Origin of the sequence: Thioclava sp. GXIMD2076, assembly GCF_037949795.1 — a bacterium.
Classification (GTDB): domain Bacteria; phylum Pseudomonadota; class Alphaproteobacteria; order Rhodobacterales; family Rhodobacteraceae; genus Thioclava; species Thioclava kandeliae.
Genome location: NZ_CP149933.1, coordinates 607044 through 690000, shown reverse-complemented (window position 1 = coordinate 690000; position 82957 = coordinate 607044). Strand labels below are relative to the sequence as shown.

Annotated in this window: 70 protein-coding genes, 1 tRNA gene and 11 pseudogenes (1 of these 82 running past the window's edge); 28 read left to right on the top strand and 54 right to left on the bottom strand. The window is 60.5% G+C overall.

What is annotated here, in order from left to right:
• Positions 1-853 precede the first annotated feature (853 nt).
• Positions 854-1576 (top strand): annotated as a pseudogene (locus tag WDB91_RS17065) (IS3 family transposase); the annotation flags it as partial.
• 486 nt (positions 1577-2062) lie between these two features.
• Here WDB91_RS17065 and WDB91_RS17060 read toward each other — a convergent pair.
• The 8 genes from WDB91_RS17060 to WDB91_RS17025 form a co-directional block, all read right to left on the bottom strand.
• Positions 2063-2899: a sugar ABC transporter permease gene (locus tag WDB91_RS17060; RefSeq protein WP_339114803.1), complete on the bottom strand. Its 837-nt coding sequence runs from the start codon at positions 2897-2899 to the stop codon at positions 2063-2065.
• A 58-nt stretch (positions 2900-2957) separates the two neighbouring features.
• Positions 2958-4226, bottom strand: a complete 1269-nt coding sequence (locus WDB91_RS17055) for an ABC transporter substrate-binding protein (RefSeq protein WP_339114802.1) — start codon at positions 4224-4226, stop codon at positions 2958-2960.
• Between the two features lie 61 nt (positions 4227-4287).
• Positions 4288-5436 (bottom strand): Gfo/Idh/MocA family oxidoreductase, encoded by a 1149-nt coding sequence (locus tag WDB91_RS17050; RefSeq protein WP_339114801.1) that lies wholly within the window; start codon positions 5434-5436, stop codon positions 4288-4290.
• On the bottom strand, positions 5433-6482 hold the full coding sequence (locus WDB91_RS17045) for a sugar phosphate isomerase/epimerase (RefSeq protein ID WP_339115117.1): 1050 nt from the start codon (positions 6480-6482) through the stop codon (positions 5433-5435). Before WDB91_RS17045 ends, WDB91_RS17050 begins: the two co-directional genes overlap by 4 nt.
• A gap of 11 nt (positions 6483-6493) precedes the next feature.
• A complete protein-coding gene (locus tag WDB91_RS17040) occupies positions 6494-7666 on the bottom strand; it encodes a Gfo/Idh/MocA family oxidoreductase (RefSeq protein ID WP_339114800.1) in 1173 nt (390 codons plus the stop codon).
• A complete protein-coding gene (locus WDB91_RS17035; RefSeq protein ID WP_339114799.1) occupies positions 7663-8427 on the bottom strand; it encodes a sugar phosphate isomerase/epimerase in 765 nt (254 codons plus the stop codon). Before WDB91_RS17035 ends, WDB91_RS17040 begins: the two co-directional genes overlap by 4 nt.
• A gap of 26 nt (positions 8428-8453) precedes the next feature.
• Positions 8454-9560, bottom strand: a complete 1107-nt coding sequence (locus tag WDB91_RS17030) for an ABC transporter ATP-binding protein (RefSeq protein ID WP_339114798.1) — start codon at positions 9558-9560, stop codon at positions 8454-8456.
• A gap of 2 nt (positions 9561-9562) precedes the next feature.
• Entirely contained in the window at positions 9563-10420 is an 858-nt protein-coding gene (locus tag WDB91_RS17025; protein WP_339114797.1) for a carbohydrate ABC transporter permease, read from the bottom strand.
• Positions 10421-10604: 184 nt separating this feature from the next.
• Here WDB91_RS17025 and WDB91_RS17020 point away from each other — a divergent pair, with 184 nt between their 5' ends.
• From WDB91_RS17020 to WDB91_RS16995, 6 genes are all read left to right on the top strand, one after another.
• Positions 10605-11666 carry a LacI family DNA-binding transcriptional regulator gene (locus WDB91_RS17020; RefSeq protein ID WP_339114796.1) on the top strand — a complete coding sequence of 354 codons (1062 nt, stop codon included), beginning with the start codon at positions 10605-10607 and terminating at the stop codon, positions 11664-11666.
• A 217-nt stretch (positions 11667-11883) separates the two neighbouring features.
• Positions 11884-13194: an MFS transporter gene (locus WDB91_RS17015; RefSeq protein WP_339115116.1), complete on the top strand. Its 1311-nt coding sequence runs from the start codon at positions 11884-11886 to the stop codon at positions 13192-13194.
• 173 nt (positions 13195-13367) lie between these two features.
• The gene (locus tag WDB91_RS17010) at positions 13368-14621 is read left to right on the top strand and encodes an FAD-dependent oxidoreductase (RefSeq protein WP_339114795.1); all 1254 of its coding nucleotides are present in this window, start codon (positions 13368-13370) and stop codon (positions 14619-14621) included.
• 213 nt (positions 14622-14834) lie between these two features.
• A complete protein-coding gene (locus tag WDB91_RS17005) occupies positions 14835-15488 on the top strand; it encodes an ATP-binding cassette domain-containing protein (protein ID WP_339114794.1) in 654 nt (217 codons plus the stop codon).
• Positions 15472-17367 carry a capsule biosynthesis protein gene (locus WDB91_RS17000; protein ID WP_339114793.1) on the top strand — a complete coding sequence of 632 codons (1896 nt, stop codon included), beginning with the start codon at positions 15472-15474 and terminating at the stop codon, positions 17365-17367. The genes WDB91_RS17005 and WDB91_RS17000 overlap by 17 nt, the downstream gene beginning before the upstream one ends.
• A gap of 130 nt (positions 17368-17497) precedes the next feature.
• Entirely contained in the window at positions 17498-18298 is an 801-nt protein-coding gene (locus tag WDB91_RS16995) for an SseB family protein (protein ID WP_339114792.1), read from the top strand.
• A gap of 71 nt (positions 18299-18369) precedes the next feature.
• On the opposite strand, the gene WDB91_RS16990 is transcribed toward WDB91_RS16995, so the two are convergent.
• The 3 genes from WDB91_RS16990 to WDB91_RS16980 all read right to left on the bottom strand — a co-directional run bounded on the left by WDB91_RS16990 (position 18370) and on the right by WDB91_RS16980 (position 22020).
• Complete coding sequence (locus WDB91_RS16990; RefSeq protein ID WP_339114791.1) at positions 18370-19302, bottom strand: MYG1 family protein; 933 nt, start codon at positions 19300-19302, stop codon at positions 18370-18372.
• A gap of 70 nt (positions 19303-19372) precedes the next feature.
• A complete protein-coding gene (locus WDB91_RS16985) occupies positions 19373-20674 on the bottom strand; it encodes an FAD-binding oxidoreductase (RefSeq protein ID WP_339114790.1) in 1302 nt (433 codons plus the stop codon).
• A complete protein-coding gene (locus WDB91_RS16980) occupies positions 20674-22020 on the bottom strand; it encodes a glutamine synthetase family protein (protein ID WP_339114789.1) in 1347 nt (448 codons plus the stop codon). Before WDB91_RS16980 ends, WDB91_RS16985 begins: the two co-directional genes overlap by 1 nt.
• Positions 22021-22098: 78 nt before the next feature.
• On the opposite strand from WDB91_RS16980, the gene WDB91_RS16975 reads away from it, so the two are divergent.
• On the top strand, positions 22099-22791 hold the full coding sequence (locus tag WDB91_RS16975) for a GntR family transcriptional regulator (RefSeq protein WP_339114788.1): 693 nt from the start codon (positions 22099-22101) through the stop codon (positions 22789-22791).
• Positions 22792-22859: 68 nt separating this feature from the next.
• Here WDB91_RS16975 and WDB91_RS16970 read toward each other — a convergent pair whose 3' ends face one another.
• The 5 genes from WDB91_RS16970 to WDB91_RS16950 form a co-directional block, all read right to left on the bottom strand.
• Entirely contained in the window at positions 22860-24776 is a 1917-nt protein-coding gene (locus tag WDB91_RS16970) for a methyl-accepting chemotaxis protein (protein ID WP_339114787.1), read from the bottom strand.
• 691 nt (positions 24777-25467) lie between these two features.
• The gene (locus WDB91_RS16965) at positions 25468-25719 is read right to left on the bottom strand and encodes a DUF6455 family protein (protein WP_339114786.1); all 252 of its coding nucleotides are present in this window, start codon (positions 25717-25719) and stop codon (positions 25468-25470) included.
• A gap of 70 nt (positions 25720-25789) precedes the next feature.
• Entirely contained in the window at positions 25790-26095 is a 306-nt protein-coding gene (locus tag WDB91_RS16960; protein WP_339114785.1) for a DUF6455 family protein, read from the bottom strand.
• Positions 26096-26202: 107 nt separating this feature from the next.
• Positions 26203-27462: a DUF2254 domain-containing protein gene (locus WDB91_RS16955; RefSeq protein WP_339114784.1), complete on the bottom strand. Its 1260-nt coding sequence runs from the start codon at positions 27460-27462 to the stop codon at positions 26203-26205.
• A gap of 74 nt (positions 27463-27536) precedes the next feature.
• Positions 27537-28310 carry a M48 family metalloprotease gene (locus tag WDB91_RS16950; protein ID WP_339114783.1) on the bottom strand — a complete coding sequence of 258 codons (774 nt, stop codon included), beginning with the start codon at positions 28308-28310 and terminating at the stop codon, positions 27537-27539.
• A gap of 160 nt (positions 28311-28470) precedes the next feature.
• Between WDB91_RS16950 and WDB91_RS16945 the strand changes: the two genes are divergently transcribed.
• Complete coding sequence (locus WDB91_RS16945; protein WP_339115115.1) at positions 28471-28740, top strand: hypothetical protein; 270 nt, start codon at positions 28471-28473, stop codon at positions 28738-28740.
• 238 nt (positions 28741-28978) lie between these two features.
• On the opposite strand, the gene WDB91_RS16940 is transcribed toward WDB91_RS16945, so the two are convergent.
• Both WDB91_RS16940 and WDB91_RS16935 read right to left on the bottom strand, forming a co-directional pair.
• Positions 28979-30076 (bottom strand): ParB/RepB/Spo0J family partition protein, encoded by a 1098-nt coding sequence (locus tag WDB91_RS16940; protein ID WP_339114782.1) that lies wholly within the window; start codon positions 30074-30076, stop codon positions 28979-28981.
• A gap of 2 nt (positions 30077-30078) precedes the next feature.
• Positions 30079-31494, bottom strand: a complete 1416-nt coding sequence (locus tag WDB91_RS16935; RefSeq protein ID WP_339114781.1) for an AAA family ATPase — start codon at positions 31492-31494, stop codon at positions 30079-30081.
• A gap of 11 nt (positions 31495-31505) precedes the next feature.
• On the opposite strand from WDB91_RS16935, the gene WDB91_RS16930 reads away from it, so the two are divergent.
• The 3 genes from WDB91_RS16930 (at position 31506) to WDB91_RS16920 (ending at position 34500) form a co-directional block, all read left to right on the top strand.
• Positions 31506-31688 carry a hypothetical protein gene (locus WDB91_RS16930; protein WP_339114780.1) on the top strand — a complete coding sequence of 61 codons (183 nt, stop codon included), beginning with the start codon at positions 31506-31508 and terminating at the stop codon, positions 31686-31688.
• Positions 31689-32072: 384 nt separating this feature from the next.
• Positions 32073-33266 carry a replication initiation protein gene (locus tag WDB91_RS16925; RefSeq protein ID WP_339114779.1) on the top strand — a complete coding sequence of 398 codons (1194 nt, stop codon included), beginning with the start codon at positions 32073-32075 and terminating at the stop codon, positions 33264-33266.
• Complete coding sequence (locus tag WDB91_RS16920; protein WP_339114778.1) at positions 33259-34500, top strand: AGE family epimerase/isomerase; 1242 nt, start codon at positions 33259-33261, stop codon at positions 34498-34500. Before WDB91_RS16925 ends, WDB91_RS16920 begins: the two co-directional genes overlap by 8 nt.
• Here the strand turns inward: WDB91_RS16920 and WDB91_RS16915 are convergent.
• A complete protein-coding gene (locus WDB91_RS16915) occupies positions 34497-35357 on the bottom strand; it encodes a ferritin-like domain-containing protein (protein WP_339114777.1) in 861 nt (286 codons plus the stop codon). The genes WDB91_RS16920 and WDB91_RS16915 overlap by 4 nt on opposite strands.
• A 140-nt stretch (positions 35358-35497) precedes the next feature.
• Here WDB91_RS16915 and WDB91_RS16910 point away from each other — a divergent pair, with 140 nt between their 5' ends.
• Complete coding sequence (locus WDB91_RS16910; protein ID WP_339114776.1) at positions 35498-36460, top strand: 2-hydroxyacid dehydrogenase; 963 nt, start codon at positions 35498-35500, stop codon at positions 36458-36460.
• 1 nt (position 36461) lies between these two features.
• The gene (locus WDB91_RS16905) at positions 36462-37487 is read left to right on the top strand and encodes a DUF475 domain-containing protein (protein WP_339114775.1); all 1026 of its coding nucleotides are present in this window, start codon (positions 36462-36464) and stop codon (positions 37485-37487) included.
• A 58-nt stretch (positions 37488-37545) separates the two neighbouring features.
• Here the strand turns inward: WDB91_RS16905 and WDB91_RS16900 are convergent, their stop codons facing one another.
• Positions 37546-38163 carry a trimeric intracellular cation channel family protein gene (locus WDB91_RS16900; RefSeq protein WP_339114774.1) on the bottom strand — a complete coding sequence of 206 codons (618 nt, stop codon included), beginning with the start codon at positions 38161-38163 and terminating at the stop codon, positions 37546-37548.
• Between the two features lie 204 nt (positions 38164-38367).
• Here WDB91_RS16900 and WDB91_RS16895 point away from each other — a divergent pair, with 204 nt between their 5' ends.
• Positions 38368-38727 carry a cupin domain-containing protein gene (locus tag WDB91_RS16895; protein ID WP_339114773.1) on the top strand — a complete coding sequence of 120 codons (360 nt, stop codon included), beginning with the start codon at positions 38368-38370 and terminating at the stop codon, positions 38725-38727.
• A gap of 99 nt (positions 38728-38826) precedes the next feature.
• On the opposite strand, the gene WDB91_RS16890 is transcribed toward WDB91_RS16895, so the two are convergent.
• Positions 38827-40014, bottom strand: coding sequence for an NAD(P)/FAD-dependent oxidoreductase (locus tag WDB91_RS16890; protein ID WP_339114772.1), 1188 nt, complete (start codon positions 40012-40014; stop codon positions 38827-38829).
• A gap of 103 nt (positions 40015-40117) precedes the next feature.
• Here WDB91_RS16890 and WDB91_RS16885 point away from each other — a divergent pair.
• A tRNA-Gln gene (locus tag WDB91_RS16885) sits at positions 40118-40192 on the top strand.
• A gap of 299 nt (positions 40193-40491) precedes the next feature.
• Positions 40492-41715, top strand: a pseudogene (locus WDB91_RS16880) (IS3 family transposase).
• Between the two features lie 35 nt (positions 41716-41750).
• Here WDB91_RS16880 and WDB91_RS16875 read toward each other — a convergent pair.
• From WDB91_RS16875 to WDB91_RS16855, 5 genes and pseudogenes are all read right to left on the bottom strand, one after another.
• Positions 41751-42443, bottom strand: a pseudogene (locus WDB91_RS16875) (transposase); the annotation flags it as partial.
• A gap of 455 nt (positions 42444-42898) precedes the next feature.
• Positions 42899-43900 (bottom strand): annotated as a pseudogene (locus WDB91_RS16870) (IS3 family transposase).
• Between the two features lie 99 nt (positions 43901-43999).
• Positions 44000-44089: pseudogene (locus tag WDB91_RS16865) on the bottom strand (IS6 family transposase); the annotation flags it as partial.
• Between the two features lie 58 nt (positions 44090-44147).
• Positions 44148-44307: pseudogene (locus tag WDB91_RS16860) on the bottom strand (IS110 family transposase); the annotation flags it as partial.
• Between the two features lie 134 nt (positions 44308-44441).
• Positions 44442-45008 carry a flavin reductase family protein gene (locus WDB91_RS16855; RefSeq protein WP_339114771.1) on the bottom strand — a complete coding sequence of 189 codons (567 nt, stop codon included), beginning with the start codon at positions 45006-45008 and terminating at the stop codon, positions 44442-44444.
• Positions 45009-45300: 292 nt separating this feature from the next.
• Between WDB91_RS16855 and WDB91_RS16850 the strand changes: the two genes are divergently transcribed.
• From WDB91_RS16850 to WDB91_RS16840, 3 genes are read left to right on the top strand one after another with little or no spacing between them, the layout of a single operon-like run.
• Complete coding sequence (locus WDB91_RS16850) at positions 45301-46356, top strand: leucyl aminopeptidase (RefSeq protein ID WP_339114770.1); 1056 nt, start codon at positions 45301-45303, stop codon at positions 46354-46356.
• A 10-nt stretch (positions 46357-46366) separates the two neighbouring features.
• Entirely contained in the window at positions 46367-47026 is a 660-nt protein-coding gene (locus tag WDB91_RS16845) for an isochorismatase family protein (RefSeq protein WP_339114769.1), read from the top strand.
• Positions 46974-47840 (top strand): hypothetical protein, encoded by an 867-nt coding sequence (locus tag WDB91_RS16840; protein ID WP_339114768.1) that lies wholly within the window; start codon positions 46974-46976, stop codon positions 47838-47840. The genes WDB91_RS16845 and WDB91_RS16840 overlap by 53 nt, the downstream gene beginning before the upstream one ends.
• A gap of 2 nt (positions 47841-47842) precedes the next feature.
• On the opposite strand, the gene WDB91_RS16835 is transcribed toward WDB91_RS16840, so the two are convergent.
• From WDB91_RS16835 to WDB91_RS16805, 7 genes are read right to left on the bottom strand one after another with little or no spacing between them, the layout of a single operon-like run.
• Entirely contained in the window at positions 47843-48298 is a 456-nt protein-coding gene (locus WDB91_RS16835; RefSeq protein ID WP_339114767.1) for a hypothetical protein, read from the bottom strand.
• Entirely contained in the window at positions 48285-48698 is a 414-nt protein-coding gene (locus tag WDB91_RS16830; protein ID WP_339114766.1) for a nuclear transport factor 2 family protein, read from the bottom strand. Before WDB91_RS16830 ends, WDB91_RS16835 begins: the two co-directional genes overlap by 14 nt.
• A complete protein-coding gene (locus WDB91_RS16825; RefSeq protein ID WP_339114765.1) occupies positions 48698-50173 on the bottom strand; it encodes a 4-hydroxyphenylacetate 3-hydroxylase N-terminal domain-containing protein in 1476 nt (491 codons plus the stop codon). The genes WDB91_RS16830 and WDB91_RS16825 overlap by 1 nt, the downstream gene beginning before the upstream one ends.
• A 30-nt stretch (positions 50174-50203) precedes the next feature.
• Positions 50204-51139, bottom strand: coding sequence for an ABC transporter permease (locus WDB91_RS16820; RefSeq protein WP_339114764.1), 936 nt, complete (start codon positions 51137-51139; stop codon positions 50204-50206).
• 1 nt (position 51140) lies between these two features.
• Positions 51141-52217 carry an ABC transporter permease gene (locus tag WDB91_RS16815; protein ID WP_339114763.1) on the bottom strand — a complete coding sequence of 359 codons (1077 nt, stop codon included), beginning with the start codon at positions 52215-52217 and terminating at the stop codon, positions 51141-51143.
• On the bottom strand, positions 52214-53785 hold the full coding sequence (locus WDB91_RS16810; RefSeq protein ID WP_339114762.1) for an ABC transporter ATP-binding protein: 1572 nt from the start codon (positions 53783-53785) through the stop codon (positions 52214-52216). The genes WDB91_RS16815 and WDB91_RS16810 overlap by 4 nt, the downstream gene beginning before the upstream one ends.
• Complete coding sequence (locus WDB91_RS16805; RefSeq protein ID WP_339114761.1) at positions 53785-54819, bottom strand: BMP family protein; 1035 nt, start codon at positions 54817-54819, stop codon at positions 53785-53787. Before WDB91_RS16805 ends, WDB91_RS16810 begins: the two co-directional genes overlap by 1 nt.
• 100 nt (positions 54820-54919) lie before the next feature.
• Here WDB91_RS16805 and WDB91_RS16800 point away from each other — a divergent pair, with 100 nt between their 5' ends.
• Together WDB91_RS16800 and WDB91_RS16795 are read left to right on the top strand one after the other, a co-directional pair.
• Positions 54920-55087, top strand: coding sequence for a hypothetical protein (locus WDB91_RS16800; RefSeq protein ID WP_339114760.1), 168 nt, complete (start codon positions 54920-54922; stop codon positions 55085-55087).
• 98 nt (positions 55088-55185) lie between these two features.
• Positions 55186-55875 carry an FCD domain-containing protein gene (locus WDB91_RS16795; RefSeq protein WP_339114759.1) on the top strand — a complete coding sequence of 230 codons (690 nt, stop codon included), beginning with the start codon at positions 55186-55188 and terminating at the stop codon, positions 55873-55875.
• A 2-nt stretch (positions 55876-55877) separates the two neighbouring features.
• Here the strand turns inward: WDB91_RS16795 and WDB91_RS16790 are convergent, their stop codons facing one another.
• From WDB91_RS16790 to WDB91_RS16775, 4 genes and pseudogenes are all read right to left on the bottom strand, one after another.
• The gene (locus tag WDB91_RS16790) at positions 55878-56990 is read right to left on the bottom strand and encodes an AbrB family transcriptional regulator (protein ID WP_339114758.1); all 1113 of its coding nucleotides are present in this window, start codon (positions 56988-56990) and stop codon (positions 55878-55880) included.
• Between the two features lie 14 nt (positions 56991-57004).
• On the bottom strand, positions 57005-58327 hold the full coding sequence (locus WDB91_RS16785) for an amidase (protein WP_339114757.1): 1323 nt from the start codon (positions 58325-58327) through the stop codon (positions 57005-57007).
• The gene (locus WDB91_RS16780) at positions 58324-59802 is read right to left on the bottom strand and encodes an amidase (RefSeq protein WP_339114756.1); all 1479 of its coding nucleotides are present in this window, start codon (positions 59800-59802) and stop codon (positions 58324-58326) included. Before WDB91_RS16780 ends, WDB91_RS16785 begins: the two co-directional genes overlap by 4 nt.
• Positions 59803-60150: 348 nt before the next feature.
• Positions 60151-61372 (bottom strand): annotated as a pseudogene (locus WDB91_RS16775) (IS3 family transposase).
• A gap of 67 nt (positions 61373-61439) precedes the next feature.
• Here WDB91_RS16775 and WDB91_RS16770 point away from each other — a divergent pair.
• Positions 61440-61778: pseudogene (locus WDB91_RS16770) on the top strand (integrase core domain-containing protein); the annotation flags it as partial.
• Between the two features lie 174 nt (positions 61779-61952).
• On the opposite strand, the gene WDB91_RS16765 reads toward WDB91_RS16770, so the two are convergent.
• From WDB91_RS16765 to WDB91_RS16705, 13 genes and pseudogenes are all read right to left on the bottom strand, one after another.
• Positions 61953-62660, bottom strand: a complete 708-nt coding sequence (locus WDB91_RS16765; RefSeq protein WP_339114755.1) for an SDR family NAD(P)-dependent oxidoreductase — start codon at positions 62658-62660, stop codon at positions 61953-61955.
• Between the two features lie 11 nt (positions 62661-62671).
• The gene (locus WDB91_RS16760; protein ID WP_339114754.1) at positions 62672-63979 is read right to left on the bottom strand and encodes a TRAP transporter large permease; all 1308 of its coding nucleotides are present in this window, start codon (positions 63977-63979) and stop codon (positions 62672-62674) included.
• Positions 63980-63990: 11 nt separating this feature from the next.
• Entirely contained in the window at positions 63991-64476 is a 486-nt protein-coding gene (locus tag WDB91_RS16755) for a TRAP transporter small permease subunit (protein ID WP_339114753.1), read from the bottom strand.
• A gap of 49 nt (positions 64477-64525) precedes the next feature.
• Positions 64526-65644 carry a C4-dicarboxylate TRAP transporter substrate-binding protein gene (locus WDB91_RS16750; RefSeq protein WP_339114752.1) on the bottom strand — a complete coding sequence of 373 codons (1119 nt, stop codon included), beginning with the start codon at positions 65642-65644 and terminating at the stop codon, positions 64526-64528.
• A 52-nt stretch (positions 65645-65696) separates the two neighbouring features.
• Positions 65697-66932 carry an amidohydrolase family protein gene (locus WDB91_RS16745; protein ID WP_339114751.1) on the bottom strand — a complete coding sequence of 412 codons (1236 nt, stop codon included), beginning with the start codon at positions 66930-66932 and terminating at the stop codon, positions 65697-65699.
• A gap of 19 nt (positions 66933-66951) precedes the next feature.
• Positions 66952-67422 (bottom strand): GAF domain-containing protein, encoded by a 471-nt coding sequence (locus WDB91_RS16740; protein WP_339114750.1) that lies wholly within the window; start codon positions 67420-67422, stop codon positions 66952-66954.
• 3 nt (positions 67423-67425) lie between these two features.
• Positions 67426-68736 carry a TRAP transporter large permease subunit gene (locus WDB91_RS16735; RefSeq protein ID WP_339114749.1) on the bottom strand — a complete coding sequence of 437 codons (1311 nt, stop codon included), beginning with the start codon at positions 68734-68736 and terminating at the stop codon, positions 67426-67428.
• 6 nt (positions 68737-68742) lie between these two features.
• Positions 68743-69267 (bottom strand): TRAP transporter small permease, encoded by a 525-nt coding sequence (locus tag WDB91_RS16730; RefSeq protein ID WP_339114748.1) that lies wholly within the window; start codon positions 69265-69267, stop codon positions 68743-68745.
• Positions 69268-69383: 116 nt separating this feature from the next.
• On the bottom strand, positions 69384-70361 hold the full coding sequence (locus WDB91_RS16725) for a TRAP transporter substrate-binding protein (protein WP_339114747.1): 978 nt from the start codon (positions 70359-70361) through the stop codon (positions 69384-69386).
• Between the two features lie 228 nt (positions 70362-70589).
• Positions 70590-71282 (bottom strand): TetR/AcrR family transcriptional regulator, encoded by a 693-nt coding sequence (locus tag WDB91_RS16720; RefSeq protein ID WP_339114746.1) that lies wholly within the window; start codon positions 71280-71282, stop codon positions 70590-70592.
• Between the two features lie 48 nt (positions 71283-71330).
• Positions 71331-72461 (bottom strand): annotated as a pseudogene (locus WDB91_RS16715) (IS3 family transposase).
• Between the two features lie 189 nt (positions 72462-72650).
• On the bottom strand, positions 72651-73019 hold the full coding sequence (locus tag WDB91_RS16710) for a DMT family transporter (protein WP_339114745.1): 369 nt from the start codon (positions 73017-73019) through the stop codon (positions 72651-72653).
• Positions 73020-73082: 63 nt separating this feature from the next.
• Positions 73083-73694, bottom strand: coding sequence for a TetR/AcrR family transcriptional regulator (locus tag WDB91_RS16705; RefSeq protein ID WP_339114744.1), 612 nt, complete (start codon positions 73692-73694; stop codon positions 73083-73085).
• Positions 73695-73908: 214 nt separating this feature from the next.
• Between WDB91_RS16705 and WDB91_RS16700 the strand changes: the two genes are divergently transcribed.
• Together WDB91_RS16700 and WDB91_RS16695 are read left to right on the top strand one after the other, a co-directional pair.
• Positions 73909-75279, top strand: coding sequence for an IS1182 family transposase (locus WDB91_RS16700; protein WP_339112261.1), 1371 nt, complete (start codon positions 73909-73911; stop codon positions 75277-75279).
• 271 nt (positions 75280-75550) lie between these two features.
• Positions 75551-75871, top strand: a pseudogene (locus tag WDB91_RS16695) (transposase); the annotation flags it as partial.
• Here the strand turns inward: WDB91_RS16695 and WDB91_RS16690 are convergent.
• A pseudogene (locus WDB91_RS16690) lies at positions 75850-76137 on the bottom strand (transposase); the annotation flags it as partial. The pseudogenes WDB91_RS16695 and WDB91_RS16690 sit on opposite strands and share 22 nt — an antisense overlap.
• A 117-nt stretch (positions 76138-76254) precedes the next feature.
• A complete protein-coding gene (locus tag WDB91_RS16685) occupies positions 76255-77160 on the bottom strand; it encodes a LysR substrate-binding domain-containing protein (protein ID WP_339114743.1) in 906 nt (301 codons plus the stop codon).
• Between the two features lie 97 nt (positions 77161-77257).
• Between WDB91_RS16685 and WDB91_RS16680 the strand changes: the two genes are divergently transcribed.
• From WDB91_RS16680 to WDB91_RS16670, 3 genes are read left to right on the top strand one after another with little or no spacing between them, the layout of a single operon-like run.
• Positions 77258-77542, top strand: a complete 285-nt coding sequence (locus tag WDB91_RS16680) for a (2Fe-2S)-binding protein (RefSeq protein ID WP_339114742.1) — start codon at positions 77258-77260, stop codon at positions 77540-77542.
• Positions 77539-78918, top strand: coding sequence for an NAD(P)/FAD-dependent oxidoreductase (locus WDB91_RS16675; RefSeq protein WP_339114741.1), 1380 nt, complete (start codon positions 77539-77541; stop codon positions 78916-78918). The genes WDB91_RS16680 and WDB91_RS16675 overlap by 4 nt, the downstream gene beginning before the upstream one ends.
• 43 nt (positions 78919-78961) lie before the next feature.
• Positions 78962-79306, top strand: a complete 345-nt coding sequence (locus tag WDB91_RS16670) for a RidA family protein (RefSeq protein WP_339114740.1) — start codon at positions 78962-78964, stop codon at positions 79304-79306.
• A 195-nt stretch (positions 79307-79501) separates the two neighbouring features.
• Here the strand turns inward: WDB91_RS16670 and WDB91_RS16665 are convergent, their stop codons facing one another.
• On the bottom strand, positions 79502-81223 hold the full coding sequence (locus tag WDB91_RS16665) for a hydantoinase B/oxoprolinase family protein (protein WP_339114739.1): 1722 nt from the start codon (positions 81221-81223) through the stop codon (positions 79502-79504).
• Between the two features lie 3 nt (positions 81224-81226).
• Positions 81227-82957, bottom strand: the 3' portion of a protein-coding gene (locus WDB91_RS16660) for a hydantoinase/oxoprolinase family protein (protein WP_339114738.1). The gene runs 291 nt beyond the window's last position; the window shows 1731 of its 2022 coding nt (coding positions 292-2022); its start codon lies off the right edge, out of view — the gene reads right to left on this strand; it ends in the stop codon at positions 81227-81229.

Below are 82957 nucleotides of genomic sequence, written 5' to 3'. Positions count from 1 at the left end.
TCGCTAACCTTGACGTATGAACCACTGCACATCGTCTATCCATAAAGAATAAACGCTTCTGCTTATCGTTCCACTTGCGTGATACCGACAAACAGTGAAGCTGACACTCACATCATCGAGCCGAAACCCTAGTGAGCCGATATACAGACGTTCATTTAGTCGATCATAGACCAAACCGCCCGCATATCTCTTCAGTAAAACCATCAATGTCAAAGAGCCGAAGACAAAAATCAACAGCAGCACCCAATCCCTCAGGTGCGAACCGCAAACCTCATCTTCCGAATGTCTATCGCTTCAGCCACCCCAAACCGTCTCTCTCGATCCCGTCTGCCGCGGCCTCCGCGCCCCGCTGCGTCGTCTGCCGCTGCGGTGAAGCGGTATTTACGGACAACACCCAAACACCGCAACCCCTTTTTCAACGAAAATCATAAATTCATACAAAAATTCAAATAACATACTGAAATATATATAGTTATTTCGATCAGTTTTATGACACAGACCCAGACACACACCACAACAGACACTCATAGTCAGGAATCACCACACACAAACATCAACGCAGACACGCGCGAGCGAACCTTCAGACCGTCTTGAAACCGCAAAACATGAACGCCAATCATAGCCCCACCACCATCCGGAAAAGACATCGATCACATGACATCTCCTACCGTTGCGCTCCGCCGCCCGCTCCTTTGCGATATTTCTGCCCGTGCGACGCTCGGCATCTCGGAGGAGATCAGCCGGATGGCGGGCGCGCCGGTCCGCAGCCGCGCGGAACTCACTGCCGGAGAGGCCAAAGCCTGGTTCTACCGCCGCTGGCGACGGCGAGCGGACGGCGAGGGTATAGCTGTGGCGGGACATGATCGCTCCCCATCATCCCGAGCTGTCGATCCTGCGGCAATGCGCCTTGCTCGGGCTCAGCCGCTCGGCGTTTTACAGCCCGAGCAGATCCGAGCCGCCGCTGAACCTAGCCTTGATGAAGCTTGCCGACGCGCAGTTCATGGAGACGCCGTTCTACGGCAGCCGTCATGTGGCGCGGCATCTGCGCAACCAAGGATATTGCCTCTGGCGCAAGCGAGTCAGAAGGCTCATGGACAGGATGGATCTGCGGGCTGTTTATCAAGGGCCCAGGACCTCGCGGCCACATCCGTCTAAACGTAAACATCGATATTTATTTCTGAAGTACCAGGCGCGCGGCCCGATCACGTCTGGTATGTCGACATTGCCTACATCTTGATGCAGCGCGGGTTCCTTTACCTGCTCGCCATTATGGATTGGACGACGCGCCGGGTTCTGTCACGGCGTCTGTCGAATACCATGGATGTGGAGTTCTGTATCGAGGCCTTGGAGGAAACCGCCACGGCATGGCAAGCCCGACATATTCAACACGGACTAAAGCCGTCCGTTCACAAGCCCGCGCTTCACGGAGATTTTCGCAGACGCAACTTTGAAGATATCGGTGGACGGGCGAGGCCGGTGGATGGATAACGTGATGATCGCGCGGCTTTTGCGGTCGCTGAACTACGAATGCGTCTATCTGAACGCGTTTGAGACAGGCACCCCAGCTCGCAGCGGCACTGGGAAGCGGATGATCTCCTAGATTACCAAGAGCCCCCATTCGACGCTCGATGCCCCCCAAAAGCCCATCAAGGTCTCGATTGGAAGGCGGCAGCATGACCTATAGGCAACCTCAGCGCCGCCGAAAAACTGTCCGGGAAATGGGGACCACTTCAGCACCACCACCGCATTATCATGCCCATTACGCGCCCGATAATGGGGTTCGAAGCCTTTTGCTCAGCCGCCGCCACTTGCGCTGGCGTGGGACCGCGCACATCCTCCCTAAAGGGCAGATAGCGTGATGAGCCCTACGCATTCCAGATCATCGCGGCGCTCGCAGGATAAGCATATCCAAGCGAGGGGCGTTTCGAGCCAAGCCGTATTTCTTGCGACACAACCATAGGTTCTGACATATCCGCTCCCCTTATGGATCGTTTCAGCCGCACGATGGCCCAGAGATACCGACGGGGGCGGTTACAGCATCAAGGCCCCAGCACAGCTTCTTTCAACGTTTCCGAATATAGACAACGTATATCCATGGCGCGATGGCAATCGCGACAGTCACGAGCATAACAGTGGCGGCTGCGGACGCGAATGCGATGTTCGAACGCAGGAACAGGAAGTCCATGATAAATTTCGCAGGAACATCGGTCGCCATTCCCGGGCCACCATTCGTGAGTGCCACGACCAGATCGTAGGACTTCACTACACCCAAGCCGAGAAGGACAACTGCCGTAACGACAATGGGACGGAGTGTGGGCAGCACGATGGAAACGTAACCACGCCAGATTGGAATCCCGTCGACTTTGATCGCTTTCCACAAATCAGGATCCACGCCACGCAATCCCGCAAGCATAAGCGCCATAACAAGCCCTGCCGATTGCCAAACTGCTGCGAGCACGACCGCATAAATCGCCTTGTCCGGATCAACCACCCAATCAAAGCGGAAAGACGTCCAGCCAAGGTCGTTCAGAGTCTTCTGGATACCAAGGGTAGGATCCATCATCCAACGCCAGACGACACCTGTAACGATAAAAGATAAAGAATAGGGATAGAGATAGATGGTCCGGATCGTGCCTTCCAATGCAATCTTGCGGTCCAGTGCGATGGCCATCAATGTGCCCAGAACAAGACTGGCGACTACGAAAAGCACGCCAAAAACCAGCATATTATCAACCGAGTTCATCCAGCGCGAGGCATGGAAGAGACGCTCGTATTGCTTGCCTCCCGCAAAGACCATTTCTGGCACGAGTTTTGACGGTGTGAAGGAAATGCCGACGGTCCAGATCATCGTGCCGACATAGGCGGCCAGCACGATGATCCAGGTGGGCCAAAGAGCCATGGCGGCCCTGCTTGGGCGAAAAATGGGGGTTATCATTCGAGCCGCCATGGAACTATCCTTATTCTGCCGTCATTTCGATCGCATCGGTGAGCGATGCCGCAAAGTCCTCGGCGCTCATCGAAGGCGTATTCCAATATTCCGAAACGGCATCCTGAATGGCCCCGACGCGGTCAGCGCTCGCACTGATCTCGGGTCCTGCAACCTGCATGGACGGATCCTGCATGGCTTTATATCCTTTCGAGGCACAAGCATCGAGCGAGCTTCCATCCGCGTCGAGCCGTGCCGGGATACCACCCTTCACTTTGTTAAATGCGACCTGAACCTCGGGGGACATCATGGTTTTGACCAGCAAATCATCAACGGCTTTCTTGTCCTGTCTCTTGGCAGCAGGCAGCACGAAGACATCGCTGCTGATGACAAAGTGGTCTTTTCCACCAAGGCCGAGAAGACACTCGTAATCCTTCCCTGCCTCGAGGCCAGCTGCGGTAAACTCGCCCTTGGCCCAATCGCCCATGAACTGCATCGCAGCCTTGCCCTGAATGACCATGGCCGTCGCGTCATTCCATTTGCGGCCGGGCGATCCTGCGTCGATATAATTGGTGAGGCGTTTGAAGTCCTCGGCAAAAGCCTTGAATTCAGGTGAGTTGATCTTGTCGGTATCGCCATCGACCAAGATCGCATTGTAAAGGTCGAGATCGCCACGGAACATCATGACCTGATAGAACAGCTCGAGCGTTTGCCACGCTTCACCGCCATGCGCGATGGGTGTAACACCTGCGGCTTTGAGGGTGTCGAGCATCGGGAAGAAGCCGGACCAATCCTCGGGCATCGTCACCCCCGCATCAGCCATGACCTTTTTATTGACCCAGAGCCAGTTCTCGCCATGGTTATCGACCGGCATTGCATAGACCTTGCCATCATAGGACACGGCTTTCAGTAGCGCAGGCGGCAGAGCTTTGTCCCAATGACCGGTTTCGGCATAGCTGCTCAGGTCAGTCAGATAGCCTTTCTGGGCAAGATCGGCAAATTGGGTGCCTGCGTTGAACTGCAGAGCATCCGGAGGATTACCGCCGATGATCGAACTGGTCGCCGCTGCGAGCGCACTCTCGAAATCGGGCACGGCGTTATCGACCCATTCACCGCCATTGGCGTTGAAATCTTTGACCATCACCTGCAATGCTGACGCCTCGGAGCCGCTAGTCCACCAATGCATGACCTGTGCCTTGACCGGATCGGCATGAGCGGGGGTAACAAGGCAGAACGCGCTCAACGCGATACCGGAGGTAAGCCCCGAAAGTGACCGTGACATGTTCTTCTTTTTCATCATGTTGTTCCCTGTTGATGTATTTTGGTATTTTGGCAATCCGGCCATATGGCCGGACCGGTTTTTATGCGTCGGCCGAGTGGAGGAGCACTCTGCTGCCATCGTTCTGGGCAGATTGGACCGCCGCGAGAATAAAGCGCATGCCTTCAAGACCTTCGACGATGCCTGGAAGGTCCGGAGAAGGCGTTCCTGTCTCGAAGGCAAGGATCTTGTCTGCCGCCTCGCGATAGAGCGTGGCGAACGCCTCGAGATATCCTTCAGGATGGCCGCCCGGTATGCGGGTCGCCGCCGTAGCGGCCTCGCCGATCCCGTGCCCACCGCGGATAAATGTCTGGGCAGGCCCATCCAGCGGTCTGAAGGACAGACGGTCTGGCTCTTCCTGTAGCCATTCGATGCCGGCCTTTTCACCATAGACCCTCAGCCGGAGCCCGTTCGCATGTCCACTGGCGACCTGACTTGCCCAAAGCATCCCGCGCGCTCCACCTTCGAAACGCAACATGATCTGCGCGTCATCATCGAGGCTTCGTCCGGACACAAATGAACTGAGCTCCGCACGAAGGCTCTCGGGACGCAGCCCCGTCACGAACCGCATCAGATGGTATGCATGCGTGCCGATATCCCCGATCGCCCCGCCGAGACCGGCGCGCGCCACGTCAGTCCGCCATTCCGCACCTTTCACGCCCTGCCGCTCGACATTGCGAGCAAGCCAGTCCTGCGCATATTCAACCTGAACCACGCGCAGCGGACCTAAGGCATTCTGGGTCACCAGCTCCTGTGCATGCCGCACCATAGGATAGCCCGAATAGTTATGGGTCAGGACAAACAGGCGCCCCGCCCGTTCCAGAACCTCGTATAGGGCTTGCGCATCTTCGTAGGTGCTGGCCAAGGGCTTGTCGCAGATCACATGGATACCTGCTTCGAGAAACGCGCAAGCTACCGGTACATGCAGGTGGTTCGGCGTAACAATCGACACGACCTCCACACCATCGGGACGGGCAGCTTCCTTTCGGGCCATATCACGATAATCGCTATAGCTGCGTTCGGGAGCGATGCCACATTCCAAGGCGGAGGCCGCCGCGCGGGCGGGGTCCGATGAGAGCGCACCTGCGACGAGATCGAAGCGGTGGTCAAGGCGCGCGGCCATGCGATGGACACCACCGATAAATCCGCCCGCGCCGCCCCCTACCATACCCAGTCGGATCCGGCGGCTCATGAAGAAAGCCCCAATAGTCGCCGGTTGGCTGCGGCATCGGTTCCTGCGGCCGCAAAGTCATCAAAGGCGCGGTCTGTAACGCGGATGATATGATCCGCGATAAAGCGCGCCCCTTCCGCGGCGCCATCCATGGGATGTTTCAAGGCGCATTCCCATTCAAGCACGGCCCAACCGTCGAAGCCATATTGTGCAAGGCGCGAGAAGACGGCTTTGAAGTCGACCTGACCATCTCCGGTCGAGCGGAAGCGGCCCGCTCTCTCGACCCAAGGCGCATAGCCCGAATAGACACCCTGACTGGCGGACGGTACAAACTCGGCATCCTTGACGTGGAACATTCCGATACGCTCGTGATAGCGGTCTATGAACCCTAGATAATCAAGCTGCTGCAAGACGAAATGGGAGGGGTCGTAAAGGATCTTGGCACGTTGATGCCCACCCACACGGTCGAGGAACATCTCGAACGTATAACCATCGAAAAGATCCTCTCCGGGATGGATCTCGTAACACAGATCCACTCCCGCAGCATCGAACGCATCGAGGATCGGGCGCCAGCGCGAGGCGAGTTCGTCAAAGGCTTCCTCGATCAGTCCCGCAGGACGCTGCGGCCATGGATAGAGATAGGGCCAAGCCAACGAACCAGAAAATGTCGCATGAGCGTCTAGTCCCAACCGACGGCTGGCCTGTGCTGCCAGCATCAGGCTCTCGACAGCCCATGCCTGCCGTGCGGCGGGGTTGCCACGCTTTGCCGCAGGAGCAAAACCATCATAAAGCGTGTCATAGGCAGGATGCACTGCCACAAGCTGGCCCTGAATATGGGTCGAGAGCTCGGTGATTTCCAAGCCATGATCCGACAACAGCCCTTTCACATCATCACAATAGCTGTCCGAGCTGGCCGCAAGGGCCAGATCGAAGATTGCCGGATCTCCGGTCGGGACCTGCAGACCCTTGAATCCAAGGCCAGACGCCCATTGCGCCAGACCGGTAAGGCTGTCGAACGGCGGCTCGGCGCCGATAAACTGCGCCAAAAACAGGCCCGGTCCTTTCATCGTGCGTAGGGTCACGGGAGCACCTCCACGGATTGCGCTGCACGGAAGGTTATGGCCTCCTCGGGTGTAAAGGCTGCGGGCCGCTTGGGACGGCTATTGATATAGAGGGAGCGTCCTTCAATGGCTGCCGTCTCGATGGCGAGCATAACCTCAAGCACATGCCGTCCGAATTCGGTATCACAGCGATGTGCGCGTCCTTCAGAAATCGCGCGGGCCATTTCCGCAAGCCCTAGTCCGCGATAGCAGGAGAATGGAAACTCGCCCAGCCACAGACGGTTATTGGCCCCGAAAGCGCGGGTCGATGTATCTATCTCGGTGAAGCCCCCTACAAGATCGCCCTGCGCGATGATTCCGCCAAAATCATTGGGATCGCAAATCCGGAGCGTGCCTTTGGTGCCGTGCAACTCGATCGGGCGTAGATCGGTATTTGCGACATCCCAGCTTGCGAGGAAGGTAATCTCGGCGCCGCTCTCGAAGCTCAGGAGGGCATTGAGCGTGGTGAAGGTCTCGACAGGAATGCTCTGCCCCTTGAGAGGGCCGTCGGCCGTAACCAGACGTGTGCGCCGGCCGATCCGTCCGCTGGCCTGAACCCGCGTGACCGGCCCGAGCATATTGACGAGTGACGCAATGTAATAGGGGCCCATGTCGAGAACAGGACCACCGCCTTTGCGGTAGAAGAAGTCTGGCGAAGGGTGCCAGTCTTCCATCCCATGCGACAGGACGGTGGCAAGACCGGTGACCACCTCACCGATTGTACCCGCATCAACGAGAGCCCGCGCTTGTTGCTGCGCGGGGCCGAGGAACGTGTCCGGCGCAGTACCAATCCGCAGGCCACGCGCAGCGGCTGCGGCCTCCATCGCATCGACCTCGGCTAGGCTAAGCGCCAGAGGCTTTTCGGTATAGACATGTTTTCCCGCATCGAGGATGCGCAAGGAGGTCTCGGCATGCACGGCAGGAATGGTCAGATTGAGAATGACATCGAGGTCATCACGCGCCAGAAGTGCGTCGACCTCCATTGCCTCAATGCCGTATGTCACCGCTTTGGACCGCGCCGCCTCGGGGCGCAGGTCTGCGCAAGCGATGTAGTCGATGTCTTGCAAGAGCGGTCCATTTGTAAAATAGGTATCAGAGATATTTCCACATCCGATTACCCCGACGCGCAGAGGCTTAGTATTCTCTCTCACACTGCAACTCCGTCGAGTTGGCGAACGGCTGCAGAGCTTTGGGTCGCGAAATCGAGCCAGTCTTTCGGTTCGTCATGTTCGAGAATTGCAAGACTTGCGCCAGTTTTGGGAAGCATGGCCCACACAGCAGGCCAGTCGACGATGCCTTGGCCGACATTGGTCCAGCCATCCTGATCGAGGTTCTGGCCTTCGGGCGCGATATCCTTGACGTGGACGGCAATGATGCGCTCGGCATAACGCTCGATCCACATGAGCGGGTCCCCCCCCGCGCGCACGACCCATGCAACATCGAGTTCCAGCGCGCAGCCTGCCTCGTTCATGATGACTTCGATCGGCATCGTGCCACAGGGCAAAGGCTCGAATTCGAACTCGTGGTTATGCCATGCAAAGATAAAGCCTCCCGCGCGCATCTGGTCGCCAACCGCAAGAAGGCGCGCTGCAAGGGCTTGCCACCCTGCCAGGTCGACCGGGCGGTCTTCGGGCTCGAGCCAAGGCGCGATAATGGTTTTCATCCCCAATCGACGGGCGATCTCGATGGCACGGGCAGGTTCTGCTTCGAGCATCTCGAGGTCGAAATGCCCGCTAAGTGCTGTCATGTTGTGCTGAGCTAGAATGGAATGCAGCCCGTCCAGATCTGCATAAAGCTCGCCAAAAGGCTCGACATTGGTGATCCCCATAGCTGCCAGTTCGGCAAGCTGGGTGTCGAGTGAGTCAGACGCGCGGGCGGTATAGAGCTGGAACGAAAGAAGCGGAGAAGTCATGATTTTTCCTGACGGATGGAAGTAGGTTACAGGCGCTGGCCTGATTGGGTATCGAAGAGGGAGGCACGTACCAGATCGGGCTGGAGGAAGACCTGCGTGCCGAGAGCAGGCAAGTGTTGGCCTTGTGCGCTGCCCAAACGAAGCGAGAGCTGGGTGCCGTTGGCGGTCGTGGCCCAGATGATGGTCTCCGAGCCAAGGGGCTCGATCAATGTGACCTCTGCCGCTAATGATCCGGCGGTGCCTTCTGGACAGAGCACGAAATCTTCGGGGCGTAGGCCTAATGTTGCGGGGCCGGTAAAGGCGAGAGGCGCGCTCGATATCCGATCAAGAGCAAAACTCATGTCAGCCGTCGTGAAATGAGGTCCCTGCGGTCCAGAGGAGATCTCGCCTTCAATAAAGTTCATCTTGGGAGTTCCGAGGAACCCGGCAACAAAGAGATTTGCAGGGCGGGTATAGACCTCGGCTGGAGGTGCCAGTTGCTGGATCTTGCCGTCCTTCATCACCGCGATGCGGTCTGCAAGCGTCATAGCCTCGACCTGGTCATGAGTGACATAGATCATCGTATTGCCAAGCGACTGGTGAAGGCGCTTGATCTCGATGCGCAGATCTGCACGCAGTTGCGCGTCGAGATTAGATAGCGGCTCATCAAAAAGGAAAACATCCGCCTTACGGACTAGAGCACGCCCGATGGCTACCCTCTGACGCTGTCCGCCGGACAGATCGGCGGGACGACGTTTCAGGAGGTGTTCGATTTGTAGGAATTTGGCAGTGTGGTTCACGCGTTCGGCGATCTCTGCCTTGGCCATGCCACGGATCTTTAAGCCGAAGCCCATATTCTGCGCGACGGTCATCCGCGGATAGAGCGCATAGGACTGGAAGACCATGCCGATACCGCGATCTTTCGGCTCGGCGCGCGTGACATCCTGACCGGAGATCATGATCTTGCCTGCGGTTACCGTGTTCAGCCCCGCTATCGCATTCAACAGCGTAGATTTCCCGCAGCCAGAAGAGCCAAGGAGCACAAGAAACTCGCCCTCGGCGATGTCGAGATTAAGCCCGTCGAGTACGTGCATCGTACCATAGGTCACGCGCAAGTCGCGGATCGAAACAGAAGTAGTCTGAGCGTCGAGCATGATTATCCTTTCACGGCGCCGGCTGCGATGCCGCGGACGAACCAGCGGCCGGACAAGAGATAGATTGCAAGGGGAACGAGGGCCGTCAGGATCGTCGCGGCCATGTGGACGTTATAGGGATGCTCACCCATGCGTGTATTAACGAGACCAATCAGCTGGACCGTCATCGGCTGGTTGCCCTGACCGGCAAAGATGAGACCGAAAAGATAATCGTTCCAGATGCCCGTCGCTTGCAGAATGACCGTCACGACGAGGATCGGCACTGACATGGGGAGAATGATGCGCCCGAAAATCTGCCAGAATCCAGCACCGTCGATCTTGGCGGCATCGAGCAGCACATCCGGCACTCCCGAATAGAAGTTCCGGAAAATCAGGGTCGTCACCGGCATGCCGAAGATCACATGCACCAAGACAACACCGAAGAGCGATTTCCCGAGGCCCAATGAGGCAAAAGACATGGCGAGAGGATAGATGAACAGCTGGTAGGGAATGAAGGCGCCGATCAGCATGATAGCGAAGAGTACTTCTGCTCCGCGGATACGCCAGAATGCCAGCGCATAGCCATTAATTGCCCCTAGCAACACGGAAAAGAAGACACTCGGGACCGTAATAATGACCGAGTTCCAGAATCCAGTACGCAACCCCTTGCAGTGAAGCCCCGAACAGGCGTGATTCCATGCCTGATCCCATGCAGCGAAGCTCGGGTGCTGGGGGAGCGCAAAGATAGAGCTATTGCGGACCTCAGCCATATCCTTCAGCGAGGTCACACCCATCACATAAAGAGGAAGAAGAAAAAAGAGCGCGCTGAGGAGAACAAAGATCCACAGCCCCCATCTGCCGGTGTTCGATGCCTGCTCCATTAGACTCGACCATGGTTTATGAAAACGTTTTCATTGCATGTTGGGTGATATGATCTGCTCAGAGGCATTTTACTTGTCTTTACCTGTCGGGATAAGTGATCTTTTATAATCTTATTAAAACGTTTGCATTGCACGTTTTTAAAGTCAATATAGTTTTCAAGCTAGATTTCAGGAGGCAAGAATTATGGTATCGGCGGTCCGACCAAAGGGCATTGTGACTATCGCCGATGTGGCAAAACTTGCTGGAGTTTCAAATGGAACCGTGTCGCGTTTCAATCATGAACCCGAGCGTGTGAGCCCCGCCACACGCGACAAAATACAGGCGGCCATAGAAACATTAGGATATTCCCCCAATATTCTCGCCCGCAATTTCCGGACCGGTAGCACAGGCGTGATTCTAGTCCTGACATCCGGGATTGGCGATCCGTTTTATGGCGACGTTATCAGCGGCATCGGACGTGTCGCCCGGTCCAAGGGCTACACGGTACGAATTGAGGAACTCTACGATGGAACACCGTTGAGCAGCAACGATCTAAGCAGTTTCATCTCGTCGCGCCAAGCGGATGGGATCGTCGTGCTCGGGAGCCCCTGGCCCTTCCGTCATTCTGAGCGTGACGCCGGAGACGCAAGCTATGCGATCGTGGTTTGCGGCGAAACATCCGACCCCGAACTTGCCCGCTATCCGCGTTTTCAGATCGACGGCCGTTCGGCTGCGCATGAAATGACCCGCTACTTGATCGGGCAAGGACATTACCAAATCGGATTTCTAGGGGTTGCGGGAGCGACAGTGCCTCTTGTGGAACGCGAGAACGGCTATAAGCTCGCCATGAAAGAGGCGAATATAGAATTGTCGCCTGATTGGATCGCCGACGCTGGCGTAACAATCGAAGAGGCACGTCGCGCTACGACTGCACTTTTGCACACGCAGAAGAAACCGACGGCAATCATCTGCGCAACCGATGACATCGCGCTAGCTGCGATGGCGGAAATCCACGCCCAAGGGCTGGTCGTCCCGCGCGACATCTGCGTAACAGGTTTTGATGACACCCGATATGCCGCGATTGCCAATCCGCCTCTGACCACAGTCGCGCAACCACGCGAGCAGATCGGGGAAAACGCGGTTTATAAACTCATCGACATGATGAACAACAAACCTGCACCTCTCCGAGAGGAACAACGACAGTATATCCTACCGCATCGTATTATATTACGAGGGTCTTCTCAGGTTTTGGCCGGCAAAACCTAAAGGACTGCGCCTTTCAACGCTCGGCCCACGCTACACTGACTTTCAAACCGGACCACTCGAGCAGGGCAGATCAGCTCCGCAGGTCCTATCAGCCACCGCTATAGGCGCGTGTCTGACAGGGTGTATGTGCACATGCTCACAAATAAAGGGGTTACAGCAAAGCTTTCATTGCGATAGGCCGCGCAAGTTGGCAATTTTGCGAACAATAAACACTGGAATAAGAAATAAAATGTCGGACATATCATCAGCCAATGGCTTCGCCGACGCGAATACCTCTGCCACCAACTCGGCGGGCAAGGTGTTGCTGGCCAGCCTGATCGGGACCACGATCGAATTCTTTGACTTCTACGTCTATGCGACCGCCGCCGTGCTGGTCTTCCCCACGCTGTTCTTCCCCAACAGCGATGGTATGACCGCCCTTCTGGCGTCTTTCGCGACCTTCTCCATCGCCTTCTTCGCGCGTCCCCTGGGCGCCATCGTCTTCGGCCATTTCGGTGACCGTATCGGGCGCAAGGCCACACTGGTCGCGGCGCTGCTGACGATGGGCATCTCGACCGTCATTATCGGTCTCCTGCCCACCTATGCGCAGATCGGCGTCGTCGCGCCACTCCTGCTGGCACTCTGCCGGTTCGGTCAGGGCTTCGGTCTGGGCGGCGAATGGGGCGGTGCCGTGCTGATGGCCACCGAGAACGCACCGGAAGGCAAGAAGAACTGGTATGGTATGTTCCCGCAACTGGGCGCACCCGTCGGGCTCTTCCTGTCCTCGGGCCTCTTCTGGGTGCTTTTGCAGTTCATGCCCAAGGAGCAGCTGCTGAGCTGGGGCTGGCGTATCCCCTTCATCGCCTCCATCGCGCTGGTGGTCATCGGCCTGTGGGTGCGTCTGTCGATCACCGAAACGCCTGCCTTCCAGAAGGCTATCGAGAAGAACGAGCGCGTGGCCGTGCCGGTATTCGAGCTGTTTGCCAAACACAAACTCTCGATCTTCCTGGGCACCTTCGTGGCTATGGTGACCTTCGTGCTGTTCTATATCGGCACCGCTTACCTTCTGTCCTACAATGTCAAGGTGCTCGAGATCCCGTTCACCGACGCGCTGGTGATCCAGCTCTGGGGCGCGGTGATCTTCGGTCTGACCATTCCCTGCGCGGGTCTGCTGGCCGAGCGGTTCGGCCGCCGCGAGGTGCTGATCGTGACGACCCTGCTGATCGCCGCCTTCTCCTTCCTCGTGCCCGTGCTGATGGTGGCCAATGAGGGAGCGATCCTGCTGTTCGTGACGCTGTCGATGATCCTGATGGGCCTGACCTACGGGCTGATCGGCACGGCTCTGGCCGCGCCCTTCCCGACCCGTGTGCGCTATACCGGCTCCTCGGTGACCTTCAACTTCGCCGGTATCGTGGGTGCCTCGCTGGCCCCCTATGCCGCGACCTGGCTGCAGTCGAATTACGGGCTGGCCTATGTGGGCTACTACATGGCCGCCGCTGCCGTGATCACGCTGGCCTGTATCTTCGCCATCGGTCGCGAGAAGATCTGAGGCAGGCCGCATCGCTGTCCGAACTGCCCCGGCCACTGGCCGGGGTTTTTCGTGGCGCCCTGCCGCCGAATTAGGCAGGACCGGTCTGGCCCCAACAAATCCGCCCCTTCCTCCTAGACATCGCAAAACGGGCCTGCGCATGTGGCAGGAAAGCAATCACAAGGCCCTCTCCCATGTCCATGACCTCCCTATGGTATGCCACAGCCCCCGCAGGCCCCGCCCTGCCGCAGCTGGAGGAGAGCCTGAAAACGGATGTGCTGGTGATCGGTGCAGGCTTCCAGGGTCTCTCGACCGCGCTGCATCTGGCCGAGGCCGGCACCTCCGTCGTGCTGCTCGAGGCGCATGAGCCGGGCGAGGGCGGCTCGGGGCGCAACGGGGGGCAGGTCATCCCCGGGCTCAAGGACGACCCCGACACGCTCGACCGCCTCTTTGGCGAGGACACCACCGAATTTGCCGGCTCGACGGCCACGGTTCTCTTCGATCTGGTGGAGCGCCTCGGGCTCGACTGCGATGCCGAGCGCACGGGCTGGATCCAGACCGGTGACAAACATGTGCTGATACCCGCGCTCAGACAGCGCATGTCCGAATGGAAGGCGCGCGGCGCCGATGTAGACTGGCTCGATGCGGGCGAGATGGCCGCCTATACCGGTAGCACGCGGTTCAAGGGCGGCTGGCTCGACCGCCGCGCAGGCCAGATCCATCCGCTGAAACTGGTGCGCGCGCTGACCGCTGCCGCATTGGCTGCGGGGGTGAAGATCTATGCCCGCTCGCCGGTCACCGGCCTCACGCGCAAGGGCCACTGGGAGGCCAGCCTGCCCAATGGCAGCACCATCACCGCAGACCGCGTGCTGACGGCCACCAACCGCTATACCACGCCCGAGCTGGACCCCGATCTGATGCGCGCCACCCTGCCCGCCAATAGTTTCCAGATCGCGACCCGTCCGCTCAGTGCCGAGGAACTGACCCGCATCCTGCCCCATCGCACCCCCGTCTCGGAAAACCGCCGCGTGGGCACCTATTTCCGGATCGGGCCGCAGAACCGGCTGATGCTGGGCGGGCGCGGGGATTTTGCCGATCCACAGGGCCCCGCGCGATTTGCCATGATCCAGCGCGAGGTCGAATGGCTCTATGGCAAGGGATTGGAGATGGAGCATTACTGGTTCGGCGCCGTCGCCATGACACGCGATCACCGGATGCGGATCTTTTCGCCCGAGACCGGCCTTCTGGCCGCCACTGGATTCAACGGGCGCGGGGTCGCGCTCTCGACGGCCTTGGGCAAACGGATTGCCGAGCATTTCCTGACCGGTCGCACCCTGCCGATGCCGGTGCAGAAGACGGTCACGAGAATGCCTCTCTACGGGCTGCACCGCGTCTATGGCACGCTGGCAATCGACTATTACCGCCTGCGCGACAGGCTCGACCGTTAAGCGCGAACGAATCGCGCCCTTACGAAAAGCACTGCCAGAAACCACCCCATAATCCCCAAAACAGAAACAATGCCAAAGTCTTGCCGCATATTTTCTGGTTAACCCGACATAATCTTGCCCGATTGTGATCATAGGAGCTTTGTTAACGACGTTAGGCTAGTTGTATGACAGGGCCTGACGTCCCAGAGCGTCACAACCAGGGGTGGGAGGGAAATGCTCGAATTCGAAAATGTCAGCAAGTCCTTCTGGACGGGCAAGCAGCGCAAGGTCATCCTTGATCGCGCGAGCTTCCGTGTGGAGCTGGGCAATTCGCTCGGCATCCTCGCCCCCAACGGCACCGGCAAGACCACCATCATCAACATGATGGCAGGGCTCGAGAAACCCGATGAGGGCGCGATCCGGCGCAGCTGCCGTGTATCCTTTCCGCTGGGCTTCATGGGCGGGGTCGTCGGCAAACATACCGCCCGCGAGAATGCGCGCTTCATCGCCCAACTCTACGGGCTGGACCCCGATTACGTCGAAGCCTTCTGCCGTTGGCTCTGCGGGATCGCCGAATATTTCGATATGCCCGTCGGCACCTTCAGCGCAGGGATGAAATCCCGTTTCACCTTCTCGCTGCTCCTCGCGCTCGAATTCGACATCTATCTGATCGACGAGGGCATGCCCTCCACCACCGATGTGGTCTTCAACCGCAAGGCAGGCACCATCCTGCGCGACAGGTTGCAGAACTCCACCGTCATTGTCGTCTCGCATCAGGCCGAGACATTGGAAAAATTCTGCCGGACTGCGGCCGTTCTGCGCGATGGCCAGCTCTATATGTTCGACACTCTGGAAGAAGCGAAGCGGATGTATGACTACACAACCTAGGACCACCAAATACCGCATCCGCCGCCACGAGATCCAGAGCGGCGCCAAGGCCCGTTCCGCGCCGCTGCGGGAGGAGCCCGAACGGAACATGCCCGCCCAGAGCCCCGCACAGGCGCCCGCAGCGGACACGGTATCCGGGACGGTGACTGCCACACAGCGCCCCCCCACCGCGACCCAAGCCCCGCCTGCGGAGCCGCCCGCCACAAAGACCGATCCCGCCAGAGCCGACACCGCACGGAACAGCGCTCCCCGGCGCAATGCGGCCCTTGGCATGATGGGCCAGCCGCCAAAGACAGGCCCCGCACCGGATCCGGACGATCCGGCGGCGATCTTCGAGCAGCATGATGATGGCTTCGGCGATATGAAATTCGCCGATGCCGCCCGCATGCAGGCCGAAGCCAATGCCGATCAGGTTCTCGACAAGGGCGAGAAGACGCTCGACGAGGAAATAGAGGCCATCCGTCGCGAAAGTCTGACCGGCCGCCAGCTGCGCCTTGCCCGCCGCATGGCCCAGAAACACGGGATCGAGGCCACCTCCGATTTCGAGGCGGTGCTATTGCTGCGCCGCAAGGGCATCGACCCGCTCGACCGTTCCAACATCCTGTCGCTGGTCAAACCCGACAAACCGGAGAACCTTCCGGCGGTTGCGGGCAAACGCAGCCTCGCCAGAACCAGCACGATGGCCGTGGCAACCGCCCCGCATTTGCCCGCCGAAGCAATGACCGAAGAACATCGCGCCAGCGAGATCCTCGCCATCCAGCGCGATATTGCCCGCCGCAGGCGGCGCAAGCTGATGCTGCTGGCGACCCGTCTGGCTTTTTTCGTTTTCCTGCCGACACTCATTGCGGCCTATTACTATTTCGCCATGGCGACGCCCACCTATTCGACCAAGAGCGAATTCGTCATCCAGAAGGCCGACAGTTCGGCCGCAGGCTCCATGAGCAGCCTCTTCTCGGGCACGCAACTCGCCACCAATCAGGATAGTGTGACGGTGCAGAGCTTCCTGCAATCGATGGAAGCGATGAAGCGGCTCGATGACGAAGAAGGTTTCAAGAAACACTTCCAGCAATCCTTCATCGATCCGCTGCAACGGCTGCCCACGCCCGCCACCGATAAAGAAGCCTACGCGCTTTACAAGAAGGTCGTGAAAATCGGCTATGATCCATCGGAAGGCGTGATCAAGATGGAGGTGATCGCCGCCGATCCCGAAACCTCGACGCGCTTTGCCAAGGCCCTGATCTCCTATGCCGAGGAACAGGTGGACCAGCTGACCTCGCGCCTGCGCGGCGACCAGATGCAGGGAGCCCGCGACAGCTATGACGACGCAGAGGCCAAGGTCCGCGACGCCCAGCAGAAAGTGCTGGAGCTCCAGCAGAAACAAGGGGTTCTGGACCCCGCCTCCGAAGGCAGCCTCGTGATGAGCCAGGTCTCCGCCTTCGAGACCCAGCTCCAGCAGAAACGGCTCGAACTGGGCCAGCTTCAGGACAACCCGAGCCCCAACGCGGCTCGTGTCGCAGGTGTGCAGGGCGATATCAGACGCCTCGAGACGCTGATTGCCAGCCTGCGCAAGCAGCTGACCCAGAATACTGCGACCACCAATTCCATCGCGGCCGTCTCGGGGGATCTGCGCATCGCCGAGGCCGATCTGGCCACCCGTCAGGGCCTTCTGGCACAGGCCGCCCAGCAGATGGAGACCGCCCGCCTCGAAGCCAACAAACAGGTCCGCTATCTGGAGATGGGGGTGCGCCCGATCACCCCGGATGCGCCCACCTATCCGCGCGCTTTCGAGGATACGCTGGTGGCCTTCCTGATCTTTGCCGGCATCTACTTGATGCTGTCGCTCACCGCCTCGGTACTGCGCGAACAGGTCTCGAGCTAGAGACGGCCCAGCACGATGGCAGATCCCGAGCCCCGAAGCCTCGCCACAGGCTTCGGGGCTTGCCATATCCGGCCCTGCGCAATAGGGATTCCGTCAAAACCGTCTGCTGCATCTGCATGAAGGACCTGCCATGACCCCCTATGACCGCGCCCATGCCGCAATGAGCGCCCAGCCCGAAAATGATGCGCTGCGCTTGGCCGTCTATGACCGGCTCGCCGATGCGGAACTGTTCCTGCTGCTGGAAGAAGAGGCCGACGGTCAGGACATCCGCCCTCAGGTCTTCGAGACCGAGGATGGGGCTTTCGTGCTGGCCTTCGATACCGAAGAGCGCATGGCCGAATTCTCCGCAAACCCCATGCCCTATGCCGCCCTTCCGGGCCGGATCATCGCACAAAATCTGGTGGGCGAGGAGATCGGCCTCGGCATCAATCTGGGCGTCGCCGACTCGGCCATGCTCTTGCCGCCCGAAGCCCTCGACTGGCTGAGCGAGACCCTCACCCATAGCCCCGCGCAGGCCACCGGCCGTCCGGTCAGCTTCGACGCCCCCGCCCTGCCCCCCGCGATCCTGGGGCTCCTGCTTCCGGCATTCGAGGCTAAATTCGACCAGCTGATGGGCGTGGCCACCCACGCGCTTCTGGGCGGCGTCACCTATGAGGACGGCCATAAGGGCCATGTCCTGGCCCTGCTCGGCACCCCCGAATCCGCCCGTCCCGCTATTGCAAAGGCCATGGGCGAGGCGCTGACCTTCTCGGGCCTCGACGCGGGCGAGCTGGATGTCACCTTCCTTGATGAAGAAAGCGAGGCCGCCCAGCGGCTCCTGGCCAAGGCGCTGGTCCTGCATCTGCCCGAGCACGAAGAGGCCCCCGCCGCAGAGCCCGAGCCCCGGAAAGGCCCCGGCATGGATCCGGCAAAGCCCCCGATCCTGCGCTAGATCCCGCTTCCAGCGTCGCTAAATATCCCGGGGTGAATTGGGGCCGCAGGCCCCAAGAGGGGCAGCGCCCCTCACACAACCCCGCGGGCCAGCGCATCCTCGACCGCCAGCCGCGCCATCTCCATCACCGCCTCGCGCGAGCTGGCCGCCGCGATGAACCGCCCGTTATGGCAGAATTTCGCGCCCTTCACACCCGAGGCCTCCTCCAGCGCCGCACCATTCAGCCCCGCCCAGTCGGCCGGCAGATCGGCGCGGTTCTCGAACCCCTCATCGAACTTGCGGATAGTGCCCAGGGTCCAGTCCTCGGGCCCGCGCGGCGTCACCACGAACCACAGCTGGTCGGCGCCCGCCTTCACCACTGCCGGACGGAACGGCATGCCCATCGGCAGTTCGAGGATCCGGCCCTCGCCCGCCGCTGCTATCGCCTCCGCCACCATGCCAGCGGCGCGCAGTTTCGCCGCCGAGCGGTTGACCCGCGCCTCGAGGAAGGTCCGCGCAATACCGACAGCCTGCCAGAAGGCATTGATCTCGCCCTCGGGGTCGCGGTCGTCAAATACCGGACGCAGCGTCTCGATCAGCCCCGGCAGGGTCATCGCCTGCAGCGCCCCCGCTTCCGAGACCGACAGCTTGCCGTTATCCACCAGATCTACCGGCATCACGAAGCTGCGGTCCACGCTGGCATGCACCTCGCCCAGATGCTCTTCGGCAATCCCGAACCCGCGCAGATAGTCGCGCCCGAATTGCGCCCAGATGAGCCCGAAGGAACTCAACGGCGCGCCATCCTCGCGCAGGGGCGCCTCGCGCTGATGGTGATCATAGATATTGCGGGCCGCATCAAAATCACCGCCCACATCATAGATCACCCGACCCTCGGCAGGGGTGATCCAGCCCGCATCGCGGGTGCGCACCAGCTCGGCCTGCGGGAAAAGCCGCGTCAGGATAACGGTGGAAAATACCTCATCGGCATGGAAACCGCCGGAATGGGTGACAAGATGGGTGATCATGGGCGGCCTCCAGAAATAACTCTTGGCCGCAAATAGTCAGGGCCTGCGCCAAAACGCAAGCCCAACAAGGTCACCAACCCAGACGGTCGCGGATCTCGTAATACCACGAGCCCAGCACCGAATAGGGCACGCGGAACGTCCGCCCGCCGGGGAACGGGATCCAAGGCAGTTTGGCAAACACGTCAAAGCGGCTTGCATCGCCATTGATCGCCTCGGCCAGAATGCGCCCGAAGGTATGCGATCCGGTCACGCCATGGCCCGAATAGCCATGCGCGTAATAGGTCGCATTCCCCAGACGCCCCATCTGCGGCACGCGCGAGAAGGAGAGCGCGAAATTGCCCGACCACGCATAATCGATCTTCACATCCGACAGCTGCGGGAAGACCTTCATCATATTGCCCCAGAGCTTGGCCTTGATATCCTTGGGGTCGGTTCCGCCATAGACGGTGCCCCCGCCGAAGAGCAGCCGGTTATCGGCCGACATCCGATAATAATCAAGGATGTAGCGCACATCCTCGATACAGGTATCGGCCGGCATCAAGGCCCGCGCACGGTCCTCGCCCAAGGGCTCTGTCGCCATCACCTGCGTGGACACCGGCATCACGCGGTTTTCCAGATCGGGCACCACATGGCCCAAATAGGCATTGCCGCAGAGCACCAGAATCCGGCAGGTGATCTGCCCCTTTTCGGTCCTGATCACCGGACGCGCCGCGTTGGTATCCACCGAGACCACCGGCGACATCTCGTAAATCGTGCCGCCATTGGCCTCGATGGCCGCAGCCTCGCCCAGACACAGGTTCAGCGGATGCATATGCCCGCCCGTCGGGTCGATCATGCCACCGACATAAAGATCGGTCGCGGCATGCTCGCGGATCTCGGATTTGGTCAGCATCCGCTGATCATTGAGCCCGTAGCTTTCCCAGAGCTGTTTCTTTTCCTCCAGCTCGCGCATATGCATGTCGTTGAAAGCGGCAAACACGTTGCCATCCTTCAGATCGCATTGGATGCCATAGGTCGAGACGCGCTCGCGGATGATCTTGCCGCCCTCGGTCACCAGCCCCGCCACAAACCGCGCGGTGTCCTGACCATAGGATTTGCCGATCTTCTGCAGGCTCGCGTTCAGCCCGTTGACGATCTGCCCGCCATTGCGCCCCGACGCGCCCCAGCCGATGCGGGCGCCCTCGACCACGGTGACCTGATAGCCCTTCTCGGCCAGATGCAGCGCGGTCGAAAGCCCCGAAAACCCCGCGCCAACCACGCAGATATCGGCTTCCTGCGCGCCTTCGAGCGCGGGGCGCAGGGGCGCAGGATTGGCCGAGGCCGCATAATAACTGCCGGTATGGGCACCATTGCCCGCATAAGAAACAGACATCAGACTGCCTCCAGATAGCTGTGGAATTCGAAATCGGTCACATGGCGGGTGAAGCGGCGCAGCTCCTGCTGCTTGCATTGCACGAACATCCGCTTGAGACGTTTGGAGTAGATCTGCTCGATATGCGGTCCGCGCGCAAAGGCGTCGATGGCCGAGGCCCAGTCGAGCGAGAGGTGGTCGAGATCGAGCGAATAGGCATCGCCCTCGATGGGATCCGGCGGCTGCCATTCGCCCTCGATCCCCAGAAGCGCGCCGCCAAGGATGGAGGCCAGCACCAGATAGGGGTTGGCATCCGCCCCCGCCACACGGTGCTCGATCCGCCGCGCCTTGTGGTGCCCGCCCGGAATACGGATCGCGGCGGTGCGGTTCTCGTAGCCCCATGCCACCGACGAGGGCGCATGGCTGCCCGGCAGCAGGCGGCGGAACGAGTTCTCATGCGGCGCGAAGACTAACGCGTTCTCCTGCATGGTGCGCAACAGCCCCGCCACGGCATGGCGCAGAAGCGGTGTGCCCTCCTCGCCGCCATTGTCGAAGACGTTATTGCCCTCCTTGTCGACCAGCGAGAAATGCACATGCATCCCCGAACCGGCACGGTCGCCATAGGGCTTAGCCATGAAGGTCGCCGCAAACCCGTGCTTGCGGGTGATCCCGCGCACCAGCCGCTTGAACAGCACTGCATCATCGGCGGCGCGCAGCGGGTCATCGACATGCATCATGTTGATTTCAAACTGCCCTGCCCCGTTTTCCGAGATCGCGGTATCGGCGGGAATGTTCTGCGCACGGCAGGCGTCGTAGATCTCGTTCAGAAGCTCGTCGAAATGCTGCAACTCATCAAGCGACAGCGCGCCATCGCTGTCGAGCCGCTTGCCCGTGACCGGCGAACAGGGCGGCTGCGGCGTGGCCTCGCTGGGGTCCACGATATAGAATTCCAGCTCGGTCGCCACCACCGGCGTCAGCCCCAACGCCCTGAACCGCTCGCAGACCCCAGCCAGCGCGCGCCGCGGATCACCCAGGAAAGGCGTGCCATCCTCGTTGGCCATCCACAACTGCGCGAAGGCCGCCGGACGCGAGGTCCAGCTGATCAGGCTCAGAGGCCGGCCGGTATAATCCCCGATCCCGTCGGCATCGCCCGTGTCGAACACCAGCTCGGACCCTTCGATATCCTCGCCCCAGATATCCATCCCCAGAAGCGATAGGGGCATCCGCAAGGATCCGTTCTTGACCTTATCGACGTGATCGATGGGCAGGCGCTTGCCCCGCATCACCCCGTTCAGGTCGCAGATACAGGCAAAGACGGTTTCGACATCCGTTTCGCTTTGAAGCTCGTGTTTGACGCGGCTATTCATGATCGCTCCGGCAAAATGTGATAGCATTTTCTGAATTGTGATAGCATTATGTGAGTCTGTCAACTCATGGCACTTCTTATGACCAAAGAAACATCGATCCCCGACCTGCCAATGGAAACCGGCGACACGGTGCAGGACAACTGTTACCGCCGCTTGCGCCATGCGGTGATGCTGGGCCTGATCGCGCCCGGCACACAGCTGACCCTGCGCGGGCTGGCGCTTCAAATGGGCCTCAGCCCGACCCCGATCCGCGAGGCGGTCCGGCGGCTCAGCTCCGAGCGCGGCATCGATGTGCTGGGCAATCGCCGCCTTCAGATCCCGCCGATGACCGCGGGCCGGTTCGAGGAGCTGGTGGCGCTGCGCATCATGCTCGAAACCCATGCCGCCCTGCGCGCCCTGCCCCATATCGCCGACCGCCAGATCGACGCGATGGAGGCCGTTGACCGCGAGATGGACACCGCCCTTCAGGCACAGGATCTGGACGGGCTCACCCGTCTCAACCAGGAGTTCCACCGCCTGCTCTATTGCGCCAATCCCGATCAGGCGGCGCAACCGATGATCGAGAGCCTCTGGCTCCAGCTCGGTCCATTCCAGCGGCAGGTCCTGCGCGGCATCACCGACCATTACAAGATCGACCGTCACAAGGAGATGCTCGCCGCCCTGCGCGCCCGCGACGCACAGGCGCTGGTGGCGAGCCTGCGCGCCGATATCACCGATGGCTCCATCCGGCTCGGCCGCCGCGCGCTGGACCTGCCCGAAGACAGCGCCTGACGACATAAGCAAACGGGCCGCAATAATGCGACCCGTTTTCGTAGCGATTGGAGAGGACGGAAAGACGCTCAGGCGACGTGGCGCACCGGCGCCTCGTCGTCGCCCTCCAGGCGGAACACCGACACTTCCTGCTTCAGCGCGACCGTCTCGCTCGACATGGCCTGCACCGCGGCCGAATTCTGCTCGAACATCGCGGCATTCTGCTGGGTCACCTGATCGAGCTGGTTGATCGCATTGGTGATCTCGGCCACACCTGCCGCCTGTTCCGACGCGCCCGCCTCGATCGAACGGACCATCCCGTCCACCTCGCGGATCAGCGCCTCGATCTGGCTCAGCGCCTGCGACGAGCGGTTGGTCTGCTCCACACCCGAGCGCACCTGCACCTCGGAGGTCGACAGAAGCTGCGAGATATCGCGTGCCGCCTCCGACGAGCGCTGCGCCAGCGCCCGCACCTCGGAGGCAACCACGGCAAAGCCGCGCCCCGCCTCGCCCGCACGCGCCGCCTCGACCCCCGCATTCAGCGCCAGAAGATTGGTCTGGAAGGCGATATCGTCGATGACGCTGGTGATCCGGTTGATCTGCTCCGAGCTTTTCTCGATCTCGGCCATCGCCGAGACCGTATCCTGCACCACATGCTGACCGTCACTGGCCGTCTGCAATGTGCGGCCCACTGCCGCCGAGGCATTGCGGGCATTCTCCAGCGCGTTCGACACCGAGGACGACATCTGGTTCATCGCCGCCGCCGTCTCCTCGAGCGAGGCGGCCTGCGTCTCGGTGCGCCGTCCCAGCTCGGAAGAGGCCTGATCGATCTGCATCGTCTCGGCCTCGAGACGGAAGGCGCTCGCGCGGATCGCCCCTGCCATCTGCGCCATATTCTCGATCGCCGCGTTGAAATCGCGCCGCAGCCCTTCATAGGAGTCGGGGAAGGTCTCGCGCAAAACAACCGTCAGATCGCCGCGCGACATGCCCGAAAGCGCCTGCCCAAGCTCGCGCACCACACGCGCCTGCTCCTCCATCTGGCGCTTGCGCTCGTCTTCCGCCGCCTGACGGGTCGCCTCGGCCTCCTCGCGCAAACGGTCCTCCTTCTCGCGCGCCTCGCGCTCGGCCACCACCTGCATCTCGCGCAGCTCGGCCTGCTTGTGCATCGCCTCTTCTTCGGCCCGGAACCGCTCGACCTCGGCATCGGCCTGCAGCCGGTCCAGCTCGGCCTTCTCGATCAGCGCCACGCGGAACCCCTCGATGGCGCGCGCCATTGCCCCGATCTCGGATTTTCCATTGGTATAGGGGACCGGCGTTTCGGTATCACCCGCGCCCATGCTCTCCATCCGGCCCTTGATATTGGTGATCTGGCGGACAATGTCCCGCGCGATCAGTCCCGCAACCAGTGCCAGCGCCGCAAGCATAACGCCCATTGTCACAAGGCTCAGCAACCGCAGATGCGACAGCGAGGCGGTGATATCGGAGACATAGGAGCCGGTGCCGACAATCCAGTTCCAGTCGGGGAACAGCGTCACATAGCCGAATTTCGCCTCCGTCTCGCCGGTCTCGGGATTATTGAAATAATAGATCAGCTTGCCTCCGCCCTCGGCCTGCGCGATCCGTCCCATCTCGGCAAACACCTTGATGCCCTTCACATCCGTGTAGCCCGCCTGGCTCTTGCCGATCCATTCGGGCTTATAGGGGTGGAACTGGTAGACCATATCGGTGCCGAATCCGAAAAAATACCCGTTATCGGCAAAATGCAGCCTCGACAGCTCCTCGCGCCCCAGCGCCTGCGCCTCGGACAGGTCCATCCTGCCCGCCGTCACATCCCCCTGCAACCGCTCGAGGATACTGACCGCCGTCTGCGTCACATCGCGCAGATGCTGCTCGCGCATGTCATACGCGTTATCTACCGAGAATTTCAAAAGAAGCTCGGACGTGCCGAACAATGCCAATGCTGCCAAAAGCACGATCCCGTAAAGGCGCGCTTTCAATGTTTTCACCCAAGCCACTTGATACATCCCGTCTGCAAACCAATCGGCCACAAACCTGACGGTATAACCTTAAGAGAAGAAAAACGGGCGTAACCATAACCCCGACATGCGGATCAAGCTACTGATCACGCTAAACTCTTTCTCTCGGTCCGACAAAGGCTGGCACGGGGTATCTCAGCGCAAGGTTGCAGAATCGCACTCTGTCCCTGCCTCGATAGAGACATGCACGCGTGAACGGGAAACTCACGGTGTCGGAGCGGTAAATTCCGTAGGTAAGGGGGGGGGTAAGGAGGCGGCGGCTTCCAGGGAGGAGGAGGGAAGCCGCCGCATAGTCCCGAGGCTCAGGGAGGAGGAGGAGCCTCAAGAATTCCTTAAAACCTTTGTAACCTGTCCGGAAGGAAAGAAATACTTCATAATACTCATGGCAGAACTTCGCCACGCGCATGGCGGAGCCATCCACGTTTCATTTTGAAGTATTTCCGAAGGGTTTCGCACAGCGACGCTGGGTCAACCCTCAGTCTGGAACGGATATAAGCGCTTACTGGTTCTCGACCTGCGCGGCATTACAACGTCAATCATCAAAGCGACTCGTATAGCTGCACCCAAAAAACCGGGCCGTAAAACCGGTCAGTGCTGCACAGGCGTCATTTTCACTTGCTGCATAATTTATAGCCGACAAATAAAAAGCAAGCACTATTTATCAGACATGTAGAAATATTAACACATGACCGTTGCCACAGAAGGCGGGCGGGCGCTCCTGTCCGGCAGGGAGATAGGACAGCTCGCCCAGACAGTCGCAGGCGTGGCGGCAGCGACGGCAGACCGCCAGCATCTCCTCGAACCGAGCATGGCCCAGCCTCCCGCTCCGCAACAGCCCCGCCAGATCGACCCCCGCACGGCGTGCCATGCCCCATAGCATCCAGAAATGCAGGTTGTCTTTCAGATCGTCCACATCAGGCTCTCTCTCAAGTCCACCCGTCGCCCGACCTTGCATCAGCCGGCGGTGCGACAGTCGCGGCCTTTCACTCGGCCGCAATCGGGGCATCCTCGGTCATCAGACGCTGCAGCCGCCCCATCAGCCTGCGGTTATTGCAATAATCGGGGGCCTGTGCCGCAACGGTTTCCCGATCCTCGGGCGCCTCCCGCGCGGCCAGAAACTCCCGACATTTTCCGGGCTGGGAACATTGCGTGCAGCGGGTCACGGTCTGGCTCCACTCGGCATCAGACATATGCCCTTGCGCTTTGGCCTGTGTGAAATCAACACCCACCACATCGCCCATCCGGTCGACAAGTGCGGCATGCATATTGAGGGTTCGGGGATCGGTCATCTGCGTCTCCTTTCGGGAAGGCGACCCGCATGACCGCCCAATCCGGACCAACCCTGCCCCGCAAAGGCGCAGCCCTCCTTGATCTGGATCAAATCCACCGCGCAGACCTAGAGTTTCGCCCGCAGCTCCTGGGCCCGTGCCGCTACCGCTTGCGCATCCTCGGGCAGAACCATCGCCTGCTGCGACAGGGCGGCGGCCCGCTCGGCCATCGCGCAGGCCGGCTGTGCAAAGCGCGGCTCGGTCCGTGCCAGCCCCGCCAGCACGTCCTGCAACCGGATCGCCACCTCGATCTGCCCTGCCCCGTCCCGCCCGATCGCATCGAAAGCATTGCGGATCAGCGCCTCGGGGTCCAGCTCGCGCGCCATCACCCGCAGGCAGCGCGGCGCCTCGTCCTTGGGCCGAGACTGCCCCCACTCGCCCAACACCGCCATCAGCCGCCCCAGAATATCGATCGCCGTCCCCGGATCGTTCACCGCAGGCGACAGCGCCCGCGAGGCAATCTCCGACATCGCCCGCAGCCCGAATTCGGGATCCTGCTCGTAAGACCGCGCCTGTTCGATGGTGAAAGCCTCGTGCAACGCCTCCTCGGCCTGCCGCCGTGCCTGCGCATCCTCCAGCAGCGCATCACAGCGCAAGATCCCCACTCCCGGATGCACGAATGCTCCGGGCTGCGCCAGGATCCAGATCCGGCAGCCAAGATCCTCGGCCACCTCCTGCAAAACCGCCGGGTCCACATGCAGCACATGCCCCGTGCGCATGGCCATCAGCTCCCAGCTGCCCACCGGCGGCTCTTCCCATGCACAACAGCCCAGCACTGGGTCTTCGGCGCGCATCACCAGCGCCTCGCGCGTGGCCTCCTCCACCCGTAAGGCCGTATCCTCCAGCCGCCCGAACTCGCTCAGATGCTGCACCCAGCGCAAGAGCATGATGACAATCATCGCCACCACCGCGATCGTCACCGCAAACAGCACCAGCCGGCCGGAATTGCCGTAGATCCCCGTCTCGAGCGCGATGATCCCCACCAGCGCATAGACAAAGGCCCCGATGAAGGAGGCCAGCACATGCTGCGTCAGCCGGTCCGATTGCAGCAGCGTGATCGCCCGCGGCGTGGCCGAACCCTGCGCCGCCGAGAAGGCCGAAACCATGATCGATAGCGAGAAGGTCGAAACCGTCAGCATCGAGGAGGCAATGATCTCCAGAATGCTTTCGATGGCATCGGCCGAGACATCGACCCCCAGATCCTCGGGCACCCATCGCCCCATCCATGCCGCACTCAATGCGGTCACCACCCCCAGCACGCCGAAGGCCGTCACGCGCACCCAGATACGCTCGAAAATCTGTTTGATATGCCAGCGCCAACGCGACATGCCCGAACTCCTTGTCTTTTATGCCAAGGATCTAGCGCATATCCGCCCCGAACCAAGGTCCATGCGGACCCCGATCAGACGCCCGAGCTGCGCTTTTTCAACCGCGACATCGTCGCCCGCACATTGGCCATGCGCGCGGCATTGGAGGGATGGCTGCTCATGATGTCATCTTCCGGATTATCGATCCGCTTGAAGATCTGGATGCCTTTCAGCGGATGATAGCCCGCCCGCAGGCTCAACACCGCGCCCAGACTGTCGGCCTGCAGCTCGTAATCCTTGGCCCGCGTCAGCGCGCCCAGCTCGGCTCCGATAGTCTGCGCCTTGCGCACCTGACGGTTCGACGCTCCCTGCGAGGCGATGATCGTTCCCATCAGGACGGCCCCCGTCTGCGAATCGTCGGCCTTCATGTCGAGATGGCCCAGAATATGATGCGCCGCCTCATGCCCCATCACGAAAGCCAGCTCGTCCTGATTGAGCGCCTGCGAGATCAGCGTCAGATTGAAGGCCAGCACCGGCTGCCCTTTCTCGTCCAGCGTCTGGAACGCATTCGGCTCGGGATCGGGGCGGTCATCGACCATGATGCGGAAATCGCAATTATGGACCTGCGCCAGCTGGTGATGGCGGCAATAGCTCTCGATCACCGGCTCCATCCGGTGCGCCGCCGTCATGAAATTCTTCGCGGCCACCTCGGGCGGCAGCAGATCCGTGCTCGGGGCAAATTGCATCGACGCGTCGCTGGCATCGGAGCCCTGCCCCGTCACCGGTGCGCATCCGGTCACGGCGCCACCTGTCATCGCCAGAAGGACACAGGCCGCAACAGCCGGTAGCGGCAAAACCGGAAAACGCATGAGGACGGGTCCTTTCGTGAACTGGGCAAAATTCAGCCTAGCCAGCTTCTTCCGAAGTGGAAAGCCCTGCCCTGACTATTTTGCCCATTTTGTAAACAAGGCCTGTATGCGCCCGAATTTTCTGCTGGCGGGTCGCGATTTTATCGGCCAGACTTTCTCCATGTTTACCATCGAGCACGAATTTGACGCTACCGTGATCACCCTTGTCGACGAGGGGGATGATCCACGCGACTACCTGCAAGAAGACATCAAGATCGAATCTTTCGAGGATTGTGTTGTTGTCGAGCAGCTGGATGAACAGACGAATTCGGTCCAACGGGTCGTGTTCTCACATGCGCAACTGCGCGAGCTTGCCGCCTCGCTCAGCCTGCCCGAAGGGGTCTACCGGATGAAGCAGGTAGAGGCCCGCGACGGCGGCAGTCTCGAATAAGGTCCAGCCCGCCAGCAGCCCCACGCCAACACGCGCCGCAGGCCCGCCGCCTGCGGCGCGTTCTCTTTCTACGCACTCATATTCCGATAGGCACCCGTTTACAGGAGCCATATTGCAGGCACCGTAAACGGGTGCCTCAAGCCCTCGGACACGCCTCTTTCTGCCCCGACCTGCCCGGAAACAAGAAGGGCCGCCCGATGGGCAGCCCTCAAAGGTATCCGTTTACGGGAAGCGATGTTCAGGGGGTTTCCAGCAGATAGGCCAGCTTTTGCATGACCGCATCGATCATCTCGCCATCCACATTCCCGCCCTCGATCTTCACCGACCAGCCATTCGCCTCCGATATCGTCTTCAGCGTGATGCCGCTTGTCAGCTTGCGCACCTCGCGCGCCCGTTCCGCGCGTGCGGCGGGCTTTTTCGGGCGCCCGCCCCGCGCAGGATCGGCCTCCACCGGCTCCAGCTGCGCCAGAGCCTCGAGCACCATCTCCGCCTCGTCTGCCGCATTGGCGGGGTCGCGACGCGCAAGCAGATCGCGCAGCCGCGCTTCCGCCCCGCCCCGCAGGGCCGCTGCCAGCTTCAGCCCGTCCCGCTCCTTCATCAGCTCGGGGAAGCGGAGCATGTCGCCCAGCTCCTCGAAGATCAGCGCGAAAGAGCGGATTTTCGAGCGCTTGCCCTTGGAGGCCATCGGGAACAGCGCATCGACCGCCGCCTCCACATTGACAAACGCCCCCTGCTGGCTGGCGATCACCGCGATCCGTCCACGCTCGAAATGGCTCAGATTGGCGCGGATCTCGTTTTCCTCGATCATCGCCGCAAAGGTGCCGCCCATCGCCTCGGGGTCGCGCAACACGGCGCGGATCTTTGTATAGGCGGGCTTTTCGGTCAGCTCGAGCAACGCCTGCACCGCCCGGAAGCGCCGGTAGCCCGACAACAGCCCGTAGCGGAAGCCCCGTCCATCCTCGGCCAGGGGATAGACCTCGATCGGTAGCCGCAAACCATTGGCGGCAATCGACATCTGCAGCTCCTGCATGTCCTCGGCATCCAGCACTACACGGTCGCGCACCAGCGCATCCGCATCGATCTCCTCGAGCGGGATCTCGAGCATAACAAGCCCCGCTTCCGTCTTCTGCCGGAAGCTTTCGGCATCGTTACGGTCGCGCGCGGCCCGTTCACGATCCTCTGCGGGACGCGGATCATAGGAGCTTGCCGTCTCGGCGGCGACCTGCGCAATCGGTGCAGCGGTAAAGCTGCGCGAGGAGGTTTCGCGGCGAAACTCGTCTTCAAGACGGCTCAGATCATCCGCGCTCGGTGCTATCAGTTTTCTCCGTTTCGCCATGATCAGCCCTCCTCGCTCTGGCTATTCTGCTCGGCCTCGTTCAGCTTCATATCCCGCCACCATGTGCCGAGAATGACCTCCTTCACCTCCGCCCATGTCCGGTCGAAAGTTTCCCGGCCGCGGATATAGGTGTCACGGTTGAAATCTCGGTAATCGGTCTCGTAGATCCCGGAGACCTGCTCGCCCGCCTGCCCCACCATCGCGGTGACCTCCTGCCGGTAGGTCGTCATGAAATCCCCGAAATAGGCCTGCACGACATTGGCCAGATCGGTCTGCTGGGCTGCGTCGAAACGGGTCACGATCGCACGCACCGCATCCCATTCGAACCCGATCTCCGGCAGGCCATCAGCACGACGCATCCGGTTCTCGCCATCCTCGATGGAGGCAAAGGTCGAGTAGATCATGTCGAAAAACCGCCCCGTGCTGTCGAATTCGAGGAAAGATGCCCCGAGCGGCACCAGAAGAATATCGGCCGCCGCCAGCGCGTTGATCGTCAGGTACCCGAGTGCGGGAGGCGTATCGAGGAAGACGAGATCGTAGTCGTCCAGAATACCGCCATCTTCCAGTGCGTTGGAGAGCGCATCCCAAAGCGGCCAGCTCCGGAGCTGCATCCGCCAGACCGGGACCTGGAACTCGGCCCAATAGAGGTTGAGCTGCGCCCCGATCAGATCGATATTGGGCCAATGCGTTTTCTGGATCAGGTTTCGCGGCGAAACCTCCAGTGCTTCTTTCAGAGTCTCATCAAGGGGATAGGTCGGCTGCCCTCCCGCCTCACGGATGCGGTTTTCCTCCTGCAGCGCCTTGGCATAGTCATGTGCCAGCATCGGGAACGCTGTTTGCCATTCATCGGCCACCTGCCCCCCCATCACCGATGTCATCGAACCCTGACTGTCGAGATCGATGACCAGAACCTTATAGCCATCAAGCGCGGCCGACATAGCCAGATGCGCCGCGGTCGTGGTCTTTCCGACGCCGCCTTTAAAGTTGGCTACCGCAACGACTTTTGCCGGTAAACCTTCAGGGCGCCAAGGTTTATACTGCCGGTTCTGCGCACCTTCTTCGGCGAAATGCTCACGCAAGACGAGAATATCCTCGAGCGTGAACCATTTGGACCCGCTATCCCCGTCACCCTGGGGCAGATCGGGATTGGCCTTGAGCACACGCCGGAGATGGGCCGGAGCAACGGGGATCAGATATTTGCAGATCTCCCAGATCGAGAATTTCCGCAGGCGCTTCTTGCCATCGGGCGCGTAGCCGCGGCGGGCCAGATCGTCGCGGCCGCGGGAGGCGAAGGCCGCCGCGCGCGCGAAGCGGGCCGTGTCGATGCTCTCGGAGAGCTTCTTTGCGGCTTCTTCGGGGTCTATATTGAAATACGGGGGCAGATCCGTGCGGCTGCCGTTACCAGATTTGCTTGCCATGGAACCTCAGCATGTTCGCTGTTTATCGCGATATCCAGGCAACTATCGCACATGATGGGCGCAATGGGAATCGTGCAGGGCGCTATATCCCTGAAAATATTGATTTTGGGGACATACAGACGGGTGTTTTGAATCTTTTAGATATTTTTAAGAATCTTTATGGGCATAAAGAGCGTTTAATAACAACGGTATAGGCATAGTAAGGCACCGCTATACAGGAGGAAGGGAGACCGGATACAGGGGGGATGGTACCTGATTCCGGTGCTAGGGGTTCCGATTCTCAGGGATGTACGCTGTTTTGCCAGATTCAGGTTGCAAATCATGACTCAGGCTGTGGATAAGTGCCTCATTTTCAAAGGTACCGATTCACGGGATCTCGGGTTTTCCACAGATCCCTCCTGTAGCCGGGTACCTGAAACCCCGTCGCGGACCCTCGGGTATCCGTTTACGGGATGGCCCAGAGGTGCCAAGAAAAGAGTTGTCATGGGGTACCTCATGGCCGAATAATCGGCTACATCGCAGACCAGCGCGGGCGAATCTCTGCCCGTCGACACAAGGCATGAAAAAGGCCGGGCAGGATGAACGAGCTAGATATTCCGAAGGACCACCTGAGCGGGTCCCTGCGCCGTGGCGCAGTCAAGAAACATGTGGCGGCGATCCACGTCTCGGGCAAGCTGACACTGTTGCAGCGCAAGCTGTCGAACGTGCTGTTGCTGAATGCCTATGACACGCTGATCAGCCAGCAGGTGCACCGGATCGATGCCCGCACGCTGTGCCTGATGATCGGCTATAACTCGAACGATATGGATACGCTGAAACAGTCCCTGCGCGGATTGGCCGAGACGGTGGCCGAATGGGACATGCTCGATAGCGAGGGCAAACAGGAATGGGGGATCAGCTCGCTTCTGTCCTATGCCAAGCTGAAAGGCGGCGTGTGCGAATATGCCTATTCGCCCGCTCTTGCCGAGAAGCTGAATGACCCGAAAGTGTTCGCGCTGATCAACCTCAATATCCAGCGGCGGTTCACCTCGGGCCATGCGCTGGCGCTTTACGAGAATTGCTACCGCTTCGTGCGGACGGGGTCTTCGGGCTGGTGGAGCCTCGATCTGTTCCGGCGACTGATGGGCGTGGCCGATAGCGATTATTACGAGGTGTTCAAGCATCTCAACGCCAAGATCATCAAACCCGCCGTGGCCGAGGTGAACAAATCCTCCAACATCATGGTGACGCCGGAATTCAAGAAGATGGGACGCTCGGTGACGGAGATCCGTTTCCGGATCAGCGAGAACCCGCAGCTGGCGATCCTCGATCTTGATGACGGGGAGGGGCTTCGCAAGAGCCCGATCTATGCGCGGCTTCTGGCGCTCGGCGTGTCGGACCGGCTGGCGCGGCAATGGCTCACCGAACATGGTGAGGAGTATGTGCGCCAGAAAGTGGATTATGTGGCGGGGCAGGGCGCAGTCAAAAACGCCATCGGCTATCTGAGCGCGGCGTTAAAGGATGATTACCGCCCCGATGCGCCGGAGGTTTCGCCGCGAAACCCCGAGCCCGATCCAACATTGTCGGCGCGGGTGCGGCAGCTGACGGTGATCCGCGATCTGGCGGCTAGCCGCACGCCCACCCAGCGTGATGCCGATAAACGGCTGTTCCTGTCGCGGCTCGAAGGGGCCGAGCGGGATGATTTCGAGCGTCATGGCTGGATGTCGGCGCTGAATGCCGGCGCTATTGCCGCCTTCTGGAAGGAGCTGTCCCCCGATGCCTTCGATGTGTGATCCTGTTGCACCGCGCGAGATGATGGAGAGCGATGGCGCGTGGCTGGCCGACCCGCATCATCAGGCATGGCTGGCCGAGGATGCCGAGCGGCAGTTGCGGTTCTTTCTGGGCAGTCTGAAAGGCCGCGGGCGGTTTGCGGTGCTCGATCACGAGGGGCGGGCGATCCCCGGTCCGCAGGAGCTTCATACGACCACGCGGCTGATCCATTCCTATTCTCTGGGCCTGTCTTTCGGCTTTGCCGAGGGTGCCGATATGATTGATGCGGGGATGGGGTTCTTGTGGCGCGAGCATCGCGATGCCAAGCGCGGGGGCTTCTTCGCGGCGGTGCGCTCGGGCGTGACGAATGGGACAAAAATGGCCTATGGCCATATGTTCGTGCTGCTGGCGGCGGCATCCGCCAAGCGGGCAGGGCATCCCGATGCGGACCGGTTGCTGGGGGATGTGGCCGAGGTGCTGGAGCGCCGGTTCTGGGACGAGGGCGCGGGGCTCTTTGTCGAGGACTGGTCGGAGGATTGGCTGCATCTGTCGAAATATCGCGGGATGAACGCCAATATGCATGCGACCGAGGCGCATCTGGCAGCCTATGAGGCGACGGGCGAGCGCGCCTATCTGGAGCGGGCGGGGCGGATCATCGATGTGTTCATCCGGCGGCTGGCACCGGAGTATAACTGGCGGATCCCCGAGCATTATACCGAGGAATGGACGGTGGACCGCGCCTATGAGGGGGATCCGATGTTCCGGCCCCGCGGCACGACGCCCGGCCATTCGGTGGAATGGGCGCGGCTGGTGCTGCACTATTGGGATCTGCGGGGACGGGTGGACGAGGACCTGCCGGAGGCTGCGCGGATCCTTGTGGAGGAAGCGTTGCGGCTGGCCTGGCGGCGCGAGGGCGGGTTTGCCTATACGCTGGATTTCGACGGGCAGGTGGACCGCAAGGCGCGCTATTGGTGGCCGGTTTGCGAGGGGATCGGCGCGATATCGGCCATCCTGAAAACGGGCACCTTTGCACGGGGCGAGGAATGGTATCGCAGGCTCTGGGCCTTTGCCGAGGCGCATCTGGTGGATCGCAAGCGCGGCGGTTGGTATCCTGAACTCGACGAGACCGGCCGCCCTGCGGACGGCCAGTTCAAGGGTAAGCCGGATCTCTATCACGCGCTGCAGGCCGATCTGATCCCGCTCACCCAAGGAGTGTCGCGGCTGCAGGACGGGCTGGAGGCCTGGGCGACGGCCTAGGGCAGATCGCGGGTGAAGCCTGCCTCCTCGGCCAGCGGCCAGTAGAAATCGGGTGGCAGGCCCGCATCGGCACGCTTTTCCTCGTTGAAGGGCGGCTTGAGGGCGCCATGGAAGTAATGGCGCACAAGACGGTGAAATTCGTCTTTTGGATCAATGGCATGGCGGCCACAGAGGAAGTTGAACCATTTCGATCCATAGGCGACATGGCCGACTTCCTCGGCATAGATCGTCTCTAGGGCTGCGATGGCATCGGGCTGTTCTGCCTTGCGGAAGACCTCGATCATACCGGGCGTCACATCAAGGCCGCGGGCCTCGAGCACCATCGGCACGACGGTCAGGCGGCCCATCAGATCGGTCGCGGTATCCTCGGCGGCGCGCCACATCCCCGCATGGGCGGGCAATTCGCCATAAAAGCTTCCCATGGTCTCGAGGCAGGCGCTCATCAAACGGAAATGTTTGGATTCCTCATCCGCCGATTGCACCCAGTCATCATAGAAGCCGATCGGCATGGTGACATCGGTGAAGCGGGCGATGATGTCCCAATGCAGGTCCACCGCGTTCAGCTCGATATGGGCCACCGCATGCAGGAGCGCCTTGCGGCCAGCGGTCGTGCCCGGACGCCGGCGCGGCACCTCGCGCGGCGAGAGCAGGGCAGGGGCCTCGGGGCGGGCGGGTTGCAGGGGCGGCGGGCAGGATCCGATGGGCATCGGGTCGCCCGCTTTGCGGCGGCGGAACCATTCGGCGGCATAGGCCCGCGAGCGCCCCGTCTTTTCCATCGCATCGGCGGTGGTCAGAACGGAGGTCGCGCAGGCGGCCAGTGTCTCGGGAATGTCGAAAGAAGCATCTGTCTGGGTCATGTTGCGGTGATAGCCGATGACAGAAGGCGAGAAAAGCGGCACGAGGGGGTGCACCTGCGCGGATGGCGTCTTATTCTTTTCGTAAGCATGGATATGACCGGCGCGTTGCCGCGCCGAGAGGAGCCGTTATGGAGACAGAGATGAGCAAAACGAAAGTTATGGTATTGCAGCCGTTGCGCCCGGTGGCGATGGCGCGGCTGGAGGAGGGCTACGAGGTGTTGCGCGCCGATCTGGCGCAGGACCGCGCCGCGTTTCTCGCCGCCCATGGCGCGGGCGTGCGGGCAGTGGTGACGGATGGCCATTGCAATGTGACAGCCGAAATCCTGTCCGCGATGCCGGATCTGGAGATCGTCGCCTGTTCCTCGGCGGGGTTTGACGGGTTCGATCTGGAGGGCATGGCTGCGCGTGGTGTCGCGCTGACCAATTCCTCGCCCGCGCTTTGCGATGATGTGGCCGATTGCGCGATTATGCTGATGCTGGGCGCCTCGCGCCAGCTGGTGGCAGGCGAGGCGTGGGTCCGCAGCGGCACATGGGGCTCGCGCGGGCCGATGGGGCTGACCCGCTCGCTGAAGGGCAAGGTGATGGGCATTGTCGGGCTCGGGACCATTGGCGAGGCGATCGCGCGGCGCGCGCAGGCGATGGCGATGGAGGTGCGCTACTGGAACCGCCGCCCGAAGGATGTGCCCTATACCTATGTGCCCGATCTGGTGCAGCTTGCCGAAGAGGCCGATGTGCTGGTGGTGATCGTGGCAGGCGGCGAGGGCACGCGCCATCTGATCGACGGGCAGGTGATCGACGCGCTTGGCCCCGAGGGCCTGTTGATCAATGTGGCGCGCGGCTCGGTGGTGGACGAGGCGGCGCTGATCGCCGCGCTGAAGGAGGGCCGTCTGGGGATGGCGGGGCTCGATGTCTATGATAACGAGCCTACACCCGCCGCCGAGCTGGTGGCTTTGCCCAATGTGACGCTCTATCCGCATCACGCATCCGGCACGCAGGAGACAAGAGATGCGATGGCGGGGCTTGTGGTCGACAATCTGAATGCGCATTTCTCTGATGCGGAATTGGTCAGCCCGGTGGATCTGGGCCGATATGTGGAGGCCTGATGTGCTGAAATACTTTTACTGGCCCTTTGCGGTGACGGTGCTGGCCTTGGCCGGTGCCTTTGCGCTGGGGCTGCAATATAGCGCGACGCTGTCGGGCGCTTTCGGCTTCCTGCTGATCGGGGGGATTCTGGCGGTGCTGGAGATCTCGCTGTCCTTCGACAATGCGATCGTGAACGCCAACAAACTCGAGACAATGGACGAGAAATGGCGAAAGCGGTTCCTGACATGGGGTATCCTGATCGCCGTGTTCGGGATGCGGATCATTTTCCCGCTTCTGATCGTGGTGGTGGCGGCAGGGATCGGGCCGATCGAGGCGGTGCGTCTGGCGGCGACGAAACCTGCGGAATATGCGGAGATCATTCATGGCGCGCATCTCGAGATCGCGGCCTTTGGCGGCGCGTTCCTGATGATGGTGGCGCTGAGCTATTTCGTCGATGCCGAGAAGGAGGTCGACTGGATCGCGGGTGTCGAACGGGGGTTACGCCGGTTCGGGGCGGTGAAGGGCACCGAGATCGTGCTGGTGCTTCTGGTGATGATGGGCTTTTCGACCGCGCTGCCCGAGGCGGTGCAGGACGAGTTCCTGTTTGCCGCCATTTTCGGGCTGGCGACCTTTCTCGGGGTCGAGCTATTGGGCGCCTATCTCGACAAGCGAGAGGCCGTAGGGGCTGTGGCCAAGGGGGGATTGGGCGCGTTTCTCTATCTGGAAGTGCTGGATGCGAGCTTCAGCTTTGACGGCGTGATCGGGGCCTTCGCGCTGACGCAGAACCTGTTTCTGATCGCCATCGGGCTCGGGATCGGGGCGATGTATGTGCGGGCGATGACCCTGATGCTGGTGGAGCGCGGCACGCTGACAGAGTTCCGCTATCTCGAGCACGGGGCGTTCTGGTCGATTCTCGTGCTGTCGGTGATCATGTTCGTGCAGACATTGACGCCGATCCCCGAGCTGGTGACGGGGCTCTTGGGAGCGGGGTTCATCGCTTTGGCCTTCCTGTCCTCGGTCCGGTATAACCGGCGGGTGAAGGCGTGATCGGGCGCGCTCGGGGGACTGCCGGAAGGCGCCCCGAGCGCCGTCAGTCCCTATAGGATCAGTCCCTATAGGAGGGCAGTGACAGGCCCCGCGCGATGGCGAGCGCCCTGAGAACAAATCCAAGCAGGGCCGCCAGAGGGCCTGCAACCGCGAAGGGGCAACCGGCCCATGTCAGCATGACAAATCCTGCCGAGGCGGCGGCGGCGGCCGTCACATAGATTTCGGGGCGGATGATGATGGAGGGCTGGCCCGCCAGCACATCGCGGAATACACCGCCGGCACAGGCCGTGATAACGCCCATGGCGGCGGCAGGAAGGGGCGAGACCCCCAGAGCCAGCGCCTTGGCGGCCCCATAAACCGCATAGGCCGCCAGTCCGACCGCATCGAACCAGTCGATCGCCCGCTCGTTCCAGAACCGCTTGGGTGTTTTCCAGACCGCGAGACTGACGGCGAAACAGGTGGCAAGAACCCAGGGGTTATGCACCCAGAAGACCGGCGCGTCGATCAGCAGATCACGTAATGTGCCGCCGCCAATGCCGGTGATCGCTGCGAAAAAGGCAAAGGTCACAAGTGTCTGCCTTGCCTTTGCGGCCGCCAGCGCGCCGGAGGCCGCAAACACGGCAATGCCGGCGATATCAAGCCAGAACAGGGCGGTATAGGCGAGCGGTGTCATCATGGGCTCCGGTAGGTGCAGAAGTTTCGGGCTGGCAGGTCATCCGGACTATAGGGTTTTCGAACAGCTTATGTACCGGTCTTTTGCGGTTATTTCATGGGCATATATCTTGGTGGCGTGAGGCGGACTGATCCGTCAGATCGTACTTGCGCTGGCGCACGCGCTCATCGAAACTGCGCTATCTTTTCTGCTTTCAGGACACTCTCGATGATCGATTTCCAACGTTTTCCCGATGCGCTGACCACTGATCTCGGCGCGTTTACCCCGCTCGATGGGGCTCTGACCGAAGGGCTGAGCGAAGCCTCCAAGTCTCTCTGGACGAGTGCGGATGGTCGTGTCGAGCTGGGGCTCTGGGCGTGCACGGCAGGCCTGTTCGATCTGGAGATGGAGGGCGGATCGGAGTTTTGCCATTTCCTGCAGGGGCGGTTGAAGGTGATACAGCCTGATGGCAGCACCACCGAATACGGACCGGGCGATGCGCTGATGATGCCGCTCGGCTGGCGCGGACGTTGGGAGGTGCTGGAACCTCTGCGCAAAATCTACATGTATGATTACAAACAGGCCTGATCTGCGGGCACCGTATGCAGGATACGGTGCCCGCAGGTCTGTCCGGGGACGGATCCGGAAAGCCGCCGTCGCGGGCGGCCTTCCTACGCATGGAACGGGTCAGGCGCGGCCTGCGGCAAAGCCCGAGGCCCAGGCCCATTGGAAGTTATAGCCGCCGAGCCAGCCCGTTACATCGACGACCTCGCCGATGAAGAAGAGGCCGGGCTGGGATTTTGCCTCGAGGGTCTTGGCATCGAGCTCCTTGGTGGAGACGCCGCCCAGCGTGACCTCGGCGGTGCGGTAGCCCTCGGAGCCCACCGGCTTGATCTGCCATTTATGGACATAGGTGGCGAGGTGGTCGAGCTTGGCGTTGTTCTGGTCGGCCAGACGGCCCGTGAGGCCCGACTCGGCCACCGCCAGCGCGGCGATCTTATCGGGGAGCCATCGGGCCAGCGCGTTATGCAGCGCCATGCGCCCTTTTTCCTGCCGTTGCTCCGCCAGAAGGATGGCGATGTCCTGACCGGGCAGTAGGTCGAGGGTAAGCGGGTCGCCGTCGCGCCAGTAGCTTGAGATCTGCAGGATGGCGGGGCCCGAGAGGCCGCGATGGGTGAAGAGAAGATCTTCCTCGAAACGGGTTTTGTTGTGCTGGATGGAGACGGGGGTTGCGGTCCCTGCGAGCGGTTTGGTTTTCACCAGTTCCTGTTCTGCAAAGGTGAGGGGCACCAGGGCAGGGCGGGTGTCGGTGAGCGACAGGCCGAACTGTTCGGCGATCTTGTAGCCGAAACCGGTGGCGCCCATTTTGGGGATCGATTTGCCGCCGGTCGCGATGACGAGTTTGGGGGTGGTGAGGGGGCCTTGCGAGGTGGCGAGGTGGAAGTCTGTGCCCTCGCGGGTGACGGCATCGACGGTCGTCTCGAGCATGAGGGTCCCACCAGCCTCGCGCAGGTCGCGACATAGCATATCGACGATCTGCGAGGCTTTTCCGTCGCAGAAGAGCTGTCCCTTGTGTTTCTCGTGCCATGCGATGCCCGCGCGGTCGAGGCGATTGATAAAGTCCTGCGGGCTGTAGCGCGAAAGTGCAGAGAGCGCAAAGCGCGGGTTTTGCGAGAGGAATCGGTCGCGGGCTGTCAGGTGATCGAGCTCGCGATTCGTGAAGTTGCACCGGCCTCCGCCGGAGATCCGTATTTTTTCGCCAGGTCGTGCAGTGTGATCGATCAGACAGACCGACCTTCCGCTGCGTCCGGTTTCGATTGCGGCCATCAGGCCTGCGGCGCCAGCGCCAATGATTATTGCGTCAAATCTCATCATGGGATGTTCCCTGCACGAAAGTTCGGGCGGCGACAAATCTTTTTTGATTTTTCCCCTTGCGCCTGCCCGACGCCTTAGCTAAATACCCGCCCACAGACAGAGTTGGGGCGTAGCCAAGTGGTAAGGCACCGGTTTTTGGTACCGCGCACCGTAGGTTCGAATCCTACCGCCCCAGCCATGTCTGTAAAAATGTGACTTTCGCCGAAGATTGGAGCCTATTCGGTTCTACTTGGCATCTTGTCCGGGCAAGACTGGCATCTGCTGACATTCTAACGGCTTCGCCGTACGCAATTCCTCTGAACTGACAGACATTTGCGCCCGCATGATGTCGTCCCTAAACTGAGGTCTGACGAACATGGAGGGCATAGGTATGGCCAACTGGTATTCGGCCGACCTGCACTTCGGCCACTGGTCTTGCCGCACTGAAGTGGTCCATCTTTTGGGATAGTTTATCCCGTATGATGGAGGACTACTTAGATGGCAGGCAAACGCGAGAAGCCGGAAGATATTGTAATGAAGCTGCGTCAGGTTGAGGTCTGTGCCAAGGTCAAGGCGCGAAACTGGCAGATGCGGTTCGCCAGATTGGCGGTGAGGCATGTGCCCGCCACTGGTTCGAGGGCCATGCCGAACCAACAAACCTACTACCGCTGGCGGCGTGAGTTTGGCGGGATGGACCGCGATCAGCTCAAGCGACTGAAGGAACTCGAGAAAGAGAATACGCGGCTCAGGCGCGCCGTGTCGGAGCTGACACTCAACAAGCTGATCCTGACGGAAGCCGCAAAGATGAGGGGCGTGTAGCAAACCCTCCAGTGGAGGGTTTGTAGCCCCGAACGCGAAGGCCTTCTAAGCCCTTCGGCCGCCGCCGCCAATGCATTGACCACGTTCGGCAGGAACTGGGTGTTTCCGAACGCCGCGCCTGCCGGGCGCTTGGGCAGCACCGGTCGACCCAACGCAAGATCCCGCTCGGTCGTCAGGACGAAGCCCTGCTGACCGCTGACATCACCGAACCGGCACGGCGATACGGACGGTATGGCTATCGCCAGATCACTGGCTTTCTGCACCAGGCGGGATGGTGTGTGAACCACAAGCGGGTCGAGCGGATTTGGCGGCGCGAGGGGCTTAAAGTGCCGCAAAAGCAGAAGAAACGTGGACGGCTTTGGCTGGCGGATGGCTCTTGCGTCCGGCTGCGGGCGGAGCGTCCGAACCATGTCTGGTCCTATGATTTCGTCCAAGACAAGACCGCGGACGGGCGAGCCTACCGCATACTCAACATTGTCGATGAATTCACCTAGGGACGGTGCTTGTGATACGTGCCAAAAGCAAGCTCAACTCGGTCGACGTCATCGACGCGCTGACCGATCTGTTCATCCTTCGCGGTCCGCCCGAGTTCACACGGTCCGATAACGGCCCCGAATTCATCGCGACCAAGCTGCGCAACTGGATCGACGCGGTCGGGACTAAAACGGCCTATATCGAACCGGGGTCACCCTGGGAGAACGGCTACGTGGAGAGCTTCAATGCCAGGCTTCGTGACGAATTACTGGATGGGGAGGTGTTTTATTCGGCTCAAGAGAAGCCCAGATCCTGATCGAACGCTGGCGCCAGCATTACAACACGCTGCGCCCGCATAGCTCTTTGGGATATCGCCCACCAGCACCAGAAAGCATCGTGCCAGTAGACCAAAGGCCCACGATGCACTAACTTTCAAACCGGACCACTCAAGTGGGGCAGACCAAGGTGTCGATCAGGCAATTGTCGGAATAGCTGAAGAATGTCGGTCCCTTACGGGCCGCAGTCCATTGGCTGGCCGGGTCGGAATGGGACGTGAACTTTGGCTGAACCTCGCTGGCGGCACCAAATTCGGCCTCATCCAAGGTGTCCAGATACTCGCGAACGGCTCTTGGCGCGTCGGCGGGATCAATCGCCCGGGCGTCCCACTCCTCCTTCGGCGTCGAGTTCTGTTTGTTGGCATCGGCCTCGATGAGGCTCGCATCCACCGCCATGCGCTGTCCGCTAACCAGGCCCTCTTCGATACAGCGGGCCACCGTGGTCTCGAACAGGTGTCGCAGCAATTCGCTGTCGCGGAACCGTCCATGCCGGTTCTTGGAAAACGTCGAGTGATCCGGGACGCGGTCGCTGAGGTCCAAGCGGCAAAACCACCGATATGCCAGGTTCAGATGCACCTCTTCGCAGAGCCGCCGTTCTGAACGGATGCCGAAGCAATAGCCCACCAGCAGCATGCGGATGAGGAGTTCAGGGTCGACAGATGGCCGCCCGGTGTGGCTGTAGAAATCAGCGAGGTAGGCACGGATACCGGAGAGGTCCACGAACCGGTCAATGGAGCGCAGCAGATGGTTCTGCGGGACATGATCCTCAAGCGAGAACTCGTAGAATAGCGCTGCTTGCGCCTCCTGCCGCGGTCCCTTCATCGCCGATCCTCCCACCCGTTGCGGGAATTGAAGCAGCCGACGGTCCTACAATCAAGCGCAAGTTTTTCAACAAAATACGCCCTTCCTGTCGTCGGCAGGTTTCGTCGCGAGCCTTTAGCGGCGACACGAACACACCGATGCTGGGTATGAACGCCTTCAACTAGAGTACCTACTACGTGAACCATAAGCATGTCCGGGGAAGATCATGCCCGCATTACCGATCACCACTGTTTTGGGTGAGCGAGAGCCTGCCTATAGTTATCTTTCGCGTCTGGCCGATCGGAACGCCGTTGATCCGCACGCTTTATGCCGCGACCTTGGCATGGATTTGAAGGCCATTCATCATGGGTCCCACGAAGCAATCCTGAGCTTGGCGGATGTGGGCGGCATTGACCCCGCCTCGTTACTTGCATGGACACCTTGGTCTGCCCCACTTGAGTGGTCCGGTTTGAAAGTTAGTGCATCGTGGGCCTTTGGTCTACTGGCACGATGCTTTCTGGTGCTGGTGGGCGATATCCCAAAGAGCTATGCGGGCGCAGCGTGTTGTAATGCTGGCGCCAGCGTTCGATCAGGATCTGGGCTTCTTTAAGCGAATAAAACACCTCCCCATCAAGCAATTCGTCGCGAAGCCTAGCATTGAAGCTCTCCACATACCCATTCTCCCAGGGCGATCCTGGCTCGATATAGGCCGTTTTAGCCCCCACCGCCTCGATCCAGTTGCGCAGCTTGGTGGCAATGAATTCAGGGCCATTATCGGACCGAATGAACTCGGACGCTCCGCCCGCAGCCGGACGCAAGAGCCATCCGCCAGCCAAAGCCGTCCACGTTTCTTCTGCTTTTGCGGCACTTTAAGCCCCTCGCGCCGCCAAATCCGCTCGACCCGCTTGTGGTTCACACACCATCCCGCCTGGTGCAGAAAGCCAGTGATCTGGCGATAGCCATACCGTCCGTATCGCCGTGCCGGTTCGGTGATGTCAGCGGTCAGCAGGGCTTCGTCCTGACGACCGAGCGGGGGCGTGCGTTGGGTCGACCGGTGCTGCCCAAGCGCCCGGCAGGCGCGGCGTTCGGAAACACCCAGTTCCTGCCGAACGTGGTCAATGCATTGGCGGCGGCGCGAAGGGCTTAGAAGGCCTTCGCGTTCGGGGCTACAAACCCTCCACTGGAGGGTTTGCTACACGCCCCTCATCTTTGCGGCTTCCGTCAGGATCAGCTTGTCGAGTGTCAGATCCGACACGGCGCGCCTGAGCCGCGTATTCTCTTTCTCGAGTTCCTTCAGTCGCTTGAGCTGATCGTGGTTCATCCCGCCATTCTCACGTCGCCAACGGTAATATGTCCGGTTCGGGTCACACCAATCTGACGCACCGCATCCGCCAGCTTCGCGCCTTGGCCCTGGCACAGGCCTCAACCTGACGCAGCTTCATGACAATAACTTCCGGCTTCTCGCATAGGCTTGCCATCTAAGTCGTCCTCCATAATACGGGATAAACTATCCCAAAAGATGGACCACTTCAGCGGGGCAAGACCAATGTCACGTTCGAACATCATCTTCTCGGCCTTAGATTGAACAAAACGTAGAGCCAGACCGCGTGGGCAATGATCGAAGGCGGGAACCGGTGCCGCTTGTAGCTGATGGAAGCTGTCTGCATCGCCGTGACCTCCGTAGCAAACAGCGAGGAGGCAATCGCGACCCGATTAACGTGATAACGCCTGCATCGCCACCAAACAGGGTGACAAGTTGCCAAAAAGTAAGCACCTGCATCTTTTTGAGTTTCTTGCGCACGATTGCGCGACCCTTGCAGTAGGAGCCGTGGACCTGAAACACATTCTTCGCCGGATCCAGTCCTAATGTAATAATTTCTGACATGACCGCTCCCTTTGTGGATTGTTGCAGACGCAGCTTGGCACAGAGATGGCCTAGGCGGCGATTGCATCATCAAGGCCCATTGACATGCCAGTCGAGGCTTTCGCGGCGTAGCGGCGACTGCGCCGCGAAAGAGATTATTCTGCGGGTTCCTGTACGAGGGCTTGGTAGCTGCCATTGCTATAAAGCAGTGCGGGATCTTCCGAAGATGCACTGATACCTGCGACCCTGCCGATCAGGATGGCATGGGTCGGGGAGGGAAGTTCTTCGGCCAAGATGCAATCGAAAACCGTCAGGGCGTTTTTTGCTACCGGTGCGCCGCTTTCCAAAAGCTCCCAGTCTTCATCGCTGAAACGGGCATCGCCTCGCAAAGCCGAACGGCCCGCAAAGAGATTGGCCAGTTCTGTCTGCTTTGCAGACAGGAAATTCAGCGCGAAATGGCCAGATTTACGGATCGTCTCAAGCGCTGCAGAGTCGCGGTGGATGCAGATCAGGACAGAAGGTGGGCTATCCGACAAAGAACAGGCGGCCGTAATCGTCACGCCCGCCCGTTCGCCCCGTGCGCCAGCGGTCACAATGGCAACCGTCGAGACGGGCCTTCGCATGGCCGCGCGGAATTGGGCTTGATCGGGAAGGAAGCGCGGTGGCGTGGCTGTGCCCAGCGGTTCTGTCGTTTCGGTGCGCAACTGGGAAGTGGTCGACATTTCAGCGGGCCTCTTAAGATGTGGCATGGTTTGAAGCCACCCTTGAGCGCGGCTATCGTCATAACAAATTTCAATTTTGGTTGATTCATTGGTTGCGCATCCTTTGACCTATAGGATGCTTTTTATCTTAAAAATGAGTCTTTTTGCCTATTTTAAATGCAGGATTCCCTGCTTGACCGGAGTATCTTTGCCCAATTCACATTCAACCAAAATATGGTTGATTTCGTGGTTTGACATGGCGGGGGCAGGCTCTCAATCATGGCGCAAGCTTGATAGATGCAGGACCTGAAGTATGCCAACCCAACTTGAAATGGTGAAGCTGTTTACCGCGCAGCTGGAGCTGTGCAAGGTGACGCCCGAAGAAACCGTCATCGTTCTTTCCGAGGCCGATATCCGCGCCGATTACGCGACGGCCTTCCTGCTGGCCGCGAAAGAACTGGGCGCGAGCGCGTTTCAGATCAACGTCGCGGGCCGTGATTACCGCGAGATGCGGCTAACGGTGGGGCGCACGGCGATCGCCGGAAACCGCCCCGTGATCGAGGCGCTCAAACAGGCTGATCTGGTGATCGATCTGATGGGGATGCTGTTCAGCCATGAGCAGAACGAGATCTGCGCCTCGGGCACGCGAATGCTGTTCGTACATGAGCCTTTCGATGTGCTGGTCAACAACTTCCCGTCCCCCGCGCTGCGCGCCCGTGTGGAATATGGCGAAAAACTACTGGGGCAGGCCCGCCAGATGCATATCACCTCGGAGTACGGCACCGATGTCACCTATGATCTGGGCCAGTATCGGGTGATGACGCAATATGGCTATACCGACACGCCCGGCCGCTGGGACCATATGGGCACGGGGCAGGTGCTGAGCCAGGGGATCGATGGTCGCGTTAATGGCCGAGTTGTCATCATGCCCGGCGATGTGATCGTGGCCTTCAAGAACCGCCATGTCGAGCGCGAGATCGAGTTGACCATCAAGGATGGCTATGTCACGAAGATTGATGGCGAGGGCATGGACGCCGCCCTGATGTCGGATTTCATGGACAGTTTCGACGACCCGCGCGCCTATGCGATCAGCCATATCGGCTGGGGGCTGCTGGGGTCTGCCAAATGGTATAACAACCTGATTTCCGCGACCCGCACGACCGAGATCGGGGTCAATTCGCTCAGTTACTATGGCAATGTGCTGTTCTCGCTTGGCCCCAATACCGAGCTTGGCGGCAATAATGATACCGCCTGCCATCTGGATATCCCGCTGCGCCGTGCCACGCTGAAGCTCGATGGTCAGACCATCGTCGACAATGGCCGCATGGCCGTGGCCGAGATGAAATATTCCCCCGTGACCCAGCATTAAAAGAGTACCTATGGAACTGTCCAACAAGACCGCGCGCGAGATGTTTTACGAGCTGCGCGACGACCCGAACCGCCTGATCTATGATTTCGGCAACAAGCCGATGCTGATCAATGTCGATCTGCAATGCGCCTACACGCAGCCGGATAGCTATATCACCGCCTATGAGACCGACCCCGCGCAATGCGATTACGTCAACCGACTGGCGGGCCGGATGCGCGGGCTGAACCTGCCGGTGATCTGGACCTATGTGGGCTTTTACGAGGATGGCGCCGATTGCGGCATCTTCGGTACGCGCGATGATAATCCCAACAGTCTGCAGAATATCAAGCTCGGCTCGCCACGCGCGGCGCTTGACCCGCGGCTGGATGTGCAAAAGGGCGATATCGTCCTGAACAAGAAGATGCCTTCGGCCTTTTTCGAGACCCATCTGCAGTCGCTCGCCACCTTCCACGGCATCGATAGTGTGATCGTCACTGGCGGCTCGACCTCGGGCTGTGTGCGGGCCACGGTGGTCGATGCGCTCTCGCGCAGTTTCCGCGTGGTGGTGCCCGAAGAATGCGTGGCCGATCTGCATGAAAGTCCCCATTTCGCCAATCTCTACGATATGATGAAGAAATATGCTCGTATCTGTTCCTTCGACGAAACCGATCGCTGGCTCGCTTCGCTTTGAGCCCGCACTGGGGGTGGCCGCGTCCGATGCGCGGCTTCCCCATCTGCATCTTGGCCATGCGCCACTGCCCCAGCCCCTCCGCGGCTCGGTGATGCTTTTAGGTAATTTCGACGGGTTGCATCTGGGCCATCAGGCACTGCTGCACCGCGCCAAGACCTGCGCGGCCCGAGAGGGCCGGAGCCTCTCGATTATGGCCTGCGAGCCGCATCCCAAACAGCTTTTCGCTCCCGATCTGGCGCCGTTCCGGCTCTCTTGCGGCATGGCGCGCTACGGGCGGCTGGCCGAGGAGGGGCTCCACACGGTCTGGACCCCGCGGTTTGACCGCGCCTTTGCGGGCCTTTCCGCGCAGGCGTTTGTCGAGCGTTTTCTGGTGGCGGAATTCGCCGTCTCGCGCGTGGTTGTCGGGCAGGATTTCCGCTTTGGTGCGGGGCGGCAGGGCGATGTCGACTTGTTAGAGCGTTCGGGGCGGCATTGGGGCTACCTGCTTGATGTGGTCGAGGATGTGAGCGAAGGTGGGGTGCGGGTGTCCTCGTCTCTGGTGCGCCAATTGATTGCGGCGGGGCAGGTGCCGCAGGCGGTGGCTTTGCTGGGCCAGCCTTGGGTCGTGCCGGTGGCTTGTGTGGGGGCGGGGCGATATCAGGCCAATCCCGCGCAGCTTCTGCCGCCTGCGGGCATCTATAGTGTTCAGGCAAAAAGCCGACGCGCCGCCGGTTTGGGGCAGGTGACCGTCGAGATAACGAAAGACCGCCGGATCACGGGATATCTGCCGCCGCAGACGGCGGCGATCAGCTGGGGGGCGTCTGCCCGCTTGTGAGGTTACTGCGCACCACAGCCCTGTGATGTGCAGGTCAGTATCCGGGCTTGGGCCACGATCCGGTGGAACGGCAGGCCCGTGGGGCGGGCGTCGATCTGGGCGCTTGTCCCGCAGGAGAGCCCTTCAACGGCCATATCTTCCCCTGCCGCGTTCAGCCAAGACACCGTGCCGCTTTGTGGCTCGAAGCGGAAGGGCAGGGTCTCGGAGCCGCCCGCAGGGACCGGATCGGTGCGGATCATATACCAATGCGCCAGCGTGATCTGGCACAAAACCGGCGCACTTGATCGGTTTTCCACATCCACAGGCGCGGCCTTTGCGGGGGCGTCCGGTGCGGCCAGATAGTTATGGCTGCGCAACCAGTCCGGAAGATCGGGGCGTGTGGTATCATATAGCCCGCCCGCCAAGGCGGGCATCGGAAGGATAAGGGCCAAGGCCAAAACGGGGTCAAGCAGACGCATGTTCCGCACGGATCTGCGCCATGAAGGCCTCGGGCGACCAGTAATCGGTGAGCTTGCGGATCTTGCCATCCTCGAGGTGAAAGACATGTGCGCCCTCCAATGTAATCACCTGGCCATGGGCCTCGAACGGTCCGATGGGGCGGGTCATCCGTCCGGTCATGACATAGGTCACTACCACCTTTGGCCCTGCCGTGATGCGGGTCGCGGGGGCTAAACGCAGCCCCTCCAGCATGGACAGAAAGCCCGCTGTTCCTTGTTCGATAGCCGCAAGCCCCTGGCGCGATTTGCCCGAGGCTGCCTCTTCATGCACCGCATCGGGTGCATGAAGGGCGGTGGCGGCCGAGGCATCCGCGCGGTTATAGGCCGCGTAGAAAGCCTCGATCACATCGGGCGCAGACATCAGTCCATGCCCGCCAGCTTGCGCGCCAGTTTCACATGCTCGGAGCGGTCATATTCATTGAACAGACGCGCACGCAGCAGAGGCGCGGGGGTCGCGTTGACGTTTTCAAACAGCGCCACACGGCCCGCATGGGACGAGGTCGTAAGATCCCAGATGAAGTTCATCACCCGCTCTTTCTCGATTCCCGAAACCCCATGCCCAGGCAGGAGTTCGACCAGATGATGGCCGATCTCGGGGTTCTCGAAGGCCTTCTTGCCAAAGCGCATCACCAGACCCTGACCGCAAAGCTCCTGCAGCGTATGGATGATATTGGGGTAATGCTGGATCGAATACATCCGCCCCGCGGTCAGGAGCGGGATATCGGGGGCAAAGACGCCATTCTCGGTGGGCTTGGCCTGCGCTTCGGCGGCGAGCACAAAGGCGCGCAGGGTCTGGGCATATTGGATCATATCGGCCACCAGCGCCTGCACGGCCTGGAACTTGGCGGTCCCGAGGATGTCGAGCACCAGCTGAGCGCAGCCCACGAACAGCTCGGCCTTCACCGCCAGACGCGACAGGATATGCCAATGCGCCCAGTTGGTGGTCTTGCCGTAATAGGTCACCAGCTCCTGATCGCCCAGGTTGAAGATCCGGTCTTCGGGGACAAACACATTGTCGAAGATCACCAGCTGGTCGGCTTCCTCGCCCTTGTAGTTCAGCGGATGGTCATGCGGATCGGCTCCGGGATTGGACAGGCATTCGCGCGAGACCAGCTTCAGCCCCTCGGTGCCGATCGGCAGAGAGCCCCAGATGCAGGCCTCGGGGGGCGTGCCCTCATAGGCGAGGTTGGTGAAGAAGATCTCGTTGGTCTGCGCCGCGATCGAGCCCACGGATTTCGCGCCCGAGATCCGCACGCCGCCCTTTTCGACGCCGGTGACGCGCAAGAGCGAGGCGGCCTGCGCCAGAGGCTGCGAGCGGTCATTCTGCGGGCCCGTCAGGCTCTCGGCGCAGGTGATCCCGTTGAGCTGGCCATATTCCATATAGCGCTCGATATTCTCGGCAAAATCGGGATTGATCCCCTCGAAGGTCGATTTCTTGGCCTTGAAGGTTGGCAGATAGGCCCAGAGCCCCATGGCGATCGAGGGCCCGAGATCCGGCGGGCGGCCATAGGTGCCTGCGGTTTTCTTGGCGGTATATTCGATCATCATGCGGCGCTCGACGAGCTGCTCGGGGCTCATCGGCGCCTGCCACGAGCGCGAGACGATGGCGCCGAGCTTGGGCTCGTAATAGGTCGTGGCTTCGGCATATTCGGGGGTGAACTGGTCATCGAACATCTCGGCCAGAAGATCGATCCCTGCGGCCAGATGCGGCGCGTCATAGACGCTGCCCAGTTCTTTTCCCTCGACCCAGACGCGGCGTCCGTCCTTGAGGGACTCTTTATATTCGGCGCCGGTGCGAAGTTTCTTCGCCGGTTTGGCTTCGGTCATTTGGTTCATGGAAGATCTCCTTTGAAAATGGGGCGGCGCCTAGCGGGTGCCGCGACGATAGGCTTGGCCAAGCATCGCGGGCATCCGCGCATTCCGGCCAAAGAGGATGAGGACGATCATCACCGCCACGAAGGGCAGCATCTGGATGATGTCGGTGGGGATCTCGATACCGCCCACCTGCAACGCGGTGGTGGCGGAAAGGCACAGTCCGAACAGAAGACCGCCGCCCAGCACCCAAAGCGGACGCGCGCGGGCAAGCATGGCCAGAACGATGGCGATATAGCCCGCGCCGCCCGTCATATGCGGGACAAAGATGCCCGAGCCGATCACCGCCATGAACCCGCCGCCCAAGCCTGCCATCGCCCCACAGACGCACACGGCGCTGGTACGGATTGCGGTGACATTGACGCCCACGCTATCGAGCGCATCGGGGCGCTCGCCTGCGGCGGCCAGATCAAGCCCGAGATAGGTCTTGCGGTAGATGAGCGCGAAGCCCAGCGGCGCTAGCAAGGCCAGCCATGTCAGTGGATGAGCGGTGAAAACCGCACCTCCCAGCACCGGCAGATCGCTCAGTCCGGGAAGGGCAATGGTGGGGGCCGCATCAAGGCGCGGATAGGTGCGGGCGAAATAGACGTTATGCATCAAAGCGGTCAGCCCCGTGACGCCCAGTGTGATGGCGATGCCGATAATGATCTGGTTCATTCCAAGCCGAACGCAGAGCACCGCCATGATGAGCCCAATACATGCGCCGCACAGGAGAGCCGCAAACATGCCGCCCCAGATGCCCGCACCGGCAAGGGTTGCGGCAAAGCCCGCATAGGCTCCGCCCAGCATCATGCCCTCTAGCCCGATATTCAACACGCCCGCGCGTTCGGAGAATTGTTCACCCAATGCCGCCAGGATCAGCGGCACCGCCGAAATCACGGCGCCCGACAGAAGGGCGGTCAGGAAGGTCTCGGAGAAAAGTGCGCCCATGTTACTGTCCCTTGCGCTTTTGGGTAAGAAGCTCGGCCAGAGCGAGGAAGACCAGCACGAAGGCCACCAGCACCAACGTGAAATCCTGTGGCACATTCATGCGGGTCGCCGCCGAGGCGCCGCCGATTTCCAGCACCGAATAGGCGAACACAAAGAGGATCAGGGCAAACCCGTTGAACCGGGCCAGAAACACCAGCGGAACCACAGCAAAGCCATAGGCAGGGTTCCAGCTGGCTTGCATCTTACCAAGTGCACCGCTGAGCTCCACAGCCCCCGCCAGCCCGCCAAGCGCACCCGACAGGCACAGGACCGACATCGCCAGAAGGGGCCCGCCAAAGCCCGCATGAAGCGCCGCCTTGGGGTTGAGGCCAAGGATGCGGAAGCGCAGCCCCAAAGCCGTGCGGGTCATCATCAAGTGAACGCCCAGAACGACCCCCAGTGCAAGGATCAGCCCGATATCGATATCGGTGCCGCCCAGCGAGGGCAGGCGGCTGTCGACAGGGATCGTCAGGGTCTGCGGCTCGAGGGAATTCGGGTCTTTCAGCCAGAGTTTGATCAGCGCCGAGGACAGCGAGGTGGCGATCAGGCTCATCATCAGGCCCGAGATCACCTCATTGGTCCCGTAGCGCGCCCTGAGCCATGCCGGCGGTAGCGCCCAGAGGCCCCCAACCACGGCGCCCGCCAGCACCGTCAGTACAAGGGCAGGGAGCATCGGCATGTAGCCCAGCAACACCGGTCCCAATGCGCCTGCGGTCAGCGCGCCCAAAAGATATTGCCCGTCGATCCCCAGATTCCACAGCCCCGAGCGGAAACTGACGATCAGTGCCGCCCCGAGGATCAGAAGCGGGATCATATGTTCCAGCGTGGCTTGGAGCCCGCGGGCCTTCAGCAGGCCGCGCTCGACCACATAGCCATAATAGGCCAGCGGATCCGAGCCGAGCATCGCCAGCACTAGCCCCGCTGCAACCAGCGCAAGGATGACCGGCACAAGCGTCTGCCCCAGCACCATCAGAAGAGGGCTGGCACCCCACTGCTTCGGTCTGGCGGATTTCTCGGGGATATCTGTCGTGTCACTCATGCTGCCGTCTCCGGAACTCGCTGGGTCTCATCGCCGATACCCGCCATCAGGCGGCCCACAGCGGCGCGTATGCTTTCGGGATCAGCCTCGGGGCCATTGCGGATGATGCCCACCAGCCGCCCGCGCGACATCACGCCAATCCGGTCCGATAGCGCGATAATCTCCGATAGGTCGGTCGAGACCAGAACGGTGGCCAGCCCGTTCTGGGCGGTGTCGCGGATGCGGGCACGGGTGGCCTCGATATTGCGCAGGTCCAGCCCGTGGGTAGGTTTGTTATAGATGATTGCCTTGGGGGCGCCCTCGAGTTCGCGCGCCAGCAGCGCCTTCTGGATATTGCCGCCCGAGAGCTTGCCGATCGGGGTCTGGCCGGAGGGTGCGCGGATGTCGAATTCGGTCATGCGCACGCGGCCATGCGCGTCGATGGCTTTCATATCGGCGATACCGCGACGCCAGAAGGGCTGCTGCCCGATATCCTTCAGCAGGAGGTTGAACGTGATCGGCAGCGTGGGCACGGTGCCCTCGCCATTGCGGTCATCGGTGGCGTAGCGCAGCCCCGCATGGTGACGTTCGCGCACGGTTTTTGCCCGCAATGCGAAACCGTCCAGTGTTATCTCGCCCGAACGGGCCAAGTCCTGCCCCGCAATCGCACGGGCCAAGGGCGTCTGGCCATTGCCATCAACGCCCGCGATCCCGAAGATCTCGCCCGCGCGCACATCGAAGCTGACATCCTCGAATCCCTCGCCGGACAGATGCAGGACCTCCAGCATCCGGCGCTGGGTCTCGCCCGTCGCTGCAGGGCGACGCAGGGGCGGCGAGCCCTTGGCTACCGTATTGCCGAACATCAGTTGTACGATCTGTTCCATCAGTTCCGCACGGGGTTGCGTGCGGAAATCCTGTGCGCTGATGCCGCCCACACAGCGCCCGCCGCGCAGGACCGAGACCCGATCGCCATAATCGAGCGCCTCGTTCAGGTGATGGGTGATGAAGATGATCGAGACACCCTGCTCGGCCATGCGCCGCATCATCTGGCCAAGCTCGCGCACGCCTTGCGGCGAGAGCATGGCGGTGGGCTCATCCAGCACCAAGAGCCGCCCGCCGCGCCAGAGGGCGCGGATGATCTCCACCTGCTGCTGCTCGCCCAGCGACAGATCACCCACCAACGCATCAAGATCGACGGTAATGCCGAAGGCCGCCGCATCACGGGTGAAACGTTCCCTGATGGCCGCGCGGTTCGGGCGCTGCCACCACGGGCTACCCAGAAGCAGGTTCTCGGCAACGGTAAGTGTCGGAACCAGCATCCGGTGCTGATAGACGGTGCCGATCCCCAACTCGAGCGCATGACGGGGCGATCTCAGCCGGATGGGGGTGCCATCCAGCAGGATCTGCCCGGCATCAGGACGCTGCACGCCTGCCAGCATCGAGATCAGGGTGGATTTTCCCGCCCCGTTCTCGCCCAGCAGGGCATGGACCTCGCCCTTCGAAAAACCCAAACTGACACGGTCATTGGCGACCACGCCCGGAAAGCGCTTTGTTACAGCCTCGAGCGCGATGATCGGCACGCCATCCATCAGTTTGCAGCGCTGAGCGTGGAGCTCATCAGAGCTTTGGTTGCCTCTGGATCGGTTACCAGATCGACCTTCACGGAGCCGTCGATGATCTTCGCCTTCACCGCCTCGATTTGGGCCCATACATCATCGGGGATATGGGAGGTTTTCATCAGGCGCTGCGAGTTGTCTTCAAGGCGGAGCGCGTAGGAGCTCTTGCCAAAATTCCCGTCATTCGCATCCTTGATCATATCGCCGAAGATCGGGGACATGTCCCAGATGACAGACGAGAGGAGATTGCCCTTGTCGAGCGAGGTCTTGTCGCCGATCACATCGATGAACCATGTCTTGTCGGAGCCGGGGGCAGTGGTCGTCTCGACTGCCTGGATCATCCCGAAAGACGAGCCATTGCCCTGACCGAAGATGATATCGGCGCCTGAGGCGATGACGCTTTCCGTCACGCGGCGTGCACCCGCCACATCGGCATAGGCGGCAGGGCCGATGATCGCATAACGCAGCTCGATATCCTTCGAGACATAGCGCACGCCCTGCGCAAAGCCTGCCGATTGCGCGTTCCAGTTCGGGCTTTCCGACGAGACCACGATGCCGATCTTGCCGGTTTTCGTGGTCTTGGCGGCCAGAACCCCGGCAAGGAAGGCGCCTTTTTCGGCCATTAGCGTGTAATTGGCGACATAGGGCGGCTCGGACTGGATATTCGCGGCGGCGACCATCACCTTCATCTCTTTGGCGACCTCGACGGCCTCGGTGCTATAGCCTGAGGCATGCGCCACGATCAGCTGCGCACCGTCATCGGCCAGTTCGCGCAATGTGGGACGGATATTGCCGTAGCCCAGACCCTGCGCCACGATCGGCTCGATGCCTGCGGCCTCGGCGGCGGCTTGCAGGCCCTCGACGCCTTGCTGGTTCCAGCCGAAATCGGTGCCCTGTTCGGGGGTCACGATCGCGATGGTCTTGATATCTTCGGCCCAGCCGGCGAGCGGAAGAAGGCTTACGAAAGCGAAGCTGCCAGCGGTGAGAAACACTCTGCGGGGGATCATGGTGCGTGTAATTCCCTGTTGATGAGATATGTCGTTGGCATGGGCAGTTTCTGCCTTCTGTGCCGGATGAAAAGGGCGGTCGACCACGGAAGTTCGGGTCATGACCTATGAAGATTTTGGGCGCGTTCATTTGTCAACCAATAGATATATTTTATTTTTGGTTGATTTGGTTGGCTCTATCATAGGTGAAGTTTTCATCTGTCTTCCGCCACGCTCCGCCGAAAACGCGGGCAATTTTGAAAGATTGCCGATTTTGTCGAGCGGTTGATGCCTAATTCCTCTTGAACGCCGATCAACCATCTATGCTGGTTGATGAATCTTGGTCTTAAATGGTAGGATCGACCAACTTAGGGGGACGAGGTAGCGATGGACGAGGACGAACATCAAAGCGGGCAATGGGATGATACGCAGGCCGCCGCAGGCGCCGAGCCGACGCCCTCGCAAGTGGAGCTTATGGCCCAAATCCGCGAGGTGCTGGCCCAAGCAGGCCGGCTCCCGGCAGAACGGAAACTGGCTGAGCAACTGGGCGTCAAGCGTCATCAACTTCGGATTGCTCTGGGTTTTCTGCGTGATACAGGCGATGCGCCGCAACCGCGTCCGCGCAACCCACGCAAACCCCGTCGGGCGGGGGCCAAGGATATCGTGCGCAACACCAACCCGATCGAGGTGATCGAGCTGCGGATGATGATCGAGCCGACGCTGGCACGTCTGGCCGCGCTGCGGGCGACGCCGAATATGATCCTCGAGATGAAGAAGATCGCCGACCAGATCGACAAGGGCGGTAAGGACCGCGCGGGGGATCTTCATCGGCTGATTGCGCAGGCCTCGGGCAATGCGCTGGCGCATGAGCTGTACGATATGCTGCGCCAGATCGAGGGCGAGGTGCGGATGAGTGCGGCTTCGGGGCATAACTTGCGGCCCAATAGCGACACCGATGAACATCGGGCCATCATTGCTGCCATCGCGGGGCGCGATCCGGATACGGCCGAACGCGGTATGCGCCGTCATCTGGCCTCGATCCATCAGCTGATGATCGGGGCCGGACTGACGCGCTAGCTTTATTCCGCAGGCGGGCTGTCTTGTGGGGGCGCGTTGGAGCGGCGCAGCCCTTGCCGGATGCTCAGGCTCAGCGCCCGCGCCAATGGCGGCCCCGCCAGTACGACCGCAAAAAGGCGCACCACCTGCATCGTCATGATGAAAGACAGGTTTGCATTGGCATTGACCGCGATAATGGCGATGGTTTCGATCGATCCCGGCACGGTCGCCAGAATGCCGGTAAGAACGGTTTCTCCGGCAATGCGGGCAAGGATTATGCCCGATACCGCACAAAGCCCCATAAGCCCGAAGGAAAACAGCGCGACGGGCCAGAAAATCTTAACGGCGGTGCGCAGCGTATCGGGTGAAAAGCGCAGCCCCACCTGTGTGCCCAGCAGAAAATATGCTCCGATCAGCAGCCAAGGGGGGAGTGCCAGATCGACCCAGCCGCCCCCTTGCAAGATAGAGGCGAGGACCAGTGGCACCATGGTCGCTGCCGCAGGAATGGGCGCATATCGCGCCGCAAGCGGCCCAGTCGTAGCCAGAAAGAGCGTCAGCAATACGCCATAATGGGCCGCGCCATTGGTCGCGGCTGCTATGCCGCTTGTGTCGTCAATAAGCAGACGCGACACGATGGACATCACAAGAATGACAGTCATAAGCCGGATGATCTGGATAAAGGCCACGATCCGGCTGTCGAGCCCGCGCTCCGAACTCATGGCGATGACCGCCCCTGCCATGCCGGGCAGGAAACCCCAGATTGCCTCTTCTTTACCAACCTTGGTGCATAGTCCCAATACCAGCCCGACCAGGCAGGCCAGAACCAATGTCATCGCAGCGAAAAGCGCGACAAACGGCCAGAGCGACACCGCGCGCATAAGGATCTCGGGCGTCAGGTAATGCGCAATCATGCATCCCGCCACGCCTTGCGCTATCTCGTGCCAGCTATTCGGCACGCGTAAAGGGGTGCCTCTGAGGCCAAGCATCGTCGCAACCAAGACAGGCCCCAGTAGTAAGGCCGCCGGAAACTTTGCCCATGCCAGTCCTCCCACAGCGAGCGCCCCGAAGACGAGCAGCAGTGCCAGATGACGCAGGGCCTTTGGAGCATCGGTGAAATCGCGAAGAACAGGTCTCAAATCAGGGTCTCGCTTCAGCTTTGCAGGGCGAGAGCAGGGCGCAGGCCCTTTGCCGTCAGCTCTGTCTCAATACGGATCGCTGCTTGTAACAGCAGGTGGTCCTGTCCGGGGCGCGCCACCAGTTGCATGCCGAAGGGTAACCCGTTCCGGTCAAAGCCTATGGGCAGGCTGAGGCTTGGCAGCCCGAGGAGCGTCCAGCGGATATTGTAATCGGCAGGGCCTGTGGACCTTATCCCTTCGGGGGCGGCAGAGGGGGCTGAAGGCGTGAGCAACAGATCGGCAGTGCCAAATAGCGCCTCGAGATCCTCTAGTGCCTGATCGCGCCGTATTAGGCCGTCCTGATAGGCCTGTGCATTGGCGATCTTCTGATGACGGGCGGTAAAATCGCGGGTGATCGGGGTGAGCTGGTCGCTCAGGCGGTCGCGCTCATAGGCCAAAGCGGCAGAGGCTTCCCAAGCGAATACCGCCTCCTGCGCGGCCCCGAGATCCGCCCACCAGCCGGGCTGTTTGTGAGGGACAGCCCCAAGGGTAGAGGCCGTGTCTTCCAGTGCCGCCGCATAGCGGTCACAGATCGTTTCTCTCGGCTGATCGGGTAGGAAAAGCGCATATCGCACGCGATTGTCGATGGGGATCAGCCAATCCGGCCTGCGGGCACAGGTGGCGGCAAATAGCGCGGCATCAGATGTATTGCGCGCCATTATTCCCACAACATCGAGGCTTTCCGCCAAGGGTTTGACGCCTGTGCGGTCGATCCTGCGTGGCCCAAGCTTGACGCCCACCACCCCGCAATAGGCAGCAGGGCGGATCGTCGATCCCGAGGTCTGGGTGCCAAAGGCCAAAAGGCAACTGCCTGCCGCTAGTGCTGCCGCAGAGCCCGAGGATGACCCGCCGGGCGTATGGGCCAGATGATGCGGGTTACGCGTCGGACCGGGCGACATGGTGGCAAATTCGGTTGTCACGGTCTTGCCCAAGGCAACCGCGCCCGCGCGCCGCGCAAGATGGACGGCAGAGGCATCGGCGCGGGGTTGGTGACCTGCATAAGCGGCGGACCCATAGGCCGTGGGGATATCGGCGGTGTCAAAGACATCCTTGATCCCCAAGGGGACCCCGGCCAAGGGGCCTTTGTGCGGCTGTGCATCGATACGGTCGGCGGCGGCGCGCGCAACCTCGGGCGCCAGATGGGCAAAGGCTGCAATTTCCGGCTCCATCTGACTGGCGCGATCCAGAAAGACCTCGGTCACTGCGCGGGCGGTTATTGCGCCTGACTGGACGGCGTGCGAGATCTGGGTCGCCGTCATCCATTGCGGGTCGATGCTCCGTAGGGGGGGAGGTGTCATCTGGCAGCCTCGGCAAAGGTTTCGCCGCTCAGCATCTCTTTGGCCATAGGCGGGAGGCGGTGCGCCCAAGGCGCGGCCTTTTCCAGCTGTGCCGCAATCTGGAACAAAAGCCCGTCTGCGCCAAAAGCCGCGCCGATCTGGCATCCGACGGGCAGATTATCCTTGGTCCAGTAAAGCGGCACATTCATCGCCGGACAGCCCGAGGCGTTGAACACCGCCGTCAGCGGCGCATGGGCCCAGAAGCGGTCATAGAAAGCATCAAGCCCCATCCCTGCGCCGGCAAGATAGCCGATCTGCGGTGCGATCTGGGCGGTTGTCGGCGAGAGATAGGCATCCACCTGCTGGAAATAGGCACCCATATCGCGGCTGGTCCGGTGCAGGACCTGCACGGCCTCAAGGTAGGCCACGCCACTGGTCCTGCGGCCTTCGGCGATCCATTCGGCGTTGACCGGCTCAAGCAGCGCATCCGGATCAGCAATGCCTTTGGCCCGAGCGACCTGATCGACCGATTGCGCACAGGAGACCCCGCCAATGACCCGCCAAGCCCGTTTGAGCGCGGCATTGTCATAGTGCGGGGTCAGTTCGACGACCTCATGGCCAAGATCTCGTAGTAGATCTGCGGCATAGCGGGCTGCAGCAGTGCATTCGGGGTCAAAGTGATGCCCTTCTGGCGGCGTGACTTGCAGCCCGATGCGCAACCGACCAAGGGGGCGGTTCATAGCGGCCTCGAAGCTTTCGCTTATCGGGGGCGCAGCATAGGGGTCGCCAATGTCGGCGCCGTGGCTGACATCCAGCATCCGCGCATTGTCGCGCACCGAGACCGAAATTGCGTGCGGCGTGGACATGCCCGCTACGCTTTCGGCATGGGTCGGGCCCACCGGATTGCGCATCCGGCTGGGTTTGAAACCGAACACGCCGCAATGGGCCGCAGGCACGCGGGTTGAGCCTGCCCCGTCCGAGCTTTGCGCCAAAGGCACGACCCGCGCGGCCACCAATGCGGCCGACCCGCCCGAAGACCCGCCTGCGGTGCGGCCCAAATCCCACGGGTTACGGCAGGGACCATGCAGGGCGGATTCAGAGGTGAAAGATAGGGCCAGTTCCGGGGTGTTGGTCCGGCCCATAAACAGGAAACCGGCTTTCCTGAGACGCGCCGCCAGAGTATTATCGGCAGTGCAGACCATCGTTTCGAACAGTTTAGAGCCGAGGCTCATCTGCGAGCCTTCGACGGCGATCCCGATGTTTTTCAGCGGCAGGGGCACCCCGGCGAAAGGACCGATGGCCGAGGGATTGGGCTGCGCGTCGATCATATGGACCATCGCATTCAGCTGTCCGTCAACCTGCGTTAGCCGCTGGCGGGCGCGCCGATCAAACGTCTCTGGCGAGACGTCACCATTGCGGACCTGCCGCGCCATTTCGGTCGCATCGGGAAATATGGGGCGCAGCACTTCGGGCATCGTGATCTCCAGACTGTTCATCCCAGAACTTGCAACTTCCTGTATAGCGGTCAACCAAAATAGCCGTTTATAGTTTTGGTTGATTTTGGTTGCAGCGGTTTGGTCGAAAATTGACGATGAATTCCGCTGATATAGTGCAGAACCGTCAACCCGGAGCGCTAATGGCCTCCTTCAGAGGGAGTTCAAGTGGTCTGCCCTACTCAAGTGGTCTGGTTTGAACATTGGTGCATCGTCGGCCGAGCGTCGAAAGGCGCAGTCCCTTAGGTTTTGCCGACCAAACCCTGAATAGATCCTCGTAATATAATACGATGAGGTAGAATATATTGTCGTTGTTCTGGTCTGCCCCACTTGAGTGGTCCAGTTTAAAAATTAGTGCATCGTGGGCCTTTGGTCTACGGGCACGATACTTTCGGGTGCTGGTGGGCGATATCCCAAAGAGCTATGCGGGCGCAGCGTGTTGTAATGCTGGCGCCAGCGTTCGATCAGGATCTGGGCTTCTCTTGAGCCGAATAAAACACCTCCCCATCCAGTAATTCGTCACGAAGCCTGGCATTGAAGCTCTCCACGTAGCCGTTCTCCCAGGGTGACCCCGGCTCGATATAGGCCGTTTTAGTCCCGACCGCGTCGATCCAGTTGCGCAGCTTGGTCGCGATGAATTCGGGGCCGTTATCTGACCTGATAAACCCGGGCGGACCGCGAAGGATGAACAGATCGGTCAGCGCGTCGATGACGTCGACCGAGTTGAGCTTGCGTTTGACGCGGATCACAAGCACCGTCCCTAGGTGAATTCATCGACAATGTTGAGTATGCGGTAGGCTCGCCCGTCCGCAGTCTTGTCTTGGACGAAATCATAGAACCAGACATGGTTCGGACGCTCCGCCCGCAGCCGGACGCAAGAGCCATCCGCCAGCCAGAGCCGTCCACGTTTCTTCTGCTTTTGCGGGACTTTAAGCCCTTCGCGCCGCCAAATCCGCTCGACCCGCTTGTGGTTCACACACCATCCCGCCTGGTGCAGCAAGCCGGTGATCTGGCGATAGCCATATCGCCCGTATTGGCGTGCCAGTTCAATGATGTCAGCGGACAGCAGGGCTTCGTCCTGACGACCGAGCGGGATCTTGCGTTGGGTCGACCGGTGCTGCCCAAGCGCCCGGCAGGCGCGGCGTTCGGAAACACCCAGTTCCTGCCGAACGTGGTCAATGCATTGGCGGCGGCGCGAAGGGCTTAGAAGGCCTTCGCGTTCGGGGCTACAAACCCTCCACTGGAGGGTTTGCTACACGCCCCTCATCTTTGCGGCTTCCGTCAGGATCAGCTTGTTGAGTGTCAGCTCCGACACGGCGCGCCTGAGCCGCGTATTCTCTTTCTCGAGTTCCTTCAGTCGCTTGAGCTGATCGCGGTCCATCCCGCCAAACTCACGCCGCCAGCGGTAGTAGGTTTGTTGGTTCGGCATGGCCCTCGAACCAGTGGCGGGCACATGCCTCACCGCCAATCTGGCGAACCGCATCTGCCAGTTTCGCGCCTTGACCTTGGCACAGACCTCAACCTGACGCAGCTTCATTACAATATCTTCCGGCTTCTCGCGTTTGCCTGCCATCTAAGTAGTCCTCCATCATACGGGATAAACTATCCCAAAAGGTGGACCACTTCAGTGGGGCAAGACCAAACAGGCCATGCAACGGCATGGAAAACCTGAGATATTCAACACAGACTAGGGCAGTCAGTTCACAAGCCCGCGCTTCACGAAGATCCTGTCAGACGCCACTGTGAAGATATCGATGGACGGGCGAGGCCGGTGGATGGATAACGTGATGATCGAACGGCTCTGGCGGTCGCTGAAATACGGATGCGTCTATCTCAACGCGTTTGAAACCGGCACCGCAGCCCGGCACGGTATCGGGAAGTGGATGACCTTCTACAACACCAAGCGCCCCCATTCGACACTCGGTGGCAGAACACGCTTCGCGGCTCATCAAGGTCTCGATCTGAAGGCGGCAGCATGATCAACAGGCAAGCTTAGCGCCGCCGAAAAACTGTCCAAAAAATGGGGACCACCTCACTAAGTCGTTCGCCATCATATGGGCTAAGCTATCCCAAAAGATGGACCAATTCAGCGGGAAAAGACCAGCGGCGCTAGACTAAGCCACCCTAGGTTGCATGACCGCAGACAAAAACTGCTAGAAGATTCCGTCTGTCCGGCAATTGATATGGATTTCGGGCACCGAAGCGGTATTGGAAAGACCGATGGCCTCCATCACAAGGTGCGCTACTTCCTCGGGTTGGGTCATTTCGGCGGTGGGGCGTGCTCCCTTGGCGGCGGTTTCGCCCATATCTGTCGCGACAAGCCCAGGGCAGATAGCGGTGGCACGGATACCAGCATCCCAGCCTTCATAACGGAGGGCATGGGCCAGCCCGACCGCCGCGAATTTGCTGACCGAGTAGAGTCCGGATCCCGCTGATGCGACCCTTTTCCCCGAAAGCGAGCCGAGGATCACCACACGCCCGCGTCCCGAGCGTTGCAGCGCTGGCCATGCGGCCATAGCGAGGCGGCGTGGCGCCCGCAGATTGACCTCAAGCAGAAGATCGACCTCTTCCTCGGAGGCCTCGACGATGTTTTCGGCCGTGAAAAGACCTGCACTCGCGACAATTGCATCAATGCGGCCATGCCGTTCGATGACGGCTTGGGCCCATTCTGCTTCTGCCGCGCGGTCGGTTGCGTCATAGACGAAACTGTCGAGATGGTCGGAGGAAAGCCCCTCAGGAATGGCTGTCGGATTACGCAGCCCAAGGCAGATATGCCAACCTGCGGCTTGGGCGGCGCGCGCGATATCGGCACCAATTCCGCGCGAGCCGCCGGTGAGCATCATTGTTGGTCTGTCAGTCATCGTCGTCACTTTCAGTAAGCCAGAGAAGGTAGCCAGAGGCTAAGGGCGGGGAAGAGGATGAGCAGTATGAGCGTGCAGATATCCATCATGATGAACCACCATACGCCCTTGAAAATCTCGGGCAGAGTCACCTGATTATTGAGTGCCCCGTTGATCATATAGACATTCAGCCCGATAGGCGGCGTTACCAGCCCGATTTCCAGCAGCTTTACCACGATGATACCGAACCAGATTGCGTCGATCCCCGTGGTCTGCACCAGAGGCACCAGAATGGGCAGTGTAAGCAGCAACAGCCCGATCGAGTCGATAAGCATCCCCAGCACCAGATAGATCACCGCCACTGCCAACAGGATCCACCACGTCTGGTCGGATACCGAAAGGATTGCGTTGGAAAACGCCGTGGGCAGGCCCGAAAGCGCAAGGAAACGCGTGAAGAACAGCGATCCGATCAGGATGATAAAGATCGATCCGGTAGAGATCACTGCTTGGGTCACGGCCTCGACGGTCGCTTTCCATGTCAGCTTGCGGCGCACGGCCCCGATGATCGCGGCGAAGAAGGCACCAAGGGCACCCGCTTCGGTAGGAGAGAATGCGCCGGAGAAGATGCCGCCGAGCACCAGCAGGATCAGCGTGGGAAGCGGCCAGACATCACGCAGCGCCTCGCGGCGTTCCTCATTTGTGGGCGGCGGCGGCGCAATACCTGCAAGCGCGGGGTTCAGTTTCACGCGGGTGATGATCATCGCCATATAGACCAGCGCCGAAAGGATGCCGGGGATGAAGCCCGCCATGAACAGTTGTCCCACCGAGACCTGTGCATAGACGCCGTAAAGGATCAGCAGCACCGAGGGCGGGATCAGCGACCCCAGCGTCCCCGAGGCCGCAATCGTACCGGTGGCAAGTCCGCGGTCATAGCCCTGTTTCAGCATCTCCGGCACGGCCATACGCGACATTGCCGAGGCGGTGGCAACTGACGAACCCGATGCCGCAGCAAAGAACGCACAAGCCCCTACCGAGGTGATCGCCAGACCACCGGGCAGTCGCGACAGATAGAGCCTGAGCGACATGAACAGCCCGCGCGTCATATCGGTCGAGGAACAGATGAAGCCCATGAGCAGGAACATGGGCGCGGCAGAAAGTTCCCACTGGCCGACGTAGTCGAATGGCGTTGCCGAGATCATGCCCCAAGCTACATTCATGTTGAACATCTGCGAGATGCCCACAATGGAGACCAGCCCAAGCGCAAGGCCGATGGGTACGCGCACCGCGATAAGAACCAGCGCGACGACGGTCCCGATAATACCGATATCAAGATTGCTCATAGGGGGCCTCGTTACAGCGCGCGCTTCTGGGCGATGGATTTGAAAAGGTTTGACAGCACGGCCAGCCAGATTGCGGCAAAGCCTATCGGTAGCGCCCAGCGGGCGGGCCAGATGTAGAAGGTGAAATTGCTCATCGCTTCTTCGGCGCGGGTCGTGGCGCCGATCGCATCCTTCGCCGATTGCCAGAACAGCAGGCCGAAGAACCAGAGCCCCAGCACACAGGCCAGTACATAAAGCGCAAGCTGTACGCCCTTGGGCATCATCTGCGCGAACAGATCCACGCGGATATGTTCACCGCGCAGCTCGACAAAGCCCAGGCAGAGGAAAACGATGACCACCATGTAGTAATAGGACACCACCTCAAGCGTCCCGATCAATCGACCGCCGAAGAAATAGCGTAGCCCCACATCGATGGTGATATGTGCCATCATGATGACCATGAACAGGCAGGCAAGGGACATGACGGCTCGGTTGAGCCAGCGGATCAGGGCATGCATCTTCGGCACCTCCTAGAGACGGGGGCGGGGGAAGCCCCGCCCACGCGGGTTACTTTACGCCATAGGTTGCGGGGTCGAGATCGCCATAGATGGTCTTCATGGCCAGATCGGTCAGCGCATCCTCATCGGTGGTGTCGACATCGGCCAGAAGCGCGGTCCATTTGTCCATCGTGGCACGGAAGTCGTCGATGACCTCTTTGCCATTCGTCAGACCGTAGGTGTCTTGTGCCTTGTCGTAGACCTCTTCGAGGGTCTTCTTACGGAAATCTTCGACCGAGGCCTTCAGATCGGCTTCGGGTTCGTATACTTCCACGCCTTTCTCTTTGGCTGTGACGAGCGCTGCTTCGGCCTGTGCCTTGTAATTGATGATTGTCCGCGCCATCGACCGCGCCGAGGCCTCCATCAGCACCTTACGCTCATCTGCCGTAAGGCCTGCCCAGAACTCAGGGTTATAACCCCAGTTCGGGCCGGACCAATACATGCCGGTCGGCAACAATGTGGTGTATTTGGCGACTTCCATCAGCGAGCGGTCTACAAGATCGTTGGCCGCATTGGTTGCGCAATCCAGCGTGCCGCGTTCAAGCCCGGTATACATCTCGGAGGAGGGCACATTGACCGGCACACCGCCTGCTTCCTCGACCCATTGCGACACGGCCGATCCCGCCACGCGGATACGCTTACCCTTGAGTTCGGCCAAATTACGCACGGGTTTGGCACACATCAGGATATAGGGCGGGGTAGCATAGGCCCCGAGATAGACGATCCCCTGCTTTTTCCACTCTGCAAGCTGGGTCGCGTCATGCATCGAGAAATCCGCCACGGCGAAGATGGCCGCCACCGGATCGGAGTAGTTGAAGCCCAGTTCCTGCACGGCATTGGCGACCGGAAGATCGGAAGGCGTATAGATTGCAGCATGGTGGCCCACCTGTACGACGTTATCGCGGATCCCCTGCAGAGAGGCGCGCGGTGCCAGCAGCACGGTTCCGGTAAAGGCTTGCGGGTTCAGGTCGCCTTTGGACAGATCCTTCACGATTTCGGCCCATTCGGTATAGCCGTATTTCGCCAGCGGGTGCTGCGCGTCATAGAAGGTATTGGCGATGAAGTCTTTCGCCATGACGGGGCTTGCTAGCAGGCCAGCCAGAAGCGTGGTGGTCAGGAATTTTTTCATGAGGGATCTCCGATGTTGGAACATGCGGGCGGTTCGGGCCGCCCGCGTTTTCTTAAAGCGATGCGGCTTTTTTGATGGCGCGACCGCCCTGCATGATCAGAGGCATATGCGCACCCTGTTCGGTCAGCAGATCGAGGTTCTGAAGCGGATTGCCATCCACAGCAATGATGTCCGCATGGGCTCCGGCGGCAATGACGCCAACCTCGCCTTCCATGCGCAGCACTTTGGCCGCATCCACCGTGGCCGAGCGGATCACCGCATCTGCCGGGATGTAGCGCCCGCGCAGCGGGAATTCGCCAGATTGCTCGGTTTGCATACCGCCCAAGAGGTCCGAGCCATATCCCATGGTCACGCCCGCCTCATGCAGTTTGACCACACGTTCCAGCCCCGCCTCGCGTACATCGGCCACTTTGGCCACAGACTCGGGCGGTAGGCCGAACTCTGCCCCTTTGCGGGCCAGAAGGTCATAGGTGATATTGGTGGGCACGACGACCGCCCCTTCGCGGGCGACACGCTTGATGGTCTCGTCGCCAATCAGATTGCCATGTTCAATACAGGTGATGCCGCAATCAAGCGCGCGGATGATGGCCTTGTCGTCGTAGAGGTGGGCTGCGACATAGGTGCCAAAGCCATTTGCTACCTCGACCAAAGCCTTGAGTTCCTCGACCGAGAACACCAGATAGCCCACCGGATCAGACGGCGAGGAGACGCCGCCATCGGCCATGACCTTCAGGAATTGCGCGCCATTCTTCAGCTCTTCGCGGGCCGCACGCAGCAGTTCCGGCTTGCCGTCGCAGATCCGACCAAGCGTACCAAGCGCTTGCGCATACCAGCTGACATCGCGGTTGTCATAGGGGCCGCGGTAATCGGTATGACCACCGGTCTGGCTGAGCGCCTTGCCACAGATCACAAGGCGGGGTGCGGTGAAATGACCTTCTTCCACAGCCTGTTGCAGGCCACGATCAGCCCCCCCCAGATCGCGCACGGTGGTAAAACCGCGCATGATCATATTCTTCATCAGCGTCGAAGCCCGTGCCGCCACAAGCGAAGACGGCAGCGAGGCATTCAGTCCAAGATTGGCCGTCGAAGCGATGGTATGGACGTGGCAGTCGATCAAACCGGGCATCACGGTCAGCCCGTTCAGGTCCAGTTCTTCGGCGGCGGTGAAGCTGACCTCTGAGGCAACTTCTTTGATGCGGCCATCCTCGATGGCGATCTGCATAGGGTCGGTGGGGGCGGTCTGGGTGCCGTCAACGATACGGGCGTTCTTGATCAGAAGGGTCGTCATAGTCTGTCCTTTCGGGATGTCAGATCAGCGCGGGCGCAAGGCACTGTGCGATCAGGGTCATGTCGTCCATATCTTCGGGCGAATAGGTGTCGCGCGGTGCATTCAGTGACAGAACGCCCACACAGCGCCCCGCCCAGATGACGGGCGCGCAGGCGCAGGCTTCACAGCCTTTCGACAGGATCAGCTCGGCATCGGGGAAGGCCCAGCGGACATCTTCTTCCGAATTGCCCAGCCATGGCTGCCCGCCCTCCAGCACGATCTTGCCCCATTCGGTCAGTCCCATGGGTTTGAGGGTTCCGGTCGGGTAGTCCGCCTCTGACGAATGCATCCGCATCACATTGCCCGTGCCGGGGAGGTTTTTCAGCACCGTCAGAAAGCGGAAGCCGAAGCGCGTCTCGCACATCTCTTGCACTGCGCGATAGAGTGTGAAGGGCTGGCCCATCTGCGCGCTCGCGCGGATGAGGGGAGAAAGGTCAATCTGGGAAGTCATTGTTTATCCGTAGAAGAAGTTCGGTAGCCAGAGCGCGATCTGCGGGAACACGGCCAGAAGCGCGACACCCACAAGCATCAGAACGAAGAATGGGAAAGCGGCGCGGGCGACATAGCCGATAGACCGGCCCGAGATGCCCTGCAGCACGAAAAGGTTGAATCCTACGGGCGGGGTGACCTGTGCCATTTCGACCATCAAGACGAGGTAGACGCCAAACCAGATCGGATCAAATCCCGCCTGTAGCGCCAAGGGCAGCGAGATCGGCAGGCTCATCACCACGATGGAGGTACCATCAAGGAAGAACCCGAGACCAAGGTAGAACAACGACAGCACCACCAAGAGGCCCCATGGCGGCAGCTTGAGGGCTGCGATACCTGCGGCTACATCGGCGGGGATATGCAGATAGCCGATGGCGGTGGACATGAAGGCCGCAGTGATCAGGATCGAGCAGACCATGGTAGAGGTCCGTAGGCCACCCATGAGGGTTTCGCGTAGCAAGCGCAGCGATAGCTGTCCGGTGATCGCGGTCAGGAAGATCGCGGCAATGACGCCTACGGCGGCCGCCTCGGAGGGCGTGGCGATCCCGCTATAGATCGACCCCAGCACGATGGTCATAAGCGCCACCAGCGGCGTCAGATCCCAAAGAGCGCGCAGGAAGTCTACCGGCCGGCGTTTCTCGCGGGTGAGCGGCACGAGAGCAGGATTCATCTTGGCGCGGAGCATGATGTAGCTCGAATAGAGAGCGGTGATCATCAGCCCCGGCAGGACGCCCGCCGCAAAAAGCCGCGAGATCGACTGCTCGGCCAGAATGCCATAGACGATCATCACGATTGATGGCGGTATCAGAAGGCCAAGGCTTCCGGCGCCTGCCAGTGAGCCCAGCGACATGCGGTCATCATAGCCGCGCGCTCCCAGCTCTCGGGTGGTGATCCGGCCCACGGTGGCGGTGGTGGCAGGCGATGACCCTGACACAGCGGCAAACAGCGTGCAGCCCAACACATTGGTATGCAGCAGACGCCCCGGAACATAATCGACAAAAGGCGCCAGCCCGCGGAACAGGCGGGTCGAGATATCGGTTCGGAAGATGATCTCGCCCATCCAGATGAACATCGGAATGGCTGAGAGTTCCCAGCTGGAGGAATAGCGGTAGATGATGCCCGCCGCGATCGAGCCGATCCGCGACAGATCCATCCCGTGCAGGAAATAGAGAGCACTCGTGGCCACCAGCGCAAGGCTGACAAAGACCCATGCGCCAAAGCCCAGAAAAGCCAGCAGGAAGACAAGTGTAATGGTGGCGGTGAGAAGGGTATCCATGGGAGCTTACTCGACAGGGGTGGCCAGAGGCACTTGCGGCGCGGGCGAAGGGTGGCGGGTGATATGGCGCAGCCCATAGGAGAGAGCTGCCAGCGCAAAGAGGGCCAGCCCCACCATCATCGCGGACTCGGGGATCCACATAGGCACAGCCGCCACCGAAGACGACACCGTGCCGCGTTTATAGGCACGCGCCACGCGGATCCAGAACATCCATGCAAGCCCCGCGGTTGCGGCAGAGGTTATTAGCGCGGAGACGGCGGTCATCAGCTCTTGCACACGTTCGGGTAAACGGTTGGTCACCAGACCCACGCGGATCAGATCGCCCTGTTCCAGAACATAGCCCAGCGACCAGATCACACAGATCATCACGGCGTAGCCTACGAATTCATCCAGAACGAAGGTCGAGGTCTCGAAGAAGCTGCGCAGCACGATCTCGTAGGCGATATGGCCAACCATATAGACCAGTGCGCAGGCAGCGATGATGGCGGCCAGACGGCTGATACTATAGATGGCGGAATAGAAACGCTGCATGGCGGCTCCGGTCATAAAAGAGGCGCGGGGAAGAGCCCCGCGCCAGTCGGGGGAAAAATTCGGGCAGATCCCGCACGAGGGGGAGGGCGCGGGATCTGCAATGGAGGCCAAAGCGCTTAGCGGGCTTTATAGGCGTCCATAATCGTGGTGGCACGGGTGCCGGTATCTTTGACCCACTGGTCGATGAAGGGCTGGGCCGCTTCGGTGAGCGCGGCAGAGAACTCGGGCGAGATCGTGTCGGTCACCGTCATGCCATGGCTGCGCATGGTCTCGAAATCCTTGGCAGTCGCATCGGCGAGAAGGCCCCAGCCGTAGTCTTCGGCCTCTTTGGCGGCCTCACGGACTTCGGCTTGTGCTTCTTCACTCAGGTCCATGAACGCATCCATATTCACATGAATCGCCTGAAGCGAGGAGGCATAATTCACATTGGTGAAATTGGACTGCAATTCCCACATTTGCACACCTACGCCGCCATTGGGCGAGGTCAGCACCGCGTCAATCGCATTGGTCGACAGCTGCGCCGGCACATCCGCCCAGGAGATCTGGATCGGGAAGGCACCTGCGCTTTTCATGGTCTCGGTGGAGGCAACATCATAGGTCCGGACCTTCACGCCCTTGAGGTCATCGATCGATGTAAAGGCCTTATTGCCCCACAGGCCCGAGGACGGCCAGGGGGTCGCCAGCAGCAGCATCTGGTTATTATCTTCCAGAACCTTCTCGTATTCGGGTTTGGCCAGTTCATAAAGCGCATGCACATCGTCGGAAGTGGGCGCAAGGAAGGGTAGGGAGGATAGCTGGAAGATCGGATCGATGCCGGTCCAGAATACGAAGGCCGAAGAGGCCGCCTGCAATGCGCCGTCGCCTACCGCATCGAAGTTATCGACGCTCTTGTAGCCCAGGGCTGCGCCGTGATGCACGGTGATTTCCAGCGCACCATTGGTCTTTTCGGCAACGGCCTTGGCAAAGAAATCGGCGGTCTGCCCTTGCAGCGAACCTGCGGGATATTCGCTCGACAGATCCCAGTTCGTGGCAAGCGCGGGTGCCGCGGCGAGTGCAGCTGCCAGTGTCGTTCCAAGAAGCGTTCTATAGGTCATGGTTCGTCCCTGTTGCGGCCCGTTAGGCGGGCATTCCTTCGTGTCGTAGATATTATAACTTACAAACATCTCTGTCTGCATCATGCAGTCAGCTCTGTTCGTAAATCAAGCCCTGGCATGTGAAAATGCGTAGGATAAATGCCTGATTGACAATTTATCCCGTAACCATCTGTAAAAATTAGTTTATATACTGATTATTTTACGGGCAATTCTGCTCGTAAATGCTATTCAAGCCGATGAAGCCTTGCGGATGATCTGCTTCCATAGCGTGATCAGTTTGCTTGCGGTGTCTGGATCGGAATCGAAACTCTGGTGCATAGCAATGCCCCGCAGAACCGAAAGATGTAACTGAACATGCAGATCGGCTTCCGTATCTTCGACATCGCCACCGACAAGCTGCACGGTGATACGATCGCGTTTGCGGATCCAACTGACCAGTATGTCACGCAGCACATGGCCTAGTTCATTATCCTGTCGTGCGGCCAGCATCAGCTCCATCGCGGCTATGTACCGCCCGTCTGCAAAGATATTCTCCCATAGCGCATCGATAAGCTCGTCGACGCTTAGCTGGGTGCACTCGGGGTCCAGGCCGAAAGGGTACCCTGTGCGCCAACTGTTCACCAGTGTTTCGAATGCTGCAACGAGCATATCATTCCGCGTGGGGAACTGATGTGTCAGGGCGCCACGTGATACTGATGCCCGCTTTGCAATCAGCGGCGTTGAAATCTGCTCATAGCCAAGCTCGGCGAGTGCCTGCAGGACTGCATCACAAACTTTTGCACGTGTTTCCTGCGAGCGCTCGGCCTGCGTGCGTCGAGGGCGTGTGACAGATTTGGCAGTTCCCTCGGGCTTCATCATATTTCCACGTTTTGAAAACTTACGAACAGATCTATCCGTTTGCGAATGGTCTTGCAAACCCATAGGGGTAATCCCCTTGGTCTGCCCCACTTGAGTGGTCCAGTTTAAAAGTTAGTGCATCGTGGGGCTTTGGTCTACTGGCACGATGCTTTCTGGTGCTGGTGGGCGATATCCCAAAGAGCTATGCGGACGCACCGTGTTGTAATGCTGGCGCCAGCGTTCGATCAGGATCTGAGCTTCTCTTGAGCCGAATAAAACACCTCCCCATCCAGTAATTCGTCACGAAGCCTAGCATTGAAGCTCTCCACGTCGCCGTTCTCCCAGGGTGACCCCGGTTCGATATAGGCCGTTTTAGTCCCGACCGCGTCGATCCAGTTGCGCAGCTTGGTCGCGATGAATTCGGGGCCGTTATCTGACCTGATAAACCCGGGCGGACCGCGAAGGATGAACAGATCAGTCAGTGCGTCGATGACATCGACCGAGTTCAGCTTGCGTTTGACGCGGATCACCAGCACCTGCCCTAGGTGTACTCATCGACGATATTGAGCATGCGGTAAGCCCGCCCGTCCGCTGTCCGGTCCTGGACAAAATCATAGGACCACACATGGTTCGGCCGCTCGGCCCGCAGCCGCACGCAGGAGCCATCCGCTAGCCAGAGCCGCCCTCGTTTCTTCTGCTTTTGCGGGACTTTAAGCCCTCGCGTCGCCAAATTCGCTCGACCCGTTTATGGTTCACGCACCATCCCGCTTGAACCAACAAGCCAGTGATCTGGCGATAGCCATACCGTCCGTATTGCCTTGCCAGTTCAATGATGTCAGCCGTCAGCAAAGCTTCATCTTGACGACTAACCGGGATCTTGCGCTGGGTTGAGCGGTGCTGCCCAAGGGCCAGACCAAGCACGGCGTTCGGAAACGCCAAGTTCCTGCCGGACATGGTCAATGCACTGTCGGCGACGCGAAGGGCTTAGAAGTTTCCCCGAGCCGCTTCCGTCAGGATCAGCTTGTCGAGCGTCAGATCCGACACGGCCCGTCTGAGCCGCGTATTCTCTTTCTCGAGCTCCTTCAGCCGCTTGAGCTGATCGCGGTTCATACCGCCAAACTCACGCCGCCAGCGATAATAGGTTTGTTGGCTCACACCAATCTGACGCACGGCATCCGCCAGCTTCGCGCCTTGATCCTGCGAGACCTCAACCTGACGCAGCTTCATGACGATATCTTCCGGCTTCTCGCGTTTGCCTGCCATCTAAGTAGTCCTCCATCATACGGGATAAACTATCCCTAAAAGTGGACCACTTCAGTGGGGCAAGACCAAATGCGGGCGCATCTTTGCGGCCATCATCGACGTAGTGGAAGCGCAGCCCATCGACAGGCTTGAAACGTTGCGCAAAGCCTTCGGGAGCGGGGGAAAGTGTTATCGATGTCATGGGAAGTCCTATCGAATGAGAACCGCACCACCGAGCAACATGCCGGCGGCCAGAAATCGTTGAAGGGTCAGCGGATGTTGCGGCATGTCGAACATTCCAAGGCGGTCAAGCAGAAGCGAAAACACGACTTGCCCGGTGATCACGAGCGCGACCATGCCAGCGGCACCAAGGCGCGGCGTCGCAAAGGCTATCCCCGCCAGCGTGATGACGCCACAGATCCCGCCCGCCCAGGCCCAGAGTGGCAGCGCAACGAGGTCAACCGTTCGGGGCAATCCGCGTGTCAGGTAAATGCCTGCCCCGAACAACAGGAAAGCCGAGAGTAGCGCAGAGATGCCGGCCGCCCAGAAGGCCGATCCCAGAGCGCGCGAGCTTGGCATTGAAGGCGCCCTGCAGTGGTAGCATGGCACCTGCCAGCAGGGCAGAGAGGATGAGAAACGGCATCAGGCTTGCCCGAGAAGCCGGAGCGCGCCAGCGACAAGGGTCCCGCTGTCCATTTCCATGAGCTCGACCTTTCCCAAGATGCGCATACCCTGTTGCATGGCAAGCAGCAAGGCGGCGGTCGTGGCAGGGTCGACTTCTTTTGAAATCGAGCCGTCGCTGTGCCCCTCGTTTATCAGCTGCTCCAGCCGGTCCCGTCGCGTCGCCAGCTGATTGCGCAGTATCGTCGCTGCATCGCCGACAAGGTCCAGATCAGCCACTCCGGAAACGACCATGCAGCCTAGACGCCCATCCCGGCCCTGGCTCAACGCGGCAAAGATCCGTAGCAGGGCGGCAACCTTCTGCCGTGCATCTGACTCGGCACTCAGGCGTGCGTCGATTTCGGCTTCGCGCAGGGCGATGTAGCGGGCCAGCGCGGAGGCGAAGACGCCCTCCTTGCCGTTATAGGCTTTGTAAATGCTGCCGGTCGTCAGCCCGGACGCCGTCTTCAGATCGGACATGCTGACCCCGGCAAAGCCTGCAGCGCTGAACAATGCGATTGATGCATCGAGGAAGCGGTCTTCGTCGAAGGCTCGAGGTCTGCCACGAGGGCGTGTTTCTGGTGTGGGGCCCATAGAGTTACCTTATTTAGGAATCATTCGTTTCCTATTTATGGGCTGCAGTCTTTCTGGTCCATTCAAGAAAATTTTCAGCGGGGGCGTCGAATAGCGCCAGACCCTCGTTTGCAAGCGGGACCGATTAGCAGCTGTGTCCGGATATTGTTGAAAAAGTCCGTTGCTTGACGCCCGAGGCTTTGATTCACTCGTTCTGAGAGTGGAGGGCATTGCAATGATGGGGCCAAGGCAAGTTGCGCAGGGCGCTTTGTTTTACGATTTCTCTATTGAGAGTTTCGTGCCGTTGGATCACCCGGTGCGGGGTATCGACCGGTTCCTCGACCTTTCGGATGTACGGCCAATGCTGGCACCGTTCTACAGTTCTGGCGGGCGCCCCTCGATCGATCCCGAGCTGATGATCCGCATGCTTCTGCTGGGCTATTGCATGGGCATTCAGTCCGAGCGGCGGCTTTGCGACGAGGTTCATGTTAATCTGGCATATCGTTGGTTTTGCCGGCTCGATCTGACCGACGCGGTGCCGGATCATTCGACATTTTCCAAGAACCGGCACGGGCGTTTCCGTGAGAGCGGGCTGTTCCGGCATCTGTTCGAGACCGTTCTGCAACGATGCATCAATGAAGGTTTGGTCGGCGGTCACAGCTTCGGCGTCGATGCCAGCTTGATCCCGGCGAATGCCAATCAGACGCGAGGCGTCGACAGCAAGGAAGGCCTGTCGCCAGACCTGCTGTCTCGAGCCGTGAACGAATATATTGAAACACTCGACGATGCAGCTTTCGGCGCCGCAACCGCAGTCGTTCCCAAGTACATCTCGCCAGTAGACCCGGCTGCCCGCTGGACGGGAGCCGACGGCGGTGCCGCATACTTCGCTTATTCTACCAATTATCTGGTGGACTTGGATAATGCTGTGATCGTCGATGTCGAGCCAACAGCTCCGATACGGCCAGCGGAGGCGCGCGCCGCACGGGACATGATCGACCGCGTTCAGCAACGCTTTGGCATCAAACCCGGAAAGTTGGTCGGCGATACAGGCTACGGATCGGCCGAAATGTTGGGCTGGCTGGTGGAGGAGCGCAAGATTGCCCCTCACATCCCCGTCTGGGACAAATCGAAACGCACCGACGGCACCTTCTCGCGGGACGACTTTGTCTACGATACGCCCACCGATCGGTATACGTGCCCTGCCGGAAATACGCTCGAGACGTCCCGCCGGAAATTCTCTACGCCGCGCACCACGAATGTCAGCAAGGACGGATTGATCCGCTACCGCGCGCGCAAGCAGGATTGCGACATTTGCCCGTTAAAAGCGCAATGCTGTCCGACCCAACCCGCCCGAAAAGTGCTCCGCTCGGTTCACGAAGCGGCCCGAGACATCGCTCGCGAAATTCGCAAAACCGACGCCTACATGACCTCGTTCATGCAAAGGCGAAAGGTCGAGATGCTCTTTGCCCATCTGAAGCGTTACATCGGCCTGCGCATGATGCGTCTGCGCGGACCCAAGGGTGCAACCGAGCAATTCCAACTCGCCGCAACCGCCCAGAACCTCCGCAAACTGGCCAAGTTGGTGCCCGGGCCAGCCCCCGCATGAGCGGAGCCGGCAATCCGATCTTTTAGGATCGTACGCAAAACGCTTCGAACGTCGACTTTATCAACAATATCTCCGCAATGCTGACGTCGAGCAGCTGGGTCGTGCCGCATAGTGTCACAATGGCGGGTTCAGCGAACTGCACCGCCGGATAGAGCAGCCCGATGAATGTCCGGATAGGGCCGAGATCCCTAATAATGATAGAGGGGCTAGGGTCAGGACCTATTAACTTTTGCGGTTGAGTCTGGATTTGATTGATCCGGAGTTGAATGTCATGAGTAATCTGTTCTGGCTGACTGAAACGCAGATGGAGCGCCTTCGACCCTATTTTCCGAAAAGCCGCGGGCGGCCTCGCGTCGAGAATCGGCGCGTGTTGATTGGGATTATCTTCATTAATCGCAATGGGTTGAGGTGGTGCGACGCGCCCAAGGAATGCGGCCATCCCAAGACACTCTACAATCGTTGGAATTGGTGGAGCCGGATGGGTGTCTTCGCTCGGATCATGGAAGGGCTGGCGTCTGGGAAGGCCGACACTCGAACGGTGATGATTGATGCGACATACCCGAAAGCGCATCGCAGGCTCGACGCCGTGCGGTGTGCCTTGAGATAGGTCGTATCGATCATGATCGTCTTGTGATCGGCGCGCTTGGCGGCCAGGCCCACCATGATCCTGGCGAACACGCCATTGTCGCTCCAGCGCTTCCACCGGTTGTAGAGGGTCTTCGGCGGGCCATGTTCCTTCGGCGCATCACATCAGTGCTACCCGTTGCGATTGATGAAGATTATGCCGCTCAGAACACGACGGTCATCGACGCGGGGCTTCCCATGGCTCTTGGGAAAGAACGGTTTCAGACGCTCCATCTGGGCGTCGCTTAGCCACTAAAGATCGCTCATCGTTCAGGTCTCCTTGCGAAGCCTGAATCATGCCATGCATCCGAAATCAATGGGTCCTGAGTCTAGAGGCGTATCCGTCTCCGTTCAGGTGGTAGACATATAGGTTGCGAGCTGGCGGTCGAACGCGTCCAGAAACGCGTCCAGATCGCGGCCCAGAAGCGTGCCGCGCGGGCGAATGATAGAGAAGCCGAAGCTGGTCCGTGCCTCGAATGGTCGTGTCACCCCGCCCGCAGCCGCGTGCAGCCGTCCGGTGCAGGGGTCGGCCACCGAGACCCCCAGACCGCGCAGCACCAACTGCGAGGCCAGTGTCGCCAGATGTGAGCGCACCACCACTTCGGGCGGAGTATTCATCTGGCTGAAGGCGCGCTCCATCATCACGCCGGTGGCGGTCGTGTCGTGATATCCGATCACCGCGTGGCCAACAAAATCCTCGAACCGGATTACGTCGCAGGCGGCGAGGGGGTGGCCTGCAGGCATCAGGCAGACATAGGGCAGGTGAACATTACGGATCAGATCGATGTCGTGGGCATGGCGGGTAGGGGCGGTAAATCCAAGCTGACACTGGCGGCTGGCGACCTGCCTGATGACATTGTGGGTCTGCATCGAGTTCAATGTCACGCGGAAATCGGGCTGATGGGGCAGGAGATCGGCCAACGTATCGGCAAGGATCGAATGCGCCAGTGCCGGCATCGCGGCAATCGAGACGGTCGAGCGCCGCCCCAGCCGAATATCGCGCGCGCTTTTCTCGATTGCGGTAAGTCCCACGAAAGAGCGGTTTACCTCGATCGCCAGCTCATGGGCCTCGGGGGTGGGCACGATTTTGCCACCGAAGCGGGTGAAGAGCCGCAGGCCCGTGCGCTCCTCAAGATCGCGGATCAACCGGCTAACGGCGGGTTGCGAGACATTCATGATTTCGGCCGCTCCCGAGACGGAGCCGCATTCGAGGACAATTTGGAAGGCTTCGAGGGCACGTTGGGAGAGGTAGGCCATAATATTTCCGCATAAGGGTGGAGATTATTATTATTTGATTTATGGCGAGCGAAGCAAGGAGAATAGGCTAAACACTGCTATTCAAGGGCCTTTTCCGATGTTTAAACGGCTGACGCCGCTCGCCGATCCTGTGCGCTTTACCTTCGAGGGGCGCGCCATCGATGCCCAAGCGGGCGATACCGTGGCCGTAGCCCTCCTAGCGGCGGGCGAGGGCGTGTTCCGCATCACTCCGCAGAGCGGTGTGCCGCGAGCGCTGTATTGCGGGATGGGCACTTGTTTCGATTGTCTGGTCACCATTGACGGCATACCCAACCGACAATCCTGCATGGTCAAGGCGACCAAGGGCATGGTCGTAACCGTGCAGAACGGGGCGGCAAAATGACCACCACAATCGATCTGTGTTTCATCGGTGCAGGGCCTGCCGGAATGGCCGCCGCCATTGAGGCGTGTGCCTTGGGGCTGTCGGTCCTCGTTCTTGACGAAGCGGCTGACGCAGGCGGCCAAATCTGGCGCGATATCGCACGGGCCACGTCCCAGCGTCTGAGGAGCCTTGGCCCCGATTACGCCAAGGGCCGTGTGCAATATGACGTTTTCAAGGGCTGTGGCTGCGACTATCGCCCCTCCAGCACCGTCTGGCATATCGAGGCGCTGGAGCCGGGCTTTAAGCTTTCTGTCTCGGGGCCGGCAGGCTCCTACACTGTCGATGCCACGCGGCTTCTTGTGGCGACCGGTGCGCTGGAGCGTCCGATGCCGTTGCCGGGCTGGACCCTGCCCGGGGTGACGACGGCAGGCGCGCTGCAGATCTTGCTGAAATCCTCAAGCGTTGTAGCGCCCGATGCGGTTCTGGTAGGCGCGGGACCGCTTCTCTACCTTATCGCCTCGCAGATGGTGGCGGCGGGCCAACCGCCGCGCGCTATTGTCGAGACCGTGCCAAAAGAGAACTGGCGCAAGGCCTTGCCGCATGTGCCGCGCGCGCTTGGTGCCTTGGGCTATCTGCGCAAGGGGCTTGCCATGAAACGGGTGCTGGCCCGTGCGGGTGTGCCCATTCATAAGGACGCGCGCGATATCACCCTTGAAGGGGCAGACGCGCTCGAGGCAGTAAGCTTTACCAGCGGGGGCCGCAGACAGCGGATCTTGACCACCAGTGCCGCGCTCCACCACGGTGTTATCCCCAATGCGCAGATCACACGTCTGATGCGTTGTGACCACCTCTGGGATGCCGGGCAGCACTGCTTCCGTCCGGTGCTGGATGACTGGGGCGAGACGAGCTGCAAGGGGCTCTATGTGGCAGGCGACGGCGGCGGTATCTTTGGCGCGGCCTCGGCAGTGCTGTCGGGCAGGATTGCGGCCATCGGGATTGCCCGTGCGGCTGGAAAGTTCGCGGGCAATGCAGTCCCCTTGCGGACAGCCCTCGCGCGAGATGCCCGTATACGCCCCTTCCTTGAGACGCTTTACGCGCCTGCCGCGCAGGCACTGGTCCCGCAGGATGATACGCTGATTTGTCGCTGTGAGGAGATCACGGCAGGGCGTTTGCGTGCCGCGATTTCTGCCAATGCGCCTGGTCCGAACCAGCTCAAGAGCTTCCTTCGGGTGGGCATGGGCCCCTGTCAGGGCCGTGTCTGTGGGCTGGCAGTGACACAGATGATCGTAAACCAGCGCGGGATCGCGCCCGATCAGGCGGGCTATTTCCGCATCCGTCCGCCGCTGAAGCCGCTCAGCCTTTCCGAGCTGGCCGCCATTAATCCCGACAGCCCATAATGCGGCTGTCTTACTACCCCCGACAATTCAAGGAGAAGAAGCAATGATTACGCGCCATATTCCCGGAAAGATCCACCATCGCATCGTTGAACATGGCGATACTGTCTATATTGGCGGTCTCGTCGCAAGCGATAAAACTAAGGACATGAAAGGGCAGGCGGAAGAAATCTTTGCCAAGCTCGATGACCTTCTGGCTCAGGCCGGAACGTCGAAAGACAAGCTTCTGCAGGTCACCATTTTTTCGGCCGCATTCGGAGAAAAGGATGCGTTCAACGCGGCATGGACAGAGTGGCTCTCGGCCGAGAACTTTCCCGTGCGCGCCTATATCGGCGGCGCGGAACTGTCCAAAGGCACGCTGGTCGAAGTGACAACCATCGCTGCCAAATAGACTTTACACGAAGTCCCCTGTTGTCCCCCTTTCCTTGTGGAAGGGGAATTTTTATGTGCTTTTACAGCGGTATGTGCCGTGCCCGCGTGCGATTTGGCTCTGCCAATTTTCTATATTGCGCAGACATTCATGAAGGGCATAAAAAACCACCGCCCCGAAAGGCGATGGTCCTGTGCCCTTGTGAGGGGTGGGAAACTATGCGGGTTGGCCAAGCGCCTTTGCAACGAGAGCCGCTCCGTAAAGCGTCTCGGCATAGGCTTTGGAAATCCGCTGGTCCCGCAGGTCACGGCCAAGGGCTGCCGGATCGCGGGCTGCAGGGTCACCGAAGCCCCCGCCCCCCGGCGTTTCAAGACGAATTGTCTCGCTCGGGCCCAGCGGCAGCCCCGAGATCATCGGGCTAAGTTCGCGGGCCCGATCGGTGCCAGCATTTTGCACCAGATGTGCAACGCGGCCCTCGGTGCCACCGGCAGCACCCGGTGCGCCTTCGCGGTGCCCATCCGAGCGCGCGGTAAAGATCACCCCTCCATTGGGAGCCGAAATTTGACGCGCGATGCCCATACCTCCACGGTATTTGCCTGCGCCCGTGCTGTCCTCGACCAGCGCATATTCCTCGACCACCAGATCATATTCGATCTCCAAAGGCTCGATCGGCAGGTTCGAAGAATTCGTCACATGGACATGGATCCCGTCCATCCCGTTGCCTTGATAGCGGGCGCCCGCACCGCCGCCGATGGACTCCAGATAGACATAGCCCTCTTCACGGCCACGGCGTTTGCCCGCAAAGACCATGACCGGCACGATGTCCTGCCCTGCGGCTTGTGCGCGGTCTTCGGGCAGAAGCTGCGAGAAGGCGCCGATAAGCGCGCGCACCACTTTGTTGCAGGTGATCGAACGCGCGCCGGTGGCCGCAGGCTCGACGGGGTTGAGAAGGCAGCCCTTGGGCGCCGAGATCTCGACCCCCTCAAACATACCGGAATTGGGCAGAAGGTAAGGATCAAGCAGGGTCTTTACCACATAATATACGGAGGCATTGAGTGCTGAGGCCACCACATTCAGCCCACCTTTGGCCTGCGGGCCGGTGCCCTCGAAATCAACGATCAGCCGGTCGCCCTTCACAGTGACATTGGCCTGGATCGGGACTTCGGTCTCGTCCACGCCGTCGCCTTCGATCTTCGAGCGGAAGCTGGCACTGCCATCGGTCATCTCGATGATACGGTTGCGCAGGCGCTGTGCGGTATAGATGAAGAGATCCTCGACTAGCGCATCAATCTTGTCTGCGCCAAGCGTGTCGGCCAATTCCCGCATCAGTCGCGCACCGCGCTCATTGGCCGAGGCCTGCACCTTGATGTCAAGCCAGCGTTCTTCAGAGGCGCGCGAATTGAGCGAGATCAGCCGCAGAAGATCCTCGTCCAGAACGCCCGCGCGGAAGAGTTTCATGACTGGTAGACGCAAACCTTCCTCAAAAATCGAGCGCGCCCCACCATGGATAGAGCCCGGCACGGTGCCACCCACATCGGAATGGTGGCCGATATTGGCGGTGAAATAACGTAGACGCCCGCCGGTAAAGACAGGGGTAACTACCGATATGTCGGGCGTATGGGTGCCACCAGCAACATAGGGATCGTTGCAGATGAAGACATCCCCCTCGGCCATGGTTTCGGCGGGATAGGCCTCGAGCACGGCCCCCACCGACCCCATGAGCGAGCCCAGATGCAGCGGGATATGGCTGGCTTGCGCGATCAGCCGCCCGTCGGCCGAGAAGAGCGCCACCGAGCAATCCTTGCGCTCCTTGATATTGGACGAGAAAGAGGCGCGGATCATCGAGGTTGCAATCTCGTCGGCCACGGCCAGTAGGCGGTTGGTGAAGACCTCCATCGCGATGGGGTCGGAAAGAGCGGGGCGGTTTTGTTCTGTCATGGCTCAGACCTCGATGATCATGGTGCCGGTGGGGTCGACATACAGCGTCTGGCCCGGTTCGACGATGGTGGTGGAGGACATTTCCTGCACGATGGCGGGGCCTGCGAATTTTTGGCCGACGGGAAGTTTCGCGCGCTCGTAAAGCGTGGTTTCGAACCAGCCGCCGCCGAAATAGACCTGACGGGTGCCAAGCACCGGATCGCCGTCTTCGGCGGCATAGTCGCTTTCGGGGCGGGCGGCAGAGGCACCGGTGACCGACAGGCGCAGGTTCACAATCTCAATGGCGCGTCCGTCGATATCATAACCGTATTCCTGCCGGTGGGCGGCAAGGAAACCTTCGACGAATTGCGCGAACTCGGCACCTTCAGCCAGTACGACCTGCACCTCATGGTTCTGCCCGTCATAGCGCGCATCGACCACATATTCCATCGAACGCGCTTCGGGGGGGATGCCCTCATTGGCTAGCCAGTCCTGCCCGTCTGCTTCCATCTCGAGGAATTCGCGGGCGATTTCGGCCCAGCCGGTTTCTGAGGCAGTGCGCACGCCGGTGCGCACGAAGTCGAAACCTACATCTGACAGCAGGATCCCACGGGCGCACATCGTGCCGGGTTGGGCGGGCACGATCACCCGTCTTATACCGGTCTCGACGGCGACAGCCGAGGAATGCAGCGGTCCCGCACCACCATAGGAAAACAGCGCGAAATCTGACAGCCTATGGCCTTTTTCAGTAGAGACCGCGCGGATTGCACGGCCCATATTCGCGACGGCGATATGCAAGATGCCAAGCGCTGCCTCCTCGACGGAGATCCCGAGAGGCGAGGCGATCAGCCGGTCGATCGCCTCTCGGGAAGCGTCCTTATCCACGGTCATACGACCTGACAGAAGCGTATCTGCATCCAGCCGTCCCAATACCAGATTGGCATCGGTGGTGGTGGGTTCCGTGCCGCCCTTGCCATATGCCACGGGGCCAGGGAAGGCGCCCGCCGAGCGTGGGCCGACCTTCAGTGCGCCCGCATCATCCAGCGCGGCAATCGAGCCGCCACCCGCGCCGATCACATTGATATCCAGCATCGGGCAGCGCACCGGATAATCGGCCACCAGTCGCGAGGTGGTAAATGCCGGACGACCTCCGCACACCAGCGACACATCGGTCGATGTGCCGCCTACGTCATAGGTGACGATATCGGGGAAGCCCGAGGCCATGGCGACCTTGGCCGCCCCCACCACTCCAGCGGCAGGCCCCGACAGGCAGGTGCGCACGGGGAAGGCGCGAACCGTGTCGATAGACATCAGCCCGCCGTTGGAATGGATCGTGCGGGGTGCGGTCTCGAAGCCGACGTCTTCTAGGCGGGAGATGAACCGTTCGAGATAGCGGTCCATGCGCGGGCCGACATAGGCATTGATCACGGTGGTCGAGAAACGCTCGAATTCGCGGAACTCGGGCAACACGTCGGAGCTGATCGAGAGATAGGCGTCGGGCAGTTCGGCGCGCACCAGTTCGGCCGCGCGGCGTTCATGGGCGGGATTACGATAAGAATGCAGGAAGCAGATTGCCACTGCCTGAACCCCCGCTGCGCGCAGCGCACGGGCAGCGGCGATGACCTCGGCCTCGTCCAGCGGCATCAGCACCTCGCCATCGGCATTCAGACGCTCGCTAACCTCGAGCGCCACATAGCGCTCGACCAGCGGCTCCGGTTTGGTAATCGAATAATCAAACAGATGCGGGCGGGTCTG

Excerpts from the sequence above, each read along its gene's own strand:
- WDB91_RS17060 (WP_339114803.1), bottom strand. The coding sequence starts at position 2,899 with ATGGCTCTTTGGCCCACCTGGATCATCGTGCTGGCCGCCTATGTCGGC.
- WDB91_RS17055 (WP_339114802.1), bottom strand. The coding sequence starts at position 4,226 with ATGATGAAAAAGAAGAACATGTCACGGTCACTTTCGGGGCTTACCTCC.
- WDB91_RS17050 (WP_339114801.1), bottom strand. The coding sequence starts at position 5,436 with ATGAGCCGCCGGATCCGACTGGGTATGGTAGGGGGCGGCGCGGGCGGA.
- WDB91_RS17045 (WP_339115117.1), bottom strand. The coding sequence starts at position 6,482 with ATGAAAGGACCGGGCCTGTTTTTGGCGCAGTTTATCGGCGCCGAGCCG.
- WDB91_RS17035 (WP_339114799.1), bottom strand. The coding sequence starts at position 8,427 with ATGACTTCTCCGCTTCTTTCGTTCCAGCTCTATACCGCCCGCGCGTCT.
- WDB91_RS17030 (WP_339114798.1), bottom strand. The coding sequence starts at position 9,560 with ATGCTCGACGCTCAGACTACTTCTGTTTCGATCCGCGACTTGCGCGTG.
- WDB91_RS17025 (WP_339114797.1), bottom strand. The coding sequence starts at position 10,420 with ATGGAGCAGGCATCGAACACCGGCAGATGGGGGCTGTGGATCTTTGTT.
- WDB91_RS17020 (WP_339114796.1), top strand. The coding sequence starts at position 10,605 with ATGGTATCGGCGGTCCGACCAAAGGGCATTGTGACTATCGCCGATGTG.
- WDB91_RS17010 (WP_339114795.1), top strand. The coding sequence starts at position 13,368 with ATGTCCATGACCTCCCTATGGTATGCCACAGCCCCCGCAGGCCCCGCC.
- WDB91_RS17005 (WP_339114794.1), top strand. The coding sequence starts at position 14,835 with ATGCTCGAATTCGAAAATGTCAGCAAGTCCTTCTGGACGGGCAAGCAG.
- WDB91_RS17000 (WP_339114793.1), top strand. The coding sequence starts at position 15,472 with ATGACTACACAACCTAGGACCACCAAATACCGCATCCGCCGCCACGAG.
- WDB91_RS16995 (WP_339114792.1), top strand. The coding sequence starts at position 17,498 with ATGACCCCCTATGACCGCGCCCATGCCGCAATGAGCGCCCAGCCCGAA.
- WDB91_RS16990 (WP_339114791.1), bottom strand. The coding sequence starts at position 19,302 with ATGATCACCCATCTTGTCACCCATTCCGGCGGTTTCCATGCCGATGAG.
- WDB91_RS16985 (WP_339114790.1), bottom strand. The coding sequence starts at position 20,674 with ATGTCTGTTTCTTATGCGGGCAATGGTGCCCATACCGGCAGTTATTAT.
- WDB91_RS16980 (WP_339114789.1), bottom strand. The coding sequence starts at position 22,020 with ATGAATAGCCGCGTCAAACACGAGCTTCAAAGCGAAACGGATGTCGAA.
- WDB91_RS16975 (WP_339114788.1), top strand. The coding sequence starts at position 22,099 with ATGACCAAAGAAACATCGATCCCCGACCTGCCAATGGAAACCGGCGAC.
- WDB91_RS16960 (WP_339114785.1), bottom strand. The coding sequence starts at position 26,095 with ATGACCGATCCCCGAACCCTCAATATGCATGCCGCACTTGTCGACCGG.
- WDB91_RS16955 (WP_339114784.1), bottom strand. The coding sequence starts at position 27,462 with ATGTCGCGTTGGCGCTGGCATATCAAACAGATTTTCGAGCGTATCTGG.
- WDB91_RS16950 (WP_339114783.1), bottom strand. The coding sequence starts at position 28,310 with ATGCGTTTTCCGGTTTTGCCGCTACCGGCTGTTGCGGCCTGTGTCCTT.
- WDB91_RS16945 (WP_339115115.1), top strand. The coding sequence starts at position 28,471 with ATGTTTACCATCGAGCACGAATTTGACGCTACCGTGATCACCCTTGTC.
- WDB91_RS16940 (WP_339114782.1), bottom strand. The coding sequence starts at position 30,076 with ATGGCGAAACGGAGAAAACTGATAGCACCGAGCGCGGATGATCTGAGC.
- WDB91_RS16935 (WP_339114781.1), bottom strand. The coding sequence starts at position 31,494 with ATGGCAAGCAAATCTGGTAACGGCAGCCGCACGGATCTGCCCCCGTAT.
- WDB91_RS16930 (WP_339114780.1), top strand. The coding sequence starts at position 31,506 with ATGTTCGCTGTTTATCGCGATATCCAGGCAACTATCGCACATGATGGG.
- WDB91_RS16925 (WP_339114779.1), top strand. The coding sequence starts at position 32,073 with ATGAACGAGCTAGATATTCCGAAGGACCACCTGAGCGGGTCCCTGCGC.
- WDB91_RS16920 (WP_339114778.1), top strand. The coding sequence starts at position 33,259 with ATGTGTGATCCTGTTGCACCGCGCGAGATGATGGAGAGCGATGGCGCG.
- WDB91_RS16915 (WP_339114777.1), bottom strand. The coding sequence starts at position 35,357 with ATGACCCAGACAGATGCTTCTTTCGACATTCCCGAGACACTGGCCGCC.
- WDB91_RS16910 (WP_339114776.1), top strand. The coding sequence starts at position 35,498 with ATGAGCAAAACGAAAGTTATGGTATTGCAGCCGTTGCGCCCGGTGGCG.
- WDB91_RS16900 (WP_339114774.1), bottom strand. The coding sequence starts at position 38,163 with ATGATGACACCGCTCGCCTATACCGCCCTGTTCTGGCTTGATATCGCC.
- WDB91_RS16895 (WP_339114773.1), top strand. The coding sequence starts at position 38,368 with ATGATCGATTTCCAACGTTTTCCCGATGCGCTGACCACTGATCTCGGC.
- WDB91_RS16890 (WP_339114772.1), bottom strand. The coding sequence starts at position 40,014 with ATGATGAGATTTGACGCAATAATCATTGGCGCTGGCGCCGCAGGCCTG.
- WDB91_RS16855 (WP_339114771.1), bottom strand. The coding sequence starts at position 45,008 with ATGTCGACCACTTCCCAGTTGCGCACCGAAACGACAGAACCGCTGGGC.
- WDB91_RS16850 (WP_339114770.1), top strand. The coding sequence starts at position 45,301 with ATGCCAACCCAACTTGAAATGGTGAAGCTGTTTACCGCGCAGCTGGAG.
- WDB91_RS16845 (WP_339114769.1), top strand. The coding sequence starts at position 46,367 with ATGGAACTGTCCAACAAGACCGCGCGCGAGATGTTTTACGAGCTGCGC.
- WDB91_RS16840 (WP_339114768.1), top strand. The coding sequence starts at position 46,974 with ATGCTCGTATCTGTTCCTTCGACGAAACCGATCGCTGGCTCGCTTCGC.
- WDB91_RS16835 (WP_339114767.1), bottom strand. The coding sequence starts at position 48,298 with ATGCGTCTGCTTGACCCCGTTTTGGCCTTGGCCCTTATCCTTCCGATG.
- WDB91_RS16830 (WP_339114766.1), bottom strand. The coding sequence starts at position 48,698 with ATGTCTGCGCCCGATGTGATCGAGGCTTTCTACGCGGCCTATAACCGC.
- WDB91_RS16825 (WP_339114765.1), bottom strand. The coding sequence starts at position 50,173 with ATGAACCAAATGACCGAAGCCAAACCGGCGAAGAAACTTCGCACCGGC.
- WDB91_RS16820 (WP_339114764.1), bottom strand. The coding sequence starts at position 51,139 with ATGGGCGCACTTTTCTCCGAGACCTTCCTGACCGCCCTTCTGTCGGGC.
- WDB91_RS16815 (WP_339114763.1), bottom strand. The coding sequence starts at position 52,217 with ATGAGTGACACGACAGATATCCCCGAGAAATCCGCCAGACCGAAGCAG.
- WDB91_RS16810 (WP_339114762.1), bottom strand. The coding sequence starts at position 53,785 with ATGGATGGCGTGCCGATCATCGCGCTCGAGGCTGTAACAAAGCGCTTT.
- WDB91_RS16805 (WP_339114761.1), bottom strand. The coding sequence starts at position 54,819 with ATGATCCCCCGCAGAGTGTTTCTCACCGCTGGCAGCTTCGCTTTCGTA.
- WDB91_RS16800 (WP_339114760.1), top strand. The coding sequence starts at position 54,920 with ATGACCTATGAAGATTTTGGGCGCGTTCATTTGTCAACCAATAGATAT.
- WDB91_RS16795 (WP_339114759.1), top strand. The coding sequence starts at position 55,186 with ATGGACGAGGACGAACATCAAAGCGGGCAATGGGATGATACGCAGGCC.
- WDB91_RS16785 (WP_339114757.1), bottom strand. The coding sequence starts at position 58,327 with ATGACACCTCCCCCCCTACGGAGCATCGACCCGCAATGGATGACGGCG.
- WDB91_RS16780 (WP_339114756.1), bottom strand. The coding sequence starts at position 59,802 with ATGAACAGTCTGGAGATCACGATGCCCGAAGTGCTGCGCCCCATATTT.
- WDB91_RS16765 (WP_339114755.1), bottom strand. The coding sequence starts at position 62,660 with ATGACTGACAGACCAACAATGATGCTCACCGGCGGCTCGCGCGGAATT.
- WDB91_RS16760 (WP_339114754.1), bottom strand. The coding sequence starts at position 63,979 with ATGAGCAATCTTGATATCGGTATTATCGGGACCGTCGTCGCGCTGGTT.
- WDB91_RS16755 (WP_339114753.1), bottom strand. The coding sequence starts at position 64,476 with ATGCATGCCCTGATCCGCTGGCTCAACCGAGCCGTCATGTCCCTTGCC.
- WDB91_RS16750 (WP_339114752.1), bottom strand. The coding sequence starts at position 65,644 with ATGAAAAAATTCCTGACCACCACGCTTCTGGCTGGCCTGCTAGCAAGC.
- WDB91_RS16745 (WP_339114751.1), bottom strand. The coding sequence starts at position 66,932 with ATGACGACCCTTCTGATCAAGAACGCCCGTATCGTTGACGGCACCCAG.
- WDB91_RS16740 (WP_339114750.1), bottom strand. The coding sequence starts at position 67,422 with ATGACTTCCCAGATTGACCTTTCTCCCCTCATCCGCGCGAGCGCGCAG.
- WDB91_RS16735 (WP_339114749.1), bottom strand. The coding sequence starts at position 68,736 with ATGGATACCCTTCTCACCGCCACCATTACACTTGTCTTCCTGCTGGCT.
- WDB91_RS16730 (WP_339114748.1), bottom strand. The coding sequence starts at position 69,267 with ATGCAGCGTTTCTATTCCGCCATCTATAGTATCAGCCGTCTGGCCGCC.
- WDB91_RS16725 (WP_339114747.1), bottom strand. The coding sequence starts at position 70,361 with ATGACCTATAGAACGCTTCTTGGAACGACACTGGCAGCTGCACTCGCC.
- WDB91_RS16720 (WP_339114746.1), bottom strand. The coding sequence starts at position 71,282 with ATGGGTTTGCAAGACCATTCGCAAACGGATAGATCTGTTCGTAAGTTT.
- WDB91_RS16710 (WP_339114745.1), bottom strand. The coding sequence starts at position 73,019 with ATGCCAAGCTCGCGCGCTCTGGGATCGGCCTTCTGGGCGGCCGGCATC.
- WDB91_RS16705 (WP_339114744.1), bottom strand. The coding sequence starts at position 73,694 with ATGGGCCCCACACCAGAAACACGCCCTCGTGGCAGACCTCGAGCCTTC.
- WDB91_RS16700 (WP_339112261.1), top strand. The coding sequence starts at position 73,909 with ATGATGGGGCCAAGGCAAGTTGCGCAGGGCGCTTTGTTTTACGATTTC.
- WDB91_RS16685 (WP_339114743.1), bottom strand. The coding sequence starts at position 77,160 with ATGGCCTACCTCTCCCAACGTGCCCTCGAAGCCTTCCAAATTGTCCTC.
- WDB91_RS16680 (WP_339114742.1), top strand. The coding sequence starts at position 77,258 with ATGTTTAAACGGCTGACGCCGCTCGCCGATCCTGTGCGCTTTACCTTC.
- WDB91_RS16675 (WP_339114741.1), top strand. The coding sequence starts at position 77,539 with ATGACCACCACAATCGATCTGTGTTTCATCGGTGCAGGGCCTGCCGGA.
- WDB91_RS16670 (WP_339114740.1), top strand. The coding sequence starts at position 78,962 with ATGATTACGCGCCATATTCCCGGAAAGATCCACCATCGCATCGTTGAA.
- WDB91_RS16665 (WP_339114739.1), bottom strand. The coding sequence starts at position 81,223 with ATGACAGAACAAAACCGCCCCGCTCTTTCCGACCCCATCGCGATGGAG.